At 53.2% G+C, this 115,343-nt stretch carries 96 protein-coding genes (2 of these 96 only partly in view); 41 read left to right on the top strand and 55 right to left on the bottom strand.

Annotated elements, in window-relative coordinates; genetic code table 11:
* The 8 genes from ACFE8Q_RS07455 to ACFE8Q_RS07420 all read left to right on the top strand — a co-directional run.
* On the top strand, nt 1-214 hold the final stretch of the coding sequence (locus ACFE8Q_RS07455; RefSeq protein ID WP_375444743.1) for a hypothetical protein. Its footprint begins 1,226 nt before the window's first position; the window shows 214 of its 1,440 coding nt (coding positions 1,227-1,440); its start codon lies off the left edge, out of view; it ends in the stop codon at nt 212-214.
* A 111-nt stretch (nt 215-325) separates the two neighbouring features.
* The gene (locus ACFE8Q_RS07450; protein ID WP_375444742.1) at nt 326-2,041 is read left to right on the top strand and encodes a sodium:solute symporter family protein; all 1,716 of its coding nucleotides are present in this window, start codon (nt 326-328) and stop codon (nt 2,039-2,041) included.
* Nucleotides 2,042-2,156: 115 nt separating this feature from the next.
* Nucleotides 2,157-2,858 (top strand): SDR family oxidoreductase, encoded by a 702-nt coding sequence (locus ACFE8Q_RS07445; RefSeq protein WP_375444741.1) that lies wholly within the window; start codon nt 2,157-2,159, stop codon nt 2,856-2,858.
* A complete protein-coding gene (locus ACFE8Q_RS07440) occupies nt 2,855-3,574 on the top strand; it encodes an RraA family protein (protein WP_375444740.1) in 720 nt (239 codons plus the stop codon). Before ACFE8Q_RS07445 ends, ACFE8Q_RS07440 begins: the two co-directional genes overlap by 4 nt.
* 2 nt (nt 3,575-3,576) lie before the next feature.
* On the top strand, nt 3,577-5,649 hold the full coding sequence (locus ACFE8Q_RS07435) for a heparinase II/III family protein (RefSeq protein WP_375444739.1): 2,073 nt from the start codon (nt 3,577-3,579) through the stop codon (nt 5,647-5,649).
* On the top strand, nt 5,642-6,445 hold the full coding sequence (locus tag ACFE8Q_RS07430) for a sialate O-acetylesterase (RefSeq protein WP_375444738.1): 804 nt from the start codon (nt 5,642-5,644) through the stop codon (nt 6,443-6,445). Before ACFE8Q_RS07435 ends, ACFE8Q_RS07430 begins: the two co-directional genes overlap by 8 nt.
* Complete coding sequence (locus ACFE8Q_RS07425) at nt 6,442-6,840, top strand: VOC family protein (protein WP_375444737.1); 399 nt, start codon at nt 6,442-6,444, stop codon at nt 6,838-6,840. The genes ACFE8Q_RS07430 and ACFE8Q_RS07425 overlap by 4 nt, the downstream gene beginning before the upstream one ends.
* Nucleotides 6,841-6,882: 42 nt before the next feature.
* Complete coding sequence (locus ACFE8Q_RS07420; protein ID WP_375444736.1) at nt 6,883-7,893, top strand: zinc-binding dehydrogenase; 1,011 nt, start codon at nt 6,883-6,885, stop codon at nt 7,891-7,893.
* A gap of 62 nt (nt 7,894-7,955) precedes the next feature.
* Here the strand turns inward: ACFE8Q_RS07420 and ACFE8Q_RS07415 are convergent, their stop codons facing one another.
* The 3 genes from ACFE8Q_RS07415 to ACFE8Q_RS07405 all read right to left on the bottom strand — a co-directional run bounded on the left by ACFE8Q_RS07415 (nt 7,956) and on the right by ACFE8Q_RS07405 (nt 12,685).
* Complete coding sequence (locus ACFE8Q_RS07415; RefSeq protein ID WP_375444735.1) at nt 7,956-8,540, bottom strand: RNA polymerase sigma factor; 585 nt, start codon at nt 8,538-8,540, stop codon at nt 7,956-7,958.
* Between the two features lie 489 nt (nt 8,541-9,029).
* Nucleotides 9,030-11,369 (bottom strand): choice-of-anchor Q domain-containing protein, encoded by a 2,340-nt coding sequence (locus tag ACFE8Q_RS07410; RefSeq protein WP_375444734.1) that lies wholly within the window; start codon nt 11,367-11,369, stop codon nt 9,030-9,032.
* 299 nt (nt 11,370-11,668) lie between these two features.
* A complete protein-coding gene (locus tag ACFE8Q_RS07405; protein WP_375444733.1) occupies nt 11,669-12,685 on the bottom strand; it encodes a zinc-binding alcohol dehydrogenase family protein in 1,017 nt (338 codons plus the stop codon).
* A 255-nt stretch (nt 12,686-12,940) separates the two neighbouring features.
* Between ACFE8Q_RS07405 and ACFE8Q_RS07400 the strand changes: the two genes are divergently transcribed.
* Together ACFE8Q_RS07400 and kduI are read left to right on the top strand one after the other, a co-directional pair.
* Entirely contained in the window at nt 12,941-14,563 is a 1,623-nt protein-coding gene (locus ACFE8Q_RS07400) for an amidase (RefSeq protein ID WP_375444732.1), read from the top strand.
* Nucleotides 14,564-14,660: 97 nt separating this feature from the next.
* Nucleotides 14,661-15,545, top strand: coding sequence for a 5-dehydro-4-deoxy-D-glucuronate isomerase (kduI, locus tag ACFE8Q_RS07395; protein ID WP_375444731.1), 885 nt, complete (start codon nt 14,661-14,663; stop codon nt 15,543-15,545).
* A gap of 45 nt (nt 15,546-15,590) precedes the next feature.
* Here kduI and ACFE8Q_RS07390 read toward each other — a convergent pair whose 3' ends face one another.
* Nucleotides 15,591-16,352, bottom strand: a complete 762-nt coding sequence (locus ACFE8Q_RS07390) for an HpcH/HpaI aldolase/citrate lyase family protein (RefSeq protein WP_375444730.1) — start codon at nt 16,350-16,352, stop codon at nt 15,591-15,593.
* 141 nt (nt 16,353-16,493) lie between these two features.
* Here ACFE8Q_RS07390 and ACFE8Q_RS07385 point away from each other — a divergent pair, with 141 nt between their 5' ends.
* From ACFE8Q_RS07385 to ACFE8Q_RS07375, 3 genes are all read left to right on the top strand, one after another.
* On the top strand, nt 16,494-17,882 hold the full coding sequence (locus ACFE8Q_RS07385; protein ID WP_375444729.1) for a glycoside hydrolase family 140 protein: 1,389 nt from the start codon (nt 16,494-16,496) through the stop codon (nt 17,880-17,882).
* A gap of 255 nt (nt 17,883-18,137) precedes the next feature.
* The gene (locus tag ACFE8Q_RS07380) at nt 18,138-19,388 is read left to right on the top strand and encodes a DUF418 domain-containing protein (protein ID WP_375444728.1); all 1,251 of its coding nucleotides are present in this window, start codon (nt 18,138-18,140) and stop codon (nt 19,386-19,388) included.
* A 252-nt stretch (nt 19,389-19,640) separates the two neighbouring features.
* On the top strand, nt 19,641-23,729 hold the full coding sequence (locus ACFE8Q_RS07375; RefSeq protein ID WP_375444727.1) for a two-component regulator propeller domain-containing protein: 4,089 nt from the start codon (nt 19,641-19,643) through the stop codon (nt 23,727-23,729).
* A 69-nt stretch (nt 23,730-23,798) separates the two neighbouring features.
* Here the strand turns inward: ACFE8Q_RS07375 and ACFE8Q_RS07370 are convergent, their stop codons facing one another.
* Entirely contained in the window at nt 23,799-24,887 is a 1,089-nt protein-coding gene (locus ACFE8Q_RS07370; protein WP_375444726.1) for a dipeptidase, read from the bottom strand.
* 30 nt (nt 24,888-24,917) lie between these two features.
* Between ACFE8Q_RS07370 and ACFE8Q_RS07365 the strand changes: the two genes are divergently transcribed.
* Entirely contained in the window at nt 24,918-25,724 is an 807-nt protein-coding gene (locus ACFE8Q_RS07365; RefSeq protein WP_375444725.1) for a zinc-dependent peptidase, read from the top strand.
* An 83-nt stretch (nt 25,725-25,807) separates the two neighbouring features.
* Here the strand turns inward: ACFE8Q_RS07365 and ACFE8Q_RS07360 are convergent, their stop codons facing one another.
* Complete coding sequence (locus ACFE8Q_RS07360) at nt 25,808-26,917, bottom strand: D-TA family PLP-dependent enzyme (protein WP_375444724.1); 1,110 nt, start codon at nt 26,915-26,917, stop codon at nt 25,808-25,810.
* Nucleotides 26,918-27,096: 179 nt separating this feature from the next.
* On the opposite strand from ACFE8Q_RS07360, the gene ACFE8Q_RS07355 reads away from it, so the two are divergent.
* A complete protein-coding gene (locus tag ACFE8Q_RS07355) occupies nt 27,097-27,660 on the top strand; it encodes a TetR/AcrR family transcriptional regulator (RefSeq protein ID WP_375444723.1) in 564 nt (187 codons plus the stop codon).
* 156 nt (nt 27,661-27,816) lie between these two features.
* Here the strand turns inward: ACFE8Q_RS07355 and ACFE8Q_RS07350 are convergent, their stop codons facing one another.
* The 11 genes from ACFE8Q_RS07350 to ACFE8Q_RS07300 form a co-directional block, all read right to left on the bottom strand.
* Nucleotides 27,817-30,948: an efflux RND transporter permease subunit gene (locus ACFE8Q_RS07350; protein ID WP_375444722.1), complete on the bottom strand. Its 3,132-nt coding sequence runs from the start codon at nt 30,946-30,948 to the stop codon at nt 27,817-27,819.
* Between the two features lie 95 nt (nt 30,949-31,043).
* On the bottom strand, nt 31,044-32,099 hold the full coding sequence (locus ACFE8Q_RS07345) for an efflux RND transporter periplasmic adaptor subunit (protein WP_375444721.1): 1,056 nt from the start codon (nt 32,097-32,099) through the stop codon (nt 31,044-31,046).
* 123 nt (nt 32,100-32,222) lie between these two features.
* Nucleotides 32,223-33,584 (bottom strand): TolC family protein, encoded by a 1,362-nt coding sequence (locus tag ACFE8Q_RS07340; protein WP_375444720.1) that lies wholly within the window; start codon nt 33,582-33,584, stop codon nt 32,223-32,225.
* Between the two features lie 57 nt (nt 33,585-33,641).
* Complete coding sequence (locus tag ACFE8Q_RS07335) at nt 33,642-34,112, bottom strand: MarR family winged helix-turn-helix transcriptional regulator (RefSeq protein WP_375444719.1); 471 nt, start codon at nt 34,110-34,112, stop codon at nt 33,642-33,644.
* 259 nt (nt 34,113-34,371) lie between these two features.
* On the bottom strand, nt 34,372-36,447 hold the full coding sequence (locus ACFE8Q_RS07330; protein WP_375444718.1) for a glycoside hydrolase family 3 protein: 2,076 nt from the start codon (nt 36,445-36,447) through the stop codon (nt 34,372-34,374).
* A 152-nt stretch (nt 36,448-36,599) separates the two neighbouring features.
* Nucleotides 36,600-37,199, bottom strand: a complete 600-nt coding sequence (locus ACFE8Q_RS07325; protein WP_375444717.1) for a hypothetical protein — start codon at nt 37,197-37,199, stop codon at nt 36,600-36,602.
* Between the two features lie 19 nt (nt 37,200-37,218).
* Nucleotides 37,219-37,389: a hypothetical protein gene (locus ACFE8Q_RS07320; RefSeq protein WP_375444716.1), complete on the bottom strand. Its 171-nt coding sequence runs from the start codon at nt 37,387-37,389 to the stop codon at nt 37,219-37,221.
* 234 nt (nt 37,390-37,623) lie between these two features.
* Nucleotides 37,624-37,824 carry a zinc-binding dehydrogenase gene (locus tag ACFE8Q_RS07315; protein ID WP_375445147.1) on the bottom strand — a complete coding sequence of 67 codons (201 nt, stop codon included), beginning with the start codon at nt 37,822-37,824 and terminating at the stop codon, nt 37,624-37,626.
* 69 nt (nt 37,825-37,893) lie between these two features.
* Nucleotides 37,894-39,015 (bottom strand): Ig-like domain-containing protein, encoded by a 1,122-nt coding sequence (locus ACFE8Q_RS07310; protein WP_375444715.1) that lies wholly within the window; start codon nt 39,013-39,015, stop codon nt 37,894-37,896.
* Nucleotides 38,999-40,111, bottom strand: a complete 1,113-nt coding sequence (locus tag ACFE8Q_RS07305) for a hypothetical protein (RefSeq protein WP_375444714.1) — start codon at nt 40,109-40,111, stop codon at nt 38,999-39,001. The genes ACFE8Q_RS07310 and ACFE8Q_RS07305 overlap by 17 nt, the downstream gene beginning before the upstream one ends.
* 139 nt (nt 40,112-40,250) lie before the next feature.
* On the bottom strand, nt 40,251-40,943 hold the full coding sequence (locus ACFE8Q_RS07300; protein WP_375444713.1) for an SGNH/GDSL hydrolase family protein: 693 nt from the start codon (nt 40,941-40,943) through the stop codon (nt 40,251-40,253).
* A gap of 103 nt (nt 40,944-41,046) precedes the next feature.
* Here ACFE8Q_RS07300 and ACFE8Q_RS07295 point away from each other — a divergent pair, with 103 nt between their 5' ends.
* On the top strand, nt 41,047-41,712 hold the full coding sequence (locus tag ACFE8Q_RS07295; RefSeq protein ID WP_375444712.1) for a hypothetical protein: 666 nt from the start codon (nt 41,047-41,049) through the stop codon (nt 41,710-41,712).
* Nucleotides 41,713-41,759: 47 nt separating this feature from the next.
* Here ACFE8Q_RS07295 and ACFE8Q_RS07290 read toward each other — a convergent pair whose 3' ends face one another.
* The gene (locus ACFE8Q_RS07290; protein ID WP_375444711.1) at nt 41,760-43,346 is read right to left on the bottom strand and encodes a M81 family metallopeptidase; all 1,587 of its coding nucleotides are present in this window, start codon (nt 43,344-43,346) and stop codon (nt 41,760-41,762) included.
* A 175-nt stretch (nt 43,347-43,521) separates the two neighbouring features.
* On the opposite strand from ACFE8Q_RS07290, the gene ACFE8Q_RS07285 reads away from it, so the two are divergent.
* Nucleotides 43,522-44,004 (top strand): hypothetical protein, encoded by a 483-nt coding sequence (locus ACFE8Q_RS07285; RefSeq protein WP_375444710.1) that lies wholly within the window; start codon nt 43,522-43,524, stop codon nt 44,002-44,004.
* A 42-nt stretch (nt 44,005-44,046) separates the two neighbouring features.
* Here ACFE8Q_RS07285 and ACFE8Q_RS07280 read toward each other — a convergent pair whose 3' ends face one another.
* Nucleotides 44,047-44,604, bottom strand: a complete 558-nt coding sequence (locus ACFE8Q_RS07280; RefSeq protein WP_375444709.1) for a dihydrofolate reductase family protein — start codon at nt 44,602-44,604, stop codon at nt 44,047-44,049.
* Nucleotides 44,605-44,798: 194 nt separating this feature from the next.
* Here ACFE8Q_RS07280 and ACFE8Q_RS07275 point away from each other — a divergent pair, with 194 nt between their 5' ends.
* Nucleotides 44,799-45,581 (top strand): phytanoyl-CoA dioxygenase family protein, encoded by a 783-nt coding sequence (locus ACFE8Q_RS07275; protein WP_375444708.1) that lies wholly within the window; start codon nt 44,799-44,801, stop codon nt 45,579-45,581.
* Between the two features lie 76 nt (nt 45,582-45,657).
* Here the strand turns inward: ACFE8Q_RS07275 and ACFE8Q_RS07270 are convergent, their stop codons facing one another.
* The gene (locus ACFE8Q_RS07270) at nt 45,658-46,050 is read right to left on the bottom strand and encodes a hypothetical protein (RefSeq protein ID WP_375444707.1); all 393 of its coding nucleotides are present in this window, start codon (nt 46,048-46,050) and stop codon (nt 45,658-45,660) included.
* Between the two features lie 86 nt (nt 46,051-46,136).
* On the bottom strand, nt 46,137-49,604 hold the full coding sequence (locus tag ACFE8Q_RS07265; protein ID WP_375444706.1) for a ThuA domain-containing protein: 3,468 nt from the start codon (nt 49,602-49,604) through the stop codon (nt 46,137-46,139).
* A 206-nt stretch (nt 49,605-49,810) separates the two neighbouring features.
* On the opposite strand from ACFE8Q_RS07265, the gene ACFE8Q_RS07260 reads away from it, so the two are divergent.
* Nucleotides 49,811-50,536 carry an NUDIX domain-containing protein gene (locus ACFE8Q_RS07260; RefSeq protein WP_375444705.1) on the top strand — a complete coding sequence of 242 codons (726 nt, stop codon included), beginning with the start codon at nt 49,811-49,813 and terminating at the stop codon, nt 50,534-50,536.
* A 77-nt stretch (nt 50,537-50,613) separates the two neighbouring features.
* Here the strand turns inward: ACFE8Q_RS07260 and ACFE8Q_RS07255 are convergent, their stop codons facing one another.
* Both ACFE8Q_RS07255 and ACFE8Q_RS07250 read right to left on the bottom strand, forming a co-directional pair.
* Nucleotides 50,614-51,411: an SDR family oxidoreductase gene (locus ACFE8Q_RS07255; RefSeq protein WP_375444704.1), complete on the bottom strand. Its 798-nt coding sequence runs from the start codon at nt 51,409-51,411 to the stop codon at nt 50,614-50,616.
* Entirely contained in the window at nt 51,357-51,623 is a 267-nt protein-coding gene (locus tag ACFE8Q_RS07250; RefSeq protein WP_375444703.1) for a hypothetical protein, read from the bottom strand. Before ACFE8Q_RS07250 ends, ACFE8Q_RS07255 begins: the two co-directional genes overlap by 55 nt.
* Before the next feature lie 326 nt (nt 51,624-51,949).
* Here ACFE8Q_RS07250 and ACFE8Q_RS07245 point away from each other — a divergent pair, with 326 nt between their 5' ends.
* From ACFE8Q_RS07245 to ACFE8Q_RS07215, 7 genes are all read left to right on the top strand, one after another.
* Nucleotides 51,950-52,750 (top strand): 2Fe-2S iron-sulfur cluster-binding protein, encoded by an 801-nt coding sequence (locus ACFE8Q_RS07245; protein ID WP_375444702.1) that lies wholly within the window; start codon nt 51,950-51,952, stop codon nt 52,748-52,750.
* Between the two features lie 17 nt (nt 52,751-52,767).
* Nucleotides 52,768-53,763, top strand: coding sequence for an FAD binding domain-containing protein (locus ACFE8Q_RS07240; RefSeq protein WP_375444701.1), 996 nt, complete (start codon nt 52,768-52,770; stop codon nt 53,761-53,763).
* 109 nt (nt 53,764-53,872) lie between these two features.
* On the top strand, nt 53,873-55,999 hold the full coding sequence (locus ACFE8Q_RS07235) for a xanthine dehydrogenase family protein molybdopterin-binding subunit (protein WP_375444700.1): 2,127 nt from the start codon (nt 53,873-53,875) through the stop codon (nt 55,997-55,999).
* Nucleotides 56,000-56,150: 151 nt separating this feature from the next.
* Nucleotides 56,151-56,612: a helix-turn-helix domain-containing protein gene (locus ACFE8Q_RS07230; RefSeq protein ID WP_375444699.1), complete on the top strand. Its 462-nt coding sequence runs from the start codon at nt 56,151-56,153 to the stop codon at nt 56,610-56,612.
* A 198-nt stretch (nt 56,613-56,810) separates the two neighbouring features.
* Complete coding sequence (locus tag ACFE8Q_RS07225; RefSeq protein ID WP_375444698.1) at nt 56,811-57,176, top strand: hypothetical protein; 366 nt, start codon at nt 56,811-56,813, stop codon at nt 57,174-57,176.
* A 499-nt stretch (nt 57,177-57,675) separates the two neighbouring features.
* Complete coding sequence (locus tag ACFE8Q_RS07220; RefSeq protein WP_375444697.1) at nt 57,676-58,632, top strand: UTP--glucose-1-phosphate uridylyltransferase; 957 nt, start codon at nt 57,676-57,678, stop codon at nt 58,630-58,632.
* Nucleotides 58,633-58,800: 168 nt separating this feature from the next.
* Nucleotides 58,801-62,157 carry a UTP--glucose-1-phosphate uridylyltransferase gene (locus ACFE8Q_RS07215; protein ID WP_375444696.1) on the top strand — a complete coding sequence of 1,119 codons (3,357 nt, stop codon included), beginning with the start codon at nt 58,801-58,803 and terminating at the stop codon, nt 62,155-62,157.
* Nucleotides 62,158-62,231: 74 nt separating this feature from the next.
* On the opposite strand, the gene ACFE8Q_RS07210 is transcribed toward ACFE8Q_RS07215, so the two are convergent.
* The 5 genes from ACFE8Q_RS07210 to ACFE8Q_RS07190 form a co-directional block, all read right to left on the bottom strand.
* Complete coding sequence (locus ACFE8Q_RS07210; RefSeq protein ID WP_375444695.1) at nt 62,232-64,679, bottom strand: TonB-dependent receptor domain-containing protein; 2,448 nt, start codon at nt 64,677-64,679, stop codon at nt 62,232-62,234.
* 208 nt (nt 64,680-64,887) lie between these two features.
* Nucleotides 64,888-65,592 (bottom strand): hypothetical protein, encoded by a 705-nt coding sequence (locus ACFE8Q_RS07205; protein WP_375444694.1) that lies wholly within the window; start codon nt 65,590-65,592, stop codon nt 64,888-64,890.
* A 31-nt stretch (nt 65,593-65,623) separates the two neighbouring features.
* Nucleotides 65,624-66,472: a DUF4097 domain-containing protein gene (locus tag ACFE8Q_RS07200; RefSeq protein ID WP_375444693.1), complete on the bottom strand. Its 849-nt coding sequence runs from the start codon at nt 66,470-66,472 to the stop codon at nt 65,624-65,626.
* Between the two features lie 25 nt (nt 66,473-66,497).
* Nucleotides 66,498-67,283, bottom strand: a complete 786-nt coding sequence (locus tag ACFE8Q_RS07195; protein ID WP_375444692.1) for a HEAT repeat domain-containing protein — start codon at nt 67,281-67,283, stop codon at nt 66,498-66,500.
* Nucleotides 67,267-67,785, bottom strand: coding sequence for an RNA polymerase sigma factor (locus ACFE8Q_RS07190; protein ID WP_375444691.1), 519 nt, complete (start codon nt 67,783-67,785; stop codon nt 67,267-67,269). Before ACFE8Q_RS07190 ends, ACFE8Q_RS07195 begins: the two co-directional genes overlap by 17 nt.
* A 188-nt stretch (nt 67,786-67,973) precedes the next feature.
* Between ACFE8Q_RS07190 and ACFE8Q_RS07185 the strand changes: the two genes are divergently transcribed.
* Nucleotides 67,974-69,053, top strand: coding sequence for an L-dopachrome tautomerase-related protein (locus ACFE8Q_RS07185; protein ID WP_375444690.1), 1,080 nt, complete (start codon nt 67,974-67,976; stop codon nt 69,051-69,053).
* A 179-nt stretch (nt 69,054-69,232) separates the two neighbouring features.
* Here the strand turns inward: ACFE8Q_RS07185 and ACFE8Q_RS07180 are convergent, their stop codons facing one another.
* The 3 genes from ACFE8Q_RS07180 to ACFE8Q_RS07170 form a co-directional block, all read right to left on the bottom strand.
* Complete coding sequence (locus tag ACFE8Q_RS07180) at nt 69,233-71,458, bottom strand: xanthine dehydrogenase family protein molybdopterin-binding subunit (protein WP_375444689.1); 2,226 nt, start codon at nt 71,456-71,458, stop codon at nt 69,233-69,235.
* A gap of 77 nt (nt 71,459-71,535) precedes the next feature.
* On the bottom strand, nt 71,536-72,510 hold the full coding sequence (locus tag ACFE8Q_RS07175) for an FAD binding domain-containing protein (protein ID WP_375444688.1): 975 nt from the start codon (nt 72,508-72,510) through the stop codon (nt 71,536-71,538).
* Nucleotides 72,507-73,127 (bottom strand): (2Fe-2S)-binding protein, encoded by a 621-nt coding sequence (locus ACFE8Q_RS07170; protein WP_375444687.1) that lies wholly within the window; start codon nt 73,125-73,127, stop codon nt 72,507-72,509. The genes ACFE8Q_RS07175 and ACFE8Q_RS07170 overlap by 4 nt, the downstream gene beginning before the upstream one ends.
* A 180-nt stretch (nt 73,128-73,307) precedes the next feature.
* Between ACFE8Q_RS07170 and ACFE8Q_RS07165 the strand changes: the two genes are divergently transcribed.
* Nucleotides 73,308-73,769 (top strand): GNAT family N-acetyltransferase, encoded by a 462-nt coding sequence (locus ACFE8Q_RS07165; RefSeq protein ID WP_375444686.1) that lies wholly within the window; start codon nt 73,308-73,310, stop codon nt 73,767-73,769.
* A 182-nt stretch (nt 73,770-73,951) separates the two neighbouring features.
* Here ACFE8Q_RS07165 and ACFE8Q_RS07160 read toward each other — a convergent pair whose 3' ends face one another.
* From ACFE8Q_RS07160 to ytxJ, 7 genes are all read right to left on the bottom strand, one after another.
* Complete coding sequence (locus ACFE8Q_RS07160; RefSeq protein ID WP_375444685.1) at nt 73,952-75,484, bottom strand: SusD/RagB family nutrient-binding outer membrane lipoprotein; 1,533 nt, start codon at nt 75,482-75,484, stop codon at nt 73,952-73,954.
* A gap of 13 nt (nt 75,485-75,497) precedes the next feature.
* A complete protein-coding gene (locus tag ACFE8Q_RS07155) occupies nt 75,498-78,695 on the bottom strand; it encodes a SusC/RagA family TonB-linked outer membrane protein (protein WP_375445146.1) in 3,198 nt (1,065 codons plus the stop codon).
* Nucleotides 78,696-79,067: 372 nt separating this feature from the next.
* Entirely contained in the window at nt 79,068-80,387 is a 1,320-nt protein-coding gene (locus ACFE8Q_RS07150) for an ATP-binding protein (RefSeq protein ID WP_375444684.1), read from the bottom strand.
* Nucleotides 80,384-80,737: a circadian clock KaiB family protein gene (locus ACFE8Q_RS07145; protein WP_375444683.1), complete on the bottom strand. Its 354-nt coding sequence runs from the start codon at nt 80,735-80,737 to the stop codon at nt 80,384-80,386. The genes ACFE8Q_RS07150 and ACFE8Q_RS07145 overlap by 4 nt, the downstream gene beginning before the upstream one ends.
* A gap of 2 nt (nt 80,738-80,739) precedes the next feature.
* Entirely contained in the window at nt 80,740-81,039 is a 300-nt protein-coding gene (locus ACFE8Q_RS07140; protein WP_375444682.1) for a circadian clock KaiB family protein, read from the bottom strand.
* Between the two features lie 89 nt (nt 81,040-81,128).
* A complete protein-coding gene (kaiC, locus tag ACFE8Q_RS07135) occupies nt 81,129-82,841 on the bottom strand; it encodes a circadian clock protein KaiC (RefSeq protein ID WP_375444681.1) in 1,713 nt (570 codons plus the stop codon).
* Nucleotides 82,842-83,064: 223 nt separating this feature from the next.
* Nucleotides 83,065-83,394, bottom strand: coding sequence for a bacillithiol system redox-active protein YtxJ (gene ytxJ, locus ACFE8Q_RS07130; RefSeq protein WP_375444680.1), 330 nt, complete (start codon nt 83,392-83,394; stop codon nt 83,065-83,067).
* A gap of 124 nt (nt 83,395-83,518) precedes the next feature.
* Here ytxJ and ACFE8Q_RS07125 point away from each other — a divergent pair, with 124 nt between their 5' ends.
* The 3 genes from ACFE8Q_RS07125 to ACFE8Q_RS07115 all read left to right on the top strand — a co-directional run bounded on the left by ACFE8Q_RS07125 (nt 83,519) and on the right by ACFE8Q_RS07115 (nt 85,748).
* A complete protein-coding gene (locus tag ACFE8Q_RS07125) occupies nt 83,519-84,058 on the top strand; it encodes a YfiT family bacillithiol transferase (protein WP_375444679.1) in 540 nt (179 codons plus the stop codon).
* A gap of 86 nt (nt 84,059-84,144) precedes the next feature.
* On the top strand, nt 84,145-84,297 hold the full coding sequence (locus ACFE8Q_RS07120) for a FeoB-associated Cys-rich membrane protein (RefSeq protein ID WP_375444678.1): 153 nt from the start codon (nt 84,145-84,147) through the stop codon (nt 84,295-84,297).
* A gap of 59 nt (nt 84,298-84,356) precedes the next feature.
* Nucleotides 84,357-85,748, top strand: a complete 1,392-nt coding sequence (locus ACFE8Q_RS07115) for a DUF4403 family protein (RefSeq protein ID WP_375444677.1) — start codon at nt 84,357-84,359, stop codon at nt 85,746-85,748.
* A 72-nt stretch (nt 85,749-85,820) separates the two neighbouring features.
* Here the strand turns inward: ACFE8Q_RS07115 and ACFE8Q_RS07110 are convergent, their stop codons facing one another.
* Entirely contained in the window at nt 85,821-86,462 is a 642-nt protein-coding gene (locus ACFE8Q_RS07110; protein ID WP_375444676.1) for a DNA-3-methyladenine glycosylase family protein, read from the bottom strand.
* A gap of 149 nt (nt 86,463-86,611) precedes the next feature.
* Here ACFE8Q_RS07110 and ACFE8Q_RS07105 point away from each other — a divergent pair, with 149 nt between their 5' ends.
* A complete protein-coding gene (locus ACFE8Q_RS07105) occupies nt 86,612-87,418 on the top strand; it encodes an alpha/beta hydrolase (protein ID WP_375445145.1) in 807 nt (268 codons plus the stop codon).
* 100 nt (nt 87,419-87,518) lie between these two features.
* On the opposite strand, the gene ACFE8Q_RS07100 is transcribed toward ACFE8Q_RS07105, so the two are convergent.
* From ACFE8Q_RS07100 to ACFE8Q_RS07060, 9 genes are all read right to left on the bottom strand, one after another.
* Nucleotides 87,519-88,151 carry an NAD(P)H-dependent oxidoreductase gene (locus tag ACFE8Q_RS07100; protein WP_375444675.1) on the bottom strand — a complete coding sequence of 211 codons (633 nt, stop codon included), beginning with the start codon at nt 88,149-88,151 and terminating at the stop codon, nt 87,519-87,521.
* Nucleotides 88,152-88,174: 23 nt separating this feature from the next.
* A complete protein-coding gene (locus ACFE8Q_RS07095; RefSeq protein WP_375444674.1) occupies nt 88,175-88,879 on the bottom strand; it encodes a DsbA family oxidoreductase in 705 nt (234 codons plus the stop codon).
* 16 nt (nt 88,880-88,895) lie between these two features.
* Nucleotides 88,896-89,429 carry a YceI family protein gene (locus tag ACFE8Q_RS07090; protein ID WP_375444673.1) on the bottom strand — a complete coding sequence of 178 codons (534 nt, stop codon included), beginning with the start codon at nt 89,427-89,429 and terminating at the stop codon, nt 88,896-88,898.
* 123 nt (nt 89,430-89,552) lie between these two features.
* Nucleotides 89,553-90,149 (bottom strand): TetR/AcrR family transcriptional regulator, encoded by a 597-nt coding sequence (locus ACFE8Q_RS07085; RefSeq protein ID WP_375444672.1) that lies wholly within the window; start codon nt 90,147-90,149, stop codon nt 89,553-89,555.
* A 70-nt stretch (nt 90,150-90,219) separates the two neighbouring features.
* Nucleotides 90,220-90,546 (bottom strand): hypothetical protein, encoded by a 327-nt coding sequence (locus tag ACFE8Q_RS07080; protein WP_375444671.1) that lies wholly within the window; start codon nt 90,544-90,546, stop codon nt 90,220-90,222.
* A 36-nt stretch (nt 90,547-90,582) separates the two neighbouring features.
* Complete coding sequence (locus ACFE8Q_RS07075; RefSeq protein WP_375444670.1) at nt 90,583-91,545, bottom strand: hypothetical protein; 963 nt, start codon at nt 91,543-91,545, stop codon at nt 90,583-90,585.
* Between the two features lie 47 nt (nt 91,546-91,592).
* Nucleotides 91,593-92,033 (bottom strand): hypothetical protein, encoded by a 441-nt coding sequence (locus ACFE8Q_RS07070; RefSeq protein WP_375444669.1) that lies wholly within the window; start codon nt 92,031-92,033, stop codon nt 91,593-91,595.
* A 3-nt stretch (nt 92,034-92,036) separates the two neighbouring features.
* Nucleotides 92,037-93,047, bottom strand: coding sequence for a hypothetical protein (locus ACFE8Q_RS07065; protein WP_375444668.1), 1,011 nt, complete (start codon nt 93,045-93,047; stop codon nt 92,037-92,039).
* Nucleotides 93,048-93,049: 2 nt separating this feature from the next.
* Entirely contained in the window at nt 93,050-95,608 is a 2,559-nt protein-coding gene (locus tag ACFE8Q_RS07060) for a hypothetical protein (RefSeq protein ID WP_375444667.1), read from the bottom strand.
* Between the two features lie 182 nt (nt 95,609-95,790).
* Here ACFE8Q_RS07060 and ACFE8Q_RS07055 point away from each other — a divergent pair, with 182 nt between their 5' ends.
* The 3 genes from ACFE8Q_RS07055 to ACFE8Q_RS07045 all read left to right on the top strand — a co-directional run bounded on the left by ACFE8Q_RS07055 (nt 95,791) and on the right by ACFE8Q_RS07045 (nt 98,427).
* Nucleotides 95,791-96,210 carry a hypothetical protein gene (locus ACFE8Q_RS07055; RefSeq protein ID WP_375444666.1) on the top strand — a complete coding sequence of 140 codons (420 nt, stop codon included), beginning with the start codon at nt 95,791-95,793 and terminating at the stop codon, nt 96,208-96,210.
* Between the two features lie 629 nt (nt 96,211-96,839).
* Nucleotides 96,840-97,694, top strand: coding sequence for a sensor histidine kinase (locus ACFE8Q_RS07050; protein ID WP_375444665.1), 855 nt, complete (start codon nt 96,840-96,842; stop codon nt 97,692-97,694).
* Nucleotides 97,695-97,782: 88 nt separating this feature from the next.
* Nucleotides 97,783-98,427, top strand: coding sequence for a response regulator (locus ACFE8Q_RS07045; RefSeq protein WP_375444664.1), 645 nt, complete (start codon nt 97,783-97,785; stop codon nt 98,425-98,427).
* Here the strand turns inward: ACFE8Q_RS07045 and crtD are convergent.
* Both crtD and ACFE8Q_RS07035 read right to left on the bottom strand, forming a co-directional pair.
* Entirely contained in the window at nt 98,424-99,944 is a 1,521-nt protein-coding gene (gene crtD, locus ACFE8Q_RS07040; RefSeq protein WP_375444663.1) for a 1-hydroxycarotenoid 3,4-desaturase CrtD, read from the bottom strand. The genes ACFE8Q_RS07045 and crtD overlap by 4 nt on opposite strands.
* Nucleotides 99,945-100,080: 136 nt before the next feature.
* Nucleotides 100,081-100,947, bottom strand: a complete 867-nt coding sequence (locus ACFE8Q_RS07035) for a PE-PGRS family protein (RefSeq protein WP_375444662.1) — start codon at nt 100,945-100,947, stop codon at nt 100,081-100,083.
* 168 nt (nt 100,948-101,115) lie between these two features.
* Between ACFE8Q_RS07035 and ACFE8Q_RS07030 the strand changes: the two genes are divergently transcribed.
* Both ACFE8Q_RS07030 and clpB read left to right on the top strand, forming a co-directional pair.
* On the top strand, nt 101,116-101,742 hold the full coding sequence (locus tag ACFE8Q_RS07030; RefSeq protein WP_375444661.1) for a hypothetical protein: 627 nt from the start codon (nt 101,116-101,118) through the stop codon (nt 101,740-101,742).
* Nucleotides 101,743-101,967: 225 nt separating this feature from the next.
* The gene (clpB, locus tag ACFE8Q_RS07025) at nt 101,968-104,616 is read left to right on the top strand and encodes an ATP-dependent chaperone ClpB (RefSeq protein ID WP_375444660.1); all 2,649 of its coding nucleotides are present in this window, start codon (nt 101,968-101,970) and stop codon (nt 104,614-104,616) included.
* Nucleotides 104,617-104,732: 116 nt separating this feature from the next.
* Here clpB and rlmB read toward each other — a convergent pair whose 3' ends face one another.
* The 3 genes from rlmB to ACFE8Q_RS07010 all read right to left on the bottom strand — a co-directional run bounded on the left by rlmB (nt 104,733) and on the right by ACFE8Q_RS07010 (nt 109,354).
* Nucleotides 104,733-105,923, bottom strand: coding sequence for a 23S rRNA (guanosine(2251)-2'-O)-methyltransferase RlmB (gene rlmB, locus ACFE8Q_RS07020; protein WP_375444659.1), 1,191 nt, complete (start codon nt 105,921-105,923; stop codon nt 104,733-104,735).
* Complete coding sequence (locus tag ACFE8Q_RS07015) at nt 105,896-107,272, bottom strand: GWxTD domain-containing protein (protein ID WP_375444658.1); 1,377 nt, start codon at nt 107,270-107,272, stop codon at nt 105,896-105,898. Before ACFE8Q_RS07015 ends, rlmB begins: the two co-directional genes overlap by 28 nt.
* A gap of 174 nt (nt 107,273-107,446) precedes the next feature.
* A complete protein-coding gene (locus ACFE8Q_RS07010; protein WP_375444657.1) occupies nt 107,447-109,354 on the bottom strand; it encodes a YgiQ family radical SAM protein in 1,908 nt (635 codons plus the stop codon).
* 158 nt (nt 109,355-109,512) lie between these two features.
* Here ACFE8Q_RS07010 and ACFE8Q_RS07005 point away from each other — a divergent pair, with 158 nt between their 5' ends.
* Entirely contained in the window at nt 109,513-110,280 is a 768-nt protein-coding gene (locus tag ACFE8Q_RS07005) for a class I SAM-dependent methyltransferase (protein WP_375444656.1), read from the top strand.
* Between the two features lie 116 nt (nt 110,281-110,396).
* Here the strand turns inward: ACFE8Q_RS07005 and ACFE8Q_RS07000 are convergent, their stop codons facing one another.
* A complete protein-coding gene (locus tag ACFE8Q_RS07000; RefSeq protein ID WP_375444655.1) occupies nt 110,397-111,317 on the bottom strand; it encodes a polysaccharide deacetylase family protein in 921 nt (306 codons plus the stop codon).
* 94 nt (nt 111,318-111,411) lie between these two features.
* Entirely contained in the window at nt 111,412-112,362 is a 951-nt protein-coding gene (locus ACFE8Q_RS06995; protein WP_375444654.1) for a glycosyltransferase, read from the bottom strand.
* A gap of 252 nt (nt 112,363-112,614) precedes the next feature.
* Between ACFE8Q_RS06995 and ACFE8Q_RS06990 the strand changes: the two genes are divergently transcribed.
* The 3 genes from ACFE8Q_RS06990 to waaF form a co-directional block, all read left to right on the top strand.
* Nucleotides 112,615-113,910 (top strand): glycosyltransferase family 4 protein, encoded by a 1,296-nt coding sequence (locus tag ACFE8Q_RS06990; protein WP_375444653.1) that lies wholly within the window; start codon nt 112,615-112,617, stop codon nt 113,908-113,910.
* The gene (locus tag ACFE8Q_RS06985) at nt 113,862-114,476 is read left to right on the top strand and encodes a D-glycero-alpha-D-manno-heptose-1,7-bisphosphate 7-phosphatase (protein ID WP_375444652.1); all 615 of its coding nucleotides are present in this window, start codon (nt 113,862-113,864) and stop codon (nt 114,474-114,476) included. The genes ACFE8Q_RS06990 and ACFE8Q_RS06985 overlap by 49 nt, the downstream gene beginning before the upstream one ends.
* 78 nt (nt 114,477-114,554) lie before the next feature.
* Nucleotides 114,555-115,343: the 5' portion of a lipopolysaccharide heptosyltransferase II gene (waaF, locus tag ACFE8Q_RS06980; protein WP_375444651.1), read on the top strand. The gene runs 306 nt beyond the window's last position; 789 of the gene's 1,095 nt are visible here — the first part of the coding sequence; the start codon lies at nt 114,555-114,557; the stop codon falls past the right edge of the window.

Below are 115,343 nucleotides of genomic sequence, written 5' to 3'. Positions count from 1 at the left end.
GCCAACTAACCTGTTCAAAACCATGCCGATCGATATTATCATCGAAAACGGAAATTTCGACACCCCCGTTTGGGTGGATTTATTAACGGGGCAGGTTTACGAAATTCCCGGAAAGCAGTGGAGAAAAGCGGGGAGTACCTACACCTTCAGCGGTATTCCGGTTTACGATTCGCCCGTCCTGATTATGGAAAAATCGGCTGTGAACCTTTTATAGCTCCTGGAAAAAGAGGAGTCACGTACCTGGATAGTGAGTTGCCCATAAATGCTCATTTGTCAGTATCAAAAAAATGCCCTGCGTTCCTTCGCCCTTAATCGCCAGTGAAAAATGAGTCAACTTAAAACCCTCGATTACACGGCCATTGTCCTGTACATGATTATGATGTCAGGAATTGGTATTTTTCTTGGCCGGTTCGTGAAAAATATCAACGACTACTTTAAAGGTGGAAGCGGCGTTTCATGGATTGCTGGTGGGATCAGTAACTTCATGACCAAGTTCAGCACCTTCATTTTCGTCGCCTACGCAGGCATCGCCTATTCCGACGGATTGGTGGCTATTACCGTGTTGTGGAGCACTATTTTCCCCTCGTTGATTGCCGTATTTTTCTTCGCAAAGCGCTGGAAAAGAGCAGGTATCCTTAGCCCGGTTGAGTTTTTGGAAACCCGCTACAATGCGCCTATTCGTCAGATTTTCTCCTGGAGTGGTGTCGCCTTCAAGCTGCTCGACGATATGATCAAGCTCTATTCGATCGGGCTGTTCGTAACGGCCGCGTCGGGTATTCCGTTTGAAACGGCGGTGATTGTGTGCGGTATCGTGGTAACGCTCTACACCGTCGTTGGCGGTTTCTGGGCGGTAATCGTTACCGATGTTGTTCAATTCGTAATCCTGTTTTTTGCGACACTTATTCTGGTGCCGCTGGCGTATAATGCCGCCGGTGGTTTTGACCATATGCAGGCGGTGATGCCACAGAATATGACGTGGTTTAATGGTAAAAAAGGCATGCCTCTTTTTCTGGTGGCTTACTACGTGCTGATCATCATTCGGTACAGCGGGAACTGGACGTTTATCCAGCGTTTTTACAGTGCCAAAAATGAAACAGACGGCCAGAAATTAGCCATCTTATCGGCCATTTTATTCTTCATTTTTCCCGTCATTTTCCTGTTTCCTCCACTCGCTGCCAAAGTTATTTTGCCAAATCTGGAAAATCCGGAAATGGCCTATGTAAGCCTATGCCTCAAGCTGCTGCCCGAAGGCATTATGGGGCTGATGATTGCGGCCATGTTTGCCGCCACCATGTCGGTGCTGAGTGCCGAATACAACGTGACCGCCAGCGTACTGACCCGCGATATTTATCAGCGCGTTTTCCGGCCCAATGCCAGTGGTAAAGAATCGCTGCTCGTTGGTCGGCTCATGACCTTGCTTGTTGGGTTTATCGTTACCGTCGGGGCTTTATTCGTCGGTGGTTTTGGCGGCGCGTTTGAGGCCAATAAGTTGCTGGCAGGTGTTTTCGCCGTGCCAATGATCGTGCCCGTGATTTTTGGTATCCTGATGCGGAAACCGCAGCCCTGGGGCGCGTTGGCAACCCTGTTTTTAGGCACGATCCTGGGGTTTGTGCTGAACATGAACAAAGCCATCAGTTGGGAAGCCGCCACGCTGATCGAGATCGCTTTCTGTACCGTCATCTTCATGGTATCGGGCTTCTTTCCGTCGAAAGATGGGGCTTATAACCAGAAGGTTAACGCCTTCTTTTATAAATTGACCATTCCCTACGTACCTGAGGCCGACACTGCCGATCAGAGCGTGTTCAAAGATGCCATCAAACTCATGTACGGAATCGCCTTTGGGCTAACGGGCCTGATGTTCGTTATAATGGGCTTCCCTTCGCGGGGTATGCTCAGTGGCCAACTGGCGCTGGTAGCCGGCGTTTTATGCCTGATCCTCTCCGCTTTTTTATGGTACCAGGCTCGTAAAGTAGCCACCATTATCAAAGAAGAAGCCACGGATCAACCCCACCCCAACCCCTCCCCGTTAGGGAGGGGATAATGCTCCGCATAATGGTTGAGGCTTAGCCCCTCCCTAACGGGGAGAGGTTGGGGTGGGGTTGACCCGTGGCGTTAACAACCTAACACGAATCGAATTACAACCTGAGTACCAAACTATGAGTTACCTCGACAATAGAGTATGCTTCATTACCGGCGCATCGGGCGGCATTGGCAAAGCAACGGCAATCCAACTGCTTGGCCTGGGCGCGAAAGTCTTTGATTTTAGCCGTACCCGTCAGCTTACCGACGAAGTGCAGCACGAAAACCTGCGCTCGCTCAAGGGTGATGTCAGCGTGGAAGCCGACGTGCAGGCCGGATTCGCCGCCTGTCTCGCCGCCTTCGGAACCATCGACGTGCTGCTGAACAACGCCGGCATGGGCGTGTTGACGACCGACCTCTCGATGACTGATCTGGAGACGTATGAACAAATGGTGAACGTGAACATGCGGGGCGTTTTCCTCTGCAACCGCGAGGCGCTGAAGATCATGAAGCCGAAGAAATCGGGTCATATCCTGACCGTTATTTCAATGGCCGGGCAGCGCACTAACCCCAACGCGCCGGTCTATGCCGCCTCCAAATTTGGCGCGCGTGGCCTCAGCAGCGGCCTTGCCGATCAGGTGATCAGGGAAGGCATTAAAGTCACCGATGTGAACCCCGGACCCACCGACAGCGATTACTGGGGCGACCGCAAGGTGCCTCGGGAAAAGTTTTTGAAGGTGGAAGACGTCGCCAACGTGATCACGTTTGTGCTCAACCAACCGGAGTACGTGGTGATTCGTGAAATCAATTTCGACAATATGAATTTTCTGGCAGGATGATAACGAACATACTCCATACCCATTCGAACGGCAACGGCCAGGCTGTTGCGGAATCACCGTTCCCAATTGCTGTCTCCGAGATGCGCGAGCGCTATTTGCGGCTCTACACCGGTGCGGTCAACGATGTGCTGCGGTTCAATTACGACATGCACGCCACCAGTTTACCCCCTGACTTTGCGCCCCTGCGCGAAGCTATGAAAATGGCCGGGCTGGCGTTTACTGTGAAAGGTAGTCCCGATATCACCACCGACGGTGAGTTTGAAATGCGCGCCCAGATGCTCGAAGATCTGCACGCCGATTCAGTGGTTGTGTGGGATTGTACGGGCGATACCGTCACCTCGCAATGGGGCGAAGTGATGACGATGGCCGCCAAAAAAGCGGGTTGCCGGGGTGCGATTGTCAATGGTATTCGCGATACCCAGGCCATTCTGGAATTGGGCTTTCCGGTCTTCCACAAATACAAAGCCAACACGGGCATGCTCGGCCGTTTCCGCATGCACCACTACCAGAAGCCCGTATTGATGGGCGAAGTGACGGTGAAACCCGGCGACTGGGTATTCGGCGACATCGACGGAGTAATTTCCATACCGCAACATATCGCCTACGACGTACTGCTGGCCGCCGAGAAGATTCTGCACAAGGAAGACGAAATCCGGGAGATGGTCGAAAGCGGCATGAAACCAACCGACGTGGTGAAAAACGGCGGCTACTTCTGAGTATGGCAGTTTTTTTATCCGATACCGAACGTACCCAGCTTCTGACCGGACTCGAAACCGGCGATCCACGCATAAGCCGTTTCCAGGCGGCTTTGCACAGGCGTGTCTACGCACGGGTGGCCGTAAAAGGGTTGTTTGGGCCAGAGTCAACAACGGCCTGGTACTACCCTGCGGCGGAATACCTGTCTGACGCAGCCATGCTCTATGCGCTCTTCCCCGAAGAACGGCTGGCAGTTTGGCTACGGACCGTTACGCTCGACATCGCGCGTACATCTGCTTACGACTGGGCGGGACCGGCCTTTCGCGACCATAGCGAACCGCTGACGGGGCATCTCGAAACGGCGCATTTATGCTGGGCATTGAGTGCGGTATATGACCTGGCCCGCGATGCGTTTTTAGAGTCGGAACAGGCGGAGATACGGCAGGCACTGACCGAAAAAGGGATCGTGCTCTGTCGGCGGTGGATCGGTAAAAACACGCACCTGGCCAACTGGCGGGGCATTCTGATGTCGGGCGTATTGGTGGCCGCTTCCGTACTGGGCAATGAGGAGTTCGTTGATCAATCTGTGCCGGAATGGCAACGGTGTGCGCTGGCGTTCCAGCCCGACGGCTCGTATGGCGAGTCGCTGCAATACGGGAACTACCTGGCATTTGCGCTCATGCTGGCCTACGAATCGCTCAGCCGAACGTACCCGCACAAAGCGGCTCTACTCGACGTAGGTACGTATGGGAAGGGCATCCGGTGGGTGGCCAGCAGTATGTTCTACGCCAAACCAATGGCGGGTTGGGGAGCAGAACCCCGCGCCCGGGCCGCCAATTTCAACGACAGTGCAGCCCTATTTCGGCCATCCGGCGATCTGTTGCTACACCTCGCCGTTCGGGGGCAAAACGAGGAAGAAAAGCAACTCGCCCGTGGTCTGTTTGCCACTTATTACGAACCAGTTCCCACGCAGGGGCCGCACGAACTGGCTACGTTCGGGATGAACAACGACTGGGGTTTTCTAACCCTGCCGTTGTTGACCCATGAAACGAAAGCCGCCAGTCCGCAGGAGGTTGGTTTGCCGCTGACGCCCGCGTTTAGCAATGGCCACACCTTCATGCGCGATGCCTGGGACGGCCGAACGATCGTGGCCATCAATGGTGGGGGCGACGGGCTGCACGGACCGGGCCATCTACACGGCGACCTGAACAGTTTTATCCTCGTTCATAACCGCGAACGGCTCTTGGTCGATCCCGGCCACAGTTGCTACCGAAACCTGATTCACGGGCTGGAAAGCAGCACACAAACGCACAATACCTGCACCTTCCTGGTTGAGGCAGAAACGCTGGGTTTGCAGGAAGATATGGCCAAATCGACCATGCTGGAGCAGAAAAGCGTATTGCCACGCCGCTTGCTGGTCAACGGAATACCCGGCCTTGCGGTAAACCGGGGAAACCGACGATTGATCGTTGACCATGACGATGTGGTTTCGGTTGTGGGGGCCGAGATTAGTCAGGCGTGTGGCGTGCCTATCGAAACGTTTACGCGCTTGTGGCTCCTGGCTGGCAGTAATGTCTTATTTGTCGTTGACCGGATCGAAGCAGCACAACCCGTTACGACCGTCTGGAACTGGCTCGTCAACAACCGCGATGGACAGGCACAGGTCGATACACAACCAACGTACCTGACAGTGCGGCGCAATGAGGCCGGGATGAAACTATTCCACGGTGGTACAGGGCGCATCGGGCATCCGGTGTATGGGTACGTTCACGACGCTTATCATGTGGAACCAAATCAGTACGGCGAAGGAAAACCCGGCAGCGGACTGCTCTACCGCTGGACAGAAGCCGCCCCAACGGCTGCCCGGACGGTGGTGCACGCCATTGCCCTCGATACGGCTAGTTTACTGCACCAGTGGACGTTAGCTCAAGACGAAAATGTGTTCACCCTGACTAATGGGCAGAAGAAGTGGACGCTCAGGATTCACGACGAAGCGGCTCATCAGCTTTCGTTACTTTCGGGTCATGGCCGGCGTTGGGATGTGCTCAACGAAGCCGGTCAGTACACCCTAAAACGAATCTCTGATCATGCGTAACCTGCTGTTCTCCGCTCTTTTCCTGACCGTCAGCCCAGTCATCGCCCTGGCTCAATCAACGCTGCCTGCGGGTTTATCACCGGCTAATTTCCACCTGTATATGCTGGCGGGGCAATCAAATATGGCGGGTCGCGGTAAGGTCGATAGCCTCGACAAAACGCCGCATCCGCGTGTCTGGATGTTGACCAAAAACAACGAATGGGTGCCTGCTACCGAGCCCATGCACTTCGATAAGCCGGCCGTTGTGGGCGTTGGGCCGGGATTGGCGTTCGGAAAACAACTGGCCGAACAGAATCCCAACGTGTTTATCGGCCTGATTCCGACCGCGGTAGGTGGGTCGGCCATTGATGCGTGGCAACCGGGTGGGTATCATGAACAAACAAAAAATTACCCGTACGACGAAGCCATCAAACGGGTGCAACTGGCGCAACAGTCAGGTACGTTGCACGGCATTCTCTGGCATCAGGGCGAGAGCGACAGCAAACCCGAACTGGCCGCTGTTTACGAGCAAAAGATCAGCCAGTTGATCGGCCGGTTCCGGCAGGTGTTTGGCAGCCCGGCTGTTCCGGTGGTGGTGGGTACGCTGGGTGATTTTTATATCGTTAAGAATCCCGCCGCCATGCAGATCAACGCCATTTTGACCAACCTGCCTAGGCACATGTTGCGGGTAACCTGCGCCGATGCATCGGGCCTGACTGATGGCGGCGATGCTACTCATTTCAATGCCCAGTCGGCCCGGGAACTGGGTCGCCGGTATGCGAAAGCCATGCAGGCGTTAGAAAGAACAAAACCATGAGTCCACTTAAAATTACTGGAATCGATCACCCCGGCGTGGCCGCCAACGATGTGGAAGCCCTCGCCGACTGGTATTGCGAGGTATTCGGCTACGAAAAATGGTTTCGCCATCGGAACACCGACCCGGACAAGCCCGTCTGGATGCTTAAGGCCCCCGACGGTACGCTGCTGGAAGTGATGCCGAAAGATGAAACCGTCCGCCCCGAGCGTACCACCTGGACACCCGGCTGGTCGCACCTGGCCCTGCGGGTCGACAACATCGACGAGGCTATTGCCTTTCTCGATAGCAAAAACGTAACCTGGGGAGGATCGGTCATCAACGCCATTGGCGGCGGTAAAGTCCGCAACCTCTTCGACCCCGACGGGAATATGTTACAAATTTTAGAAAGACGTTAATGTAGAGACGCAGGGATGCGTCTACACAGATAAACAAAACCAATGAAAGCTCTTCACTTTACAGGGAATAAAACGTTTGATTTACAGGAGGTTGACGTTCAGCCGCTGGCACCGGGCGAGGTACGTTTGAAAGTAGCGTATTGCGGCGTCTGCGGCACTGACGTACACATTTATCATGGCGCAATGGCTCAGCGCCTTACCCTGCCGCAGGTGATCGGTCACGAAGTATCGGCCGTAATCGATGGGGTAGGCGAGGGCGTTACGGGCTGGCAACCGGGCGATCGGGTAACGGTACGGCCGCTCAAACCGGGTCAGGAGATGGCGGTTGATAACGGTGTGCAGCATATCGGTCAGAACCTGAAATTTATTGGTATCGACACGCCCGGTGGCATGCAGCAGTACTGGAACGTACCTGCGTATACACTCCACCGGTTGCCCGATGATCTGCCGCTTACGCTGGGCGCTCTTGTCGAACCGCTGGCTGTTGCCTGCCATGATGTACGGCTGGGCGAGGTGAAAGCGGGCGAGCAGGTGGTCATCATCGGCGGTGGCCCCATCGGCATGCTCATTGCCCTGGTGGCGAAACAGAAAGGCGCGAATGTGCTGATTTCCGAAGTGAACGAAGCGCGGTTACAACTGGCCGAGTCGATGGGGCTGGCTACGGTTAATCCAAAGGAAACCGACCTGCTGGCTCACGTGGAGAATTTTACCAACGGAGCCATGGCCGATGTGGTCTTTGAAGTATCGGGGGTGCAGGCGGGCGTTACGGTGATGACGCAACTGCCGCGGGTGCGTGGCCGGGTGGTGATGGTGGCCATTCATGCCGAGCCCAAAGCGGTTGATCTGTTCCGCTTTTTCTGGCGCGAACTGAAGCTGATTGGTGCCCGTGTGTATGAGCCCGACGATTTTGACGAGGCCATCGCGCTGGCGGCGTCAGGTACGTTGCCACTCGACCAGCTTATTACGCAGATAGCTCCCCTGGCCGATGCCAGGTCAGTATTTGAGACGATCGACAACAACCCAGCCGGTATGAAGTACTTACTGGCTATGTAGTTATTGGTTGAATGGTTAGTAGGCTCCTATGTACCACTAACTAATAACCATTCAACCAATAACTAATAACCAATAACAACGCTTCGCGATTTGGTAAGCAACATGCGCAACGATGTCAGGGCTATATTGACTGTGTTATAGACGGTTTTCATCGTAATATCCATGATCTCGGCTGCCTGCGGGTACGTCAGGCCCTTCATGTAGACCAGGTACAGAATTTCTTTCTGGCGCTTGGGTAATCTGTTTAGCTGGTCAATCAGAACGCGTTTCTGTTCGTCGGCCAGTTCTTCGTCAATCAACGATTTTTCATACGACTGTAGCGCAAAATTGGCTTCGTCGAACAGGTACAGGTCAGAACCGTACTTAGCCAGTCGTGCCGCCGAATCGGTAAGTCGCCGCCGTAAGGCCCGGTACAGGTAGAATTGAATATTATCGGTAGGCCCCAACTTATGCCGATGCTCGTGGATGTGCAGGAACAACTCATGCAGGCAGTCTTCAACCACCTGCCGATTCCGCACCAGGTTATACCCATAGCGGTATAGATCATCTGAAAACAAGGTATACAACTCGTCGAATGCGTCCCGGCTGCCAGCCCGGAAGTCGGTCCATAAACGGATATGCTCGGCGGTGGTAAGTCTGATAGCCATAGATGATCTGTGCTTGCTTTTCGCTACTTGTTTTCAGTTTGATCGTAAATCCCCGCTGGGCAAGTAGCGTAGGGTGTGTTCTGAGTAATTCACTATTGTTGAATTATATAAAGTATACAATAGTATAAAGCAGAAACTGATTTACCAACTTTTTTCTAAAAAGAATAGAATTTTAAGTCTTGATATTCTAGTATTTACTTGGTAAAATCATAAAAATAAGGCCTATTTCGTCAATTAAGCTAGATTGTAAGTCGATTAGTACTAGTAGGTATTCACTAGTAAACTACTAATAAGTAGCGATTGCAAGGCAGTTGAATGTAAAGATTAATTTATTAATGATATAGTATATTGAAGGCGTATCGTGTACGCAAATCCCGTAACGCCAGATCGGAGTGCCTCGCCGATAATCTATCTTATCGGCGAGGCACTCCGATCTGGTGTTGATTTGGCTACCGTTTTTATACGAAATCACGGTATCGTAGCAAGCTATTAGTGTACCAGCACCTTTCGGGTCAGTTGCACGCCGCCGACGGTGGCATTGAGCAGATACAGACCAGCGGGCAAGGGTTGTAGCGGCAGCAGGAGGTGTTGGCCATCGGCTTGCGGTTGAGCCAGCAGACCAATGGCCTGGCCTGTGGTGTTCCTGAGCTGAAACACCGCTCGATCGAGGTTGCGGGTAGCAACGCGAATGGTGTTGCCCTCGGTTGGGTTTCCCAGTAATTCCATTGAAGGCTGCACGTTGTCTATCGTAACGGCAACTACTTTCGAGTAGGCGGTGGTGCCATCCCGGTCTATCTGCTTCAGCCGGTAGTAACTCGTACCTGCCAGTGGGTGCTCATCGAGCAAACCATAGTGCCGACTGGTCTGCGATTCACCGGCGGCGTTAACCCGGCCAATACGGTTAAATTCCAGGACATCAACGCTGCGTTCTACCTCGAAATAGGCACTGTTCAGTTCAATGGCCGTTGACCAGGCTACAGACACCTGGCTACCCAGTGGTTTAGCCGTAAACTGGGAAAGCGTAACGGGTAGGGCACTGGCTATTTCGTACGCGCCAATATCGACACCGGGGCCAATGGGGCGCGCCACGCCGTCGATGTCGGTGCTGGCAAACTGCCCCGCCGTTGAGCTACCCGCGCTGATGGCCGGGCTACCCGGTTGCAGCTTGAAATCGCTGGAACCAGCATTGATAAACAGGGGGTCCTGACCCGTAATATTCTGATTTCCTGTAAAATAGGGCGTACCTGTGCCGTCGAAAGTGAGGTTGTTGTTATGGCTGATGGTCGAGCCATTCACTTCTATCGTTTTCTCGCCCGGACGGCCCGAAAAGATGTTATTGTACACCGTTAGACCGGTAGAAAACTGCGAGATAAACTCACTTTCAATGCCCGCATACACAACACTGTTGTACGTTGTCTGGTTGGTAACTCCATTCCGGTAGGTTGTATTGTTGATCACACTCGCGTTGTCGGAGTAGTTGACGTTGATACCGCGCCCGCCATTCAGATAGCTCAAGTTATTTTCAACCAGGAACTTGCCTGTATAAGCACCAATCGTGTTTTTGCTTGCATTGTTATTGTCAAGGATAATGCCGTTACCGTCGTAGAATTTGCAGTTGGTACCTGTTCCGCCAATATTCCAGGCAATTTTCAGTTCATTGCCATAGCACTGGTTTCGCCGAACGATCATCTTGGTATCTGTACTGTTATCGGAGTTCCAGGCGTTGAGTATACTAATGCCGCTGGCTCCATAGACGGTATACCAGGCGTTTCTGTAAGACAGATTATCTTCGATGGTGACGTAATCAGACTGGATGGCCGAAATACCCCCACCTGCACAATCATGTACTTTGTTACCTGCAATGGTGATATGGTGCGGCCGAAAGTTCCCTCCATTGTTCCCACTTGTAGCAATGCCGTTGCCATTAAACTTAGCGGTCGGTGTTTTTGCCGGGTTAGCCCCTTCACAGGCCCCATCCTGCGCCCGTGCCTGCGCCAGTGTTATGTTGGCGTTGTTCCCAATAACCTCAAATCCCTGTATCTTGATGTAGGCAGATGCCGGCAGCAGGTTGATTGCCGTGAAGTTGTTGTTGCCCATCTGGACGACCGGTTTATCGGTGCCGTAAGGCTTGAATGTGATCCACTTGTTGGGTAAGCCGGTTCGCTGAACCAGCATAACGTTCAGGCTGGTAGTTGTGTACGTGCCCGCTGCCACAAAGACCGTATCTCCCGGAGCAACTATGTCAGCCGCCCGCTGAAGGGTGGTCGCCGCCGTTGCCAATGAATTGTAGGGGTTGCCATTACTCCCCGTGGGTGATACATAAATCTTTCTGGGGGCGGTGCTGTAGTCGGGTCTATATACACTGATGGCGATATATTTTACATTACCATTGGTGAATGTGGTCGACGAGACGCCGGAGGCATTCACGTTCGTGACAACCGCCCGGAGGAAGTAACTTCTCGAAGGAGTGGCGGGGGTGGGCGGTGTCCAGTCGTAGGTATATGGGGGTTGGAGATTGGCAACGATTAGCGTGCCGGTAGTGGGTGAATCAATGCCGGCCAAAAAGAAATTCGTGTCGTAGTAGAGGTCGACGTTCGTAATCGTCGTGTTGGCCGGCGTGGTTATCGTATTCTGTACGCTGAGTGTGCTACCGGCTATGTACGATGAATTGTATTGGGGAAATGGCATACTAGCCGTGGCGACCTGTGCCTGGGCAAATACAGATGCCAGAAAAAAGAGTAAGCCAGTAACCCAGACAGACGAGTAAAAAACAGCTTTTTTAACAAGTTTAACGTCGCCAGTTGGCAATAAACGTACACGTAGTTGCATAGAAATGTCGTGGTTTACACTGATTGAAATGCATCAGCGATAGTTGGAACACTTATTCTATGAAACAGAGGTAGTTGCCCTTTTCCCTGTTTTTGTGGTATTATTTTTTACAGAGGAGTGGCTTTAGTGTATTCATTAATTGAAATAGATTACTATTTAAAACTACTAATACAGCATCGGGATACCTATTTTTTACACTAAATGCTCTGCCTGGGTACGTTGCAGTTCTACGTACCCAGGCAAAGCATTTAGTGTAAATAGCCGAGACAGGGTTGATCTGTCGTAAGGCGGGGAAGAACTCAGTAGGCTATCACCGCTTTGATAACCTGCTTCTCCGGGTCATACAGCGACGTAAATTCGTCGGTCAGGTTATCGAAATAGAGGCGGTGGGTAACGTACCCATCGATGTTGAGCAACCCGGCTTTCAGCAGGCGGATTATCTTCGTGAAGTCGGTAGGGTAGGCATTTCGGGAAGTGCGCAACGTTAGTTCTTTCATCTGGAAATAAGGGTCGTGAAAGGAAATGTCGCCTATGAACAAACCAACGTAGATCACCGTTCCGCCCGGCGCTACGTACTCAAAGCATTTCTCCATCGACGCTTTATTGCCCGTCGCGTCGATCACGACCGTCGGCAGGTTGCCACCCAGCAATTGCTGCAATTCGTCGACTACCGTTTCGCCCACCGTCAGCGTATCGACGGCGGGAAACTTCTGACTGATGAAGTCGAGCCGCGACTGATTGACGTCGATGGCAATGACGCGGGCGGCCTTGAACTGACCCATCATCACGGCGGCAATGCCGATTGGTCCGGCCCCCACCACCAGCACAATATCGTCGGGCTGTACCTGCCCGCGTTCAATGGCGTGGCTGCCAATGGCCAGCGGCTCAATGACCGCGATCTGGTCGAGTGGCAGGCCATTGGCGGGAAAAACATGGTCGGCCAGGTAGAGCATATACTCCTGCATGGCCCCATCTTCATGAACGCCCAGCACCCGCACGTTAGGGCCGCAATGCGTTTTGCCGTTCATCACTGCCTGGTCGGTCGATATGTTCCGGTAGGGCATCACTGCGCAGGTATCGCCAACCCGCAGGTGGGTCACGCCGTCGCCCAGTTCAACCACTTCAGCCGCGATTTCGTGACCCAGAATGCGGGGATACGAGAAAAAAGGCTGGCGACCTTTGTAGGCGTGCAAGTCTGTACCGCAGACGCCTAACATTTTGATTCTCAGAAGTACTTCACCTGCGGCGGGCTTACCGGGATGCTCTTTGGTGATGCGTTTGAACGCGCCGGGCTGTTCAAGAATAATACCGTTCATAGAAGAAAACAAATGGCCGTTACCGGTCTCGATCCCGGGTCTGTGGCGTAGGGTTTACAGGCTAAAAATGAGGAGCGTTACTGCTGAAAAGTTAGTTGACAAATTAAGTCGCCCGGTTATAAAAGTGGTTTCTATACCTTTACCAACTGTCCTGATCAGGTGCAAAGTTAGTATCGGTTTTCTGCCGAAACGCTACCTTTCTGAGCCAGTCTTCAACTACCCGACAGTCACTATCCCTTTCACTAAATCACGTTGATGAACAGACGGAATTTTATCAAGAATAGCTCGGCCGCCAGCCTGTCGGCTACATCGCTTGCCGTTGCGGCCTGCTCCACCAGTTCGCAGGCGAAACACGAAACCGACTCGGCCCTTTTCACCGACGATTTTGTCCTGAATGAAGTGACGATCGGCGATTTACAGGCCAACATGAAGGCAGGCCAGTATTCATCGGCCGACATCACCAAACTGTATTTAGACCGCATTCAGGCCGTCGATAAAAGTGGTCCCGGCCTCAACTCGGTCATCGAAATCAACCCCGATGCGCTGACAATGGCCGCCGCTCTGGATCAGGAACGCAAAGCGGGTAAACTACGCGGGCCGATGCACGGCATTCCGATCTTGCTGAAAGACAACATCGACACCGGCGATCAGCAAATGACCACCGCTGGCTCGCTGGCACTGAAGGGACATAAGGCCGCTAACGATGCGTTTGTGGCCCGGAAACTGCGCGATGCCGGGGCAGTAATTCTTGGGAAAACCAACCTCAGCGAGTGGGCCAATTTCAGATCTACCCGGTCGAGTAGCGGCTGGAGTAGCCGGGGTGGGCAAACGCGCAATCCGTACGTGCTCGATCGGAGTCCGTGCGGGTCCAGTTCGGGCTCCGGTTCGGCGGTTGCTGCCAATCTGTGTGCCGTGGCCGTTGGCACCGAAACAGACGGGTCGGTCATTGCGCCTTCGTCATTCTGTGGTATCGTGGGCCTGAAACCAACGGTCGGGCTCGTTAGCCGAAGCGGCATAATTCCGATCTCCAAAACGCAGGATACCGCCGGTCCTATGACCCGAACGGTGACCGACGCGGCGATTTTACTGGGGGCCATGACGGGCTACGACCCCGCCGACGCCGTTACGGGCGAAAGCAGGGGCAAAGGCGTAGCCGATTACACCCCGTTTCTGAATGCGGCTGGTTTGGCAGGCAAGCGGATCGGCGTTGAAAAATCATTTCTGAAGGGGCACGAAGGCGTCGTTGGCTTGTATAAACAGGCCATTGAGGTATTGACCAAACAAGGGGCTACCGTTGTCGAGGTCGACTTGCTCAAGAGCCTGGACGACATTGGCGGGGCCGAACTCACCGTGTTGCAATACGAATTTAAAGACGGCCTGAACCGGTACCTGTCGACGGCCAGCGCCGGGGTGAAATCGCTGGCCGAGGTCATTGCGTTCAACAAGCAGAACGCCCGTGAAGCCATGCCCTTTTTCAAGCAGGAGATCCTCGAAACCAGCGAAGCAAAAGCAGGTCTGACCAGCAAAGAATACACCGATGCGCTGGCCAAAACCCTGAGTTCACGCCGGCACATCGACCAACTGATGGCGACCAATAAACTGGATGCTATCTGTGGCACCAGCATCGGTTTTGCCGGCTGTATTGACCTAATCAACGGTGACTATGATACTGGTTTTTACTTCTGCCCACCGGCGGCAATGGCGGGGTATCCGCACATAACCGTGCCGATGGGACTGGTACATGGCCTACCCGTTGGTTTTTCGTTCATGGCCGGGGCGTATCAGGAAGGGCCGTTGTTTACGATCGCCTACGCCTACGAGCAGGCGTCGAAAAAGCGGACAAAGCCGACGTTCACCAAATCGCTGATTCCGAGTTGATTGGCGGGTTATTGCTCTGCCTGCTAGCTAACTACCCGGCATCCAGCCTTATTATTGTACGTCAACTTCCTGTTGTGAAAACGGAACTCATACAACTATGCAAACCGAATCAGTAACCAGTACCGAAGCGCAGGCTGAAAAGCCCACATTTTTCGAAAGCCGATTTGCCAGTTCACCCAACGAGGTGAAGGGAATGGACACGGAGCAACTCCGGCAAAATTTCCTGATCGAATCCATCTTTGTGGCCGATCAGATTCGCTGGACACTCTCATTCTTCGATCGGTATATGACCGGGGGCGTCATGCCTGTTGCTGGTCCTGTCCGGCTCGATACACCGGATTACCTGAAAGCACAGTACTTCCTGGAACGCCGCGAACTGGGTATTATCAACGTGGGTGGTGCCGGTCAGGTGGTGGTCGATGGCGACACCATTGAGTTGGGTTACAAAGAAGCCCTCTATATTGGGCAAGGCACGCAGGAAGTCGTATTCGTGTCGACCGATTTGCAGGCACCGGCCAAATTTTACCTGAACTCCACGCCCGCCACGCATCGCTACCCCACCCGCAAAGTGTCGCGGCAGGATGCCGAAGTGGTAGAGCTGGGTAGTATGGGAACGGCTAATCACCGGACCATCAACAAGTTGCTGGTTAATAGCGTGTTGCCTACCTGCCAGTTGCAAATGGGTATGACCGAACTTAAGCCAGGCAGTGTCTGGAACACCATGCCCGCTCACGTGCATGACCGGCGCATGGAAGTATATTTCTACTTCGAGATTCCCGATGGGCAATCGGTCTGTCATTTTATGGGGCAACCGCAGGAGACCCGCCATATCTGGATGCAGAACGAGCAGGCCGTGATCTCGCCAAACTGGTCGATCCACTCCGGGTCAGGTACGTCCAATTATACCTTTATCTGGGGTATGGCGGGCGAAAACCTCGACTATGGCGATATGGATTTTTGTGCCATAACCGACCTCCGTTAACAGGCATACAATCCCCCTCGGCTACCCGATAGGCGGTGAGGAGTGCTAACGTACCTGGCTGGCTGCGTTGAATGCGTCGATGATTTTTTGCGCACCGCTCCAGACAAAAAACGTGTCGGTGCCCACGGCGAGGAACCTGGTGCCGCTGGCCAGTTCAGCTTCGATCCTGTCGGCCTGCTGCAAAAACAGGCCGACAGGTATTTCTTTCTGCAAACAGGCCGCCTTAACCGCCCGGATCGCGTCCTGAACGGCGGGGTCAGCCACGTCGCCCAGTTTATTCATGCTGCCGGATAGATCGTAGGGGCCAATAAAAACCCCATCGACCCCGTCGACGGCCAGAATTTCGTCCAGGTTTCTGACGCCCTCTTCGTGCTCGATCTGGATAATAACGGCAATCGTTTCGTTTGCTTTTTGAATGTAATCGGCAAACTGGCTTCCGTAGCCATGCGCTCGGGCAATGCCTACACTCCGTTTCCCAATCGGGGGGTATTTGGCCGAGGCTACCGCCCGCCGCGCTTCGTCCGCTGAGTTGACAAGAGGAATGATGAGGCCCTGGGCACCAATGTCGAGGGCTTGTTTGATCAGAATCGGGTTGTTTTCGGCCACCCGGATAATGGCGTTACAGTCGTTTTTGATGGCCTGCAACAGCCGCTGCGCATCCTTAATTGATATAGGGCCGTGTTCCATGTCGATGAACAGCCAGTCGAAGCCAGCCATCGACAGCAATTCGCTGAGTTCCGGGTAGGGGAGCGAGACGATGGTGCCCAGCAGGGGCCGGTTGCTACTGAGTTTTTCTAAAAATGTCATTTTTATATTGTCTGTGGACCTGCTCGTCTCGCTTTTTGAGTAGGACAAAAATAGGAATCGACTTTTCAGGTACGTATGCACGATCAGTGGCATGGCCTGTCCTCGTGGGCCATCCCAACTGTACGGTCAACTCGAAACCTGATGAAAAAGATACGTCTACTTCTTTTGATTATGGCGCTGTCCCGTCTGGCGCTGGCGCAGCAGCCGTTTACGGGTGGCCGACTACAGGTAGCCGACAATAAACGGTATCTGGTCCATCGGGATGGAACGCCGTTTTTCTGGCTGGGCGATACTGCCTGGGAGCTTTTCCACCGCCTGAACCGCGACGAAGCGGACCGTTACCTCAAACGGCGGGCTGAACAGGGGTTTACGGTCGTGCAGGCAGTGGCCCTGGCCGAATTCGATGGGCTTAAGGATAAGAATCCGTATGGAGACGTGCCGTTGCTGGACAATGACCCGACAAAGCCCAGCGATGCTTACTTTAGCCACGTTGATTATATTATCGACAGAGCCGCTCAGTACGGTATCGTCATCGCTTTTCTGCCGACCTGGGGTGATAAGGTTTTTAAAAACACCTGGGGAAGCGGACCGGAGATCTTCAATCCAGCCAATGCCCGCGCCTACGGACGATACCTGGGTGACCGCTATAAAAACCGCGAAAACATTGTCTGGATACTGGGCGGCGACCGGAATCCCCGTGCCGGTTCGGCCGATGTGGCTATCTGGCGGGCCATGGCTGCGGGTATTGAAGAAGGCGTTGGTGGTGCCGACAAGGCCCTGATGTCGTATCATCCACAGCCGAACGGGCTCGATGGCGGTGCTTCGACCTGGTTTTCGCAGGATGCCTGGTTCGATTTTAACATGCACCAGAACGGCCATTGCCGCAACGTACCTGTCTATGATTTCATCGCGGTTTCGTATAACCGTCAGCCCATCAAGCCGACTATGGACGCCGAGCCGATTTATGAAGATCATCCGGTTTGTTTCAACGCCAGCGATCTGGGTACGTCCAACGCGTATGATGTGCGCCTGTATGCCTACCTGGACCTGTTTGCGGGCGCACACGGCCATACCTACGGATGCCATGATATCTGGCAGATGTACAGCCCCAACCGACCAGCCGTAAACGGGCCACATCTGTACTGGCCCGAAGCGCTGGAGTTGCCCGGAGCCAACCAGATGAAGCACGTTCGGCGGTTAATGACAGCCCGCCCACTCCTCGACCGCGTGCCCGATCAGTCGCTGGTTGTGGAGGGTTCCCTCAGCCCGGCCGAGCGGGTTCAGGCCACGCGGGGTACCGATTATGCGTTCATCTATTCGGCGGCCGGAAAGCCATTTACGGTCAATCCGGGTAAGGTGTCGGGAAAGCGTGTTACCGCCACGTGGTTCGACCCCCGGTCGGGCAAAGCCCAGCCAGCCGGCACGTTTGACAATCAGCGGCCCATGCTGTTCAAACCACCCACCCAGGGCTACGGTCAGGATTGGGTGCTGGTACTGGACGATGTCGCCCGGAATTACCCGGCCTTGTAGGGATTCTACAGGATGGACGGATTGTGAAGTTGCTCTCGCATAGCCCTGAGTCTGTCGGCGCCCGCACCGATTCGGCAAGCGGCGGACCGGCCTGATCGAAGGGTCTGTAGCAAAAGAGCAGGACAGGCAAGTGACAGCGCCGTGGGTATACATAGGATCCGTTCAGGTTATTATTTTAACAGCTCATCCCGTTTCTGCTAGCGTTCCGATAAGGTTCTGGATAGCTTTGAGTAAAAACATTCCTACCCTTAATTTATGAATCCTGCCTCACCGTTCACAACGGTTTCCCCGCCAGACGTACCTGGCAAACAGAGTCGTATTCAAGTAGTTGACGCGCTCCGTGGCGTTGCTCTTTTCGGTATCCTGGTGGTCCACTGTGCGCAATGGTTTACCGCCGGATCAATCCCTGGCAGTGTTTATCAAGGCCAGGCCGGCGGTCTGGCCAATGGAATAACGCAGGGCATCATCGGCATCTTTTTCGATGGTAAGTTCTATACGTTCTTCTCCTTTCTGTTTGGGCTGAGTTTTGCACTGATGATGACTCGTTCGCAGGAATCATCCGGTGTGTTTTACCGTCGTTTCGCCTGGCGGTTGCTCATTCTGGGGGCAATTGGTTTCGCGCATCACCTGATGTGGCGCGGCGATATCCTGTCCATCTACGCTATACTTGGTTTCCTGATGCTGCCTTTCGGCAGGTTGCCCAACAAAGTGGTGCTGGTGATTGCGCTGCTGCTGGTGGCGAACGTACCCAACCGGCTACGAACGGTCTATGGAACATACATCAGTCCACCCGCAAAAACGGACCCGAAGCAGCAGCAGAAATCGTTTGAGCAGGACGCACAGACGTACTACACGGTGTTGACACAGGGTAGCTATCCCGATCTTATTCGGTTCAATGCCAGTGCATTCGATGAAAAAATGCAGTTTCAGGTCGAGAGTGGCCGTATCTACGTCACGTTGGGTTTCTTCCTGCTTGGCCTTTACGCGGGGCGGCGACGGCTTTTTCAACAACTGACCGATATGAAGCGCTGGTTCCGCCGGTTAACGCGCTTTTCCGGCTTCAGTGTGTTAGGCATTACCGCCATTGGCCTGGCGCTGTTCGCCATCTTTGGCAGCGACAAAGCACCACCCGCCTGGGCCATTCAGCTCTTCAACATCCTCTACGACCTGCAATCGGCCCTGCTGACGATCTTCTACATCGCCGGTTTCACGTTGCTGTTCCAACGTCGCTCCTGGGCCTGGACCATCCATCCGCTGGCTTCCGTTGGCAAGATGGGCCTGACCAGTTACGTACTCCAGACGGTTATTGGTACATACCTGTTCTTTGGGTTTGGCCTCGACCTGCTCAACAAAACGACGGTGTGGCAGGCAGCGCTGATCACACTGCCTATCTATCTGGCGCAGGTGCTCTTTAGCCGGTTCTGGCTTGCCCGTTTCCGCTATGGCCCTCTCGAATGGCTCTGGCGTTCGCTAACGTACCTGCGTATTCAGCCAATGCGGGCGTAGGTACGTTCAGCCGCTCAATTCGCTCGATTAAACTGAGTAAACACCAGCTACAACTCACCTTATCGCTGTTGTATGAACCTTGTTTATACAACAGCGAAATAAAACTGTTCCAGGAAATTATTAGCTTAAAGGTCTATTTGCCTTGTATAGTAGCTATTGCTAGTTGTTTTTAGAGAGATGCGGATGGGAAGCAGCAGGTTGTGTTTTGTAATGTGGTTGGGTGTTACATGGCTGATGACAGGGCAAAATGCTGTGAGTCAGCCTGATGTAAAGCATTTTAGTAACCTGAGCATTGAGGAGGGATTATCCCAGAGTAGTGTATACACCATCGCGCAGGATAAGAAAGGCTTCATGTGGTTTGGCACCCGTAATGGGTTGAATCGCTATGATTCCCGGCACGTTGTTGTTTATCAAACCCGCAATGGCGTTGCCAACAGCTTGCCATCGAACATTGTCAACAGCCTGATTTTAAACAGGCAGGGGCAACTGTGGGTAGGCACATCAAAAGGAATAGCCTTCTACCGGCATCAGCAGGATGACTTTCAAGCAGTTAATCCCCGGATTGTGGCGACGGGAAAGCTGGCCGATTCAACCATAAATACCCTGCTTGAAGACCGGCAGCAGCGGATCTGGTTTGGTACGCCAAGGGGGCTGTTCAGGATACAGGCCAATACGAATCGGTGCGACCGACTGGTTGACCTGACTGACGGGCACCACGACCTGAGCAATCAGACGATTAGAACCATTTACGAAGGCCGGGACCAGACTATCTGGGTGGGCACCTCGGCCGGGTTGTCCAGACTTAAGCCTACGCGGGCGGGACTGTTTGAACTAACCAATTTTTTCCTGCATGCCGCCGACTCTATTTACCATAACACGTCGAACGGGGTAAATGCGATCGCCGAAGACCGTTTTGGCAGGTTATGGGTGGGCACTGATCGGAATGGTATTGCCCTTCTCGACCAGCGGCAGGGTAACGTACTCTCCTGGAACCCCGCCCCCGGCCTTGATTTGAGCACCCAGACCGTCCGGACAATTTTGCCCGATGGTAAAGGGAATTTCTGGGTAGGCACCATGACAGGGCTACACATTATTGCCCAGGATGGGAGCCGGTTTACAACGCACATGAATCAGCCGATTGACCCTAGCTCCCTGAGCGACAATTCGATACGATCGTTGTTTCGGGATCGTGACGGGTCATTCTGGGTGGGCTCCTATTTCGGCGGTGTCAGTATGTACAGTCCGCTGGCCCGGCAGTTTGGCTCCTATCGCCCGGTCGATAGCCGGGGGGGAATGCCGTTCAAAATTTCGGGGCCAATGCTATCTGCCAGCAACCCGGCTCAGCGCTGGCTCGGCACCGAAGACAAGGGACTTTTTCTGCTGAACGCGGATAAAACGATTGCCCATCATTATAGCCATGACCCCAAAAATAGCCAGTCGCTCACCAACGACAAGGTGAAATGTCTGTTGGCCGAGGGACCGAATGGTCTCTGGGTGGGGACACTCAAAGGGCTCAATTACATTGACTTACGTAAAAGAACGGTTACCCGCTACCTGCACGAGCCGAATAACCCGCATTCATTACCCGACGATCATATTTATGACCTGAAACGGGACGCACAGGGAAAACTCTGGATCGCTACTTACTTTGCCGGCCTTTGCCAGTTCGATGAAAAAACGAACTCATTTACATCACTCCGCCATCAGCCAGACCGGCAATCGTCGATCAGTTCCGACAATACGACCAGCCTGTTACTTGATAGCCGGCAACAACTGTGGGTGTGCACCATTCACGGCTTGAACCGGAAAATTACGGGCCAGAACGCCTTTGTTCGCTATTACCAGCAAAACGGGGACAGTACGTCGTTGAGCAGCAATCATGCAGTTTGTTTGCTGGAAGATCGGCAACATCGACTGTGGGTTGGCACCCGCGATGGCGGCCTGAATCTGTTACTGCCCGATCAACGGTCGTTTCGCCACTTCACAACAACGCACGGTCTGCCCAGTAACACCGTATTTGGTATTCAGGAAGACCAGCGTGGCAGGCTGTGGATCAGTACCGATAAGGGGCTGGCTCAATTTGATCCCCAAACGAACCGATTCATCTCCTACGATCGGCACGATGGGCTGATCTGTAAAGAGTTTACGCCCAATTCCACTTATCAGGATGAGCGCGGCAATCTCTATTTTGGCGGCTACAACGGCATTGTCATGTTCCATCCAGACAGCATTCGCCGCAACACGAAGGCACCTAAACTAGCGTTCACCCAGCTTCGCCTGTTCAATCAACCGGTTGCTGAGCTAGCTGATGAACTGAATGTTGACTCGGAGGATGGGCTTACGTTCACCTACCAGCAGAACGTTTTCTCGCTGGATTTTGCCGCATTCAACTATATCAATTCGCCCAAAAACCGCTACGCCTACCAACTGGTGGATTTTGATAAGGACTGGAATTACGTCAGTGAACCACAGGCTACCTACATGAATCTACCGGCGGGGAATTACCTGCTTCGGATAAAAGGGACAAACAACGATGACGTCTGGAACAGTAAACCACTGGAACTGAAAATAACAGTACTGCCGCCGCCCTGGAAAACAGGCTGGGCGTATGGCCTGTATGTGCTTACGTTCCTTGGCCTGTTGCGGTTGTGGTCGGGCTTTAATCAGAGTCGGCTTCAACTGGCTCATGACCTGCAGGTAGAACATGACGAGAAAACCCGGCAGCAGGAGCTTCACCAGATCAAGCTGAATTTCTTTACCGAGATCGCCCACGAAATCCGGACGCCGTTAACGCTGGTAAAGGCACCGATCGAAGTGCTGGCAAGTCAATATGCGGGCGATATGGCTGTTCAAAAGCAGTTGTCGATTATGCGGAATAGTACCGACCGCCTGTTACGGCTGCTGAACCAACTGCTCGATTTTAGGAAACACGAAACCGGCAATATTCAGCTCCAGAAACAGGAAGTCGACCTGGTTGCGTTTCTGCGCACCATCACCGACTCGTTTGCCGAACACGCCCGTACGCACCGTATTACGTTGCTCAATGAATCGGAGGTAGCCACACTCCATACCTGGATTGATGCAGAAGAACTGGAAAAAGTAGTGTCGAACCTGCTGCTGAATGCGTTTAAGTTTACACCGACAGATGGAACAGTCTCGGTGCGGCTACAGCAGGATTTCACCTTGTTGAATGGGGAAGAAAATGCGGTTATCCTCATTGAAGATACTGGGCAGGGCATTTCGGCGGGGGATATCGACCATATTTTCAACCAGTTCTATCAGGTCAATCAGCCAAAAACGCGCGACTCTGGCTTTGGCCTGGGTCTTGCCCTGAGCAAGCATATCATCGAGCAGCACGGCGGGCAAATCAATGTTGAAAGCCGGAAGGCAACCAGTCTACAGTCGGGCTATACCCGCTTTACAATCAGTTTGCCCGTCACGGTTTCTGGTCCGCTGCCTACACCGACGAAGCCCGCGTTTGCTCCCGAACCGTCGCTGTCTTTGCCACAGGCACAACCGCCTGTGGGGCCACCAATAGGCATAGTCAATACAGAAAATGCCGACCGGCCGATCGTGTTACTCGTTGAAGATCAGGATGATATTCGGATTTATATTCGCCATTTATTCTCGGATACCTATCAGGTGATCGAGGCGGCTGATGGTGCCGCAGGCTGGGAAAAAGCGTCGCGGTTGCTGCCTGATATCGTGATTGCCGACGTGGCCATGCCGATCATGGACGGTTTTGCGCTCACGCATCGCCTCAAATCCGACCCGCGAACGAGCCATATTCCGGTGATTATCCTGACGGCCAAAGATACGGTAGACAACCAGTTGACCGGCCTGGAAACTGGTGCCGACGACTACCTCACCAAGCCCTTCCACCCAATTCTGCTCCAGGCGCGGGTAAGCAACCTGCTGGCCCTCCGCGACCAGTTGAAAGCCAAATATAACCGGCTCGTTACGCTGCAACCCCAGGCGCAGGAGCTAGACCACCCGGACGCCAAATTCCTGAACCAGCTTATGGTTGTGCTGGATCGACACCTTCAGGACCCTGAGTTTAACGTGACAAGTCTGGTGGGTGAAATAGGGATGAGCCGGCCCGTTTTGTTCCGTAAGGTGAAGATGCTGACGGGCCTGTCGGTCATTGATCTGTTACGAACGACTCGCCTGAAAAAAGCCGAACTGTTGCTCAAGCAGCGTAAAGCCAGTGTATCAGAGGTCGCCTTCGCCGTTGGCTTCAGCGATCCCAAGTATTTCAGTCGTGCGTTCCGCGCCCAGTTCGGCATGACGCCTACTGAGTACAGCATTCAGGCAAACGAGCCGGTGCTCGAAACGCCGTAGGCTGGGTACGTTAACGTACCTGAAGGGCCAAGCGTTGGCAATGTCAATGTCCTGCCTGAACACACTCCCTCACTGGGCCGACCATGCGGTGTGCAAAAAACGCAGGCCGTTTCCGTGAAAAATGGCGGCTACATCGTCGGGGCTGTAACCGCGTTTCAGAAGTAGCCCGCGTAAATTCTGCACATCGGCGATCGTATCCAGATCGGCGGGCGACTGTTCGAGTCCGTAGGTGCCGTCGAGGTCGGAGCCGATGGCGCAGTAGCGTGACGAGCCGGTAAGCTGGCAAATGTGATCGTAGTGATCGATCAGTGTCTCGAGTGTTACGCCGAACGTGTGCGACTGGAAGGGTACCCGTTGGGTGAGGCCCGGTTTGAGCATCCAGGCATCCAGACAGCCGCCAATGATAGCCCCGCGCTCGGCGAGCCGAATAATCTGACCATCGGTGAGTTGCCGTTGGTGCGGCACCAGCGACCGGCAGTTGTGATGGCTGGCCCAGATCGGTCCTTGGTAAAGCTCAAGCGCCTGATCGAATCCGTCGTCGGTGAGGTGGGTTACGTCCAGAATCATGCCCAGCGCATCCATTTCGCGGAGCAAATCGCGGCCCATCGGGGTTAGCGGGCCGCTGAGGCCGGTGCCGGGTGCGTAACGGCCTGTGCTATAATGGGCCGGGCCAAGTGCCCGCAATCCGTAGGCGTAGGCTTTTTCCAGGTACGTCAGGTTCACCAGTGAATCAGCTCCTTCGAGGCTCAGGATGAAGCCGATAGGTTTCTGTTCGGTTGGAATCGAGGCGTCGAGCCACATCGCCACGTGCTCGTCGAGTTGCTGGCGGTTGGTGATCTGCCGCATCCAGCCGTCGTCTTCCATGCTCTGATACCAGGCGAGTTGCGCCTGCGTCATGGCCCAGGCCTGTTGCGGCGAGTTCCAGCCTGCGCCGGGTAAACTGCTGTCTGTCTGATTAAAACGGGCAATCTGTGTAGCCACCACCAGGCCAATCTGCCCCCGGCGAAGGTCGGGCAGCGACACGACGCCCCGACTCCGGTCGGGCTTATCGGTCATGCCCTGCTCCGACAGGCGAATCGTGGGTACGTTCTGTCGGTAGTCGCGGTTCCACTCAATGGCATTTAGCGCCAGATCAAGGTGGATGTCGAAGGTAAACATGTTGTCGCGGGCGGAGTTAGTAGTGAATCTATGCTATATTTCCTTATTCTGCTCGTTGTGGCGGGGCTGCTGTGGTGGCTCCTCGCCCGGACTAAAAAGGCGGTGGTGGATCCACTTGACCCCGATCATGTAACGCTACTGGCGCAGAACGTGCCATATTACCAATCGTTACCTGATGATCGTAAGGAATCATTTGCTAATCGGGTAAGTCAGTTTCTGGCAAAAGTTACCATCGAGGGCGTCGATACAGAGGTTGACGAACTCGATAAGGTGTTGATTGCCAGCAGCGCGATTATTCCCATTTTTGCCTTCGACGGCTGGGAATATCCCAACCTGACTACGGTGTTGCTTTACCCGGGTACGTTCAACGAGTCGTACGAAACCAAAGGCGAAGACCTGGCAATCATGGGTCAGGTAGGCGAGGGGGGCGCCTTACAGAGTACGATGGCGCTCTCCAGACCGGCTTTACGGAACGGCTTTGCGGTTGAAACCAGCAAAGAGAATACCGGCATCCACGAGTTTGTTCATCTGCTCGACAAGGTAGACGGTGCCATCGACGGCACGCCGGCATACATGATTCCGAAGGAATACCTCCAGCCCTGGATTCGACAGATTCATCGAACTATCAACGAAATAAAAGCCAGTAAGTCGGACATAAACCCGTATGGAATTACCAATGAAGCGGAGTTCTTCGCAGTCGTGTCGGAGTACTTTTTCAAACGCCCCGACCTGTTGCAGGCTAAACACCCGGAATTGTTCACGTTGCTCGAGCGCATCTTCCGGCAAAATCCGCTTGAGCCGGATAAAGTGATACCGAACGAATCTGGAGAAGAATAGTAACACGGGTTTCAACCCGTTTTTAGTTTCCCCTAAACAGTCACTCGCTGCCACAGTCTTCTTTTGCTAAAACCCGTGTTCCGTTAAATCGTCAACTGACGCGCTCTAGCCGTGACGGGCCAGGTATCCGTGACCAGTCCATCGGTAACAACTTTTACCGACTCGTAGAGCGCGACGGTTGGACAGATGTGTTTTGGAACGCCGTACCAGACCTCGCCGGGCAGGTGCTGGCGGGCATTGGGTACGTTCACAACCAGGTGTTCTTCGCTCTGGCCAATGAGCTGTACGTCAGGATGCTCGAAGAACAGCACGCGGGGTTGCGGATTTTCGGCGGCTACCGATTTATGGCCCAGATCGAGCGTCAGGGTAGATTCATCAATTACCGAAATGACCCGCGTTATTAATACGGCAGCAATCTCGTAAGGCAGATCGGGCAACAGAGCAGCGTAGCCCGCATCCCAAAAAACGAACGTACCTGGACTCGTCTGTACGCGTTCGCCCTTTCGTTCCGCATGAATCGTTGAGGTTGGCGTACCGCCCATAATGAGCGTCAGTGGCTTCTGCCGCGCGTTTTCGATTGCCTGTCGGGCGTTGCTGGCCAACGCATACCCTACGTCGGCGTGGCTGGTGCGCGTGGGTACGTCGGTGTCGCGGATGTGGCCATCGTAGCCATGTAGCCCCATCAGCCGGATACCCGGCAAACTGGCGCAATCAGCCGCGAGCTGTACGGCGGCGGTAGGGGAGATGCCGGTACGCCCCATACCAATATTTAGGTCGATATACACGGCTAATGGGTTGGCGGCGAACACATTGGAGAGTTGCCGGGCTGTTTCCAGGTTGTCGATCAGGCAGGCGAAATGAGTAGCTGGGTACGTTGTCGTTAACGCAAACAGGCGGGTCATTTTGGGGCCGACAACCGGGTAGGCCAGCAACACATCGGGCGCACTAGCCTGGGCCAGCATCTCGGCTTCGGCAATGGTAGCGCATTTGAACTGGTAGATGCCTGCCGCCAGCATCAGTTGGGTTACCGCCGCCATCTTGTGCGTTTTCACATGCGGCCGGAGTCGATCGACACCACCCGCCAGCCGGATCGCCGTCTGGATGTTTTTTTTCACCCGGTCGGGATAAATCAGCAACGACGGCGAGTCAACGTCATCGGCGTTTTGGACGGTATACCAGTTGGAAGTAGACATTGGGAAAAATGACTGTGTGCTTAATGACGGCAAGTTGTAGTAAAGGCCGGCAAATTGGTGCGGCAAAACCAAATAAAGCGGGTGTTCCTATCAACTTTTCTACTGGCGTGAACCCGTGTGTGTCCTGCACACTCCCGAAATCTGATAGCCATTTTTTTGTTTTGCCTGTTAAGCAATTGATGAAAGAACGGATTATCACGGAAGCCAGGCAGTTGTTCAATCACTTTGGCGTGAAGACCGTCCGGCTGGACGATATTACCCATCAACTGGGCATTTCGAAGAAGACGCTCTATCTGTACTTCGAAAATAAAGAAGATCTGGTGCAGCAAATGCTGGAAAATCAGTTGAACGAAAGCCTGGATGAAGCGGACGCTATCCAGGCGCTGGAAGCCAATGCCATTACGAGTGCGTTACGCATATGGGACCGGCTGATTCATTATAAACAGACAGTCAACCCCAGCTTACTGCTGGATATTGAGCGCCACTACTTCACCGCCTGGCATCTTTTTCAGACGTTTAAAGCCCATTACATCAACACAATTCTGGTTACCAACCTTCGGGCTGGTATTGAGCAGGGTTTATACCGTCCTGATCTGAACATCACGGTGCTGGCCTGGCTCTGGGTAGAGCAAAGCCAGATGGACGTACCTACCAAAGGCGATGAGCAGGCGATCAAATACCATTTCGTGCGCGGCCTGCTCACGCAGAAAGGATTGGCCGTATATGAAACGGAAGGTGTCTAGTTCGTCCTGTTAACCTTGCAGTTCTGATACTGGCTATTCGGTTTGCAAGGTGACATTGATGGTTTTGTTAGGCCGTATACTACCCGATTCGTGATGTTACAAACCAAAAGGCCGATCTGGATCCAGATCGGCCTTTTTTACTTTCGCGCAGTGGCCTTAACTAATCGCTTTGGCGACTTCCAGTTCCTGCGGCTTCTGGGGAATTACTTTTTTCCTGGTGAAGCGGGCAATGAGCCGGTCTACCACAAGATACATGGATGGGACAACGAGCAGCGTCAACAGGAGCGAGGAAGTCAGACCGCCGATGATGACCCAGGCCATGCCGTTTTTCGTTTCAGCACTGGCGCCGCTGGCTAAGGCGATGGGCAACATACCCAGAATCATCGCCAGAGTGGTCATCAGAATGGGGCGCAACCGTTCTTTACCCGCTTCGATCAGCGCATCGACTACCTCGTGCCCTTCCGCTTTCAACTGGTTGGTAAAGTCAACGATCAGGATGGCGTTCTTGGCCACCAGACCCAGCAACATGATCATACCCACGATAGCGAACACGGTCAGGCTTTCCATGGTCAGGGCCAGGGCAAGCAACGCGCCGATCAGCGCAACGGGAATGGAGAACAGTACCACAAAGGGGTAGACCACGCTTTCGTAGAGGGCCACCATGATGAAATACACCAGCAGAATGGCAATGCCCAGGGCCAGACCCAGGCTACCGAAGGCGTCGGACTGTTGCTGCAACTGACCAAGGTACTGGATCGACACACCTTCGGGTAGTTTCTCCTGCGCCATCTTCGCCTGAATATCGGCACCTACCGTACCCACCGGACGACCAACTACCTGTGCGTTGATGGTGATCGACGACAGCCGGTCGATGCGCTCCAGTACACTTTCACCCACCTGCTCCTGCACCGTAGCAAACTGTGACAGTTCGAACGTTTTGCCCTGGTTGTTTACGAACGTCAGGCGCGACACATCGGATGCCTGCGTGCGGTCGAACTGGTCGAGGCTCACCAGAATATCGTATTCATTTCCGTTCTGCTTGAACTTCGACAGGTCATTGCCCCGGAAGGCATTTTGCAGGGCAATACCTACGTCGGACGCGCTGATGCCCAACTGCGCCATTTTATCGCGGTTCAGGTTGACTGTCACTTCCGGCTTCGGATCTTTCACCGAATACTTCACGTCCTGCGTGCCGGGTACCGACGCCGTTACCTGTTTGACCAGTGCGGCGGCTTTCCGAATATCGGCCAGGTTAGTGCCTTTCACGGCGATCATGATGGGGGCCTGCGACGCACCGACAATGCCAACGGGCGCTACCGTTACCCGAACGCCGGGGATCTGGCTCACTTCGTTTTTCAGCATCTGACCAAACTGCTCGGTCGATAGTTTGCGCTGCTTTTTGTCGATCAGCTTCACGTTCATATCGGCCAGATTACTGTTGGCCGACGTACCCAGCCCGGTGCTGCTGTAGCCAATGTTACTGAATACATTGGTTACTTCCGGGTGCTTCAGGATGATCTGCTCGGCCCGTTGCGCTACGGCGTTTGTCTGGTAAATGGACGCGGTGGGAGCCAGCTCGATCTGCACACTCATTTCGCCCTGATCACTCTGCGGCATAAACGCCGCGCCAATGAAACCAGCCGGGACGAGGTAAATAGAGCCGACCAACAGCACAATCACCGACAGGAAGATGTACCGTTTGTGGCCCAGCACCCAGACCAGAATCCGGCCGTAAGCGTTGGTCAGCCGGTCGATCATGCGCTCGAAACCGAGGTTCAGTTTACCCCAGAGTGAGTTTGGATTTAATACTTCGATCTTGCCGAAGCGCGAGGCCAGCAGTGGCGTGAGCGTAAACGATACCAGTAAGCTCATCAGCGTTGAGAAAACCACAACCAGGGCAAACTCGCGCAGGATGTTCCCGATCAGGCCGCCGGTCATGGCCAGGGGTACGAATACTACTACGTCGACCAGCGTAATGGCCAGGGCGGTAAAACCAATTTCACTCCGACCGTCGAGGGCGGCCGTTCGTTTGTCTTTGCCCATTTCAAGGTGTCGGTTAATGTTTTCCAACACCACGATCGAGTCATCGACCAGGATACCAACCACCAGCGAGAGGGCCATTAGCGTCATCAGGTTCAGCGAAAAGCCCATCAGGTACATCAGCGCAAACGTCGGAATCATGGACGAAGGCAGGGCAACCAGTACGAACATGGCCGATCGGAAACTGTGCAAGAACAACAGCATCACCACCGACACGATCAGGATGGCCAGGCCCATATCGAACACCACCGCGTCGGCCGACGCCAGCGTATAGATCGATTGGTCAGACGCAATGTTGAATTTCAGGCCAACGTTGGCGTATTGCTTCTCCAGTTGCTTGATCTTTACCTGCGCCTGCTGGCTAACCGACACGGCGTTGGCATCCGACTGCTTCTGAATCTGGACACCAATGGATGGCTGCGCGTTGATGTGGTTGATGGCCGTTGGCTTGGTACTGGCGTCAACCACTTCGGCCACGTCTTTCAGCAGCACCTGCGAACCATCGGCCCGGTTGGCTACGATCAGATCACGCAGCCGATTCACCGTTTGCACCGAGGCATCGAACCGAATCGAATATTGCGACTGCCGCGTTTCCAGTTGCCCGGCCGGATAGCTGGCATTGGCCGCGTTGATGGCCTGCGATACCTGACCGATGGACACGCCGTAGCCGCGTAGTTTTTCGGTATTCACGTTCACCTGAATCTGGCGCTCGTTCCCACCAATAATGTTCACCTGCCCAACGCCCGATACGTTCGAGAGCTGTGGCTTGATGTCATTGTTGATCAGGTCATACAGGGCCGTCGGCGACATATTGGCCGTGACACCCATCCGCAACACCGGTATTTCGTCGGTCGAGAACTTGTTCAGAATGGGCCGGTCGGCGGCGTCGGGCAGTTGGTTCAAAATCTGCTCGATCTTGCGTTGGGCGTCCTGTTGGGCCAGCGTGGTGTTTACGCCGTTTTTCAACTGGATAATCACGCTCGACACGCCTTCCTGCGAGGTCGACGTCATGCGGTCGAGGCCTTCCAGTGCTGATAGCGCATCCTCGATTCGCTTGGTTACGTTGGTTTCCACTTCATCGGCCGAGGCCCCGCGGTAGACCGTGGCTACGCTGATGACGTTGGCCTCGAACTTGGGCAACAGGTTGTACGAAAGCTGCTTGTAACTCAGGAAACCGAACAGGATCAGAACGGTAAAAATCGTCGTCACCAGCAGCGGCCGTTTAACGGCTATTTCGGAGATTGACATGGCTTTATTGGTTTGTGGTTTGTTGTCTGTGGTTTGTGGTTGCGCTGCTGATTAGCGAAGCAACCACAAACCACAGACAACAAACCACAAACCCTTTATTTCGTGATTTGAATTTGTTTCCCTTCGCTCAGGTTCAACTGGCCGGTGGTCACCACCTGATCGCCCGCGTTAAGCCCACTCAGCACCTCAATTGAGTCGCCAAAGTCACGACCAACGGTGATCGTGCGGCGGCTAACGGTGTTGCCGTTGATGACGTAGACGTACGGATTCTTAATACTTTCAACCAGCGCGGCGCGTGGAATCTGCAACGCCCGCTGATTCGATTTCTGCGAAAAATCAACGTTAACGAACGTACCTGCGCGCAGGCCATTGGCATTGTCGATTGTGATCTCGACAGGATAATTGTGTTCTTCCGACCCTTGTGGGGCGATGTAGGTGATACGACCGCCGAACGTTTTGCCCGGGAAAACATCCGATGAAACCCGAACGGCTTGCCCTTCACGCAGACGGTACACATCGCTTTCGTTGACTGGTACTTCCACCTTTAGCCGAGCTACGTCGAGTACCCGCCCCAGCACTTTACCCACGGTGATGTATTCGCCGGGTTCAATGTCTTTCTGCACAATGCGCCCACCAATAGGCGCTTTCACATTGGCATCGGCAATCTGTTTTTTGATCTGCTCGGCTTGGTTCAGTGCGTTTTCGTAGTTGTATTTCGTGTCGTTTACCTGCAATTCGGTGGTGGCATTACCTGCCAGCAAGGTGTTGTACCGCGTTACGTCCTTCTTCAGTCGGTCGATCGAGAGCTGTGTGGCCTCCAGCGACAGTTCTTTCAAGCGGTTATCGAGTTGAACAAGGACAGCGCCTTCACGAACGGTTGAGCCCAGCGCGAAATTGACCTTCGTCACCTTGCCGGCCGTCGTGGCAATCAGATCGGCCTCTTTATATGGGATCAGGTTGCCCGTTTTAACGAGTTGCTGACTCACCGTGCCTTCTACCACGGGTGCTACCGTGACCGGAATGGCCACGTTGGCTTTTACGACTGGCTGTTTCTGAGCATCGATCGTTTTCTTGTTGGAAGCCAGCCGGAACCCAATCAGGGAAACGACAGCCAGTATCGCCACTATAACAAAAAGTGTTGTCTTTTTCATGATCTATTATGTAGTGTCATTAGGTAGTCATTCATTGTCATTTGTAGTCATTTGTCGTTTTTGCAATGAACGACAACCAATGACCACTTAATGACAATGAATGACTACTCAATGACTATTAGTTTAGAGTTGGTTGTAGAAAGAAAGGAGTTTGCCCTGCGATTGTTCGAGATCGAGCCGCGCCTGGTACAGGTTAATGAGCGAATTGATGTAGTTGGTCCGGGCCTCGCGGTACGAGTTGTCGGCGTTGATCAGGTCGGTCAGTAGCTTGGTGCCTTGCTTATATTGCAGCGTCGTGATGTTGTAAACCTCCTGCGCCAGCTTCACATTGCGTTCGTCGTTCTGTAAACTGGTTTGTGCCCGCTGAATCTGTGACTGGGCGCTGTTGAACTGGAGTTGGTAGGCTGACGTATTCAACTTCTGCTGCTCCTGCTGGGTCTGCAACGTTAGCCGCTGTTGCTTAAGCTGTGAATCCCGGCGAAATCCGTCGAAAATGGGAATGTTAAGGCGTAGGCCTACACTACCAAAACCAACGAAATTAGTGAAGAGATTATCAATCGTTTGAGCGCCCAGATTCACCGTGCCGTAGTTGCCCGTAAGGCTCAGCGTAGGCAAATAGCCCGCTTTAATGCGCTGTAGCTGAAGTTGTTGCAGGATGATGTTTGTCTCGGCCTGTTGGAACGAAACCAGCCGTTTAGGGTCAAAAGGTTCCTGTTCGATTGTTGGTGACTGGGTCAGCAGCCTCGTATCTGCCAGTGTAAGGGTCTGGTCTTGTGGCATGCCCATCTGATACTTCAACCGGTTGAGTGCCAGATTGCGGTCATTCTCGGCCAGCGTCAACTGCGACTGGGTGCTATTATAGCTTACCTCCGTCCGTGTATAATCCACTGGTTGAATCACCCCGTTATCGCGCTGTAGTTTCAGGATGTTGAGCACCTGCTGGGTACGTTGCAGGTTGTCGCGGAGGAGCGCAATCTGTTGTTCCGACACAAACACCTGATAATAATTGCTGGCAATGTTATAGATCACATCTTCCTGCGTCTGGCGTGTATTCAGGGCGGCCAGTTGCTGGTTCGGCTTGTTGGCCTTGAGTCCAATCAGCAACGACCGGTCGTAGATCGTCTGAGTGAGCTGACCAGTCAGGTTTGTCTGATACTTCTGACCAATGATGAACACCCGTGGTTCCGGCCCGAATACACCCGCCGGAATTACGCTCTGCTGCAGTTTCAGATTGTCGGTAGTGGTACCGGTAGCCGACACCTGTGGCAGGTATTGGCTCAACGCCTCCCGCGCCTGCTCGTTGGCGGTCTGAACCTGATATTGCGCAATGCGAACGGTGCCAAAATTCTTCAGGCCGTAATCGATACAGTCTTTCAATCGAAAGCCGCCTGGTGCGGGTGCCTGTGGTTGAGACGGTGCCTGAGACCAGCCCTGAGGCGGAAGCCACAGGATCAGCCCTAAGCTAAGTGCAATTAATCGTTTCATAAATACAAAGGTTGATGTATCTACAGTAGACGTATCAACTAATTAGCTAAAAAAAAGTTACTTGTCTAATAGTGTAATGATTTTGCGGGTCGTAGTCAAAAAAGCGTCTCTTTCTGCCTCAGAAAGCTGGCTCATCACGTGTTGGTCAAGCATTTCGGTGGTTTGAATTGCCTGCTCGATGATCATCCTCCCGGCGGGTGTCAAACGGATCAAATTCTTGCGACGGTCAATGCTGTCGGGTACTACGCGTAGGTAGCCATCCCGTTCTAATGTGCGAATGGAGCGTTGAATGCCCGATTTATCTTTCTGAAGCATGTTGGCAATGTCCTGCTGAGATAGCAAATCTTCACCCGCAAAGTAGGTAACAAACAGCACCGGGAACTGCTCGATCTGGATCGTGAAGCCAAGCCGGGTCAGTTCGCGATTGGCCCGCTTTGCCATCAGGTGGCCAACGTGGCTGATCATAAAGATGGATTGTGAGCCCATCCGTTCTGCAAACTTCGCCTGAAGCGTTTTTTCGTCAATCATGGGGCAAATGTAAAACTAGTTGCTATATCAACCAATATAACCTGGGAAAAGTTTTTTTGTCGAGGTGATAGAGGTGATAGAGGTGATAGAGGTGATAGAGGTGATAGAGGTGATAGAGGTGATAGAGGTGATATATGTTTTGTGCTAGATGGGGTTCTGTGGAGTTGCTGTGCTGTAGGGCCACGCGCCAGTAACTCACAAAGCCCCATCTAGCACAACGTGCAGAAAGATGCGTCAGCACCACCGCAACAGGCAAATATCAATACCCTATTCCCTCGTCATACTTGAACAGGCCGTAGGTGGGGCCTTCTTTGTAGCCGGGTACGTCCTCCAGTTGGTTACGAACGGCGGCTTCGGACAGGGGCGTGGTGAAGGGCATTTTACCCGTTGGCTTGAACGTACCTGACACAATGTCGAGCAGGGCGTCCATTGTGGTGCCAAAGGTCGCCAGCACGCCCTTGAAACGGGTGGCGGTAGCGGGGTTGTAAATCTCGTCGATCACCCACGGATTGGTGTAGTTGATGGCCATAATCGTTGGTTTTTTAGCCGTCAGGGCATTGATATACGCTACATCGACGGCATTTTTCGACAGCGACAGTTCGATAGGGGAGCCGTCTGAGGCGAAGAGCGATTTGGACGATGGCAGTAGCCACAACAGAATGACGTCGGCCTCTTCCGGTGTTTTTACAAACTGGAGGGCGTGTTTTCCATCGGTGGGTACGTAGGCTTCACCCTGGCCGGTAGTGGCCGTGTTGCCGCGTTTGGCATACGTTTCAACGTACACTTTTGTCGTCGGTTTCAGGGGTAGCGTTTTTGCTTCGTTGCGCAGCAACACAATCGACTTGCGCAGGGCTACATCGGCCCGGGCCTGGAAGGCGGCACTGCCTACGATTTTTTCAGCGGCGGCCTCATCGACGTAGGGGTTTTCAAACAAACCCAGTTCAAACTTTTCTTTCAGCAGGCGAATCACCGAATCGTCGATCAAAGCCATATTTACCTGACCTGTTTTCACGGTTTCGAGCAAATTAGCAGGGTCGGCCGTGCCTGAGTAGAGGTTAACGCCTGCTTCGAGCGTACGCTTGTAGCGCTGGATAATCGTCAGGTTCTCAGCGCCCCAGGGCATCATTTCAATGGGGCCGGTATCGGAGTTAATAATGCCGTTGAAGCCGAGTTTCACGCGCAGCAGGTCATGAATGATGGCCCGATTGTAGGCGTAGGCGATGGGTTCGTAGTCTGTTCCTGTGGGCATCGAATAGTAGGGCATGATGGCCGACGTACCTGCGGCAATGGCTGCTTTGAACGGAATGAGGTTGTTCTGAAACTGGCCACCCGGAAACACCTCTTCCTTTCCCCAGTCGAAATGGGGGTCTTGCCCTGCTTTGCCCGCTCCGCCACCGGGAAAATGTTTGGTGGTCATGGCGACAGATGTGTTGCCCAGTTTCTTGCCCTGAAAACCAAGCACTACCTCCGTAATCATTTTTGCGGCCCAGTCGGCATTTTCGCCAAAGGTGCCGTCTACGCGCTGCCAGCGGGGTTCGGTGGCCAGGTCGGCCATGTACATATAGCCTTTGCGAAGGCCAACGGCGGCCCATTCCTGCCGGGCAATGTCGGCAAATTCGCGGGTCAGTTTCAGGTCGCGCATGGCAGAAAGACCCAGTTCGCCAGGCCATGAAGAGAACGCCGTTTTGCCCACACTGGTACCAATAGCGGCCGTGGCCGTGACATGGTTGCGGGGGTTAGAGGCTACGATGGCCGGAATACCCAGCCCGTCACTCTCGCAAAGCGCCTGTAGTTTGTTGGCCCATTCGGCCGTCATGCGGGCGCTGACGTTGGCCCGGAGAATGAAGTGGCGTAGGTGAAACTGCGTAACCGCTTTGGTCGTGCCCGCTGCATTCATGATCGGCGTGAGCATGGGCTTGCGGGTAAACATATTTGTAGTAGCCGAGAGGTCTGTTTCGTTGAAATCGCTGCTGATCGGCTCCTTGTTTCTAGGCGCTTCAAACGACCAGTCGTTTTTGAGCCGGGTGGTGCTGATGAGCATAAAACCAACCTTTTGCTCCACCGACATTTTCGAGACAAGATCCTTACTACGCTCGTCGGGCGATAAGCGCCAGTCTTCATACTTGTCTACCTGCCCGTTTCGGTTCAGGTCTTTGAACGACAGATCATTGACTTTAATGATTTTCGCAGAGCGCGCTCCCAGAACAGGTTGCTGCAACGTGGATTTTGACTGGGCAGTTGCGCCCTGAACCACCAGGAGGGAAAGCGCAAGACAGGCTGCTACTCCATTGCCTGCTTTCAGGCGACGTGGCGTTACATCAGAGAGGTTAGTCATCAGAGATCGGTAGGTTTCAACAGCGGCAACGTACCTGCACCATACAGGTACGTTGCCGCTACGAGTTGACTCGTTGTCATTATATCAAAAATGACATAAGTACAATTGCCGGGTCAGTTACTCACAAACCTTACCACTACTGACGTACCCAACTAGCTCTCTGCCTGCTGGGACTGATCAAGCTCAATATCCACTTTAAGCCGACGGATCAGCAGGATCGAAACGATACCCATTGCCAGCGGAAATAAGCCCGAAAACTGGTTAGACTGCTCGGCGGCGGGTCGTTGCACCAGCATAAAGGCGATGCCACCGCCGAGTAGCGCCGTTACGAAATGGAGGATGACAACGGTGAAGTCCTGACCGCTCTCGCTGTTATCTTTCACGCCAAGAAACGTGTACATGGCGGCTACAGCCTGCGTAATAGCCACCAGAACACCCCATGCCCCAAACATATTGGCAATGCCCCTGGCCGGATTGCCGAGATAAAAGAGCAGGCCAACGCCCACGGCAATATCCAGAAGACCGGCGATCAGGAACCAGTAATCCGGCGTGTTTGCCCGGCTGCTGCTGCGCCAGAAGCGGTGGGCACTGAGGCCCGACAGGAGTAACAGCGCACTCAACGCGCCCAATGAGAGCACAGATTTGCTGTTACCCGTGAAAAATAGGGCCACGCCTGCTATAATCAGAAGGCCCGCCCTGATATAGAGCGATTGCCAGGCCAGCGGTTTTGTTGGTGCAGTTGTCGATGCCATAACGAGTTCATTTTAAAGGTTATAAGCCGGGAGTCACGTCGAGAAGACTGCGTCCTTTGGTGGCTATCGCTTCGTTATACTGGTTGCTGATTCCGTTTTTGATGATCTCGCCGCGGTCGCGTTCGCCCCGGGCGAGGGCCTTCACAAACTCAACGGCCTGTTCGGTTGTGATTTTGCCGGGCTTAGGCACAAGCCGTTGATACCGTCGCCGGGCAGGCTGAAAATAGTATCGACTCCCCAATCCAATACTCGTTCGACCAGTAGGTCGGCTCCTGTTGTGGCCATGTTGCTCTCGTATATTGTGTGCAGACGTGCTTATCCTGCCCAGAGAACTGGCTAATTTCTATTTGGTTGGTAGTTTAAGTAGTATTTAATGATTTCATGATAGTATGGTCGTTGAGTTTCTAACCCCACTCAACGTTAATCAATCGTCAATACCAGTTTTCCCTTTACTGTGGCCGGTTTCGATGTATTCGTGAGCGTGGGCTACTTTTTCCAGTGGGTACGTTCGGTCGACGACCGCGACAAGCTTGCCCGCCAACACCTGTTTCAACATCCAGTTCATGTCTTCCCGGGTGAAACTAAACATAATTGTTTCTGATTTTTGCTTCTCGAAAACGCTCACCACTTCCAAAGGATTTTGGTCGTTAGTGTTGGGTTAGCCGTGGCCGTTTGAGCAGGTCGGGTCTGTAAGCTAGTCGAGTACTGTAAAGACCACTTCCTTGTACAGTTGGCCGTCGTCAGGGCGTTTACTACGTGTTATGTCTCGGTCGAAGGGGCGAATGAGATTGTTTCCCGCGAGATCTTCCAGCCTATTCTCGACACGCAGGTGGTAGCGGCCAACTGTCCAGTTTGTCGTTGGCGTAAACTGGCTTTGCCGTTCGTTTTGGCCAATATGCCACGTACCTGGAACGACCGACCCATCATCTCCAAAAACACGCAGCGTTTCGGTTAGTAAATAATAGTCGAGTGATTCACCGAAAGTGACCGTACAGGGGGACAACGTACCCGCTTTGGGCGATTGGACCGACCAGCTTGCGGGGGTAGGCGAGAGGCTATCCCGTTGAATGACCTGAAACGTTTTCGCCCCGCGTTGACCCAGTTTAGCCCCCAACGCATCTGGCCAGTCGGGAGAAATAACCAGCCGGTACCGTTTGCCGATTTGGAGGGGAGCCCCCAGCCGTTTGTTGGGTTGCAGATCGCGCTTGATTCGGCCGGGGTCAAGCCAGAGGGTCAGCATGGTTCGGTCGGCGTTCCAGAGTTCCGGCTGCAAATCAAGAAAGACGTTCCGCAATGTGTCGCCGGTTGCATTAAGCAGGGTAACGTACCTGGCCGACTGACTTTCGCGCATGGGCCGCGAAAAATGGAGGTAGACTTTCAGCAGGTTGTCTGGCAGTGAATCGGCAGATGGGTAAATAGCCAGCAGGGCGGGTTTGTCACTTACGTCCAAAGCCGGAATGGCAACTTCGCAGAGCGGCTTATTCCGCAGCCATATCGTGTACCGGCGTCCCCGCGTGAAGGCTACCAGCGGGTCAAAATGAATGCCTGTTGCGGCCTGTTGGTAATTACCGGCCATTCCAATTGGCTGACCAGCCAGCCGGACCGTCAGCAGTTGTGGGAGCGAATCGGCGTTTATTCCATCTACCAACCGGTGGGGAATGGTCAGGCTGGTAGCCCTCTTCCCATCCCAGTTAATGGTGATGCCGGTTTCTTCTGCGGGGCGGCACGCGAGTAGGCAGGTGCCCAAAAAAATCAGGCTATACACGATGTATAGCCTGACAAATGCCTGTGAAGGAGGTTTACAGATAACGGTCACTGGATGTCCACAGGTCAAGATTACCGTTCGACCGACGTTGCAGCAGCACCATGCGGCTATCGTCCAACTTGTCGATCTGGAGCACGTTTGTCAGCGGTAGCGACACGAAATCGACACCGGCTGTGGCGAAGTTCTCTGTAACGGGCGTGGTTAAAGAACCCTGATACGCTTCAAGGTTTTTGTAGTTGACCTTGAAAACCGGCCGACTCGAATTGGCCATGAGCAAAAACGACTCGTTGCCTTTTTTCAGAATCACCATGTCGAGGGGCGAGTTGCCGCTACCCATTTCGGCGACCGTCCGGCCTTTTACGTGCTTGCCGGGCTTCAATTCGTCCATCGGAAACAGCACCAGGGGTGTGCAGGTATAGCTGGCCAGCAGGTATTTTTTGCCCTTTATCTCGGTCGTGGTAAAGGTTTTAATTGGGGCCATGGTTTCGTATTTAGCGTGAGCAGCATGGTAAATTTCCAGCGAACTCTGGTCCTGAACAGTCGTGAACGGAAACGGAATGCTTCGGAACGTTGACCCAAATTCCTGGTTCGACAGGCCACTTACGAGCAGTTTCCCATCCGCAAAACCGATGTCTGATATCGACGAAATCCGCAGCGATTCGCCCCGGCGATCTTTGGCATCTTCGGCGGCAACATTCGTGAGGACAACGGTTGAAAAAGGTACGTCTTTCAACGAAACAGCCGTCAGCTTATCGCCGTCAATTTTGAGCAGAACCGGCGTGCCGTCGCTATGCTGAACCGCGCAATACACACTTTTCGACGATGGGTTGACGGCGATGTCCTGAATGGTAATATTGGCCACGTCGGTACCCAGCAGGGCGGCAATTTTCTGGTCAATATTTTTGATCTCGACCGGATTGGCTTTCTCGTTCATGGCTCCATCCTTGGTGTCGATCGCAAAGACGGTAGCACTTCGGCCGTCGCCGATAAACAGGACGCCATCGGGCCCAAATGTAAGCGCATTGATAGACCGGATTGCGGGAGTGCCCGTTACAAACCCATATTTATTCCTGACAGAATGGGTGGTTGCGGCCAGGAGCAGAACCCCGATCACGCCAACGGCTACTAGTAACGATAGTTTTTTCATGTATAGACAGGTCAATGGTAAAAATAGCTTGATTATCAGGCTGAAAGTACGAGTATTGGCGTGTATTTCAACGTGTTTGCCAGACCGTTCGATAGAAGAAAGATGGCGCAGGAATCAGGAAGTCCATCAAACGGTGTGCTTAGTTCAACAGTTTTTCGACTACGGGCTCAATTAGCTTTCTCGACGCTGTTGCATCAAGATGTAACCCGTCGGTGGTCATGGTATTGATATCCAGGCCGGGCGTTTTGAAGCCGTTGACAAACAGGCAGTCGTTCCGCTTCGCTATTTTTTTGAAGGTTTTGCTCATCGCCTCCACGCGCTTCCCGCCACCCTTGTATTTCTCCAGTGCTTCCGCTCTATCACCGTATGGCGGCGGCGAAATAATGACGATTTTAGCCTTGTTGATCGCGGGGTAATGGCTGCTTTTTATACGGGTAATGAGCCGCTCCAGATTAGCAGGTACGTCCCGCTGACGATCAGCAAAAATGGCTTTGGCATCGTTGGTACCCAGTTCAAGAATGATAAAATCAACTGGTTGACCGTTGGTGGCCTCTGTCGCCTTCGTCAGGTTTTCATCAAGTACAAGCAGCGAATTCAAGGTGCTGTCACCGAGATTCAGAAACCCGATCGTCCGACCCGACTTGCTGATATTGACCACCCTGGCATTGGGTAACGCTAACCGGAGTTGCTGCTGCCAACTATGGGCATACGTGCCGTTGCTGTCGCCAAGGGTAAAGATCGTGAGCGGCTTATCAGACAGGATAGTAGCCTGTGAAAACACGGTGATCGGCAACAGCAGTAAAGCAAAAAAGGAGTTCAGGCTGAATGTCATGGGGTAGTGGTGCTGTGCTGCATACTTAACGATAAAGTAACATGAACTTCACACGGCTATAGAGCGGGCAAGTTTACATTTGATTGTATAAACTTAACGCACTATGAAAAAAAGTATTCTTATCGGCTTCGTGGCCGTGGCCCAGTTTATGAGCTGTTCGCCGGATAATACGCCCTCGGTCAGTGTGATCAAGCCAGTTCCTGCCAACCCGGCTACTACGCTGCCAAACGAGAATGTAAGCGCGCTCTTCCAGCAGTTTCATGGTAAGTACAAAGTGATCAGTTCCGTGACCAGCGAGCCCGTAGATGTTGACCTGAATGGTATTTCTTCGGTTAACCTGTTACAGGAAATGGACGAACTGAGCTTGCAGGGAGGAACACAATACCACACTGAACTGAAAATTTATGGCCCATCGCCATCCAGTGCGAAGCCCAGTTTCACATTCATTCAATGGTGGCCCGAACAGTTTATCAGGACAGGCGTTGGCAAGGTGTGGGATGGCGGTGAACTGCTTAGCTACAACCCCGACTATGTAGTAAAATACAACTTCCAGTCGGCTTATCGTTCCTTCTCGCTGTCGAACGATCTGAGGAAGATTACGGTAAATCCAGATGCGCCCAATGACGCCTATCGCTGGGTAAGGCCAGAATCGGTTACGGTCGAGGCCAACGAGCGCCTGCGCGTAACCAACAAGCGGCGGCTGTACACGCGGTTGGGCGTTAAAGAAGTGATAATAACAACTGTATACCAGCGATTTACAACTAGCTAGTCAAGGCGGAATTATAAAAGTCACTCTTATTTAGTGATAATATTCCGCTACCGGGACGTACCTGACAGCGGCACCAGTTTGGCCGACAGGTCGGGTGTTTTCATGTCCTTATCGAAGGGAAACAGGGGGCGCTGAATGCGTTTGTAGGGTAGTCGGAATAAATCCTGATCAACGCCACCGGGCGTCAACGCCATAATCCAGTCTTTCTGCATCTCGTAGAGTTCCGGTTGCAGGTAGCCAATCTTTACCACCACAATGTCGGCTGTTCGTGGGTTAAGGCCTAGGCGCGTGAAATCCTTTTCTTCATGGTAGGGCTTGCGCTTCTGCGTAATAATCACGCTCACGCTGCCCACTTTTACCACGGCTTCCACCTCCGCATCTTTATCGCCCGTCACAATCGCCGTTACCGTCCCCTTGAGCGGAACAGGCGGCGCAAAGCGGTGGTCGACAAGGGCACCAGCCGAACCGTCGACCTGACCGCCAATACCCGCTGCCACTGCTTTTTTGATAAAACCAGGATCAGGAATCGACGCGTAGATAAGCGATGGACCATCGGCTTTTTTAAATTCGGGACGTTTCAGGATTTCGGTGATCGTCCAGGTCACGTCGCCCGCGCCGCCCGCCGTTGGGTTGTCGCCGGTATCGCTGATGTAGAACGGTTTTTTGGCACTGGCAACGGCTTTGGTCAGCACATCGGCTAACGTACCTGTGGGGGCAACGAAGTCGAACTTGTCCCGCGCCGCCCAGAAGTTGCGCGCCAGTTTTTCGGCCGTTTGTGTCACCTTCGTTTTGTCATCGCCAGTGACCAGTACAACGGCGTGGTTGCGCGGTTCATCGGCCCAGGCGTAGCCAATCCAGATGGCCGCATCAACCACGCCCGACTGACGGTCGGCCAGCGGTTCAACCTCAGCGTAGAGACTTTTTCCCGGCTCAATGCGGGTGCTCGTTTTTTCGCCCGGCAACAGGATAGGTACGTTTACAAGGGCTTTGTAGGCAGGCTTTCCTTTGCCGCTTCTGAGCCGGTCGAGCAGGTTGGTCACGGCCCGTTCTTTGGTTTGCATCGCATCTTCGTGCGGGGCCATGCGGTAGCAGGTCATCAGGTCGGTGTTTTGCGCCAGCCGCTCGGATACATTGCCGTGCAAATCCATCGACGTGGAAATAAGCGTCTTATAGCCAACCACTTTTCTGATTCGGATGATCAGATCACCTTCGGGGTCATCGAGCCCTTTCACGCTCATCGCCCCGTGAATATCGAAATACAGACCATCGTAGGGGCTATATTTTCTGAGTGAATCGAGCATCTTCCCGACGAGCGATTCATACGCCTCCCGCGTGACGGCCCCACCCGGCAGCGATTTACCCACGACGGTGGGAAACCACTTCGCCTGTTTGCGCAACGGGGCCGCGCCCATCATAAACGGATAGGCCGTAAACACCTCGCCGCTGTAGCGCGCATGAAACGCGTCTTCGTGCGTAACCGCCGGTGAAAAGGTGCTGGATTCGATGCCCAAACCCGCAATGGCGATGCGTGGCAATCCTGCTGAAGCGGGGCGGGCTGTACCTGGAACTGATTGGGCTACGCCCGATATACTTACCGAAATGCAGGCCAGAAGCCCTAGTACGACCTGTTTCATGCCTACAAGGTAGCGAGAAGACAAAGAAGTTTTTCCGGCAGTGATAACCTTCATTCTGCCAGGCGATATACAAGCGAACGCAAACGGAATTGACTGCGCCGCACGGCTGCCACGGTTACAGGTCGTATGTTGCTTTTATCGTTTCGTGTCAGTCTTCTCCTAAATCCCATTCGCCATGAAAAAGGCCCTTGCATTCGTAGTTTTCGTGGTTGCTGTTGCTGTCATAATCGATAAGGCAAGTGTCGGTGGGGCAGCGGTGGAGCAGACCAACAGTGCCAGCAGTGCTCTGACAAAGCAGGTCGATAACCTACTTGCAACCAATAAGTTGACCATTGATGCATGGAGTATACGTCCGGTTTTCAGTAAAACGTGGGTTAACGGAGAGGCGAAAAATGAATCCTATATCGTCGCTCAATTTACGAACATGGATAATAAGCACCCGCTGAACGAAGCACAACTCACCGCGTTCAGTGAGCAGTTGTATGCGACTATCTCGGCCGACACAGCTACGGCTTCAGCGTTTCAGGGAATGCGTGTTCAGTTCGAAAATAGAGTCGACTACGTTCTGTTTAAAGCAAGTACGAACTTTAACCTGACTTTTCTTTTCGGCGAATCAGAACAGACTGTTGTTGCCAATCAGCAGAAGACAGCGCAATGAAGTTACCCTTGAAGGTTCTTTTGAGTTAACCAACACGACTGGTCAGTATCCCTGTTTAGGTCTATAAGTCAGCACAACAATGCCGCAGTCAAACGCTTTGGCGTGTGCCAGCGTCAGTAACTGCCTGGTAATCAATCCGCCGAAGATGGGCATCCCGTCTCCGATAGCGGCCGGATTGATGAAGAGATGCAATTCATCGATCAGCCCGGCTTTGATGAGCGACGCCACGAACGTACCCCCGCCATAGACGATCATGTCGCCACCCGGCTCGTTTTTCAGGGCGTTGATGTCGGCCGTCAGCTCACCGGTCGCCAGCCGGGTATTGTCCCAGGGGGAGGTATCGAGCGTTTTTGTGAAAACAACTTTAGGCGTACTGTTGATCTTATCGGCCCCCGGCGAGTCTGGGTTGGCCGCCCAATGCGGAATAAATCCTTGTGCCAGATTTCGACCCAACAGGATAGTGTCTACTGGTTCGGTCAGGTAGGCAACGTACCTGCCAACGTCGTCTGTCCAGGGAAACGTCAGCCAATCCATTTCCCCATTGGGGCCAGCCATAAAACCGTCGACGGTGGCTTGTACCTGTAGCTTAAGCGTTCTCATTTGTTCTGCGTTTTCGTTACAAACATACAAGTCTAAAACCAGGGAGCGGAGGGGAGCAAACGACAAATCTGGGGGGTAACTGTGCGAGATGAAACGCTGCCTGATGAGGCGTCGGTGTTGACCGGTACGAAGTACGACAGGTATATTTGTGGGATGAGGATAGGACCAATGCTGTAGCTTTTCTTTCCCTGCCTATGGACAATGGCTTGACTAATACCCAGATCGAACAATTCATTCGGGATGGATTTGTGCGCATTGATAACGCCTTTCCGGCTGATGATGCGCAAACTGTCAGAGAGATTCTCTGGCAGGAGTTACCCGGCACACCTGATGACCCTACCACCTGGACACAACCCGTGATTCGGCTGGGGATGTATAACCAGGGGCCTTTTGTTCGAGCGGCCAATACGGCAGTACTTCACCGCGCCTTCGACCAACTCGTTGGTGCGGGACGATGGATTCCCTGCCAAAGCATGGGTACGTTTCCCGTTCGTTTCCCATCGGCTCTGGACCCAGGCGATACGGGCTGGCATGTCGACGCCAGTTTTCCGGGGGCAGACCCTGCCGATTATGTTGCCTGGCGCATCAATTTCCGCTCCAGGGGCCGCGCCTTACTGATGCTGTTCCTCTTCTCCGATTGCAGCGAGCAGGATGCCCCGACAAGAATCAGGATCGGTTCACACCTGAACGTAGCTTCGTTGATAAAAGAGGCAGGCGAGGAGGGGCTTTCTTTTATGGAGCTGGCTGGCAAACTGCACGAATTACCAGAACAGAACGAGGTGGTGGCGGTCGGTAAAGCAGGTACAGTTTACCTATGCCATCCGTTTCTGGTGCACGCCTCGCAACCCCACCGGGGAACTGAACCCCGGTTTTTAGCGCAGCCGCCATTGTTGCTGCGTGGTGAATTATGTATCGAGGGTTCGCCAACCGGATATATGCCCGTTGAAGCAGCTATTCGATTAGGCTTGCGCCTGTAACGAAAAACCCTCCCGATTTGTGGCTTAGTGCCACAGAACGAGAGGGTTTCCTCAGAAGGATGTAATTGCCTATTAACTATTTCACCCGTTTCGCAACGGCATCAAAGCTCATCAATGCGCCCTTGAGGTTGTCATTATCAACTTTTTTTAGGTCGATAGCGAGTTCGCCAGCCTGGGTTGAGTCGAAATAGATAACCAGCTTTTCAGGGCTCTCTTCCACTTTTGTAATCGGTAGCTTTCCGGCAGCGGCATCGGCAGTATTGGTTAGGTCGCCGGTCAGCTTACCGTCTTTACGAACCAGGTCGGCCACAAGCTTCACGTCGCCCATGGGTGTGCCGGCAATAGCTACTTCCCATTTTCCGACGTAGAAGTCGGTAGCAGTAGTAGCGGAAACCGGGGCGGTCGTTTGTGCAAAACTGCTGGCAACGCCAAGAATCAGGACGAAAAGGATAAGACTGAATTTTCTCATTTTTGGTAACTGGTTAATTGAATGTAAGTTGGCAATTGTTTAATCAGATGTAAAGTATAAACACACAAAAGTGTAGAAACAGGCACTTATTGTGCTGTCGCGTTCAGGACAACGTCGATGCCCATCACCACCATCAGGCTACCAACCGGATCTTTTGGATTGACAAAAACCAGATACACATCATGCGGCTTATTGTCGGTCGGAGTAGGTAGCTTAACCGGAATGGTCAAAGGAGACGGCGTGAAATCCATCTTCTCCGTGGCCTCCAGGAACGGTGATTCGCCGATCAGCTTACCGGTTGGGCTATCCAGGCGTACTTCAACCTTACCGCCTTTGGCGTTAAGCTGTGGTTTTGGTGCGGCGGCCATCACCCGAACCGCCGTAACGCCGGTCATATCAGTTTGTTTGAGGGTCATGTAAGCGCCTGATTTACCAGGAATCGCCAGGTTATTACCGCCAAACGACATTTTATTCACGTTGTCGTATTCGTCGAATCCATGCACGTCGATGGTGGCATTGCGCAACACGAATGTTTTTTCCGACTGGAGCGAAGGCAACCCATTGGCTCCCTTGTCTGCGTATAAGGCCCGTACAATGTAGACGCCTTTACCCTTGTCGTCTGCCGGTATTTTGGCCGTGTAGGTGCCAGTTGTCGGTAATGCACTAGTGCTGCCAGTTGTGCTCGATACGTTCAGAACATACTTGACCATCTCGGCAGCATCGGCCGCCGACAATTGTGGGTGAGCCGACATAGGCGTTTCGCCCCAGACACCACTGCCGCCCGCGATCACTTTTTTAGTGAGCCGTTCCAGCGCTGATTTGTCGTCTTTGTACTTTTTGGCCACGTCCATATACGCTGGTCCGATCGACTTTTTAGAAATGCTATGACAGCCTTTGCAATCGCTGGCTTCGATCAGCTTTTTACCACCGGCAAACAGGGCGCTGGCGTCGGCCGACCGGTGGCCCTGCGCAATCGCTATTTTATCGAAACCCTCCGGCAAGTAGTCGATATTTACGGCAACGCGTTCAGGGTCAATGCCTTTGCCAAGTGTACCGTCTTCTTTGTCGCTCACGTTGATTGCATATCGGAACGGTTTGTTGGGAGAGAAAAACGACTTATTGCTGCCGGGTAAATCAACACTCAGAACCGGGGCTTCATTGCCCGCCGTGATGTCGATCGATTGCGAGGCAATGCCTCCCTTTCCATCATTTACGGTCAGAACAGCCTTGTAAACGCCAGCTTTCGAGAGCGTGAGAGTGGCATCGGGCGTGTTGATGAGCCTGGTGAAGCCGTTTTTCGACGTGACTTTCCAGGAGTAGGTCAGTGCATCGCCATCAGCATCCACTGTTCCTTTCGATGTGAGTTTCAAGCCAAGCGGAACAGAGCCGCCCATCTTGTTGGTGGCTAGCTGAAGCTGCGGTTTGCGGTTACTGCCATTGTACTCGATTCGTACCAGCCGGGCGTCGTCGTTGGCCGAAAACCAGCCCGAGCCGTATTCAAGCATATACAGGTCGCCATTATCGGCAAACTCCATATCCATTGGGTTGCTGAATTTGTAGCTCGGCATAAACCGCTCCATCGACTGGAAATTGCCTGCTTTATCCATCGTCACAGCCATGATCCAGCCGCGCATCCAGTCGTAAGTCAGCAGTTTTCCATCATAGTAGTTCGGAAAAGCGTGGGGTGCGTTGGTGAACGCGTCGGCGTAATACACGGGCCCGGCCATCGCGTTTCTGCCGCCTGTTCCAACCAGCGGAAATTCGGGCGATGCGTCATACGGATACCAGATAAAGGCTTTCTGCGCCGCTGGAAGCACGTTCAGGCCCGTGTTGTTGGGAGAGGTATTCGTGGGCGCACTGGCATCCCACTTCTCGCCAGATTTGTTCGCGGCAAAATCGTATTTGGTATACGCTTTATTGTCGCCCACAAAATGCGGCCAGCCGAAATTGCCTGCCTTGCGCGCCTGACCCACTTCGTCATGACCGGCGGCGCCCCGGCTTGTATCTGGTTTAGCTGCATCGGGACCAACTTCGCCCCAATAGACGTACCCAGTTTTTTGGTCGACCGAAATACGAAAGGGATTACGGTGGCCCATCGTATAAATCTCCGGCCGCGTTTTGGCGCGGTCCGACGGGTCGGAGCCCTTCGAAAACAGATTGCCTTCGGGAATGGTGTATGTACCGTCGGCTTGCGGCTTGATACGGATTATTTTACCGCGCAGGTCATTGGTATTGGCCGATGATTTCTGGGCGTCCCAGGCGCTGCGGCCTTCCCGTTCGTCGCTTGGGCTATAGCCGTTCGAGCCGTGAGGATTTGTGTTGTCGCCTGTCGATAGATAGAGATTGCCAGCGCGGTCCCAGGCAATAGAGCCGCCCGTATGGCAGCATTCTTCGCGTTGGGTAGGTACGTCGAGCATTTTTTTCTCCGATGCCATCACCAGTTCATCGCCCTTCAGCTCGAAGCGTGACAGCACGTTCTTCGATTCTTTGGGGTCAGAATAGTAGAGGTACAGCCAGTGATTTTGCGAAAAGTTGGGGTCTTTACTGAGGCCCATCAGTCCATCCTCACCCATCGACTCCTTACCTTCCTTGCTCACGTATTTGGTGCTTACCGGAAGCGTGGCGATGGTTTTTAGCTCTTTCGTTTTCGTGTTGTAAAGCCGAACTTCCCCCTTGCGCTGAATGAACAGGACACGGCCGTCGCCCAGTACGCTGAGTTCCATTGGTTCATCTAGTTTCTCGGCCAGAATGGCTTTGGTGAACCGGTTTTCTTCGGGGCGTGCTTTGGTATAATCGAGTGGTTTCGGGGCCTCGCCGCCGGTCGTGTAATTGATCCCGGCCCATAAGTGAGTCAAAAATAAGGGCTCGGCAAACGATTCATCGGTATGGCCCATCGCCGTGTAAAAAGACCGGCCACCGTCGAATTCCTGATACCAGCTCATGGGGTGGAAATCAGGGTTGTTGCCGCCAATGTAGCTTTTGTCGTCAATTTTCAGGACGACATTGATCGTTGGCGAAATGTTTTTGAAACTGTAAAACTCATCGGTCCGCTCAAACTCGTCGGGCATTCCCTGGGTCGCCCAATGGTTTTTCATCGTCACGATAAACTTCCCTTTCTGTACGTTACTCGGCGTTGACGGATGGTCCAGGAAGTAGGCACCGGCCAGTTTGCCGTACCAGGGCCAGTCGTACTCTGTATCGGTTGCTGCGTGAATACCAACGTACCCACCACCTGCCTGGATGTAGCGCTCAAAGGCCGTTTGTTGCTCGTTGTTGAGCACATCGCCCGTAGTGCTCAGGAACACGACGGCGTTGAACTGCTTCAGGTTCGGCTCGGTAAACTGGGTCGCATCTTCCGTGAAACGTACCCCGAACCCTTTTTCGGTGGCCATAGCAGCCAGTGCTTTCTTGCCCGCCTCAATCGACTGGTGGCGGAACGAGGCTGTCTTACTAAAGACAAGTACATTTCGTTTTGGCAATTGAGCAAAGGCTGACTGAACCAATAGCCATAAACCCAACGCCAGCAGGTTGATTCTTAAGGAGTTTTCGCGCATTATGATTGATATTTTACTCGTTTGAGCAAAGATAAACACGAAAAAAATTTATTGTCTAAATTTTAGACAATAAATTTTAGGCAATTTTGTGCTCTTATAATACCATATGCGCAAGTAATGACGCCACTAAATCAATCGGGAACCGACGATTGGCAGGCTGTCTATCTTTGTTCTCTCACGATTCCCGATCATTAGCCCAAACTCCCATGTACTCCCCGAGCGAACAGAACTACATTCAACAGCTTTCGATCGACTGCGTCATTTTTGGCTATTGGGAAAAACAGCTTAACGTACTTGTACCAAAGCTGGATTTACGAGGCGATTTCTGGGCGCTTCCGGGCGGGTTCATTGTGCAGGAAGAAAGTATAGATCAGGCCGCTCAGCGTATCCTGAAAGACCGAACGGGGATTCGGGATATTTATCTGCAACAGTTCCGGGTGTTTGGCGAGGCCCGGCGAAATAACGCTGAACTGCTTGAACGGATGAGCGAACTCAACCAGGATAAGCTGGGATCGGTGTGGCTCAACGCAAAGGAGTTGGAGTGGATTACCCGCCGGTTTGTGTCGATCGGGTATTATGCACTAGTAGATAGTCGGAAGGTAGTTCCCCGAAAAAGCGGGGTCGATGAGACCATCGGGTGGTACCCAATTAAGCAATTACCCACGCTGATTATGGATCATAACGAGATCGTGGCGCAGGCACTGGAAGCCCTGCGATCAACCATCGATCAGAAGTTGCTTGCGTTTAATCTGTTGCCCGAAACCTTCACGATGAAGGAACTACAGGAACTCTACGAAGCTATTTTCGACAAACCTTTCGCACGCAATAATTTTCAAAAGAAGATACTGGATATGAACGTCCTGGAGCGCCTAGAAAAGAAGTTTACGGGAGCAGCCAATAAAGCACCATACCTGTATCGGTTTCAACGGTAAGTATGTAACACGGACTTCAGTCTGTTTTTTCTTGTAAAGAACACGGACTTCAGTCCGTGTTCTTTACTCAATCTACATCAGGGTTGCCCTTTACCGCCCGACGAGCCATACACCTGACCTGTAGCGTAGCTGGCATCGCTGGCGGCAAGCTGTACATAAATGGAAGCTAACTCCGCTGGTTGACCGGGCCGACCCATCGGCGTGTCACCACCAAAAGTTTTTAGTTTTTCCTGAGTAGCTCCACCGCTGGGCTGCAACGGCGTCCAGATCGGGCCGGGTGCAACGCCATTCACCCGGATACCCTTCGGACCCAGTTGCTTGGCCAGCGACTTCACGAAATTCATCGTGGCCGCCTTGGTCTGAGCGTAGTCATACAGGTTGGGAGAGGGGTCATAGGCTTGCTCGGAGGTGGTGCCAATAATGGCTGATCCAGCCGGCATATGCGGCAACGCGGCTTTTATGATCCAGAATGGCGCGTAAATATTGGTCTTCATGGTCGCGTCGAAATCTTCCGACGTCAGATCCAGGATGGATTCACGCTGTTGCTGCCGGGCCGCATTGCTGACCAGGATATCCAGTCCGCCCAATCCTTTCAACGCCTCGTTGACCAGGCGTTTGCAAAATGCCTCGTCACGAATGTCGCCGGGAATGGCAATGCCTTTTCGACCAGCTGCTTTGATCAGCGCAATTACCTCTTTGGCATCGGGCTCTTCGGCGGGCAGGTAGTTGATCGCCACATCGGCTCCTTCCCGCGCATAAGCGATAGCTGCTGCCCGGCCCATACCCGAATCGCCACCGGTAATTAACGCCTTGCGCCCTGCTAACCGGCCTGACCCTTTGTAGCTGGTTTCGCCATGATCAGGCTTGGGGTCCATTTTGCCGGCCAGTCCTGGCCAGGGTTGCGGCTGCTCCTTAAACGGTGGTTTGGGATACTTCGTAGTCGGGTCTTGCAGGGGGCTGCCGTCGGTGCCGCAGGTGTATACGTTGATTCCGAAGCGGCCAGTACGGGTGTGGCCATGACGGTAGCTAATCCGCCACCGATTCCGCCAATTACCTGGCGTCTGCTGAGTTGGTTCTCACTGTTCATTCGTGTATTCTGTTGTTGAGTAAACCTAAACAATATACTACTTCTATAGAATATAATATTTAACTGAAATTAGCGGGTAAGGTTACCGTTCCGGTAAAGATTTTAAGCGGCGGTAAATGAGAGTGCCATGTGGATTGGTATTGATGTGGGGGTTTCTTGGCGTTGCCGGTGGCCAACTGAACACACCGCCATTTTTGTTTACTCGTTGGTAAGATGTCATAACATAAGGTGTCGCTAACGGGTTATTTCTGATTGACACGTACCTGTACCGATACCTGTTGCAAAGCACTCTACTGCAACTCCTGAATTCTCCAAACATCGACCTAATGGACGAGAACCAATCCCCTGATCTGTCGGAAGACGAAAAGAAGTTATTCGAAGATTTGATGCCCGAAGACCTGACCGAAATTCTCGATACAGGCGTAAACCGGCGTCACTTTCTGAAACTGATGACTCTGGCTGGTGGAGGCATGCTGGCCGCCCAATCGGCCGTGGCTGAGCAGCTATTTGCCAGGCCGGTTAGTGCCCAGATTCCAGCGGATTTATCGACCGCAACCATCGAAAACGGCGTCAACGTATCGATCAACGTCAACGGCGCAGCCCGTAAATTGATGGTCGATTCCCGGATGACCCTGCTCGACACGCTGCGGGAACGGCTGGACCTGACCGGTTCTAAAAAAGGCTGCGACCACGGTCAGTGTGGAGCCTGTACCGTAATTGTCGATGGGCAACGGGTACTGTCTTGCCTGACGCTGGCGGCTAGCTGCGAGGGCAAAACGGTGCAAACGATTGAAGGGCTCGCCAAAGGCAACGCCGGATCGTCGGACCGCCTACATCCGATGCAGGAGGCGTTTCTCAAGCATGATGGTTTTCAGTGCGGCTTCTGCACGCCCGGCCAGATCTGCTCGGCAGTAGCCCTGATGGATGAAGCCAAAAGAGGCGACGCCAGCTATGTGACCGAAGATCTGCGTAGAAAGACAGGCCCGGTTCAACTGTCGACCGAAGAGATTCGGGAGCGGATGTCGGGTAATCTATGTCGCTGTGGAGCCTATCCCAACATTGTTGCCGCTATTCAGGAAGTCCACAGTGGAAAACCAGTCGAGCAAACTTTCCGATTTTCGGCCTAATTCATCAGCCCACATCCATGAGACCATTCACCTATACCCGGGCTAAAGATCCCTCGTCAGCCATTAAGGAGCTGGCCGGAAACCCGACGGCAAAATTTCTCGCGGGCGGCACCAACCTCATCGATTTGATGAAGGAAGACGTCGAGCGTCCCACGGCTATTATTGATATCACAACGCTGAAGCTGGCCGAGATTAAACCAGTGACTGCCGGGACCAACAAGGGTGGTATTTCCATCGGTGGGCTAGGCAAAAACACCGATGCCGCCAACCATCCGTTAATCCGACAGCACTACCCGTTACTGACGCAGGCCATTCTGGCGGGCGCCTCGGGGCAGATTCGAAACATGGCGACCAACGGCGGTAACCTGCTGCAACGTACCCGCTGCCCTTATTTTTACGAAGTGTCGATGCCCTGCAACAAGCGCGAGCCCGGTAGTGGCTGCGGTGCACTGGAGGGTATAAACCGGCTGCACGCCATCTTTGGGTGGTCTGAGAAATGCGTGGCCGTGTACCCGTCCGACATGGCGATTGCGCTGGCGGCACTCGACGCCGTGGTGAAGGTCCGAAACGCCAGCGGTCAGGAGCGAAGCATTCCGTTTGCTGATTTCCACCGCCTGCCGGGCGATAAACCTGAGCAGGATACTAACCTGGCGCATGGCGAACTGATCACCGCCATTGACCTGCCCCCCAACAAGTTTGCCGACAGATCATACTACCTCAAGGTGCGCGACCGGGCGTCGTATGCGTTCGCCCTGCTTTCAGTGGCGGCCGGGCTGGAGGTTTCAGGAACCAAGATCGTGCAGGCACGAATTGCGATGGGTGGCGTCGCGCACAAACCGTGGCGGGCACTGAAAGCCGAGCAGTTTCTGGCTGGTAAAGAAGCAACAGCCGAAAACTTTAAGCTGGCCGCTGCCGCCGAAATGGCTGATGCCAAACCATTGGAACACAATAAGTTTAAGGTAGAACTAGGCAACCGTAGCATTGTGCTGGCGCTGCAAATGGCCATGAAATAGTAGTCATTTGCTACGCTGTCATTGGTCATTGCCAGTAACTAATAGCAGTGCCACGTAATGACTAATGACGGCGCAGCCTAATGACAGCGCAGCTAAATGACTTTTTCTTATGCAAGACAACAAAAAACTTACTGGCACGCCCGTCAGCCGCATCGACGGGATCGCCAAGGTGACGGGGAAAGCAGCCTATTCAACGGATTACCCGGTCAGGAACCTCGCCTACGCCGTCATTTTCAAAAGCACGATTGCCGCCGGAACCATTCAAACCATCGATACTGCCGCCGCCGAAAAAGCACCCGGTGTACTGGCCGTCATTACCCATACCAACGCCCCGAAACTCAACGTCAACGGGGGTATTCGGGGTGGTGCCCTGTTGCAAAGCCCCGAGATTGAATTTTACGGACAGCATATCGGTATGGTCGTTGCCGAAACGTTTGAGCAGGCCCGTCACGCGTCGCATCTGGTCAGTGTCACCTACGACAGGAAAGAGCCGAAAGTTGATTTTGAGAAGCTGGCAGAAGATGCCGTACTTCCGAAGGAAAAAGACAAAGCCGATGCTATTCGCGGCGATGCGAAAGCGGCGATGCGCGAGGCCGAGTATAAAGTGGAGCAGGTGTACGAAACGCCCATCGAACACCACCATCCGCTGGAGCCCCACGCCACCATTGCCGAATGGAATGGCGACCGGGTGACCCTGTACAACAGCTCGCAGATTGTGAACGGCGCACAAAGTGCAGCGGCCAACACCCTGAACATCAAAACGGATCAGGTACGTATCGTTACGCCCTACATTGGCGGCGGGTTTGGCTCGAAAGGTGGGCAGTGGGCTAATCTGGTGCTGGCGGCTGTGGCGGCCAAACAGGTGAATCGTCCGGTGAAACTGGCGCTGACCCGTCAGCAGATGGTTAACTCGGTCGGGATGCGGCAGCGAAATCTGCAGAAAGTGAGTTTGGCTGCTACCAAAGACGGTAAACTAACGGCACTGGCTCATGAGATCACTACGCACGGAGCCATAAAAAATGAGTTTGTCGAGCCCTGTGGCGATTGTTCGAAGATCATGTACGACGTACCCAACTCGCTCATCACCTACCGCACGGTGCCGATGAACGTGATCATTCCTACCTACACGCGCGGCCCCGGCAAATCGACCGGGAGTTTTGCGCTTGAATCGGCGATGGACGAACTGGCCTATGCCTTGAAGATGGACCCGATTGAGTTGCGCCTGAAGAACGAGCCCGAACGCGACCCATCGAACGGTAAACCCTGGTCGTCGCGCAAGGCGGTTGACTGCCTGAAGGTTGGCGCAAAGGCGTTTGGCTGGGAGAAACGCAAAGCCGAACCCGGCCAGAATCAGCAGGGAAATTACTTGATTGGCTACGGCGTTGCCTGCGGAACGTACCCGGCGCACCAGCGCCCCACGTCGGCCATTGTGAAGCTGAAACGAACGGGTACCGAGATCATGGCCACCGTTGAGCTGGCCGCTGCTGACCTGGGAACAGGTACGTATACCATTCTGACCCAGACAGCCGCCGACGCGCTGGACCTGCCCCTGCGCAATGTCAAGGTCATTCTGGGCGATTCTGACCTTCCGCCCGCCGCTGGTGCCGTAGGTTCGGTGGGCGCATCCAGCTACGCCAATGCGGTGAACGATGCCTGCCAGAAAATCACGGATGAGTTGCTCACCCGATCGGGCAAGCAGTACTTCGCCCGCCCTACGGCTTCGCAGTTGATGCAGTCCGAAAAGCTGACCGATTTCCAGACCCGTATCGACGCCAAACCACTGGAGAGCGCCGAAGAGTACTCAGCCCACAGCTTCAACGCCAACTTTGCCGAAGTGGCCGTAAACCGGTTTACGGGCATGGTTCGGGTGAAGCGTTTTCTGGCGGTGACGGGTGCTGGCACCATTTTGAACCCAAAAACAGCCCGTTCGCAGATCATTGGCGGCAACATCTGGGGTATCGGCATGGCCCTGACCGAAGAATCGGTGCTCGATCCGCGCTGGGGCAATTTCGTGACCCGCTCCTTCGCCGATTACCACGTACCTGCCAACCTCGACATCGGCGATATGGACGCAATTTTCATCCGGGAAGACGATCAGAAAGCCAACAGGATGGGTATAAAAGGCATCGGTGAAGTGGGCATCGTAGGTGTAGCTGCCGCCGTAGCCAACGCCATTTTCAACGCCACCGGCAAACGCGTCCGCGAGTTACCGATCACGCCGGATAAGTTGTTGTGAAAATTAACAGTTCGCGAAAGCCATGCTTGACACTTCCTACCTAAGCTGTCAGGTGTGGCTTCTTTGCTTTTGTGCTTGATACTTCGATTAGACCAGAAACTTTGTTTCGTTTATTTCGTTTATCGAATTCGTACGAAAGGCAATAAAAGATATGGAAACCATTGTTGAGAGACCAACTTTACAGGATCAGCAAGTAGCCCGCGAATCACTTCCGTTTTTTGCGACGGCCATACAGAACGGCACGGCAGGAGTAAGGATTCAGGTACAGAATGAGTCTGAGGCAGGGAATTCATTCTCCGTTACCATTCCAGCTAAAGCGTTTCACTTATTAGCTGTTATCTTATCTGGCATGGCTGAAGGAAAGGGGATATCGCTTGCTCCTTCTGATTCAGAAGTAAGCACACAGCAAGCGGCCGACCTATTGGCTGTGTCGAGGCCACATATTGTCAAATTACTGGAAGCGGGGGCAATCCCATTTAGGAAAGTAGGTAGCCACCGACGTATTTCGCTGGCAGATGTACTTGACTACGCTACTAAGCAACAGATTGTGCGTGACCAGCAGTTGGCATTCTTAACCCAACAGGCGCAGGCGCTTAACCTGGGATATGAATGATACAGGGAGCGAAGATGGCGCGCTACTTGACGCATGTGTACTGTATCCGGCACCTATACGAGATTTACTATTATATCTGGCTAATGAGGGGTTATATGCCCCAAAATGGACAGACAGAATTCATGAGGAGTGGACGCGCAACCTGTTACTGAATCGACCTGATTTAACTGTACACAGCTTCAACGAACCACAGAGGCAATGGATAATGCTTTTCCTGACGCAACTGTGCAAGGGTATGAAGCGATGATTCGTTCTCTTAGACTACCTGATCCAGACGATCGCCACGTGCTGGCAGCAGCCATTTATAGTCGTGCCCATATCATTGTTACAGCTAACCTAAAGGATTTTCCCGCCGATTATTTAGGTACGTTCAATTTAGAAGTTCAGCACCCTGACTTGTTTGTCGTAGGTCTGCTCGAGACAAATCCTAATGAGGTATTAAATGCTTTTCTTAAACAGGTGGCCAGCTTACGAAATCCACCCAAAAGGTCCATTGAGGTAATTCAGACCCTAAAAAAAGCCAACCTTATCAACACTGCCGATGCGTTGGTAACAATGTTGTAAGCGCTGTGGATGAGTGCCACCGGCAAACGCGTCCGCGAACTGCCGATCACGCCGGATAAGTTGTTATAGCGCGTTGCCGAATATGAACAAAGCCCCATCTAATGCTGCCTATTGGCATTAGACGGGGCTTTGTCATGTACTAATGGGTACGTTTCTGATCGTTATTACGGTTTAATCTTCACGATCTTGTTATCCCGAATCACTACCAGTTCGGAATTCTTTTGCCTTTTGAAGGCAATCAGCCGTTCATAGACTTTATCCATCCCGGCCACAAGCTTGTCATAGGCATGGATTACGGCCTCGTTGAGTTCCTATGGACTGTACCGGGCTTCGCAGCCCAGTTGTATAGACTTTCACATTTCCTTTCACCAGGTACGTTTCACCAGGTACGTTGATATACGTGAAACAAGCCATACGGTAGCAACTTCGCTTTGGGGTCGTTTAATTGGGTTCTTTTGGCAAACTTTGGGCATCGAATTGATTTTGCTGTCCGTTCCCAATGAAAATAAGAAAAGCCGTTATTACCGCTGCTGCCCGCGGCGAACGATTGTATCCCGTTGCCGACACCATTCAGAAAGCCATGCTGCCGGTTATCGATATTGATGGGCTTCATAAGCCCGTTATTCAGGCCATTGCTGAAGAAGCGTTTCTGAGTGGAATCGAAGAGATCTGCGTGGTATGCGCCCCCGGTGATGGCGAACGCTACATCAACGCCTTCACCTCCCTGCGGGATAACCTGGTTAAATCGTTTAAAAACGTAGACTGGGCGCGTCAGGAAGCCGAAAAAATCGATCACCTCATCAGTCGCGTTCAGTTTACCGAGCAACCCGAGCCGCTGGGCTACGGGCATGCCGTTCACTGCGCCAGGGACTTCGTCAATAACGAGCCATTCCTGCTGCTGCTTGGCGATTACCTGTACGTATCGAACCTGGTTGGCAAACGTTGCGCTGCTCAATTGATTGAACTGGCTACGGAGGAAAATTGCTCGGTATCAGCCGTTAATCCCACAATCGAGCACCAGATCGGGCGCTATGGCACCATAACCGGCAAGCACGTACCCAATAAGAGCGGCGTGTATCAGATCGAGAAACTCATCGAAAAGCCATCATTGAGCGTAGCCGAACTGGAACTGCAAACGCCCGGTTTGCGGGTGGGTTATTACCTGTGTTTCTTCGGCATGCACGTGCTGACGCCCACCGTTTTCGACATCCTCGAAAAACACATTGCCCAGGGCAGTTCAAACACGCCATTAACCCCGTCGCTTCAGGAACTGGCCGAGACGGAAACGTACCTGGCTTTGGAAATGAAAGGCAATCGGTATGACCTGAGCGGCCGGACTGGCCTGATGCGGGCGCAAATGGCGTTGGGCCTGGCGGGCGAAGCGCATGACGAAACGCTCACCTCGATGGTTGAATTATTGGCAGAAGCAAATACAAGAAAGGCGCAACTAGTGTAAATGGGCGAAGGGGCTTGGGTCGTGTTGCTTTCGCGTGGCCCTTCGACAAGCTCAGGGTGACAACTCACCCAAGCACGTGAATGACAATCTTGAGTGGGACTGTCACCCTGAGCTTGTCGAAGGGCCACGCGAAAGCAACATGCCCCCTCTGCCCAAAATCAACACAACATGAATGTTTTTATAGAAACCATTACGTCTGCTGATCCCACTACCCGCAACCGATCCTTCTTTGACCTTAGCCGCACGCTCTCTGCCGCTAACCTGCTGAAGGCGCTGCGGGAACTGGATGATTTTCGCAAGTCGACGCCGAACCTGTACGACAAAGTACGGGCCATCCTGTTCCTGTCGGCTGGCTTTCGCTTTTCGCTGACCGACGCCCCGGAAACGCCTGCCATCGGCAAAATACCCTACGCTGGTTTTGAAGACCTGCTGGCGCGTCGGTTTGAGCAGGCCATTGCCCGGTTCTTGCAGGACCTCGACAGGCAGGGGCCAAGTGCTACGCTGTTCAGCGCCCTGGCCGACAGTTATCATCAGCTATCGTTTCAGATTCTGGCCGATCAGGTTCGGAAAAGCGTGCGGTCCAGCAAAGGCAACCAGTGGATGTTCCGCGTGGGGCATCAGACCGAGCACCCGATTCGCATCCAGCCCAAACTGCTGCAACGGCCCGACAACTCGCTTTTTTACCCCATCCTGCACGAACAAACGTCGGTGCGGATGGACCTTACGCATAGTGGCTGGTCGGATATTTTCTTTCTGGGCATGGATTACCCCGAAGGTGCCCGCGTCATCAATATCTCTATTGATCTGGGCGTTTTCGGTCGTGACAAAGATATCCGGCCACCGCTGGAATGCTTTGTTCGGGTTATTTCGGAACCCGTTTTGCGCCTCACCAGCGTCGATCTGAATACCACCAAGGATATTCACGACCTGGCCGATCTGTTCAATTTCGGGAATGACTACCTCAGTCTGGTGAAAGCCGGGGTAATTGCGTCGGGCCTGATTCCACCTTCGTTTGAAGGCACAAACCAGTCGCTGCCCGAAATCCTGACCCGGATTGTGGCACCGGGCATGGGCATCGAACTCGTCACCAAAGTGAACGACATTCCGAAGGGCTCCCGCTTTGCCGTGTCGACCAACTTGCTGGGCTCCATCATCAGCCTATTGATGCGGGCTACGGGACAAACCCGCAACCTGGAAGGTGGACTGGAAGAAAGCGAACGCCGACTGGTGGCTTCCCGCGCCATTCTGGGCGAGTGGATTGGCGGTTCGGGCGGTGGCTGGCAGGATTCCGGTGGGGTCTGGCCGGGTATCAAAGCCATTCAGGGTACGTTTGCGCAGGAAGGCGACCCTGAATATGGCATTAGCCGGGGTACGTTGCTGCCCCGTCACCGCGTGTTGCAGGGCGACGAAGTACATCCCGACATTCAGGAAAAAATCATGAACTCGCTGGTGCTGATGCACGGCGGCATGGCGTCGAACGTCGGACCGATTCTGGAGATGGTGACCGAAAAATACCTGCTTCGGGGCGATAAAGAATGGGTGGCCCGGCAGCAAACAAACCAGATTTTCGACAATATTCTGGGAGCCATCAAAGAAGGCGATATTAAGAAGCTGGGGGCCAACACAGCCCGAAACTGGGAGGGACCCATCAAAACGATCATCCCCTGGGCCTCGACTTATTTCACCGAACAGATCATTGCCAAGGCCAAAAAGCAGTTCGGCAACGACTACTACGGCTTCCTGATGCTCGGCGGCATGTCGGGCGGGGGCATGGGCATGTTCGTGAACCCGGCGCAGTACGAGGACTACAAGATGCAGGTGCTGGACATTCTGCGGAAGACGAAAGCCGAACTATCCGATTCGCTGCCCTTCGCGATGGAGCCGGTGGTCTATAACTGGAGCATCAACCCGCGTGGCACCTGGTCGACCCTGCACGAAGGTGCTGAAGCGATGATGCCGGAACCGTACTACGGCATTCACGTGTCGGAATTGGTCAGGAAAGACCCGGCGACTATTCCGTATGGTCGGCGGGCCGAAATAGATTTCTTTACCACACACTGCGAACAGAATAACCAGGCCTATCCGTTGCTGCGTACCATTATCAGCAATCTCTTCAAGGTGTCGGACCCTACATCGCAGGGCAACCGGAGCGTGGAGAATGAGAAGGCCGACCGGATCAAGAAAGACAACGGATTCGACTTCATTCAACACGAAGAAATTCGGGAAGAAATCCAGAAAGGACGTATCGGCTTATCCCGCAACCGACTTCCCGTGGATACGTCGATTGACGATGTGCACCCCGGCGATATTGTTCAACTCGAATCGGTAACTGCGTCGGCGAAGGTGGGCGAGGCAGCCATTCGGGCCGGGAAAGTGGCCGTTCTGAGCCTGGGGGCCGGTGTCGGCAGTCGCTGGACAAAAGGGGCGGGGGTAATTAAAACCATCAACCCGTTTGTTGAACTCGACGGGGCACACCGGAGCTTCCTGGAAATTCACCTGGCGAAAACACGGAAGCTGGCCGAAAAATACGGTACCGCCATTCCGCACCTGGTGGCAACCAGCTACATGACGCACGAACCCATCCGTAAGAAGCTGGCCCAGACGGGCAACTTCGGGTATGCCGGCGCAACGTACCTGTCGCCGGGCCGGTCTATCGGGCAGCGTTTTGTGCCAATGGAGCGTGACCTTCGTTTCATGTGGGAAGAAACACCGCAGGAAATGCTGGATGAAAATAAGCAGAAAGTGCGTGACGCCGGGCGGCAGGCCATGATCAGTTGGGCCAAATCGAAAGGCGAAGGCACCGACTACGTAGACAACATTGCCGCCCAGCGGTTTTCGCCCCTCGGGCACTGGTACGAAGTGTCGAACCTGTTGCGCAACGGCACGCTGGCCAAACTGCTCGCCGAGCACCCGGAGGTAGAAACGCTGATGCTGCATAACATCGATACGCTCGGCGCCGATGTGGACCCGGCCGCCCTGGGTCATCACCTGGAGTCGAGCAATGCGCTGACGTTTGAGGTGGTTCCCCGCCGAATCGAGGACCGTGGGGGTGGACTGGCGCGCGTGAACGGCCACATCCGACTGTTGGAAGGGCTGGCGCAACCCCGCGAAGAAGACGAACTGAACTTGAGCTACTACAACTCAAACACGACCTGGATTCAGATCGACGCACTGCTGCAACTCTTCGGCCTGACCCGCGCCGATCTTCAGACCGGCGATGAGGCGCAGTTAGCTAAAGCAGTTCGTAGCGTGGCACATCGGATACCGACCTACGTGACGCTTAAAGACGTGAAATACCGGTGGGGACATGGGCAGGAAGATATTTACCCGGTTGCGCAGATCGAGAAGCTATGGAGCGACATGTCGGCACTGACCGATGTGAAATGTGGCTACATGGTGGTGCCCCGGTTCCGTGGTCAGCAGCTTAAGGACCCGGCCCAGCTAGACTCGTGGGTCACCGACGGCAGTAAAGATTACGTAGCTACGCTCTGTACGTTTGATGCTGTTTTACCCCCAACCCCCTGAAGGAGGCTCCTGCTCCGCGATTTAGTAAGCGGAGCAGGAGCCTCCTTCAGGGAGTTGGGGGTAAAACAGCTACCTCACCGCCCGCCTGCGTCGTCGTTCTGGACTTTTTTGCTTTGTTTGCCGCCAGCACTCATCTGACCAAACCGCCACTCGAAGGCCAGCCGAACTGAGCGACTGACGAAGAAAGAACGCGCTTCCGATTCAAATGAGGGGCCCGACTGGAGGTTGGTTTGGGAAACGCCCCGGTTGAACGGGTTGTTGACCCCAAGGGTCAGGCTTGCTTTTTTGTCCATCATTTCCCGCTTCAGCGCAAAGCCGTACCAGTAGAAACTCGACCCCGATCCCTGCAACATAATCCAGCCCGAATTGACGTTGGCGTTTGCCTGAAAGGTGTAATTATGGGGCAGCTTGTACGTGCTGCTCACATTCATATTCCCCACCAATCCGCTGTTGCTCTGGTTCAGGGCAACGCTGGTCAGGTCTACGTACCGCGCATCAACGCCGCCATTTAGCGTCCAGTTTTTGTTGGCCTGCCCCGATACGTTCACGTTCAGGCCGTAGGCTTTGCGCTGGGCTATGTTCTGCGGCTTGCTCAGGGAAATGCCCGCTTCATCGACTGTTCGGATGTATTCGATGGCGTTGTCGGTCATGCGCCAGTAGAAGGCCGAGTTGATCGACAGGCCCGCTTTAGTCGATACACTGTGGCCGAGTTCAATGGCGTGGTTTAGTTCAGGATTCAGATACGGATTGCCCGTTTGCAGGTTGCGCGGGTCGCTGGCATTTACCCACGGGTTCAGAAACCAGAGCTGAGGGCGCTGAATCCGTTGTGTGTAACTCGCTTTTAGCGTGTGCGTTTTGATGGCTTTCGAGATCGTGATACTCGGAATCAGATTCGTGTATTGCGTATTCAGTTTGGTTTGAGTAGTCAGGAAGTTACCGTCGATCACCGTTTTTTCGAACCGGGCACCCAGGTTGAGATTCCATTTCTGTTTGGTTTCGACCCGCAGGGCGGTATAGCCCGAATAGATGTGCTGGTTGTAGTCGAAATCATTCGATTGCGTGGGGTCGGTAACGAAAGGTGACTGACCGTCAGCCGATTGCTCTACTCGGTATTCGCTGCCAATGTCGCGCCGGATGACTTTCAGGCCCGTTTCGAGCTTGAACTGCATCGTGTCGCGGCTGGTTCGAATCAGGAACGGATAGGTGTAGTCGGCCTGGAGCGTGTATTCTTTGTTACGGCTGTAGTTTGTGCTGTGCTGCCGGAAACTAAGTTGCTCGGTTTCGTTCAACGTGTAGCGGTCGGTATCGTAGAAGTAATTGTCGGGCATCCGGCTAAACTGCGTCAGCAAGGTGAACTCGGCCGGGGTCGCATTTGCCCCGCGCTTATTGAATGTTTTGGTGTAGCCCAGATCGAACTGGGTGTTGCCGTAGGGATTGCGAAACTGAATGTCGTTGCGGAACGTCTGTAACGGGTTGCCCGCCGGATCGGTGAGGCGGTTGAGAACGGAGCTATTGTTGGGATACGATCCGCCCCAGGCATTGGCCGAAAAGTTGATCCGGCTCGTTGAATCAGGGTCATAATCCAGGCTGAACTCCCCGTAGCCGCCCGTTCCGGTATTGTCAGCCGCACTTTGTTGGAACAGATAATTCAACGGCTGACCGGCCGAAAGGGTCGTGCGTGTGATCTGTGCTTCCCGAATGTTTCGGAACTGATACCCGCTGGCCGATAGTGAAACGCCTATCTTTTTGGTTCTCACCGAGAGCTTTGTGTTCATGCTCCGGTTCATGTTGCCCAGTGAGGCCATCACCGATCCATTGAACCCCTGAAGCGCTTTTTTCGTGATGATGTTAATCACGCCCGCCGCGCCCTCGGCATCATATTTGGCACCGGGACTGGTGATCACCTCCACCGATTTGATGTTGTCGGCAGGCATCTGTTTCAGCGCATCCGCCAGGTTGCGGGCCATCATCGCCGATGGTTTACCGTTGATCAATACGCGAATGTTGCTGTTGCCCCGCATCTGAATGTTGCCGTCCAGGTCCAGACTCAGCGACGGTACTTTACGCAACACATCAGCGGCCGAACCACCCACATTGGAGATGTCTTTCTCGGCGTTGTAGACCAGCCGATCGCCCTTTTCCTCGATCAACGCTTTCTGCGCCGTTACCGTCAATTCACTAAGTGTGCGGCTATCAGACACCATTCGAATCGCGCCGATAGCCATCAAGGGTTGATCGATTGATAGGGTAATGGCCTGGCTGTTAGCAGTATACCCTACTGAAGACAGGGTGACGGTGTAGCTGCCCGGCGCTATGTTTGCCAGTTTGAACGTACCTGAGCTATCAGTAGTGGTGCCGACAATGAGCGCAGTGGCTTTCCGTAACGCGACGGTGGCAAAGGGAACCGGCTTTGTCGTTACCGAGTCGATAAGCGACCCGGTAACGGTGACTTTAGGGGCAGATTGGGCAAAAGCGGTCCCAACCCATAGCGCCAGGGCGGCTACAGCTAAAAAAAGCTTCATAAGAGGTTGATTGATGTTAAGCGGTCATTACGATACGTCCGCTGTGGCGTAGCGTTTTATCGATTGATAGTCAAAACTAGGCGCTACCTTCAGGCTTGTGTAGAGAATGGGGTAAAGGGGCCTGAAAATGGGATGAACCTGAACTTAACTAGCACTCAAAAGATGCACCGCCCCCCTAAACGTTGCACGACGGGCAGAAATGACCTTATTATTTCTCTTTTCGTAGAAAAATATTGTTGCTAATCGACTCCAGCCGCACCTCCGGGCCACCGCTAAGTACCGTGCCTTCCAGCAGATAACCAACGATGGGGTGCTTCTCGCGTTTGTTCTTGAAATCGATGCTGAGATCGGAATACACTTCACCCGTAATGGTTTTCATGGCCACCGTTGCTCCCTTGTTTCCTGCCCAGCCCACATCGACAAACCCACTGATCGACTTAGCCCAGACCGGGCTTGTGGCTCCCTGAATGTCGATGTTTCCATTGATCGTTTCTACGCGGAGGGCGGCCTTTCGAGGAAGAAAAATGACGTAGTTGATCGTGCTACAAACGGAGTAAGACGTTCCGTTTCTATCTGTTTGCCAGGTCGATCTGTTTCCGTTGCCTGGGCAATCTTCAGATTTGCCCTGCTTGATCAATTCTTTATCGAAATCGGTTGTCAGTTTCACTGCCTGATCAGTCGAGCTTGTTTCAACAGTAAGCGCATCGTTGAGCTTGCCGTTGTTGATGGTAGCGGCAATCCGCACCGACACATCTGATTTGTCCCAGTAACGTACCTGGATGCTATCACCGAATCTCAGATTGAGATGAACCGCCTGACCCGATGAGAGAGGCAGCGATTTAGTTATGATTTTCTGGGCAATAACAGGTGCTGTGAACGCCAGAATTAACAGGAGTACAAACGTGTTTTTCATGGGGGTAGGAGAGGAAATGTGAGTGAATGCCTTACTTCTGCTTGCGGATATAGATGTCGCTGTTGATCGTTTTCAACTGTAGATCAACTCCGCCGCCGTTGGTCGTACCATTAGAACTATACCCGCCACCCATGCGCGTAAGGCCATCTTTTTTGTTCACACCAAAATCGAAATCAGAGTAGATGCCGCCATTGATGTTGCTCAATTTGAAGTTGGCTTTGGTGGTAGCAGGCAAGGTGACGTCGATTGAACCGTTGATGGTTGTGATGGCCGTTGGCTTACGCTGATTTAGCGTCGAGAAGGCTACTTTAACTTCGCCGTTAGTCGTGTTAGCCACAATAGGCCCGGTCACGTCCGTTAACGAAATGCTGCCATTATTAGTCCGAAGCTCCAGGTCGCCATCCACGTTCTGAATGGTCACGTGGCCCATATTCCAATTAATCTGTTCGTATAGGATCGCCACTTTCTGCGGGATACGAATCGTATAGGGGACATTTCTCGGCGAAGCACTTTCGATGTGGAGTCCTCCATCTTCTGTAGTGACCGCCAGCCCAATACCCGTGTTGTCTACGGCTGAGTTATACAGTGGCCGGAGACCTTTCGCCCGTTCGGGCACCACCGGTAGTTTAGCAGAAGTCTGAATGATCAGTTCGTTACCACTGTATCCCTCAATCTTCAGGTTAGCAGCATTTAACGTGATCGTCACTTTCTGGTCAGACGAATTGGTCAGTTTGGTCTTGTATTCTTTAACCTGCCCTTGTACCACGTCTCCTTCTTCCGCTTTGTATTGGCCGGAACCAGATTTAGTTTTGTTTTCCTGCGCATAAAGCACGGTGAATCGACTCAGGCATAAAATGCCTAGTAACATCATTTTTTTCATGACTCTAGAAATTAGTTGATACCTATTAGGAAGGAGATTGAGATGAGTTGGTTAATACGCCGATTCCTTCTTCGGCTTTTAAGCGCACTACTTCCAGCACCTGCTGGTTGCGGGCCAACGACTGCATTTCGGTCGTAGCCCGTTTCTCTTTAATGGCCACCAGCGCGTCGATCAGCGTTAACTGCACGTTTGGGTCTTTCTGAATCCGCAACGACTGAATCAACGCTTCACGAACGCCTTCTTCCCGCTCGAAGTGAAGTAGCGCCTGGCAAGCGGCCAGCCTCACATTGACGTTGGCGTCGAAGTTGAGCGTATTGACCAGTAACTGGGTAATCTCGTGGTCGGCCTGGTCGAGGTCATAACTCTGGTTCACGGCCTGAATGCGGTCGCTGGCCGAGGTCTGCTCCATTGCGTCGAACGCCAGCACTTTTTTCATCGTGGCGGCTTCTGGCTGATCACCAACAGCCGATACCGGGCTGTCCGATAAGCTTCGGCCAGAGTATAGCCGCCCGCCTGCAAAGCCGATTAGCAACAACGTGACGCCCGCCGCCAGTCGAAGTCCCCAGGTTGTAAGCTGCCGGATTTTACCAGCAGGTCGTGATGCTTCCTTCTGATCAAAACGAGCTACAAAATCAATCGGTGTTTGCTGTAACTGCGTAGTGGCTACATACTGAAACAGGGACGCATGGCGCTGTAAATGAGCGGGTAGCTGTGTAGAATTCTGGAAAAAATCGCGCAGTATTTTCTCTTCCTCCAGCGTTGTTTCGCCCTCATAATAGCGTGCCAGCAACGCATCAATAGTTGGATTCATAGTCATTTAGTTTTACGTAACCGTCTCGTAGTCGTTGCCGCGCCCGCGATAAAGTCACCCGGATCGTGTTAAGCGATAGGCCGGTTACCTGTTCAATTTCTTCAAAGGAATACTCTTCTACATCGCGCAGATGCAGCACCAGTTTCTGCGTTTCGGGCAGCTCATCAATCAGCCGTCGCATTTGGCCCGCACTGTCGGTCAACTCCGTTTGTCGATAGGGCGAAAGTTGGTCGGCAGGTACGTTACCCAGTTCCGCATTATCGACCGGCTTCCGTCGGTCATGGGCCTTCAGACGATCCAGACACAGGTTTTTAGTCATTTGAACGGCCAGGGCTTCCACGCTTTGATAGGTATCCAGTTGTTGTCGGTTGTCCCACAGTCGCATCATTACATCCTGCAAGGCATCCTCAGCATCTTCATGGTTGCGTAGAAAAAGCGTAGCCAACCGGAAGAGCCGATTCTGAACAGGTAAAATCCGTTGCTTGAATGCGTGTAGATCCATTTCAAGGACAAAGACGACTGACCGCGATAAACATTACAAGGTTGGCGAAAATTTTCAGTACAGGTTCGTAGCGCAACCTTCAGTCGGGGACGCGCTACGCAAACAAAAGGCGATAAAATTGGTAGGGTATAATGACTTCGTTTTAGTTTCTCAAGTGGCCCAACTGACAACTAGTTGTCTAATAGACGATGAAAAATCTGCTTCTTTCTCTGCTAACGACAACCGTACCTGCCTTACTTGCCATGGCCCAGACCGACCCTAAACTGGTTGAGGTGGCTGAGTTTGGCCCCTATCAACCGATTGGGCTGGCGGTGTCGAATGACGCGCCGCGTAGCCGTGTTTTTGTGACATTCCCTAAGCGGGCAACCTACCGGTACGGGCTGGCCGAGATCGTTGACGGGCAGCGCCGACCGTATCCAAACGCCGAATGGAACCAATGGGACTCGCTGAAACCGCAGGATCGGTTGATCAGTGTGCAGGCGCTGTTTGTTGATCCGACCAACACATTATGGGTGCTCGATCCGGCTAGTCCGGCTGGTAGTCCAACCATAACGGACGGGATTAAGCTGTTGAAAATCAGCCTGAAAACGAATAAGGTCGTGCGGGTTTACCGCTTTGAAGATTTGCCCCGTGAACAGACCGGCCTCAACGATGTACAGGTAGATTCAGGGCGGCAGATCGCTTACCTGTCGGATCCCGGACGCTCGGCTATTGTGGTGCTGGACCTAACAACAGGCAAGAGCCGAACCGTACTAAAGAACCATCCATCAACCGTTGCCGACCCCGGTTTCAAGCTGGTCATTGAGGGAAAGGAGGTTAGGGACGAAGCTGGCCGGATGTTCAGCAGCAACGTAAATGGCATTGCTCTCACACCTGATTCCCGCTATCTCTACTACCGGGCTATCAACCAGACGAAGCTCTACCGAATTGCAACAGAGCTGTTAACAAACCCCGGCCTGACACCAGAGCAGGTGGCGGCGGGCGTGGAACTGATGGGCGAAACAGGCGTTTCGCACGGCATGATCGCCGACAAGGCGGGTAATATCTACCTCACCGACTCGCCGAACAAGGCCATCCGTCGGTTCACGCCCACCCGGCAACTGGAAACGATTTTCCAGGATGATCGGCTGCTGTGGCCCGACAGCTTCGGTATTAGCCCCGACGGGTATCTGTATGTCACGGCGGCCCAGATTCACCGAACGGCGAAGTATAATGACGGACAGGATAAAGTCACCTATCCGTTCAGATTGTTCAAGGTCAAGTTGTAAATGGTTATTGGTTAATCAGTTGATTGGTTATTGCTGACGCGTGGCCCTTCGACAGGCTCGGCGCCCCCGGCTCAGGGTGACAGGACACCTAGGTACGTTGATGACGACCTTGAGTGAGCTTGTCACCCTGAGCCGGGGGCGCCGAGCCTGTCGAAGGGCCGCGCGGCGGCAATAACCAATCAGCCAATAACCGTCTCCACCGTGATCGGCAATTCGTAGTGGCGTTTGCCAGTAGCGTGGTAAACGGCGTTGGCAATGGCAGAAACCGTACCCACAATGCCAATCTCGCCAATTCCTTTTACCCCCGCCGGGTTTACGATCTCGTCGTTTTCTTCGATGAAAAAAGCGTCGATGTTGCGTATATCGGCGTTGACAGGTACGTGGTATTCGGCCAGATTTGGGTTCATCACCCGGCCTGTCCGTTGGTCGCGGGCGGCATATTCGTGCAGGGCCATACTGACGCCCCATACCATACCGCCCAGAATCTGACTTCTGGCCGTTTTTTCGTTGACGATTTTTCCGGCCGCGATCGTCGCCAGCATCCGGGAGACACGTACCTCACCCAGGGCCTCGTCCACGCGCACCTCGACAAATACGGCTCCGAAGGCATTCATGGAATAGTTGTCCTTTTCGGCTCCCGACGTTGATTTTACCGTTGCTTCGACCGGTTTATTGCCGTTTCGTTTCAACAGGCTAGTAAGCGACTCGCCCTTTGTAGGGTTCGATTTCGATTCGAGCCGGCCATTTTGGGCAACCAGATCGGCGGCGGCAGCGGCATATAGGGGCGACTTCTTATCGCTATAGGCCATCTTCTTTAGTTGCTTGAGTACATCTTCTGCCGCTTCTGCTACGGCCGACCCGGTAGTGACCGTCGTGCGCGAACCACCCGATCCAACGGCTTCGGGATAGTTTGAATCACCTGCTCCCAGCGTCACGATATCGGGCGACAGGCCCAGAATATCAGCGGCAATCTGCGTCATGATCGTGAACGTACCTGTGCCCAGATCCTGTGTCGCGGTTTCGAGGCGAACGGTCCCGTCCGTGTTCAGGCGCAGCATGGCCGACGACTCGCCCCGGTTGACGGGATATACGGTGGTAGCCATGCCGGTGCCGATCAGGTAGTTGCCATCGCGGGTAGCGCGGGCTTGTGCGGGCCGTTTCGACCAGCCAAATTTATCGGCACCCTGCTGGTAACATTCCCGAAGTGATTTGCTCGTGTAGGGCAGATTCTTGTGCGGGTCTGTTTCGGCATAATTGACCAGCCTGAACTGGAGCGGGTCCATCTTTAGCTGGGTAGCCAGTTCGTCGATGGCACATTCCAGCGCAACAACGCCCGGTGCTTCACCCGGTGCGCGCATAGGCGAGGTATACCCAACATTGGCTTTAATGAATTTGTGGGTTGTAGCCAGGTTGGGGCAGGCGTAGAGCATCCGGGTGATGGTGCCGCCTGGTTCCATGAAGTCATCCATCGTGCCGGTCTGGGCCACCGTATCGTGCGACATGGCCGTCAGTTGGCCCGTGGCAGTGGCTCCGGCCATCATAGCCTGAACAGTGGCCGACCGTGAGCCAACCATGCCAAACATGTGTTCACGCTTTAGCACCAGTTTCACCGGCTTGTTAACCAGTTTAGCCGCCATTGGCCCAAGTATCGATTGCGAAAATGTGGTGCCTTTACTGCCAAAACCGCCGCCCAGAAACTGAGTGATCACCCGGACGTTTTCTTTTGGAATACCGAACAGCTCAGCTACCCGCTTCTGGTTGGCCGAAATGCCCTGGGTAGCGTTGTATATCGTCAGTTTATCGCCCTCCCAAACAGACAGCAACGCGTGCGGCTCCAGCGCATTGTGAAACTGCGTGGGAGTGCGGTAGGTGGCCTCCAACTTAGCTGTTGCCTCGGTCATTCCCTTCTTCATATCACCCCGTAACGTATCCACCTGATCATCGTAACGGGGTAGCTGCTTGGGTGTCTGTGCGCTTTTGATGTTGGCGGGCAGTTCCGGCTTGTAGGGTTGCGCATCGTAGGTTACCCGAACCAGCGAAGCGCCTTCAACGGCCCGCTCGAACGTATCGGCGATGACCATCGCAATAGGCTGGTTGTTATAATGCACCACATTATCCTGAAACACGTGCAACACCCGGTCGGTAGCTACCTGACTGGTCTTGTTCTTGTCCATACCGCCCAGCTTTGGCGCATTTTCATGCGACATTACGGCCAGCACGCCCGGTAGTCTGAGCGTTTCGGTCGTATCGATTTTCTGAATTCGGCCAGTAGGGATGGTGCTCATCACCAGCACACCATGTACCAGACCGGGATGTTTTATATCGGCTGAATACCGGGCCGAGCCGGTGACTTTCTGCTTCCCATCGATGCGGTCGATGGGATCACCTATGAGTTTCTTTGCCATGATGTTGGGGGATTGGTTAATGGATGATTGGTTGATTAGTTGATTAGGCGTAACCAGTCCACTAATCAACCAATCAATCACGCCACCGTCTGCAACGCTCTGACGATAGTTGATTGGGCTAATTTGATTTTGAACGCGTTGTGCTCGTGGGGTTGCGCACCAGCCAGCAATTGTTTCGCGGCAGCCTGAAACGTGGCGTCATTCGCCGGTTTGCCAACTAGCTGATTCTCTACGTCAACGATGCGCCAGGGTTTATGGGCCACACCGCCAAGAGCCAGTCTGGCTTCGCGGATGACGCCGCCTTCAACCGCCAGCCGGGCGGCTACCGAGACGATGGCAAAGGCGTACGAGGCCCGGTCGCGCACTTTCAGATAGTGCGATTTGCCCGCATTTTTCGGCGTAGGTACGTCAACAGCAACAATCAACTCGTTGGGTTCCAGGATCGTGTCTTTTTGTGGAACCTCGCCGGGAAGCCGGTGAAAATCGATGACCGGAACCGACCGATTACCGTTGGGGCCACTGATCTGTACCACGGCATCGAGCGCGCTCAGGGCCACGTTCATATCACTGGGGTTCGTGGCGATGCATTGTGGACTGGCGCCCAGAATGGCGTGAATCCGGTTGTAGCCACCAATGGCACCGCAGCCCGAGCCGGGCGCACGCTTGTTGCAGGGCTGGCTGGTATCGTAGAAGTAATAGCAGCGGGTACGTTGCAACAGGTTGCCGCCCATAGTTGCCATGTTGCGCAACTGCGGCGAGGCGCCAGCCAGCAACGCGTCTGACAGAAGTGGAAACTGGCTTTTGATCAACGCATTGGCCGCTACATCGCTGTTACGGGCTAGCGCGCCGATGCGAACGCCAGTGGCCGTTTTCTCAATCTGAGTCATCGGTAACCGGCTGATATCGACCAATGTATCTGGGTTTTCGACCTCGTATTTCATTAAGTCGACCAGGTTGGTGCCACCCGCAATGAAGCGTGATGAGGGCGCGGATCCGATCAGGCGGAGCGCGTCGGCAGGCTGATTGGCCTGTACATAATCAAATGCTTTCATACGGTTTTCCCTTCTTTCTGAACCGACTCAATGGCGTCGACAATACCACTGTAGGCACCGCAACGGCAAATATTACCACTCATCCACTCCCTTATTTCGTCGACTGAACCTGCATGACCCTGCCTGAGAACGGCTACGCCCGACATGATCTGTCCCGGTGTACAAAAGCCGCACTGGTAGCCGTCGTGCTTTACAAAAGCGGCCTGGAGAGGATGCAACTGACTTTTCGATGGTGCTAACCCCTCAATGGTCGTGATTTCCTGATTCTGATGCATGACGGCCAGCATCAGACAGGCGTTGGCCTGGCGACCGTCGACATGGACCGTACAAGCCCCACACTGCCCATGATCGCACCCCTTTTTGGTGCCTGTCAGGTCGAGGCGTTCGCGCATGAGGTCGAGCAGGGTTTCCCGGGGTTCGACATCGAGTTTGTATGTTTTCCGATTGATTTTTAGCGTAATCGACCGTTTGTTTGCTGACGCATCCATAGGCGGTTCGGGTTGAGCTGATTTTGCCAGTAAGGGCGGCATGAGAAAGAAGCCCGTCAACGCCGATGATTGTTTTAAAAACCATCGCCGATTCGAGCCGTCAATGAGGTACGTGTCCTGGTCTGCCATAACATCGGGTGTTTTGTTGATTCCGTCAAAAAGGCGGTTACGCACGAAGTCAGGACGTACCTGGCGTGTGCATATTCAAAAAAATCTAAGCTGACCGGGGGGCTATTTGTTATCTTTCTTTTGGCAATGGCCTACATCTTTACTGACGACTGGAAACAGGCCACCTAACGCCGATAAACTATGGAACTTAGTTACCGACTTGCCACCAAATCAGACCTGATCGCGATTGTCGGTCTGTTAGCTGATGATGCACTGGGAGCCACGCGGGAAACGATTGAGTTACCACTGTCGGCAACGTACCTGCGGGCGTTCGAGATCATTGCCGCCGACCCGAATCAGGAGTTGACTGTGGTCGAACTGAATGGGGAAATTGTGGCTACTTTTCAACTCAGTTTTATTCAGTACCTAACGTACCTGGGTGGAATGCGGGCACAAATTGAGGCGGTACGGGTGAAGAATGACTATCGGGGCATGGGAATAGGCGGGTCAATTTTTGCGTATGCGATTGACCGAGCCAGGGCTAAGGGGGCTCACCTGCTTCAACTCACAACGGATAAAAAACGGCCTGAGGCCAAACGATTCTATGAGTCGTTAGGCTTCGTGGATTCGCATGAAGGAATGAAACTGCATTTCGGCGGCTAGTTGTTTGTCACTGTTATGCTGTCGCGATTCTCGGTTTTACCCCCAACCTCCTGAAGGGGATTGGGGGTAAAACCGAGAATACATTGGCCTAATTCTGCGTGGTTACTTACTTATGATCAGTAAAAACAGAAAACCCCGCTTAGCTAAGCGGGGTTTTCTGTAATCAACGAAGGATGGAGAATCTACTGTTTATCCCACCACACACGGGTGTCGAGGTTATCGGCACCCTGGCGGGCGATGGCTTCATCGACTTTAGCTTTGTTTACCGAAATCTCCAGGTCTGGGTACGTCAGGCGGTTAATGAAGTTGCCTTTTATCTCCTTGCCCGGATAGGGATTGGGCGTCAGCTTAGGGAAACCGCTCCGCCGGAAATTAGCAAACACTTCGGGGCCGTTCAGGAACGAAGCCACCCAGTACTGCGTGTTGATTAGCTCAAGCCCTTTGGTTGCTACATACGGGTTGGCTGTCAGGTACGTGGCAATATTGGCATCCGAAACCAGTGAGGTTGCGTCATAGTCGCCTAACTGCTGCATGTGCGCTCGTACACCGGCATTGTAATAGTCGGCGGCGTTGCCCGTTGTCCAGCCGCGAACGGCTGCCTCAGCCAGCAACAGTTGCGTTTGCGCGTAGGTAACCAGGTACGTTGGTGCCGTCAGTTTACCCATACGTGTGCGATCCAACTGGCTGTAGTCGTAGAAACTGGCCAGCTTATCGGCGGCAGCGCGCGCTGGAATGCTACCATTATCGTAGCCCAGCGGCATGCCAATCTGTATGGACGGTGTGCGATCGATTCGGGCGGCTACCTGCTCCGGACCGCTTTTGGCGCCTACATAACGCACCGCAATCGAAGCGAGCCGGGGATCAGCGGTCGCTTTCAGGTAATCGACAAAATAGCCGGTGAGGTAGTAGTTGGCCGCTTCGGTCGAGTTGAGCGTTACGCCAACCGGATTCTGGTAGTTGGCATCGTTACGCACAACGGCATTGTCGGCGTTGGACTGAAAGACACCACCCGCTACTGCTTTCTGAACCGTCGACTGGGCTAGGGTTGGGTTTACTTTCGAGAGCCGCATGCCTACGCGTAGCATCAGCGAGTAGCCAAACCGTTTCCAGCGGGGAATATTGCCGCCATAAGCTACTTCACCAGCTTCGGTTGGTTTGGCCGCATCGAGCGCTGCCGAAGCTTCGGTCAGCTCTTTGATAAGGTCGTTGTAAATGCTCTCCTGCGTATCGTATTTCGGAGCCGTATTGCCGCCGATGTAGCCTAGCCCCGCTTCCGTGTACGGAATATCGCCATACGAATCGGTGAGCACCATAAACGAGTACGCTTTCCAGATACGGACCATATTATACAGGTTACTCCGGTTGGCGTCGTTTTTGGTCTGGTTCAGCACATCAACCAGGTAGCGGATGTTATTGCGGAAGTATCCCTGCCATAGGGCGGCGTTGGGACCGGCCGACCCCCGATTGTCGACGTTGAAGTTACCGCCTGCCAGTACACCTGAGTTTGGTGAGTACATCTGCTGGACAATCGGATGCTCAAATATGAGGCTCGAAGCCGGAAAGGCCGTACTGATAATGGCGTTGTTGAACGTGAACACCGGGTTGAGCGACGTAACGGCGGTTGGGTTAACGTTCAGTTCATCAAATCCTTTATCGCAGCTACTGATGCCCACAAACAGGGCGGCCAGGATGAGGAGACTAGTTATTTTTTTCATGGGAAGGTCGTCGTTAAAACTTAACATTGAGGTTGAACCCAACGCTGCGGCTGATTGGAATGCCCGTTGCTTCGAGGCCAACGAGGTTGTCGGAGCTGAAACCGAACTGCTCGGGGTCGATGTTGGGTACCCATTTTTTCAGAACGGCCACGTTGTTGGCCACCGCGCTCAGGCGAATGCCTTTGATGAACAGGCTTTTGGGCAGCATTTTGGTGAAGTCGTAGCCCAGTGAGATTTGGCGGAGTTTCCAGAAGCCAGCGTCATACATGACCTGTTCGCCCAAACTTTTCGAGCGGCCCACCGAGTAGTAGTCCTGCACAAAGGCGCGTACCGTGTTGGGTTCGCCTTTTTCGTTCACACCAGCACCCACCATCTTGTTGTCGGCATCGCCCCGGCCAACCAGCGTTTCCATCTGTAGGCCATGACGGAACAGGTTGAGGTTGGTGCCCGACATCATTTTGCCGCCCAGTTTGAAGTCGATCAGAACCGAGAGGGAAATGCCCTTGTAATTGAACGAATTGGTGATACCGCCCACGTACTTAGGCAGGGCCGACCCAAACGAAATGGGCGTTGCCGTGCGCAGAGGTAAGCCATCGCCACCGTGAATGATCTGGCCGGACGCATTACGCTGATAGCCATAGGTGTACAACTGACCCAGCGGCTGACCAACTACCTGCCGGAGTTCGCCCACAAACACGCCCGTTCCTACTACGATGGCTTCGGGGAGTTTGTCTTTGTTGTAATCTTTTTCGGGCGATCCATCGTCGTCGGTCAGCAGTTTCAGCAGTTTTGTCTCGTTATACGACCCGTTCAGCGTAATATCCCACGAGAAGTTGCGGGTACGTACCGGCGCGAGGTTCAGCAACAGTTCGATACCCCGGTTGCGGCTTTCTCCGTTGTTAATCAGCGTATTGGTGTAGCCGGATGCGTCAGACGCCTGCGCAGACACGATCTGGTCGCTGGTAACTTTATTGTAGTAGGTGAGGTCAAGGCCAACGCGGTTGTTGAACATCTTCAGTTCAAGACCTACTTCGGCTTCGGCCGTGCGGCTTGGCTTCAGCGTGGCGCTGGGCACCGTGTTGGAGGTGATGTTGCCGACTGGCTGTCCAGATCCCTGCGGGTTTGGAAACAGGTTGGCGTTAACCGCATAGAACAGGTTGTTCGAGTAAGGGTTCACATCGCCATCGCTGCCGACCTGCGCGTAGGCCGCCCGTAACTTACCAAAATTCAACCAGCTAGGCATGTTGCCGAACGCCTGTGAAAACACAAAACTAGCGGTTGCCGAGGGGTACAGAATGCTGCGGTTGGCCGGTGCCAGCGTCGAAAACCAGTCATTGCGGGCCGTTACATTCAGGTACAGGAAGTCATTGTACGAGAATTCGGCCGCGCCATAGACTGAGTTAACCCGCCGTTCGCTGAGATTATACAGCGGATCTTTTACCCGGCCGTTCTGCGGCACATACAGGCCCCGAACAACGAAGTCGGTGGCCAGCACGCTGTTCAGGTCGCTGCGACGGTACAGTTGGTTACCACCCGCCGTGATGTTGACGCCTATTTTGCCGAACCGGCGGTTAGCGCCAATCAGCACGTCGCTGTTCAATTCGCGGAAGCGACGGGCCTCCTGCACATACGCCCCGTTTACGAAACCAACTGGTGCCGCTGCCAGTGATGCCTGACCCGTTGGAAAGTTGTAGTCCTGATCACGTGCCCAGAAATCCTGCCCAACGCGGCCCTGCACATACAGCCAGTCGGTGAGGTTATAGCGCGCCGTGATGTTGCCGAGAAGCCGGTCGCGCAGGATGTTCTCGAACTTATAGTTCATGACAAAGTACGGGTTGGTGCGGTTCATAAACCGGGAGTACACAAACTCGTTGCCCGTAGCCGGATTGATCTGGTTGGCTTCCAGCACATCGAACGGCATCGAGTTGGCCAGGGTATACACCACCGTTGGCGTACTGTTGTCCTGCTGGGCAATCTGCGGCGGGTTCTTGTTCAGCTCGTTCGAGTAGTTCAACGTACCTGAGATCGTCAGCCTGGGCGATAGGTTGTAGCTGAAACCCAGGTTGATAGTCCGGCGATTAAAGGTGTTGTTGGGCGTAATGCCTTTGTTGTCCAGATTGGAGAGCGACAGGTTGAAGCCGCCTTTTTCATTGCCTGACGAAAGCGAAATCGAATTCGTCCAGGTGCTGCCATCACGGTAAAACGTGTTGATGCGGTTACGAACCGGTTGATACGGCACCGTAATGCCGCCAAACAACACCTGCGTGGCACCCGGCGTGAATTTTTCGCCGAAGCTCCAGACGCCCGACGTTGGGTTGGCAGCCGATGGTTTAACGCCATATTCGCCCTGACCATACTCGTACTGGTAATCCGTGTAGTCTAATGGGTGATCGGTAGTAAAGTTCGTGTTATACACCACGCCAATGCCACCCGAAGCACCTCTGGTTTTTGTCGTAATCAGGATGGCACCATCTTTTGCCCGTGAGCCGTAGAGTGCCGCTGCCGTGCCGCCTTTCAGCACGGTCATTCCTTCGATATCATCCGGGTTCAGACTCGACAGACCATCGCCACCATCCGAGTAGTTCCGGTCGCGGTTACTGACCGAATTGTCGCCGCCCGCGTTACCATTGTTCTGGCCAAAGTTGGTATTGTCGACTGGTACACCATTGATCACGATCAGCGGATTGTTCTGGCCTGAGAAGGATGATTGACCCCGAATCCGGATTTTGGCGGTGCCTGCTGCGCCCGTACCGAGGCTGGTGATGTTTACGCCCGCGATTTTTCCCTGCAATGCATTCACGAAGTTCACCGTCCGGTTGGTTGTGATCTGCTCCGGATTAACGGTGGCGGTAGCGTAGCCAAGCGTTTTAGCCTCTTTCTTGATGCCAAGGGCGGTTACTACCACTTCACTCAAATTCTGGTCTGCTTCCTGAAGAGTCACGTTCAGTTGCGTCTGGTTCCCAACCGTCACGGTATTCCCGGCAAAACCAATCGCACTGAATACCAATACGGCATTGGGTGGCACAGTCAAAACAAAACTGCCGTCAGCGTCGGTGGTGGTACCTAACTGGGTATTCCTGACCAGGATCGTTACGCCTGGAATGCCTTGCTGGTCTTTACCGGATATGACTTTTCCGGTAACGCGCCGATCCTGCGCATTGACAGGATCAGGCCATAGTGCCAGGGCGCACAGCAACAGCAAAGCCGCCATTACGCCCGTTCTACGGAGTAAAGAGTTGTTCATAATAGGGGAAGTAGAGTTGGTTCAGGTTACTTTTTTTAATAGAATTAAAACTAGATAAAATTATAACTAGCACCCTATAAACCGGTAATTCCAACTATTTACTCATAGCTTAATACGTAAAATGAGTAGTATACATAGGGTATTCGCTCAGCAACTTGCTAGGGTTTATACTAGATCATCCTGCTAGAAACGGATGTAAACGTTACCTGCTACGAGCTATATTATAAATATGATAAGTTGTATATCTAGTAACTAAAGGGTATAGCTATACGCAGGCGGTGTAACTCTTACATCTAAAGAGTACTGCGCCTGATTCAGCAAGAGGCTGTAATTTCTTTCCTACGCGGGAAGATAGATAATGAATGTTGCCCCTTCGCCGGGCTTACTGTACGCGGTAAGGCCACCACGATGGTTGAAAACGACCTTACGGGCGATGGCTAATCCTACGCCACTACCAGGATAATGCGTTTTTCCATGAAGCCGCTGAAACACCTGAAAGATACGGTCGACATACTTTTCGTCGAAACCGATGCCATTATCAGCTACTGAAATCTCGTGAAATGCCCGGCTTTGAGCATTGTCAATCGGAACAGACAACGCCGAAACGGGTATATCTGCCGACAATACCTGGCGGGCAGATAATTGGATGTGAGGGGTTGTGTTGGGCCGACGGAATTTGAGCGCGTTTGATAACAGGTTGAGAAACAACTGCTGAAGTTGAGCCGGGTCGCCATCCACAACGGGCAGGTTCTCATAATCAATCACGGCCCCCGACTCATCGATCGCTACAGACAAGTCATCGAGCGTGTCTACCAGCAGTGCATACAGATTGACCGACTCGAATGGCGCCTGCTCCGTAGTCAGACGTGAGTAGTTGAGCAAGTCTTTAATGAGTAGCGACATGCGGGTAGCCGCCGAGCCCATCCGGCCAATCATATCCAGGCCCTGTTCGCCCAGTTCGGGGCCATAGTTTGTCCTTAACAAATCGCCAAACGATTGGATCTTGCGCAACGGCTCCTGCAAATCGTGGCTTGCTACGTAGGCAAACTGCTGTAAATTATCGTTAGACAGGTTCAGGGCGTTGTTGCTGACTTCCAGCGCCATGTTCGATTTTTCGAGCCGATCATTGTTCTGCCGCAGCAGTTGTTGCGTCTCTTTCTGAACGGTCAAATCGGTAACGATAACCGAAAGAGACGTACCCTCGTCCAGTTCCAGGGTTGTCACCGACAGCAGGCACGGAACCAGATTCCCCAAAGTGCTGATAAGGGTTAGCTCTGCCCTGCGTTTCTCGCCGGCCTCCGCTGTGAAAACCGACTGGCAAAGTGCCCGACAATCGGGTGAGACGAAGTTATAAAAGGATAGGCCGATGACCTGCGATAGTGGTTTATCAACCAGCGAGGCAAACGTGGAGTTGCAGTACACGATCAAGCCACCCAGGCCCAGAGTAACGGCACCCTCGTTCATGGTTTCAATAATGACCCGGTAGGTCAGATCGGCCGTTTTGAGCGTGTAAAGTTCATGGCCTTCTCTTCCTTCAACGACCAGGGCATCGACCTGGCCGGTCCGAATAGCCTGGATGGTATCCGTGGCTTCTTCCAACTGTAGACGCAGCCGTTCATTTTCAGCTACTAAATCGGCGTAGCTCTGTACCTGTTTCATACAGATTGGTCTAGTAACCCTAACCCACTGAGTACCTTTTGGGTATCCGACATGTCGCCAATGAGTCGTCGTTCGGGTAAGGGCAACCGTTTAATGAGTAAAGGCAGGGCAATAATTTGTTCTTGTTCAGCATATTGCTTTTGCTGATGCACGTCGATAACCTCCAGCGAATACTGGCCAGCCAGATACGTTTCGCAGATGAGTTTCAGGTTGGTGATGGCGCGCATTGAATTAATCGAAGCACCGGCAACAAACAGACGTAGCTGGTAGGGCATACGTTCATCATCCTGACGATTACCGCCTTGACTGTCGTCACTCGACCCGTCGGCTTCGTTTGAGGATGTATCCATAGTTATTTATTTGCCGGCCGTATGTTCAATCCTACCAGGACCTTCTCTTCGTTGGAGAGGTCTCCTATAATTTTACGAATCGGCTCCGGTACTTTCTTCACCAGTGTTGGCACGGCGAGAATCTGGTCACCCTCGGCTAACTGAGGATGTATAAGCAGGTCGATAACTTCAATAACGTAGTTGTCTTTGAGGTTTGCTTCGCAATACTTCTTCAGATTAGCCAGTGCTAAATTCGATTTGGGGGTATTGCCGGCTACATAAAGCCTCAATTCCCATATTGTATCTTTTTCTTCTGTTATCATAGCGCTGGGGGATCAATGAACAGTCACTGGTTACTGGTGGCTTCGCTCAGGTACGTTGGTTGGCGGAGCCACTAATAACCAGTAACTGTTCATTCTTCTTTATGTCGGTTGCGGGTTAGTTGCTCCCGGTTGCGTTCGAGAATTTCTTTCCGCAGTTCGTCTTCAATATAACTTTTGTTTAACTCCTCCTGAACAGACTCGAACTCTTCTTTCAGGCTGGCAATTTTTGATTCCAGCACGAATCGTTTCCGCTCAATCTCACGGTCTTTACGGCCAACGGCATGGTCGCGCAGGGCAATGCCGGTTTCTGCCTGTAGCTGTTGGGCCTCGCGGGCCGAGCCCGTCAATACGCCCTCAGGCCCTAAATACACGTTTACCAGGTCTATGCCAGAATCATTGATGACAAATTCACGTACCTGATTCGAGTGTTTCATGCCCCGTGATTTCATGATGTATATCCCCCGGTTCCGCTCGCCATTCGATTCAATATCCCGCACCAGCAGCCAGGCATCTACCAATGACGCCACTCCTTCGTCGGGCTGTTCCTGCAAAACGGTATTGCGGGTCAGGGCCGTGAAGAGAACCGTAATCTGCTGCGTCTGTAAAAAGTCGATCAGCCGGATCAGCATGGCTTTTACGTCGCTCATCGACCCCACCGTTATCAGGTTGGTAATCGGGTCCAGCACCACAACGCTGGGATTAAACTTCCGAACCAGCTTGTGAATGGCAATCAGGTGCATCTCAAGCCCATTGAGGGTAGGGCGGGAGGCATGAAACGATAACAGGCCGTTGTCTATATGGGTCTGAAGATCAAGCCCAATCGAACCCATATTGCGAACGATCTGCTGGGGCGATTCTTCAAAGGCCAGGTAGAGGCAACGCTCATTTCTCAGACAGGCTCCATTAACAAAACAGGCGGCAATACTGGTTTTTCCGGTGCCGGCGGTGCCAGAAACCAGTATGCTGCTGCCTCTGAAATAACCTCTCCCGTCCATCATCTTGTCAAGTGCCGGAATGCCTGAGGAGATGCGGCTCACCGATACGTCGTGATCCAGCGTCAGGGAGGTAACCGGTAAAACAGAGATGCCTTCCTCGTCGATCAAAAACGGGTACTCGTTTGTGCCGTGTACGGTACCCCGGTATTTGACGATGCGCAGCAAACGGGTAGATATCTGATTATCAACGCGGTGGTCGAGCAGAATCACACAGTCCGACACATATTCTTCCAATCCGTGCCGCGTGAGTGTACCCTCTCCCCGCTCGCCCGTGATGATGGCCGTCACGCCTTTGGCTTTCAGCCATTCGAAGAGCCGCCGGAGTTCTGCCCGGAGGATACCCTGGTTGTTGAGGCCGGAAAACAGGTTCTCGATGGTGTCGAGGACAACCCGTTTGGCCCCGATACTGTCGATGGCGTAACCCAGCCTGATGAAGAGGCCATCAAGGTCATATTCGCCGGTCTCTTCAATCTCGCTGCGCTCAATCCGGACGTGATCGAGCTTGATGAGTTTATCACGCTGAAGCTGGTCGAGGTCAAAGCCGAGAGAGGCCACATTCAGGGCCAATTCTTCCGTTTTTTCTTCGAACGCCACAAAGACACCCGGCTCGCCAAACTGAAGCGCGCCGCGAACGATGAACTCCATGGAGAACAGCGTTTTACCACAACCGGCACTACCGCAGATGAGCGTAGGCCTGCCTTTCGGAAGACCACCACCCGTTATTTCGTCGAGACCGGCAATGCCGGTTGGCGTCTTGGGCAACGCCCGCAGGGGGACATTTGAGTCATTGAGAAGCGTAGAGGTCATTTAACGTTGAGCTATAGGTATCTAACAAGTTACGGGTTAAGGTTGTTAAAAATAGAAAATAGTTTGCAAGTATCGATAAGTGTTAATTAACTCAAGAGAACTATAGTTTATAACTTGTTGATTGTTATCGACTGGTGCTTAACTTAATATGTTGGAACAGGCGGTAAAAAAAAGCAGCCACGCCAGAAAGGCGTAGCTGCTTGATAAAACAGGAAGCGACTGGTTAAACCGCTTGTGTTAATGCCTGAAAAGAAATGCTCATGTGCGAGGCATCATATACGCATTTGCCGTCCTGAATCAGCAGCACCTGGGGCGACTGGTGATTCACCTCAAACGTGTCGGCAACCTGACCGGATAATGGCCGGTTGGCCAGAAGATCAAGGTAATACGGTTTGATCCCCGCCGACTCCGACCAGTTGCGTTCCATCCGGCTTAGGGCCATCGCGCTGATCGAGCAGGTGGTACTGTGTTTGAAAATCAGCACAGGCTGATCTGCTGATTCGGCTTTGATCTCATCGAGTTGAGACGCATTGGTCAGTTTGTTCCAGTTCATTCTAGTTGGGGTGTTGACGGGTAACTCAGGAGCGGTCTGGGTTCCGGTTCTGTTTGTTGTCTACCGTCAAAAAAGGTTTTTGTTGCCGAAAAGTTCAGGCTAGATTTGTCAAAACCGACTCACCATGTCCACAATAGATGCCCTGCGCTACCCGATAGGCCCCATGCCTGCTCCGCAGTACTACACCGAAGAACAGCTAAAAACCAACCTCGACGCAATTGCCACGTACCCACGTAAACTAACCGAACTGGTTGAAACCTGGCCTGATATGCTGCTTGATGTACCCTATCGTCCCGAGGGTTGGACGGTGCGACAGGTGGTGCACCATGTAGCCGATAGCCACATGAATGCCTATATACGTACCCGGCTGGCACTCACTGAGGACAACCCCCGCATTAGCCCTTATGAAGAACAGGAATGGGCGAAACTTGCCGACTCCAGCTTGCCGGTAGCTCCGTCGCTGGCACTGTTGACCAACCTGCATCTACGCTGGGTACGTTGCCTGCGGGATCTATCACCCGATCAACTGGCCAGGACGTACCTGCATCCCGGAAATCAGCAGACCTATACCGTTGCCGATGTGCTGGCGCTCTACGCCTGGCATGGCGAACACCACTACCAACACATTGCCCGCCTCGCCCAACGGAACGGATGGGAGGGGTAAGACTGTTTACTGTTTACAGTCTTCTGTTCAGTGTCCTCTGTCTGTAGACTGCAGACAGAGGACACTGAACAGTAAACTTCCTGTCTATGCAGACGATCCTGATTTTTGTGTTGTTCGCGGCCGCTTTGGTTTACCTGGGCTCGCGTGTGTATAAGCGGTTCTCCGCCAGGGAGGCGGGCTGCGGGAAAGGCTGCGGTTGTGCGGCCGATAGCCGTACATCGGCGCGGCGGGCGGGGTGAGGCCGCTCCTACACTAAGATAAACAAACCTTAGCGGGTGGCTCGGCGTTGGGTGCCCATATGATCTCTCAACGTGCTACATATCTTTTATTAATCCTGCTTATACTTGGCTGGACAACAGCCTGCAATAAAGTAAAGCCCAAAGCACCCAGTGCTGAAGGGTTCGATCCGCCTATTCCACCGGCCTGGTCGTTTCTGGCTGGCCCGATCACTTTCCAGATCAAGAGCCTCGAAGACAAGATCAATGCTTCGCTGAAGCCCGAAATAGTGGGTCCGCAAATGATGGAGGGGCAAAAAGGGGCCAGTTTCAATATGCGGGTGGTCCGAACGGGCCGAATCAGGATCAGGTACGTTAACCACAAGGTCACGTTCTCGGCCCCACTGGAAATCTGGCTCGATAATCCGATCCGGCTGAAGAAGAATAAACACGCCAAACGCGCTGTGTGTGCTCTGTCGGTCGATTTCCAGAGCCCATTACAGGTCGCCTCCGACTGGCGGTTAACGACCCGGGTAAGCCTGGTCAAACATACCTGGATCAAGCAGCCCAAAGTGCGGATATTGGGCATCAACATTCCGTTTACAAAGCTGGCCGAAAACGTGATACAGAAACGTCGGCCTGAGATAGAAAAGGCAATTGATCAGGCTGTTTATGAAGGGCTCCGGCTCGACAAACAGGTTCGGCCCGTCTGGCTCGACATTCAGAAACCGCTGATACTGGCCAAAAAGCCGGATTCTCTGTGGCTGGTGCCAACGCCTTTCAGCGTAGCCGTGGGCGATGTGTCGGGCAATGCCACCACGATTACCGTGCCCATCCGGGTCGCCTTCTACACCAGAACGCTGATTGGACCCAGGCCCAATATTGCGCTAAACCGCAAGCTGCCCAGGATCCGGCGCGATAAACACGTCAAACAGGTATCTGACCTGCGGGTGATGAGTTTTATTTCCTATGCCGATATCAACCGTATTCTGGCAAAGCAACTGAAAGGCCGTAAGCTGGAACTGGCTGGTGGGCTGCTGACCATCAACAAGACGTCGGTCTACGGTGGGCAGCATGCGGTCATCATCCGGGCCGATGTGGGTGGGGCTGTGAAAGGAACGCTTTTCTTCCGGGGGCAACCCGCCTACGATACACTGACACACACGCTGCTGGTCAAAAACATCGATTTCGACGTAGAAACCGAAGAACGCCTGCTTTCGACCGCCGACTGGCTACTGCACGACCGCCTGAACGACACGCTGGCCAAAGCGCTGAAGTTTCCTATCCGGGAACAAATAGATAAGCTGCCTTCCCTGATCGACGGAGCCTTTGAAAAGGCGAAAGCAGGCAAGAAAAACGACCTCGATATTCTGACCTTCCAGTTTGTGCCTCAACTCATCGCCATCCGCCCCGATGGTATTCAGGCACTTTTGAAGGTAGAATCGAAAGTAGCCTTCAAGGTGAAAAAGCTATAGATTGGTTAATTGGTTAATTGGGGATTAGTGGATTGGTTGACGCGTGAAGCCTACCAGTTAACTAATCCCCAATTAACCAATAAACGGTTTCCATCGCCACAGATACCGGCAGGCGAGCGTGCGGTAAGGTTTCCAGGGGGTGGCTATTTCCTGTAGTCGCTTGTAAAGGGGCCGGCCTGTTTCGGTAAGGCCATAGGCGCGCACTATTTTCTGGCGAATAACCAGGTCATCAACGGGAAATACATCCGGTCGGTCGAGCACAAACATCAACAGCATTTCAACCGTCCACCGACCTACTCCTTTGATCGGCAGCAGGTACTTCACCACTTCTTCGTCGGTCATTTCAGACACGTGCGCAATGGTGAGCGGATGGGCAAGGGCAAACTCCGCTACGCTCTGGAGGTACTTTATTTTCTGAAACGACAGCCCGGCGGCCCGAAGCTCGTCGGTGGTTTTCAGCATCAGTTGCGCGGGGGAGGGGTACCCTTCGGCGTCGGCTGTTTCGCTGAACAGCATGCGGAAACGCCGAAAGATGGCATCGGCTGCTTTGACCGAGATCTGCTGCGAGACAATACTCTCCAGCAGAGCCAGATACAGCCGGTCGCTCTCAGGTACGTCGGTAAAACTGGCAGCGGGCTTAAGAATGGGCGTTTCAGCGATAATTTGGGCTAAAACCGGATCGGTTTGCAGGTGGGAGAGGGCGTCGACAGTCATTCAGCGAATTTACCGTTTTTCAATTGACCCGGCAATTCTGCTGGTGCCGGGCAGGCTGAACTTGATAGCTTACTGATTACTTTTGGTTATCCTATACAGAACAGCATATGTTACAACTGTCAATCCTGAATACCCTGCGTGCTGTGGTAATGGCCGCTCTTTTACTTGTATTGAGCCAGCCCGTTCGAGCGGCAAAGATTGATACCGTTAATACCGTCAGTGCGTCGATGAACAAGACGATCAAGGCGGTGGTCATTACACCGGATTCATACGCCGATGGCAGGGAATTGCCCGTGGTTTATCTGCTACACGGCTATGGCGGTAACTACAGCGACTGGGTGAAGAAAGTGGCGGGCATTGGCAAGGCTGCCGACACGTATCAGATGATCATCGTTTGCCCGGATGGCAACATCGGTAGCTGGTACTTCGACAGCCCGGCCGACCCTTCGTTCCGGTACGAAACCTACGTGGCCGACGAACTGGTCAACTGGGTCGACAGTCATTACAAAACCATCAAAAACCGCTCTGGCCGCGCCATTACGGGTCTGAGCATGGGCGGGCATGGGGCATTGTACCTGGCGTTCAGGCATCAGGCCGTTTTCGGGGCGGCGGGTAGCATGAGTGGTGGTGTAGATATTCGGCCGTTTCCCAACAACTGGGCCATCGCTCAACGGCTGGGTACGTATAGCCAGTTTCCCGAACGATGGGAGCAAAACACGGTGATTAACCTGTTGCATCTGCTCACCCCAGGCGCTTTATCGCTCCTGATCGACTGCGGTACCGACGATTTCTTTTTCCGGGTCAACAATAATCTGCACGAGAAAATGCTGGAACGGAACATCGCCCATGATTACATCGCTCGCCCCGGTGCCCATAACTGGGGGTACTGGAACAATGCAGTGACGTACCAACTGCTTTTCATGCGGCAGTACTTTGATCGGCAGTCGATTAAATAGATGAATCATGAGAAGCCAGTCAGGCCATATCTTAGCGATATAGTCTGACTGGCTTCTCATGATTCAACGTAATCTAGTGAATGTGACCCGGAACCAGGGTTTAGGCCAGTTCGATGAACAGTTCCTTCCGGGGGCGGCGCACCTTGACGGCTTTCGACAGGAAGTCTTTTTCTGCATCGCGGTAGCCAAGTGCCATTAAAGCGATGCTGTGTAACCCTTTGTCGGGCAGATCCAGAATTTCGTCGAGCGCAGCGGCGTTGAAGCCTTCTATTGGAGTGGCATCAACCCGTTCGGTGGCGGCAGCAATCAGGCCGGAGCCCAACGCAATGTACGCTTGGCGAGCCGCCCACTCAGCCAGTGCTTCGGGCGTTCTGCTCAATAAACTACCTTTTATAGAATCAGCAAAGGGAGTCAGCGATTCGGCCGGAACACCGCGCGTTTCGGCAATAAACTGAATGTAGGCGTCAATCTGAGCCGCCTCTATATTTGTCCAGGAAGCAAAAACCAGCAGGTGAGACCCTTCCACAATTTGGGGCTGTGGACAGGCTAGCTCGTGAATCTTCCCTTTTAGTTCGTGATTGTCGATCACCAGAATGTTATAGGGCTGCAAGCCCACCGACGAAGCGGATAACCGAATTGCTTCCAGAATAGTATCCAGTTTTTCGACTGGTACTTTCTGGCCGTTCATTTTTTTGGCAGCGTAGCGCCAGTTCATTGCGTCTAATAAGTCCATGGTTGTATGCAAAAATGAGGTTGTTAACAGATTTCGCCAGGTGTACAGGCGGGGCCATCGGTAGGTACGTTGGCTACAGTTGGGTTAGCTTTCGACCAGTCAGACCAGGCCGTGTTGAGGGCACTTAGGAAAGTGTCGGGTTGCTGAGCACCCGACACGGCGTAGCGGCGATCGAGCACGAAGAACGGAACACCCCGGGCACCCACTTGCTGGGCTTCATATATGTCCTGATTCACGGCCTCGGCAAACTGATTACTGTCCAGCATCTGCTGAACAGCCGCCGCTTCGAGGCCAATTTCGGTGCCGAGTTCCAGCAACGTGGCGTGGTCAGATGTGTCACGGCCTTCGGTGAAATAGGCGAGAAACAGCCGTTCCTCGGCGGCATCGCCCAGGCCATGTTGTTTGGCCAGTTGGATAAGTCGGTGGGCATCCCACGAATTGGCCACAACGGCTTTGTCGAAGTCATACGATAGGCCAACTTCACGGGCCATAGCCGTAACATGGTCGCTCATTCGTCTGGCTTCGTCCAGGCTCCAGCCTTTCACCTCAGCCAGATGTTGGGTAACGTTTTTGCCCGGTTCACTCTTCATGTCCGGGTTTAGCTGAAAGCTTTTCCAGACTACGTTTACCTGCTCTTTGTGCGGGAACTGACTCAGGGCGTGCTCGAACTTCCGCTTACCGATGTAGCAGAAGGGGCACATCACATCGCTCCAGATTTCTACGTCCATTTTCTTGTCTAACGATTTAAGCAGCCGGTGCCAACTGGATATTGGCAATCAGTTTAATGTCTTCGCCAAGCGCTAGGCCACCAGTTTCGGTCAGGGCATTGTAGGTCAGGCCGAATTCCTTGCGATTGATTTTTCCGGTTACTTCAAAACCGAGTTTCTGATTGCCATACGCATCTTTAGCCGTCCCACCATAGTCGGCCTTCAGGGTCACGGGCTTTGTAATTCCCTTCATGGTCAAATCGCCGGTCACTGTGTATTCGTCATCCTCTATTTTTTTGAACGATGTCGATTTGAAAGCGATGTGCGGGTAGGTGTCGGCCTCGAAAAACTCGGCTGATTTAAGGTGGGTATCCCGCATTTCCTGATTGGTGTCGATGCTGTTTACATCCAGCGAAAAGTGAACTTCTGCCCCGTCGAAGTCGTCGTGTTCGGTTGTTGCGCCTCCTTCAAAATTGCGGAACGTACCTGTCACGGTTGAAATAACGAGGTGTTTTACTTTGAACTGCACTTCCGAGTGCATCGGGTCAACGACCCATTTTGTAGTTGCCATGTTTATGCTTTTAAGTTGATTTTGGAATGAAACCGTTGCTTCGTGTAGTTAGTGTTACTGTCTGAGCGGGAAACGAAAACGGCGCTATTAATACTAACACCGTTAGGGGCAAGGGTAAAAAAATTAGCTGTTCAGCGCTTTTATGAATCCACCGATGGCATCTTTCAACACCAACTGGCTCCAGGGATTTGTTTTGCGGTCGATCATTTGAATAGAAACCAGCCCATGCAGGATTGACCAATAGGTGTGGAACTTCAGAAAAGCATCGACTTTGGCGGTAGGGTTACTATCGATCGCCTGCTGAATAACGGAGACCAGCGTATCGGAAAACTCCTTCATCTCAGCAACCTGATTCACCGTCTCGCAGGCCGGAATACCCAATCCAAACATGAGTTGGTAGTACTCTTTATGCTCGAAAGCGAAATGCCAGTATGCCTGCGCAATGGCTTCGAGTTGCTGACTGGGCTCCTGATGGCTATTGCGCTCCCGACTGATGGCTTCGGTCAGTAACCGGAAACCGTCTTTGGTGAATTCGAGGAGAATGGCATCTTTATTTTCGAAGTGACTGTAAATCACGGGCACACTGTACTCGATGGCGTCGGCTATTTTACGGATAGAAAGCGACTGCCAGCCTTCTTCCAGAACAAGCTGCCAGGCTGCCTGCAAGATGCTGGTTTTTACTTCTTCTTTTTGCCGTGTCCGACGCTCAAGGATGCCCATTGTGGGGTGGTGTTAGATTCTATAACAGTGTTAACTTTTCTGCCGCCATGATAGTTCCGGCAGGCTGTTTTTATAAAACAGACACTGCTTTCTTCAGCAATTTTTCCAGTAACGACGCGGCAGAAGCGGCCTGCTTAATGGTGTCGGCAATGTTTGTGATGGCCGTAACCGTGTCTAGAAGGCTTTTATTCAGGTCAGTCAGTTGTTGATTGGCGTCATCTACCTGCTTAACGCTATCCGCAAATTCAACCGATAGCGCGCTGATCAGCGACGCCCGCAGCCGCATTCCCTGGGTAAGCATACTGGCCTGGTCGGTCGTGGAGAGGCGACCGTCGCGGGCGAGCGTAAAGCTTTTTTGGGCGGCTCCGGCCAGTTGTTCCGTATCAATCTTTTTCATGGCTGGGTACGTTCTCGTCAAAGGTTGGGTACGTTGCTAGGGATGATCGGCTTTGCGGAGTTCGTTGATACGCTGGGCCGCTTTCAGAAACAGATCGACCTGCGTTTCGTAGGCCAACACGGACGTCTGGAACTGCTGAAACGTGGTGGTCGACTTGGCTACGCCAACCAGGGCGACATGCGCTTTTTTCAGCACCCGCAGCACATCCGATGGGCGGTTGGTTCGGGTAAGGCGGAGTTGTTCAGCGGCCCGCTGAATCTCGTCAAGCCGCTTTTTCAACTCATCGCGGGGAATGGCCTTGCGATTGGCCAGCGTATTATAGGCGACCATCAACTGGGTGAGTTTCTGATCATCGCCCGTTTTCTGCGCCAGAAAGACGTATTTATTTAGGTCTTTCGTCAGGAAATCAAGGATCTGATTGATCGGTGCCTCCCCATCTAAAATGGCTTTTTGAATGGCCTTGTCCCTGCGTTTGATCAACGCTGCTTCGCCCACCACGGCGATCAGCGTTGAGAGGGGTGATATGTAGGCGGTAGCTTGCTCGTCGGCGCGGTTGCGGGCCAGATCGGCAAACGTAGTCTGTACGTTTGCCAGGCTGCTACCCAACGCCATCAGGCTGGTACGCAGCTCTTTGGGGGCTTCATTGCCCGCCAGCGCCGAGAGCCGATCGGCATAGGTAGCCAACTGGGTTATGAGGGCAATACGCGCCTGAATGGCAACCGGATCGAAGGAGTCGGCCAGGAGCGGCGTTTCTTTTCCCTGGGCCGTAACCTCTTCGACGCGCTCATTGGGGTTGAGCAATAACGTCAGGAAATAAAGATCACGCTCCTGTTGATTCAGGGCCGTGTAATAGGTTGTAATGGCCCTGGTTGCATCGGCGGTACTTTTCTGTAGGGTGTCGATTGGGGCCTTGTACGCTCGCTGGCAGGCTGGCAAAGCCGCGAGCAGCACGCAGAAGAGGGCAAGATGAAGCGGGCGGGGTAGGTATAAACGGGGCATGTGCCAATGTACCAGGTTGGCTCCGTTTCTGCGTTGCCGCTCGCTAATTACTTCACCAGATTCAGCGCTTCCATCGGTGTTGCCAGCGACAGGGCTTTACTCTTGCTGGCGTCGGCGGGTTGGCCGGCGGCTTTTACGGCCGTGGCGCGCCACGTTTCGCGGTCAATTTCCGAGGTGAACCATTTGGCGCCCGCCGTACCAACCAGTACCGCACCCATCAGTTGACCTATCGTTACGGTTGGTGATTCCTGCGCCGTTTCCAACGTACCGATGGCGTAGCTGGATAGCGGCCCGTATAGTCCCCACGACACGCCCGCCGCCGCCGCGCTGACCAGCATATTGCCCAGCAACCCTGGTTTGTAGACCGTTACGCCTTCTATCTTTACAAATTTGGGCAGCTCAAATCCGCTTCGATTGATCAGCGCATTGATAACTCCACCGACTGTGCCGGCCAGGCAGATGTAGAAGAGAATGAGCCAGATAGACATAAGTTAGTTGACGATTATAGGAAAAGTAGTGGTAAGGGGATCTTTTGCGATGATTATTTTAGAAGTGGGTGCCACTTTCAGTTGCTGCCCTATTTTACCAACCACCTTGATATAATACGTTGTGCCTACGTCTACCGGACTAAATCTGGCCTGACCGTTGGCAGAGGTTGAGGTCGTTTTGATGGCACCCAATGGCGGATTGGTGTTTACCACCGAATCGGCCTGTATCTTATTGGTAAACAGGTGAACCTGGAAGCCCACCAGTGGCTCGCTGGAGCTATCCTTCACGTTGACAATCAACTCGTGTACCTGTACAGGCGTTTTGGCCGGTTTTGAGGTAAGGGGGAGCGCAGTCGTTATTGTTTTGTTGAATGCGATTGTTGTGGAGGTGACTGGCGTCAACAGCGTGTCTAATTTACTGGCTACCCAATACACTCCGTCATCCAGGCCGTCAAAAAAGGCTGTGCCTTTTGCGTTGGTTGGTAGCTGTTTTAAAGCACCCTGTAGCGAGCTGGTACTGAATGAGTTGGCCTGCGTTGCATTGGCAAACAGATAGACCATAGCCCCAACCAGCCCAGTGGTTCCGTCCGGGCTACTGACGGTCACTTTCAGGTTTCCTTTTTTGTATTGTGGCGACAGCTCAACTTCTCTATCGCCCCGGCTATCGGCAACCGGAAGGGCATCAAGAGGATAGGTGCCTTCGTAAAGCAGATTAGTCTTATCAGTATAGCGGGCTACCAGGCTGACAGCCGATGGGCGTTCGGGCTGGTAGGGCAGAATAAACTTACCATCATCACCAGCCGTGACACTGTACAGGTAACGCGTTGGCTGGCTACCGTCGACCAGCATGATGGTGGCTTTGGCAGCATTGACTGGTGGTATGTCAGCATCCGTATTGACGAGTATGGCCCGCCCACTTATTTCGCTTTGATTATACAGTTTCAGGTCGTCGTTTTGTTTGCACGATCCAGCCAGTACAGTAGCGGCCAGGTACAGGAGGTGTAACTTTTTCATGGCTATTGTCCGGTGAAAATTTTGATCAGGCTGCCTGCTATTCCCGGATCAACACTGAGGGATACGTACAAATACCCAACCGGACGTTCCTGCTGATTCAAAATTTTACCTTTGTCGAGTTGATAATAATTGCGGAACAGGAAATTGCTACCCATGTGAATGCTCAGGCCGGGAACGATATCGCCCCCGAAGCCGACATAATAGTTTCGCAGAAAATCATGCGACACCCCCAAACCGGCCGTTAGAAAGAGTGTATTCACAAACGAATTTCCCCGCAGCCTGTTGGCCCTGCTACCCATTGTATCGTGGATCAGACTCCGGGTGTCGATGGTGCGGGCCGGATTCGTTTTTTTGCCAAAGATCGGTGCATACCATTTTACGCCCAGGAAAGCCTCCACATTGGTATAGGTAGTGCCGGTTTTGAATTGTCCGGTGCCTTCGTCAAATATACTGGCTGTACGGTACTCAGGTACGTAGCCTACGCCAATAGTGGGCAACACCCGTACCTGTTTGTATTTCTTGTAGAGGCCGTCGGCTACTGATTCTTTTCCGTCGTTGCGAAACAACTGATAGCTCACCTTACTGGACTCGCTCACGTCTAGCCGCCGCTCAACGCGCAGGGCTACGGTGCGTGAGGCAGGTACGTTGCCGGGTTCCATTTTAATAGCCAGAGGCGGGTCGGTTTGTTCCAGCAACCAGAGCAGCGACGCCTGACTTTGGTTAAACTCAGTCAGTACCTGTTGATAGCCCGCCATGTCCCGCTCCCCATACACCTGATTTGTGAACTGTAAGAACTCAGCCTCAGTGCTTCTTTTTAACTCATTAATAAAAAGCTGACTGTCATTATGCAGACTCGTGTCTGCCGAAGAAGGCGTATTAAGACTGGCCAGCCAAGTATCGATCTCCCCTTTTAGCGCAGCAAGAAAAGCTGCCTTTTGGCTGAGGACCGGAGCGGGCGCAGGTGGTTTATTGTTTTTTAGAAGCTCAAGTATCTCACTGGTTTGTACCCGTTCGTTGGTCCGGCGATTACGAGTGAGGCTGGACTTTTTTTCCACCGTTGCTGCCAGTTGTGAAAAATACTTTGTATCCTCTGAGGTAGTACTGGGTGCGGCGGGGGCAATGAGGTTGCCAACCAGGCCAAGTATTCCTTTTGCCAGTACTTTGGTGGCTTTGCTAAACTGGGCAGAAATCTCTCCCAGGTCTGTTTCCAGCCGGGTTTGTGGCGTGAAATCGGTGCGGCTTGAGGTCAGCGATAGTTTGTCGTCTGCCTGCACATTATGCACATATACCATGACTTCATCCTGCTGGGCTACCATATCGGGCAGGTTAGCCGTATTGGGTGACCCGATGCGGGTGAAGTTAGTCGTGGCGTCGACATGGTGGAGCCATCGAATCGTTGTGTCTACAGATGTATGCCATACGCCCCGGTAAAGCATGGTCTGGCTCACCGACCGGGCCTTTATCCAACTGTCGTAGCGGGGTTTGAGGGCCGTCAGAACGGTTTTCCGGTTTTCCAGGGCCTGTGCTTCTTCAACCTGCCTGGTTAGTTCTTCCTCATCAGGAGAGCCATACTGCTCTGTCAGCCGTTTAAGGCGTTCGTTGGCTGTGCGCAGGTCTGTGTCCACCTGACGTAGTGGAAGTGTAGGGTCGAAAACATCGAAGGGATTGAGCCGGATCTTACCGCCGGTATACCAGAGCCAACGCTGAATCCAGGGCGTGTTGTCTTTTAACACCCGCTCTTCCATGCTCAGGAGCTGCTTGGGAAGCTGCCCCAGCGTAACTAGTAGATCCACTACCTTTGGGTTATACGGAACAGGAACGCCATACTGGAGGCTATCCTGAACCCGGAGAGTATCCTGAACTAGCAGGCTTTGAATGGCCGGATTGTAGCGTTCATATTGCTGTCGGGCTTCGCGCAGCAGGGGGCCATACGAAGCCGGAATACCCTTGTACATCTGATGCGTTGCGGCCAGGTGTTGGGTGATAATGTCATTATCCATTTCCCGGCGTACGATGCTGTACCTGACCGAATCGGTAACGCCTGCCAATGATAGAATGGCCTGATCGGCTGTCTGGCCAGGAATACCCTTGGGGTGGATTGAGCTGTTTACGCTTATAATCTGATTGGTGTCTGCCAGCTCAAGCGGCAGAAACTCGTAACTGGGTCTATACTGAAATACCACCCATTGACCTGCTTTTCTTCTGGAATCAATGGCTGGTTTCAACCTGCCAAGCTGATAGTCAATATAGCTGCTGGTTATGTAGAGCAGGTTTCCGCGCAGGTCTTTTGCGGGTGGGCGGGTAGCCAGATAAGGCACGCTTAACTGCTTGTATAATTCCTGGATGCTGTCGATAAACGCTGAAGCCGGCTTACCAATCGTCGATTTATCAATGACCAGGTTGTTGCCAGTTAGGCAGGTCGGGTAGGCACTTATACCGGGCAATGCGGATGTTGAAATCCTTGTCAACCGGGCTTCTTTAGTAAACGACACCCGATACGTCGTTTGCGCATGCCCTTTCGCAATCAGACCTGCCAACAGTAGTGTGACAAACCATTTCATAAGCAGCTAATAAAAAAAGGTGTGGATAGAAATCATCCAAAAGTAGCTGGCTGACCTTAAACAGCAAGGGTGAAGAATGCCTGAATGGGCCGGGGGTTTTAACCCATATAAATACGGGGAATTCCCCGTAGCGATCCTCTGGTAACGTACCCAGCTTTGTAGCTCACTAACTAATTATCGGGATGACAACATCATCGAAGAAAACAATCCTGTTACCTATCTCCAGTGATTGCCCCAACGACCCCGCCAGTGTAGCTAAACGCATCAAGGCGTTTCGGGAAGCAAGACCGCTGAGCAATTACACAAGACAGGTAAAAAATGGTACACCTTCTGCGCCCTACTGCCTTGAGTTTCCGCTCGAAAAAATAAAGCAGTTGATTGCATCGCCTGGTTGCGAAGGGGTACGTGTCTATTTTATTCTGGAAGATTTTCCGCTGGACAACCCTAAAAGCGCGATCTCACTGGCTATGGTTTGTTATGACGGCGACCGAGACGATATTGTTAGTCTGGACCCGCAGCTTTTTCCGGAAAATGCGCTGGAATGTTGCGGGTCACCACCGCCAACCGGCGGAACGAAAATTACTAATTTAGAGCCTGTATAATTTGAGCCGCCGCACTAGATGGTTTTATATATATTATATTACTTAACAAATGCGGCGGCTTGCTTACTGGCTTTACTGCTCTGGCGCAAAGAAAGTATCCAGTTGAGATTTCAATGGATCTACTTGCTTATCAATCTATTGTCTGAGTTGTATTTCACATATGAAGCATCGCTTCATATAAATGCTACTTATATATACAGCCTGGTAATTATGGTTGAATATGGCTTCTATACCTGGCTTATTGGTAGCCAATACGAATCAGGCAATGCACGGATTATTGCATATAGTAGTATTGGTCTTTTTATCGGGTTTGGCCTTATACATATAATTGGCTATGGCAACCTGTTACCCTATAATTATTCTTTTTTGCTGAGGTGTTTCTTGTTTGTTCTCAGCACTGGCTGGTACTACTATGAGCTTTATATAAGTACTACGACTATTCATTTAACCCGACTTCCGTTGTTTTGGATTAGCAGTGGTTTTTTTATTTTTTGCATGGGCTCTTTTTTTGTTATGGGCCTTTACTCATTACTGCGTGATGTTGATATAGCGTTGGCTAATATGTTTTATCAACTAATTATGCCGACGTTAAATATTATCTTATACTCGGCATATATTGTCGCTACGTTATGCAACCTGGTAAAGCGCAATTAATTATTGTCTTACTGGCTGGAACATTCATCCTACTGCTCCTGTGTGGCTTGATCATTATTTTTTTGATTTTCTTCAAAGAGAGGCAGCGGCAAAATTTACTTGAAAAGGCCGAACTACGCGATGCATATGAACGAACCATCCTGACAGCCCAGATTGAAACGCAGAATCAGACATTCCAGCAGGTAGCCGAAGATTTGCATGACCATGTGGGGCAGATGCTGTCTGTTGTTTGGTTGCATTTAAACTGCCTGCACGAGGATACGCAGCAGACGCCATTTCACGCCTCGGTGACCGAGTTGCTTACCCATACGGCCACACTGGTTGCTGATGTGCGTAGTCTGTCAAAATCACTCAGTACCGATACCATCACCAGGTTTGGCCTGAGGGCCTGCCTCGATCTTGAATTAGATCGAATCAATCGGGCAGGGGCGGCACAGCAGTCAGTTATGAAGGTGTTGGGTGAACCATATTCTATGGGGCCACAAACAGAGATTATCCTGCTACGCATGGTACAGGAAGCACTCAACAACGCCCTTAAACACGCACCCGGCACCCCCATTGCGCTGGTACTCGATTACAAATCAGATTACCTGACCATCAGGGTGAGCGATCAGGGAGCGGGCTTCTCAATGGCCAGTGTAGAAGCCCGCTCACTTTCCGGTGCCGGACAGGGGGTCTATAACTTGCGGCGACGGGCAAGCTTACTGGGAGGTACGTGTACCTGGCAGTCGGGTGGGCAACAACAGGGAACTACTGTGCTGATGACTATCCCGAAGGTAAACCCGATTGATGACAGCCACCCACTTAGAAGAAGTGTTGAATGGCATTAACAACCAAATAATATATACCCTGAATCGTGTATTGATTTTAAGTGATAAGGCGTGTTAACTTGCTAGCCTACACTGGCTTGCAGGCAAGATGAAAACTACCGTTGCGATTGTTGATGATCATCACTTACTAGCTCAGGCGTTGGCTGGTCTGGTCAACCGGTTCGAGACGTATAAGGTCCTTTTCTGTGCCGAAAATGGCCATGACCTGTTTAAACAAATACCTGAAAAAGGAATACCGGATATTATTCTCCTGGACGTAAATATGCCGGGTATGAATGGGGCCGAAACGGCTGGCGCCCTCCGTGAACAGTATCCATCGGTGCTGGTACTGGCTCTATCAATGCTTGATGATGACCAAACGGTAGTGACCATGATGCAGAATGGAGCCAGAGGCTACCTCCTCAAAGGAAGCAAACCGGATGAACTGCTCGTAGCCTTAAACGACATCCGTGATAAGGGAATGTATACCACTGCTTTTCTTACAGAACGACTACTGGCCCAATTGAATCGTCCTGCTAGTACACTTGCCCCAAACCCTACTCATGGACTCAACGACCGGGAAAAAACCTTCGTGAAGCTTGCCTGTAGCGAACTGACCTACGTGGAAATCGCTGATAAGATGTGCGTTAGTCCCCGAACGGTAGACGGATACCGTGAGGCGGTATTCGAAAAATTGGGTGTGAAAAGTCGACAGGGACTGGTCATGGAAGCCATTAAGCGCGGATTAGCTTAAGCGTGAATCAACCCTGTGGCAATCTTTGCCGATAGCAGGCAAAGCGGAATGCCTCCACCCGGATGAACGCTGCCACCCACGAAATACAGGTTCTCGAATTGGTGCGAGAAGTTGGCGTGGCGCAGGAAAGCCGCAAACCGGTTGTTGCTGCTATTGCCATACAGCGCCCCCTGCGAACTTGAGGTACGTGCCTCAATGCTGCGCGGATCAAGAAGACTTTCCGTTTCAATAAGGGGCTCTACATCGACGCCAAGCACGTGGCTCAACTTGCGGATCACGTTCTGCCGGGCTTCGGCGATAACCGCATCCCAGTCCTGACCGGTGTTGTTGGGGGCGTTGAGCAGGATAAACCAGTTTTCGCAACTCGTCGGCGCGTCGTCGGCCTTGTGTTTCGAGGTGATATTCAGGTAAATAGTTGGGTCGTCGTATAGTTTATTCTGCTGAAACAGATGGTCGAATTCGGCCCGGTAGTCGTTGCTGAAGAAGATATTGTGCAGATCCAATTCTGGAAACGTTCGCTTGATTCCCCAATAGAATATCAGCCCTGAACTCGATTTTGGTTGTCGCAGAATACGCTCCGGCTGTTTAGCGTGGGGCAGCAACTTCCGAAAGGCATTCACCACATCCATGTTCGACACGACGAGGTCGAACGGGGTCGTAATTTGGGGACGGGTCGAGGGTGATGGATGCTCATCCTCAGGGTTCATGCTCGTTGCCCGGAGACCAATCACACGGTTTCCCTCCGTCACGATCTCGTCTACCCGCCTGTTGAAGTGGAAACGTACCCCCAGTTCGGTAGCCAGTTTCACCAGACTATCGGTGATGCTAACCATCCCTTTCTTCGGAAAAAACGCGCCGATATTGTACTCCAGATGGGGAATGATGTTCAGGGTCGCCGGCGTCTGGTAGGGGTCTGAGCCATTGTATGTAGCATACCGGTTGAATAACTGAACCAGCTTTGGATGCTGAAAACGGCGTTCGTTAGCGGCGTTCATAGTGCCAAAAACGCCCAGCTTAGGCAGATTAACGTACCCACGAAGCGCATCACGACCCAACCACGTACCCAGCTTGTGCAGCGATTTTTGCAGGAATAGTTTTTCAGTTACGTCGTATTTTAGCGCGCTATCGGCCAGTTGGTCAAGCAGATGTTGACCGGGTTCACCAAGAACCGTTTCCACTTCGGCCGCAAAACGGGTATGGTCGGCCCAGGCGGTCAGGCGGGTGCCGTCGTCCCAGAAGTAGCGGCACGTTTCGTCGAGGCGGATGTACTCGAAATAATCAGCCGGATTGCGACCGGCCAGCCGGAAAAGGTCATCGACCAGATCGGGCATGGTGAATAGCGATGGACCCGCGTCGAACCGGTAAACGCCACCGTCGGATGTCCGATGTTCAAACGTCGAAAGCTTGCCGCCCGGGTACGTATTCGCCTCGAACACATCGACTGCATAGCCAGTCACAGCTAGCCGAATCGATGAAGCAATTCCCGCAATACCGGCTCCGATAACAGCAGCTTTCATAAGTTGATAAACGATGGATTAAGTCGCGCACGGCAGCAGCGTGTCGTAAATAAAACAGGCTGCTTGAGGTTCTGTTTCAACGAATCGATCACTTGCCCGACCATCTGGCTGATGCCAGGTGCGACTCGAGCCAATATCACTTTCTCAGGTAATAATTCAAGGTGGGATTCACGCCGTTTGCCTTTTCGCTTAGCGTAAAATAACCTTTGTTCTCGCGGTCGAAGCAGATGGCTTCACCCTGCGGTTCAAGGCGGTAAGGAAGGTCACGCGAGGCGGTTAGCTGCATGGCATCGGCAACGGATTGCCCGCTTTTGCGGCTCCAGTAAAAGATGTTGGTGTAGGTACGTATCACCACCTCTGACCCATCGGGCGAAAAAGCGCCGCCGGTTACGTATGTGTAAGGCAGTTCGCCCAGGAGTTCGGCCGTTCGTAGTTCAGTCGTGCTTTGCGGATAGGCCAGGCGGTAGAGATGCACCTTTGTTTCCCGCTTCGAGACAATGTAAAGATCTTTTGTCTGCGGGTCGCATAGCAGCGTTTCAGCATCGCGGGGGCCATCGGGGTATTTAAAGTTGATCTTCTCTACCGGTCCAACGGCGTCGGTCAGGTTTTTAGGCTCTGGTAAGCGGTAAATGGCGTATTGGCCGTACTGCGCACTATTATCGCCGATCTCACCAATGTAGAGGTAGTTGACATTCGCCTGGGGGCCGGGGCCGATGGTCATGTCTTCCCAGTCGCGGTTAGTTGAATTGGGAATGGTTATCCTGCCTCTGATATGCCCATCGTAGCCTAAAAGTGCCAGTTGGTTCGGATTGCCGCCGTCTTCTTCCACCCACAACGTACCTGGCATACTCCGGCTGTCGGCAATACCCGATGCTTCGTCGATCTGATCGGCATCAATCTTTGTTTGGGTTGGTTCGGTGCTAAACTGAACCGGTGTTGGCGATGGGTCCTGGCAGGCCAGTAGAGAGAAGCAAAAAAAGGAGGTGACAAGAATACGGTACATGAAGTTGAATGGCGATTTGGGTGCAAAAGACGATAGTTTCAACCACAAATGAGGTTGCTTAGTTATAGAATGTGGGCAGGGAAAGAGATATTCACCGACATTTAAACCTTAAACGTCTCTTTCTGCTCTAATCAATACAGCATCTTTACCGTTGACACGGAATTAATTATGAAGAAAATCGTGCTTTTTGCGCTACTGGCTCTGCCAGCTATTTTTTATCAGTGCGGTGTTAGCCGCCAGATCGGCGAAGCCAAGGCCTTAGGCGACTGCAAATACAATATCGTTTCGGCCGACAGTATGCTCATTGCGGGCTACGACGTCCGGGAGTTTCGGAATATCCGCAAACTGGAAGATTTCAATCCGATCAAATACCCACGCCTCGCGGCTGGCCTGCTGACGCGTAATATTCCGTTTGGTGCTAAGATCAACCTGGAAATAACGAACCCAACGCTTAAGCTGGCCGCCCTGAACCAGTTGGAATACAAGGTGTTACTGGCGGGAAAAGAACTGGCGAATGGGTTTATCAACCAGCGCATTGAGGTGCCATCTGCGGGTGGCAAAACCATTGTGCCAGTTCATCTGAAAACCAACGCCTACGACCTGCTGACCGACCCGGCTACCCGCGATGCGTTTACGAACGTGTTCCGCAACCTGAGCGGTGAGCAGGGCAGCACACCCACGAAGGTGACCATCAAGATCAAACCAACGATCGACATGTTTAACAAGGCCGTGAATTACCCCGGCTACATCACCATCGAGCAGGAACTGACCGGCAAGATGCTGATGGGAGGATAACCCTGAATCTGTAAGGGTTCAAACAAGGCCGCTCAGTCTTTGTCGGTTTGATAAACGCCGCTCTACTCGTCTGTAGGGCGGCGTTTATTTTTGACGATTCAGGTACGTTCGCGTTGCCATTTTGACATAATTTTGGCCAGAATCCTTATTTTTCGGCCATTTTGACCGGAAAAACAGCGCGGCGCGAGATTTGTTTAGTAGTTGATAACAGTATCGTACTAAACCATGGACTTTAAGAATTACACCATAAAAGCGCAGGAGGTCGTACAGCAGGCGGCCCAGATTGCGCAGGGCAATCAGCAACAAACCGTTGAAACCGGGCATGTGCTGAAAGCCATTCTCGACGAAGACCCAAATACCGTTGGTTACCTGGCTAAAACCGTCGGTACCGATATCAGTCGGCTGAACTTGGCACTGAACGCCATCGTATCCGGTTACCCGAAAGTAGTGGTAAGCGGCGAAACGCAGCAGGGCATTTACCTGGGCGGCGACCTCAATGCGGCACTGCAACGCTCAACAGGTTTCCTGAAAGAGTTTGGCGATGATTATGTCAGCGTCGAACTAATGCTGCTGGGGCTGGTTGGTGGAAAAGACGCCGTCGCTACGTTGTTAAAAGATATTGGTTTTTCTGAAAAAACGCTGAAAGACGCTATTAAGGCCCTTCGGGGTAAAAATAATCCTGTGAAAAATCAAAACGCAGAAGCGACCTACCAGTCGCTGGAACGCTATAGCATTAACCTCAACGAACGGGCCAGCGCGGGTAAAATCGACCCGGTGATTGGCCGTGACGAAGAGATTCGGCGGGTGCTTCAGATTCTGAGCCGCCGAACCAAAAATAACCCGATTTTACTGGGTGAGCCGGGCGTTGGTAAAACCGCGATTGTGGAAGGGCTGGCCCAGCGAATCGTGCAGGGCGACGTACCTGAGAACCTGAAATCGAAGATCATCGTATCGCTCGATATGGGTCTGCTCGTGGCCGGGGCCAAATATAAAGGTGAGTTTGAAGAACGCCTGAAATCGGTGATCAAGGAGGTGACCGACTCGGAAGGGGAGATCATCCTGTTCATTGATGAAATTCATACGCTCGTTGGCGCGGGCGGCGGTGGCGAAGGCGCTATGGATGCCGCCAACCTGCTGAAACCAGCCCTGGCGCGTGGCGAACTACACGCAATTGGCGCCACTACGCTGAAGGAATACCAGAAGTATATCGAGAAAGATAAAGCCCTTGAGCGCCGTTTCCAGGCGGTTATTGTGGATGAACCGGACGTACCTGACGCGATTTCGATTCTGCGCGGTATCAAAGACAAGTATGAACTGCACCACGGGGTACGTATCAAAGACGACGCCGTGATTGCCGCCGTTGAACTGTCGAACCGCTATATCAGCGACCGTTTTCTGCCTGATAAAGCCATCGACCTGATGGACGAAGCGGCCGCGAAACTCCGGCTGGAAATGGATTCGGTGCCCGAAGAACTCGATGAACTGAACCGCCGGATCATGCAACTGGAGATTGAGCGCGAAGCCATCCGCCGCGAAAATGACCGTGATAAAGAAACCGTGCTCAACAAGCAGATTGCTGATCTCAGCGACGAGCGTAACGAACTGCGGGCCAAATGGGAAACCGAAAAGGCATCGGTCAACGAAAGTCGCACGGCCAAGGAGCAACTCGACCAGCTACGCTTCGAAGCTGAACAGGCCGAACGCGCGGGCGATTATGGCAAGGTGGCCGAGATTCGCTACGGTCGTATTCCCGAACTCGAAGCCAAACTGAACGCGACCCAAACTGCCAACACAGGCGACGGGGCCGACCGGATGATGCAGGAGGAGGTGAATGCCGAAGATATTGCCGAAGTGGTGGCCAAGTGGACGGGCATTCCGATGAGCCGCATGGTGCAGTCGGAGCGCGATAAATTGCTGTTTCTGGAAGCTGAACTGGGCAAGCGGGTTGCTGGTCAGGAAGAAGCTATCGAGGTGGTGGCCGATGCCGTTCGTCGGAGCCGCGCCGGGATGCAGGACCCCAAACGGCCAATCGGGTCGTTTATCTTCCTGGGTACAACCGGCGTGGGTAAAACTGAACTGGCCCGCGCCCTGGCCGATTTTCTGTTCAACGACGAAAACGCACTGGTCCGCATCGACATGAGTGAGTATCAGGAACGCCACGCCGTGAGCCGCCTGATTGGTGCCCCTCCTGGGTACGTTGGCTACGATGAAGGTGGGCAGCTAACCGAAGCCGTGCGCCGGAAACCCTACAGCGTCATTCTGCTCGATGAGATTGAAAAGGCGCACCCCGACGTGTTCAATATTCTGTTGCAAGTGCTCGACGATGGCCGCCTGACCGACAATAAAGGACGTGTGGCCAACTTCAAGAACACGATCATCATCATGACCTCGAACATCGGTTCGCAAATTATCCGTGAGCGGTTTGAAGCCATCGACAGCAGCAACCGGGAGCAAGTGATCGAGAAGACTAAAGAAGAGGTGTTCGAACTGCTGAAACAGACTGTGCGTCCCGAATTCCTGAACCGGATCGACGAACTGGTGATGTTCCAGCCGCTGACGAAGCGCGAGATCCGCAAGATCATGGAGATCCAGTTCAAGCAGATTCAGCACCGCCTGGCCGAGCAGGGTATGGTACTCGAGGCCGACCCCGAAGTGCTCGACTTCATTGCCCGCGAAGGCTACGATCCCGTTTTCGGGGCGCGTCCGCTGAAACGGGTGATGCAACGCCGGATTCTGAACGCCCTGTCGAAAGAAATTTTGTCGGGTCGCATCCAGAAAAACGCCATCGTCGGTATGATGCTCAACGAAGACGAAAACGGCAACGAAGACATCATCTTCTACAACCTCGATAAGGTGGTGCCGGTGTTGGATTAAAAAAATAATTTGACTGTATGCTGCCCTTCTCTCTGTCTAAAAAAGCAGGACAGATACAACAAAAAAGGCGACGGTTCAGGAACCGTCGCCTTTTTTGTTGTATCCAAGTACGTTGCTTACTCTTCTAGTGCCCGCTGACGGACTACCTCGTACAGCACCACGCCCGTGGCGACGGATACGTTGAGCGAACCTACTTCGCCAAGGAGCGGAATCTTAACATGGTTATCGACCACCCGTAGGATCTCCGGCGAAATACCGTCATCTTCCGAGCCCATGACAATGGCAAGTGGACCTTGCAGCTCACTTGTTTTAGCGTACAGATCGCGGTGCGACTTCTCGGTGCAGGCAATTACCTGAACACCCGATTTCTGTAAGAACTTGATGGTATCGACCAGATCGAATTCGCGGCAAACCGAGATATGGTTCAAGGCACCCGACGAGGTTTTCATGGCATCTGAGTTGATGGCCGCCGAGCCTTTTCCGGGAATAACAATGCACTGTACACCCGCACATTCGGCCGTACGGGCAATGGCTCCGAAATTGCGAACGTCAGTGATGCGGTCGAGCAGGAGCAGGAAGGGAACTTCACCGCGTTCGTGTACATCGGCCATCACGTTCGACAGTTTCACGTATTGAACAGCAGCTACCAGACACACAACCCCCTGATGATTTTTACGAGTCAGGCGGTCGAGTTTTTCAACGGGAACACGCTGAATCGTAACGCGGTTTTGGAAGGCAAGTGTCTGAATATCAGGGTTGCTTAACTCCTTCTCCATGTACAGCTTGTCAATCTGCTGACCGGAACGCAGGGTCTCGATCACTGACTGAATACCATATACCATCTCGTCGGACTCCGGCCGGAATTCCGGGCGAGGCTTGTCATAGCCGCCTGAACGGGGTGGACGTCCACCCGACTGACGGGGTCCTGACTGGCGCGGGCCATCTGAAGTCGACCGTTCGGGACGATCGGAAGTGGGACGGTCTGAGGTCAGGTGATCGTCGGATTCTTCGCGGGCGGGTTTACTGTAGGGGCCGCGGCCTTCTTCGCGGCGGCGATCAAATGAGCGACCGGAGGGGCGATCTGACGTGGGCACTGACCGATTGAACGGTTTGCGCTCAGGCGTGCCCTGTTCAGGTACGTCCTGCCTGGCTGCCGGGCGCGACCGGCCTACGGGTGAGTCTGAGCGTTCTGCTGCGCCTGACTGAGGCTCTGAGGGCCGGGTAAAATCGCGGGGACGGCCGTCATCAAATGACTCGTCGGAACGATTGGTATCTGTATTTACTCGCGAATTGCGCCGGTTCTCCATGCTTCGACTATTGGGTACCAAATGGGCTGATATTCGCTGTAGCGCACCAGTTCATAATGGTCCTCGACAAATTGATTTTGCTTTCTATTAAAGGTAAAATTCACTTCCGACAAGTTATTCCGTCGGTTATAGACCCACACCTCCCGGTCGCGGCTACGCTGCACCCGGTCGGGCGAACCCAGAATAATGTAGATCATGCCTTTGTCCGTTTTCCACCCTTCCTTATAAGTAGTGAACAGTTGATTGGCGTCTTCTACACGTGTATAATAGGCCCGTATGGCCTGTTTGGCCACTTCTTCATTACCCGCCATCAAGGATAACCAGTATCGGTCGAGGGCTTTCTTGGCTTCTTTGGTCGTATTCAATTCGGCTATTTCGGTACCCGTACTCATATAAAGTAACGGCTTCACGAGGCGTTCGGGGCGGGTCATTTTTGGGAACCGCATATCGGTTGCCATCAGGCCAATGCCAAACTGATCGGTTGTGTCGGCCACGAAATAATACAGCCCTTCGCCGGGTAGCCGAATAGGCTCGTTGGTCGACACTACCATCGTTGTGTCGATCAGCAGGGTGCGTGGGGCGGGCCGTTGGGTCGAGGTCATTGGTGGCAGCGCCGGGTCGAATTCGTGTTTATAGCGGTAGACGTACAGGGCTTTCTTTGTTCCCGACACATCACGAATCATCACGGTGTCCTGCGACCGTACAAAGTTGCGCAATTGAGGTAGTCGACCGGCGGCGTCGAAAACGGCAAACTGATCCGAAAGTTTGGTGGGTTTAAACCGCAGGGGTAAATCGTTCAGCGCTTTTTTGCCCGTACCCGTTTCCGAAATCTCAGTCAGCAGAATGGCGTTGGTTGCTCCCTTGGGCCTGTTCAACGTGAAGGTGAGCATCAGCTTATCGCCAACAGGCGTCACCGATTCGGGCGTGAGCGGAACGTTTCCGTATCCCAACCGCTCCCGGTTGTTATAATCGGGGTAGATGACGTAGTTGGCAATGAACCGTTCGCGAAACGTCTCAACCGACATGGGTTTTCCGTTAGGCTGATTGGTTGATATATGGAGATAAACCCGGATTGCCGTGGTGTCGATGGCCAGAAACTTGCCCTTAACGGCCGTAACGGTCCATTCGCTTCTGGGTTGCTCCGGGGTAATAGGCGCATTACTAACGGGCGTAGACGGGGCTGGCCGTGTGTTCGGGTTTGGCCGTGACGGTGTCGGGTCCGACGAGATAGGCCGGGTACGTGCCGGTTGCTGCGCCGTTGCCGACCGGTCGGGCATAGGGAACTGTGGCTTCTGCGGGGCACAGGCCGCCATCAATGCCAGTATCGGAAGTAAAAGGTAACTACGCATGAATCAATTCAATGTCATAAGTGGTCATACGTTTCTGATAGGTAATCAGTTGTTGAACAGTACTCATAAACAACCAAGGTCACCCACTAACTGTATGCGGCTGTTAGCTAAACGAATAACCCGGTCCGTTTCGTTTGGTTACCACGTTCAAAGCGTAAGCAAATCACCAGGCCATTAATTCCTGAACTTCCGGAATTTATTTTTCGACTTTTTAATCTCGGGCATCTCTATTGCGTCAGCGCGGGTATCGCTCAACAATTTCTTAGCAAGGTCGGGGCGGCCCAGTTTGGCGAGCCGGTTTTTGATCCAGCCTCTGAACTCGTTTTTGTACCAGAAGAAATAATTGTTCTGGTTCTGCTTTTCCTCCTTGGTCTTGGCCGTGTGAACTGGCTGCAACGTGTAGGGGTGAACACCCGTGTAATAGATCACCTCGGCCACCGTCATTGGGGTAGGGGTGAAGTCCTGCACCTGTTCCAGCCGGAAACCGAGATCCTTCGTTTCAGCCGCGAGGTTGGCCATGTCCTGTTCTTCACAGCCGGGATGCGAGCTAATAAAGTACGGAATCAGGGGCTGGTTCAGGTTGTGCTTGTCCTGAATCTGGTCGTATTTTTCCTTGAACTTCCTGAAATATTTGAACGACGGCTTCCGCATCACCTTCAACGTGGCGTCGGAGGTATGTTCAGGCGCGACTTTCAACCGGCCCGATACGTGGCGCGTTACCAGTTGCTCCATGTACTCGTCATGGTTGCCGTCGGCGTTGTTCTTATTGAAATCGTCGACCAGCAAATCGTAACGTACCCCGGAGCCAACAAACGCCTTTTTGATATCGGGGTGTGCGTCTACTTTCTGGTAGATGCTGGTCAGCGGTTTGTGCGACGTATCCAGATTTGAGCAGATCACCGGATTGATGCAACTCGGTGCCTGGCAACGGGCACAGATCGACTCGTCTTTGCCCTTCATTCGGTACATGTTGGCCGAGGGGCCGCCCAGATCAGAAATGTAGCCTTTAAACTCGGGATGTTTCGCAATCTCATCGACCTCTTTCATGATCGACTCCTCCGAGCGCGACGCCACGAATTTGCCCTGATGGGCCGAAATCGTACAGAAACTACAACCGCCAAAACAGCCCCGGTGCATATTCACCGAGAACTTGATCATGTCGTAGGCCGGAATGGGTCCCCGGTTTTTGTATTTGGGGTGGGGGAGGCGCGTGTAGGGCAGGTCGAACGACTTGTCCATCTCGGCTTCGTCCATTGTCTTGAACGGCGGATTGATCACCAATGTGCGGTTGCCCACTTTTTGCAGAATCCGGTTCGCCTGCCATTTATTCGACTCTACTTCGACGATCTTGAAATTGGCGGCGTATTTCAGTTTGTCCTGCAAACACACTTCATGGCTCGCCAGCGAAACGGTGCTCCAGCTTTCGTGTTCAGGTACATTCGTAGTGTCGTCCATGTACGCAATCTGGTTCACCTCACGTACCTGGTTGAGCGGAACGCCACTTTTTACCAGCCGCAGAATCTCGCGCAGTGGTTGTTCGCCCATGCCGTACACGAGCAGATCGGCCCCCGAATCTTCGAGAATCGTTGGCATCAGGCGATCCTGCCAGTAGTCGTAATGGGTTACCCGACGGAGCGACGCTTCGATGCCGCCAATGAGCACAGGCACATCGGGGTAAATCTCTTTAAGAATTTTGGTATACACCGTGGTGGCGTAATCGGGTCGGAAACCAGCTTCACCGCCGGGCGTATAACTATCGTTGGAACGAAGCCGTTTGTTGGCGGTGTAATGGTTCACCATCGAATCCATACAACCAGCCGTTACGCCGAAAAAATACTTGGGCTTACCCAGTTTTTTGAAATCACGCAGGTCGTCGCGCCAGTTGGGTTGTGGGATGATGGCCACTCTAAAGCCTTCACTTTCAATGATTCGCCCAATGACGGCGGTGCCAAACGACGGGTGATCGACGTAGGCGTCGCCCGAAATCAAAATAACGTCTACCTCGTCCCAGCCTCGCTGTTCAACCTCTTTCTTTGTAATGGGCAACCAATGGGTAATCGGCCGTTCGCGGATTGTGATCATTCGATAAATACTAGTTTGTGGACCCCCGCGCTCTGCGTTGAAAGCAGGGAAGGACACCTGGATGAACGAGTTAAGATAAACCGACAACAAAACTCTGGGCAACTCCGTGCCACCTCGGTGTAACTCTGTGGCTTAAATCGTCGTATTTTTGTCCTATTATGTACAAGACCACGGAAATCACCTCCGCCGACATTGCGTCGGACAATCCCGTTCATCAACGGCTGCTGTTTCCTTACACCGAAGCGGCCCGGATCGTCAGCGGCAACGTACTCGAAATCGGCTGCGGCTGGGGGCGTGGCCTGCATTTGCTCACCGAGGCGGCCGATCAGTATACGGGCATCGATAAAAACGCCGAGCTAATTAATGAACTTGGGAAAGCATACCCGAAATCGACATTTATTCAGGCGAATATTCCGCCCCTGAGCGGCCTGCCCGACAATACGTTCGATTACATCGTAACGTTTCAGGTGATCGAGCATATCGAAAACGACGATCTGTTTGTGAAGGAATGTTACCGGGTGCTGAAACCGGGCGGGCAATTGCTGCTCACAACGGTGAACAAAACGTTCTCGCTGACGCGCAACCCCTGGCACGTGCGCGAGTACGTAGCCGATGAGCTAAAGAACCTGATGCGCAAGTACTTCCCAACGGTTGACACCAAGGGTATTCACGGCAACGAAAAGGTGATGACCTACTACGCCCAGAACAAGGCATCGGTTGAAAAGCTGACGCGCTGGGATTTGCTCGACCTGCAACACCGCCTGCCCCGCCGCCTGCTCCAGATTCCATATGATCTGATGAACCGCCTGAACCGCAACCGGTTACTTCAACAGGATGGCCTCGCTTCGCAAATCAACTACACCGATTACACCGTCAGCCAGGACCCCGCCGGTAGCCTGGATTTCTTTTATATTGGAAGGAAATAGGAGTAATTAGCGTATACCCCCAACCCCCTGAAGGGGGCTAAACCATTCGGAAGCGTACCTCCGGCAGAGCATTAGCCCCCTTCAGGGGGTTGGGGGTATACGCTGATTCCTACTACCTATCCCTTAAAGCTGCCTACCATCGCGTTGTGCAACGTTTTTGGCGACCAATAGCCGCTGGCGATGATGCGGCGGACGCTTTGGAGTGGGAATTGCTCGTCGCGCTTTTTCTCCGATAGCTGGAACGACGCCAGATAGCCCAGTTTCTGCAATTCGGCGGCGGCTTCGTGGTTCCAGAGGCCAAACGGGTACACGAAGTACTTCACCGGTTTGCCCGTAATATCTTCCAGTTTCTTCTTGGGCTCTACAGCCTGCGTTACCCAGTCGGCGGCGGTGTATTTCTTCGTATTGTGGTGATCCCAGGTGTGGCAGCTCACTTCATGCCCCCGGTCAGCCAGGTCTTTGATCTGCGTTTTGTCCATATACGGCTGCTTGCCCCGGCGACCGATGGCCACCGTCATAATGCCAAACATCGCTTTGAATTTGTGCTTGTCCAGCACGGGCAGGGCATTTTCATACTGGTCCAGATCGCCATCATCGAAGGTTAGGAACACCGGTTTGTCGGGCAGGGCGGCACCGGTGGTCAGGTACGCATAGAGCTGGTCAGCGGTGATGGCGTTATAGCCACTGTCGGCCAGCATCTGCATCTGTTGGGTAAATATGCTCGTTGGACAGATGTAATCTTTAGCGGTTTTTGAGTCGGTGCCGCGCCAGTCCCGAATCTGGTGGTAACACAAAATGGGCACCTGCTTGCGACTTAGAATCGTGGCTGCATCGGCAATCTTGCCGGCTGGCACCACCGCTGGACTAGCCGCAGGTACGTTCGCCGCTTCGCCTTCAGTAGTAGCAGACGTTGAACTGGCACTGGTCTCGGTAGGTAGCGTTGCGGCGGTGGTATTCTCGTCGACGTTTTTACTTTTTACGCCGCAACCCAGCGCCAGTGAGGCCAGCAGGGCTGTTGTTAGAAAAGGTTTGTACATGAATGGAAATAGATACGTTTAGCCAAAATTAGCGAAAACTATACCTGTGACATAGTCTATCAGGTTTAAATAGTTTTGCCCTGCCTGGAATAAACTACGTACCTGTCAACTCGCCAAACAGGCTGTTCCAGTCCTGCACAAAGCGGGCCAGTCCAAACCGGGTCAGGGCCAGTTCCCGCGCATTTTCGCCCATTCGTCTGGCTTCGTCGGGGTTATCCAGCAGGAACGCCATTTGCTTTGCCAGTTCATCGGGGTTGGCCGATACGAAACCATGTATGCCGTTTCGAATCACCGTAGGCAATTCGGTGGTGGCCAGTGCCACAACGGGCATGCCGATGGTCATGGCTTCGATAACGGCCAGGGGCAAGCTGCTATAGCGCATAGGGCTGAACAGAAACCGGTATTCGGCTACGCGTTGATGCAGACGGGTGTAGTGAATTTCGCCGATGCCCCCGACCGACAGCGAATCCATACCGGCCACGGTGATGGGAATCCGGGGGCGCAGGTAGTTGTATAAATCCAGCCCCGCCATGCGGCCACGGCGGCGCAACTCGTTGACCACGATAAGGCCCTCTGCGCGGTGGCCGCTGTACCGGATGGTTGGGTCGATAGCCACGCTGTGTTCGATAACCCGGCTGGCGGCTTGCCCATTGTCCCACATCAGGCGGTTGTAATGCGTTACGTGCACCAGCGTAGTGGTCGGGTCGGCAGCGGCGGGGTGGAGCGAATCGGTCGGGTGCGGTTCGGGGCTGTTGTGTTCCAGATAAATCGTTGGCAACCGCAGTTGGTCTGGCGAAAGAAGCTCGAAACGGTCGGTGGTGTAGTTGCTGGGTGTCTGGCAAATGATAAGGTCGAGCGGCAGGTCGCGCACGGAATCGGCGGGAATTTCGCGCACGTATTCAGGCATGGTTGAGCCTTCGCCCCGGCCCGCGTAGCCCTCTGGAAAACCGGGTTTGGTAGGTACGTACCAGTTGTGTTCGGTTTGTGTAATGGCAGTTAAATAGGCACCGTGGATGTGCCAGATCAGGATGTTTAATCGAGCCATAAAGTATAGGGAAATAGGCCTAAACGAACGATTTAAGCCACTTGAAGGCGAGTTTTAGCCCTTTTGGCAACCCCGTCGGCGACCGAACTGTTTGGCTTTTTTTGCTTTTCGTGCCGTCGAAAAGTGGTTGGTTCCGTTTCCTCACAATACCGACAAATGTATCTATTCGGTCTGTGAGGCGATAACCATCCAGTGGGTTGCCTGTTAAACCATCGGAATTGCAGGCAATTTTCTATAATTCCGTTCAACGTTATGGATAGTACGGATATACGAGTCGCTTTTATCTCCGAACACGCGTCGCCCCTTGCCACAATCGGTGGTGTCGACGCGGGTGGTCAGAATATAGCAGTGGCCGAATTAGCTACTGAATTGGCTCGATCCGGTGCGCGGGTAGACATTTTCACCCGGCAGTCTGATGTATCGCAACCCACCATCGTCCAGTGGAAACCCCAGGTACGTGTCATCCACATCCCGGCTGGTCCCCGGCAGGTCATTGCAAAAGAAAAGTTGTTGCCACATATGGATGAGTTTGCGCTGAACATGGTGCAGTTCATCCGGTATCAGGGTAAATCGTACCATCTCATACACGCTCATTTTTTTATGTCGGGCATGGTGGCACTTCGCCTGAAAAAGGAATTGGGTATTCCGTTCGTTATCACCTTTCATGCGTTGGGCGAAGTGCGGCGGCTTTGTCAGGGTGGAAGTGATGGCTTTCCGGCTTCGCGAACGCGCATCGAAAAAACGGTCATTGGCGGCGCCGACAAGGTTATTGCCCTCTGCCCGCAGGATCGCACCGACCTGATCACGCTCTACGGGGCTAGTCCGGAATGCATCACGGTGATTCCCAACGGGTATTCGCCCACCGACTTTTTCCCGGTCAATCGTGACCTGGCCCGCGCCGAAATCGGTATCGATCAAACCGAGCCGGTGATTCTGCAACTGGGCCGGATGGTGCCCCGAAAGGGAGTTGACAACGTCATCCGTGCGCTGGCTGAGTTGAAACGCCTGCACATGCAGACGCCCCGGTTGCTGATCGTGGGTGGCGAATCAACCCAGCCCAACCCGATTATTACCCCCGAAATTGGTCGGTTGCAGGCTTTAGCCCATGAGTTGAATGTGACTGACCAAGTGACGTTTACAGGTAGCCGTTCGCAACAACGACTACGGTATTATTACAGTGCCGCCGACGTTTTTGTCACCACGCCCTGGTACGAACCCTTTGGCATAACCCCCCTTGAATCCATGGCCTGTGGCACGCCTGTGATTGGCGCGGCCGTGGGTGGTATCAAGCATACCGTATTGCCCGGTAAAACAGGTTGCCTGGTTCCGCCCAACGACCCGGTTGCGCTGGCCGAGAATTTACATACGGTGTTGACAAACCATGCCGCCCGACAGGCGATGAGCCTGGCCGCTGTTCAGCATGTACGTACCCATTATACCTGGGCGCGGGTGGTTCGGCAAACGCTCAATCTGTATGAGTCGGTAGTCCTTAGCCGACGGTGGGCCGGGCAGGCGGTCCGGGCCGTCATCCAGCCGTCGATCAGGTGATGGGCGGGCCGCGAAAGGCTGTTTTCTGGGATAAAGATGGCACGCTGATTCCCGACCTTCCCTACAACGTTGACCCCGCGCTGATCACCTTGTTCCCCGATGCGGGCGATGGCCTGCGCCGGGTAAAGCAAGCTGGGTACGCGCTGGTCGTGGTGTCTAATCAGGCGGGGGTTGCGCGGGGTCTGTTTCCAGAGAAAGCCTTATCGGCCGTGTGGCATCGAATAACGGAGTTGCTGATACCTTTCGGAGCCGCACCAGACGCCTTTTACTACTGTCCACACCATCCAGATGGCTCTGTGGCAGCGTATCAACAGGCATGTTCCTGCCGGAAGCCCGAGCCGGGTATGTTGCTTCAGGCCGCGCAGGAGCATGGCCTCGATCTGGGTACGTCGTGGATGGTCGGAGATATTATAAACGATATAGAAGCCGGAAACCGCGCCGGATGCCGATCCATCCTGATCGATCGGGGAAACGAAACCGAGTGGCTGACTGGTCCATACCGCCAGCCTACCGGCACCGTTCACTCCATTCAGGAAGCGGTTGAATTGATTTTGGACAATGGATAGATAAGTACTGCGCGAAGCAACCCATCTACCCAATCCCTAATTGACCATTTACCCAGTCCCCTAATCGACCAACCCCCTATGACGAACAAAAACTGGCCCGACGGCTCGCGCATTTTATGTGTTCGGCTGGATAACCTTGGCGACGTGCTGATGACGACGCCCGCGTTCCAGGCGATGAAATCGGCCTGGCCCAACTGCCAGTTGACCCTGCTGACGTCATCAGCCGGAGCGGGCGTTGGTCGTTATGTACCAGCTATCGACGCCGTCATCCGCTTCGATGTGCCGTGGGTGCAAGGTGGAGACAATGAGCCCGAAGCCATTGTCGACATGGCCAATGAACTAAAAAAACAGCATTTCGACGCGGCGGTGGTGTTTACGGTACAAAGCCAGAATCCGTTGCCAGCGGCCATGTTGTGTTATCTCGCAGGCATTCCGAAGGTGTTGGGCTACTGCCGCGAAAATCCGTACCAACTCATGACCAACTGGGTGCCCGACCCGGAAGTGCTGGTGGCTACCCGCCATGAAGTAGACCGGCAACTGGCTCTGGTAGAAACCGTAGGCTGTCAGCGGCCGAATGATCTGCGTTTGCAACTCAGGATCGAAGAAAACGACCGGCAAACTGCCCGCGAACTCCTGGAACGATATGGCCTCGACGCCGCCCGCCCGTGGCTGATTCTGCATCCCGGTGTCAGCGAGGCCAAACGTCGTTACCCTGCCGACCAATTTGCCGCCGTGGCGCGAACACTGATCGATGAGCACGACTACCAACTGGTGCTGACCGGCACTGCCGATGAATATGAACTGGCGGAATCTATTCGACGCAAGCTGGGTGGGCGGGCCATCAATGTAGCAGGTGGCCTGTCGCTC

It is taken from the genome of uncultured Fibrella sp. (assembly GCF_964250085.1).
GTDB lineage: Bacteria > Bacteroidota > Bacteroidia > Cytophagales > Spirosomataceae > Fibrella.
The sequence above is the reverse complement of the archived record's forward strand: the minus strand, read 5'-3'. Positions and strand labels throughout refer to the sequence as shown.

Coding starts and splice junctions, on each gene's coding strand:
- kduI (WP_375444731.1), top strand. CDS start 14,661: ATGCAAACCGAATCAGTAACCAGTACCGAAGCGCAGGCTGAAAAGCCC.
- ACFE8Q_RS07090 (WP_375444673.1), bottom strand. CDS start 89,429: ATGGCAACTACAAAATGGGTCGTTGACCCGATGCACTCGGAAGTGCAG.
- ACFE8Q_RS07155 (WP_375445146.1), bottom strand. CDS start 78,695: ATGGCGGCTTTGCTGTTGCTGTGCGCCCTGGCACTATGGCCTGATCCT.
- ACFE8Q_RS07195 (WP_375444692.1), bottom strand. CDS start 67,283: ATGAATCCAACTATTGATGCGTTGCTGGCACGCTATTATGAGGGCGAA.
- ACFE8Q_RS07215 (WP_375444696.1), top strand. CDS start 58,801: ATGAATGTTTTTATAGAAACCATTACGTCTGCTGATCCCACTACCCGC.
- ACFE8Q_RS06990 (WP_375444653.1), top strand. CDS start 112,615: ATGGATAGTACGGATATACGAGTCGCTTTTATCTCCGAACACGCGTCG.
- ACFE8Q_RS07085 (WP_375444672.1), bottom strand. CDS start 90,149: ATGGGCATCCTTGAGCGTCGGACACGGCAAAAAGAAGAAGTAAAAACC.
- ACFE8Q_RS07045 (WP_375444664.1), top strand. CDS start 97,783: ATGAAAACTACCGTTGCGATTGTTGATGATCATCACTTACTAGCTCAG.
- ACFE8Q_RS07380 (WP_375444728.1), top strand. CDS start 18,138: ATGAATCCTGCCTCACCGTTCACAACGGTTTCCCCGCCAGACGTACCT.
- ACFE8Q_RS07300 (WP_375444713.1), bottom strand. CDS start 40,943: ATGACATTCAGCCTGAACTCCTTTTTTGCTTTACTGCTGTTGCCGATC.
- ACFE8Q_RS07205 (WP_375444694.1), bottom strand. CDS start 65,592: ATGAAAAACACGTTTGTACTCCTGTTAATTCTGGCGTTCACAGCACCT.
- ACFE8Q_RS07275 (WP_375444708.1), top strand. CDS start 44,799: ATGGACAATGGCTTGACTAATACCCAGATCGAACAATTCATTCGGGAT.
- kaiC (WP_375444681.1), bottom strand. CDS start 82,841: ATGACCTCTACGCTTCTCAATGACTCAAATGTCCCCCTGCGGGCGTTG.
- clpB (WP_375444660.1), top strand. CDS start 101,968: ATGGACTTTAAGAATTACACCATAAAAGCGCAGGAGGTCGTACAGCAG.
- ACFE8Q_RS07125 (WP_375444679.1), top strand. CDS start 83,519: ATGTCCACAATAGATGCCCTGCGCTACCCGATAGGCCCCATGCCTGCT.
- ytxJ (WP_375444680.1), bottom strand. CDS start 83,394: ATGAACTGGAACAAACTGACCAATGCGTCTCAACTCGATGAGATCAAA.
- ACFE8Q_RS07170 (WP_375444687.1), bottom strand. CDS start 73,127: ATGGCAGACCAGGACACGTACCTCATTGACGGCTCGAATCGGCGATGG.
- ACFE8Q_RS07120 (WP_375444678.1), top strand. CDS start 84,145: ATGCAGACGATCCTGATTTTTGTGTTGTTCGCGGCCGCTTTGGTTTAC.
- ACFE8Q_RS07005 (WP_375444656.1), top strand. CDS start 109,513: ATGTACAAGACCACGGAAATCACCTCCGCCGACATTGCGTCGGACAAT.
- ACFE8Q_RS07450 (WP_375444742.1), top strand. CDS start 326: ATGAGTCAACTTAAAACCCTCGATTACACGGCCATTGTCCTGTACATG.
- ACFE8Q_RS07250 (WP_375444703.1), bottom strand. CDS start 51,623: ATGAACAGTGAGAACCAACTCAGCAGACGCCAGGTAATTGGCGGAATC.
- ACFE8Q_RS07180 (WP_375444689.1), bottom strand. CDS start 71,458: ATGGCAAAGAAACTCATAGGTGATCCCATCGACCGCATCGATGGGAAG.
- ACFE8Q_RS07070 (WP_375444669.1), bottom strand. CDS start 92,033: ATGTCTATCTGGCTCATTCTCTTCTACATCTGCCTGGCCGGCACAGTC.
- ACFE8Q_RS07065 (WP_375444668.1), bottom strand. CDS start 93,047: ATGAAAAAGTTACACCTCCTGTACCTGGCCGCTACTGTACTGGCTGGA.
- ACFE8Q_RS07220 (WP_375444697.1), top strand. CDS start 57,676: ATGAAAATAAGAAAAGCCGTTATTACCGCTGCTGCCCGCGGCGAACGA.
- ACFE8Q_RS07225 (WP_375444698.1), top strand. CDS start 56,811: ATGGATAATGCTTTTCCTGACGCAACTGTGCAAGGGTATGAAGCGATG.
- ACFE8Q_RS07305 (WP_375444714.1), bottom strand. CDS start 40,111: ATGAAAAAACTATCGTTACTAGTAGCCGTTGGCGTGATCGGGGTTCTG.
- ACFE8Q_RS07430 (WP_375444738.1), top strand. CDS start 5,642: ATGCGTAACCTGCTGTTCTCCGCTCTTTTCCTGACCGTCAGCCCAGTC.
- ACFE8Q_RS07245 (WP_375444702.1), top strand. CDS start 51,950: ATGGACGAGAACCAATCCCCTGATCTGTCGGAAGACGAAAAGAAGTTA.
- ACFE8Q_RS07075 (WP_375444670.1), bottom strand. CDS start 91,545: ATGCCCCGTTTATACCTACCCCGCCCGCTTCATCTTGCCCTCTTCTGC.
- ACFE8Q_RS07420 (WP_375444736.1), top strand. CDS start 6,883: ATGAAAGCTCTTCACTTTACAGGGAATAAAACGTTTGATTTACAGGAG.
- ACFE8Q_RS07190 (WP_375444691.1), bottom strand. CDS start 67,785: ATGGATCTACACGCATTCAAGCAACGGATTTTACCTGTTCAGAATCGG.
- ACFE8Q_RS07345 (WP_375444721.1), bottom strand. CDS start 32,099: ATGAAAAAGACAACACTTTTTGTTATAGTGGCGATACTGGCTGTCGTT.
- ACFE8Q_RS07055 (WP_375444666.1), top strand. CDS start 95,791: ATGACAACATCATCGAAGAAAACAATCCTGTTACCTATCTCCAGTGAT.
- ACFE8Q_RS07285 (WP_375444710.1), top strand. CDS start 43,522: ATGAAAAAGGCCCTTGCATTCGTAGTTTTCGTGGTTGCTGTTGCTGTC.
- ACFE8Q_RS07015 (WP_375444658.1), bottom strand. CDS start 107,272: ATGCGTAGTTACCTTTTACTTCCGATACTGGCATTGATGGCGGCCTGT.
- ACFE8Q_RS07295 (WP_375444712.1), top strand. CDS start 41,047: ATGAAAAAAAGTATTCTTATCGGCTTCGTGGCCGTGGCCCAGTTTATG.
- ACFE8Q_RS07165 (WP_375444686.1), top strand. CDS start 73,308: ATGGAACTTAGTTACCGACTTGCCACCAAATCAGACCTGATCGCGATT.
- ACFE8Q_RS07350 (WP_375444722.1), bottom strand. CDS start 30,948: ATGTCAATCTCCGAAATAGCCGTTAAACGGCCGCTGCTGGTGACGACG.
- ACFE8Q_RS07110 (WP_375444676.1), bottom strand. CDS start 86,462: ATGACTGTCGACGCCCTCTCCCACCTGCAAACCGATCCGGTTTTAGCC.
- ACFE8Q_RS07140 (WP_375444682.1), bottom strand. CDS start 81,039: ATGATAACAGAAGAAAAAGATACAATATGGGAATTGAGGCTTTATGTA.
- ACFE8Q_RS07415 (WP_375444735.1), bottom strand. CDS start 8,540: ATGGCTATCAGACTTACCACCGCCGAGCATATCCGTTTATGGACCGAC.
- ACFE8Q_RS07210 (WP_375444695.1), bottom strand. CDS start 64,679: ATGAAGCTTTTTTTAGCTGTAGCCGCCCTGGCGCTATGGGTTGGGACC.
- ACFE8Q_RS07330 (WP_375444718.1), bottom strand. CDS start 36,447: ATGACTAACCTCTCTGATGTAACGCCACGTCGCCTGAAAGCAGGCAAT.
- ACFE8Q_RS07200 (WP_375444693.1), bottom strand. CDS start 66,472: ATGAAAAAAATGATGTTACTAGGCATTTTATGCCTGAGTCGATTCACC.
- ACFE8Q_RS07100 (WP_375444675.1), bottom strand. CDS start 88,151: ATGGACTTATTAGACGCAATGAACTGGCGCTACGCTGCCAAAAAAATG.
- ACFE8Q_RS07440 (WP_375444740.1), top strand. CDS start 2,855: ATGATAACGAACATACTCCATACCCATTCGAACGGCAACGGCCAGGCT.
- ACFE8Q_RS07385 (WP_375444729.1), top strand. CDS start 16,494: ATGAAAAAGATACGTCTACTTCTTTTGATTATGGCGCTGTCCCGTCTG.
- ACFE8Q_RS07400 (WP_375444732.1), top strand. CDS start 12,941: ATGAACAGACGGAATTTTATCAAGAATAGCTCGGCCGCCAGCCTGTCG.
- ACFE8Q_RS06995 (WP_375444654.1), bottom strand. CDS start 112,362: ATGGCTCGATTAAACATCCTGATCTGGCACATCCACGGTGCCTATTTA.
- ACFE8Q_RS07355 (WP_375444723.1), top strand. CDS start 27,097: ATGAAAGAACGGATTATCACGGAAGCCAGGCAGTTGTTCAATCACTTT.
- ACFE8Q_RS07035 (WP_375444662.1), bottom strand. CDS start 100,947: ATGTACCGTATTCTTGTCACCTCCTTTTTTTGCTTCTCTCTACTGGCC.
- ACFE8Q_RS07185 (WP_375444690.1), top strand. CDS start 67,974: ATGAAAAATCTGCTTCTTTCTCTGCTAACGACAACCGTACCTGCCTTA.
- ACFE8Q_RS07230 (WP_375444699.1), top strand. CDS start 56,151: ATGGAAACCATTGTTGAGAGACCAACTTTACAGGATCAGCAAGTAGCC.
- ACFE8Q_RS07290 (WP_375444711.1), bottom strand. CDS start 43,346: ATGAAACAGGTCGTACTAGGGCTTCTGGCCTGCATTTCGGTAAGTATA.
- ACFE8Q_RS07265 (WP_375444706.1), bottom strand. CDS start 49,604: ATGCGCGAAAACTCCTTAAGAATCAACCTGCTGGCGTTGGGTTTATGG.
- ACFE8Q_RS07280 (WP_375444709.1), bottom strand. CDS start 44,604: ATGAGAACGCTTAAGCTACAGGTACAAGCCACCGTCGACGGTTTTATG.
- ACFE8Q_RS07060 (WP_375444667.1), bottom strand. CDS start 95,608: ATGAAATGGTTTGTCACACTACTGTTGGCAGGTCTGATTGCGAAAGGG.
- ACFE8Q_RS07145 (WP_375444683.1), bottom strand. CDS start 80,737: ATGGATACATCCTCAAACGAAGCCGACGGGTCGAGTGACGACAGTCAA.
- ACFE8Q_RS07365 (WP_375444725.1), top strand. CDS start 24,918: ATGCTATATTTCCTTATTCTGCTCGTTGTGGCGGGGCTGCTGTGGTGG.
- ACFE8Q_RS07105 (WP_375445145.1), top strand. CDS start 86,612: ATGGCCGCTCTTTTACTTGTATTGAGCCAGCCCGTTCGAGCGGCAAAG.
- ACFE8Q_RS07390 (WP_375444730.1), bottom strand. CDS start 16,352: ATGACATTTTTAGAAAAACTCAGTAGCAACCGGCCCCTGCTGGGCACC.
- ACFE8Q_RS07255 (WP_375444704.1), bottom strand. CDS start 51,411: ATGGACCCCAAGCCTGATCATGGCGAAACCAGCTACAAAGGGTCAGGC.
- ACFE8Q_RS07370 (WP_375444726.1), bottom strand. CDS start 24,887: ATGTTTACCTTCGACATCCACCTTGATCTGGCGCTAAATGCCATTGAG.
- ACFE8Q_RS07335 (WP_375444719.1), bottom strand. CDS start 34,112: ATGATTGACGAAAAAACGCTTCAGGCGAAGTTTGCAGAACGGATGGGC.
- ACFE8Q_RS07325 (WP_375444717.1), bottom strand. CDS start 37,199: ATGGCATCGACAACTGCACCAACAAAACCGCTGGCCTGGCAATCGCTC.
- ACFE8Q_RS07410 (WP_375444734.1), bottom strand. CDS start 11,369: ATGCAACTACGTGTACGTTTATTGCCAACTGGCGACGTTAAACTTGTT.
- ACFE8Q_RS07030 (WP_375444661.1), top strand. CDS start 101,116: ATGAAGAAAATCGTGCTTTTTGCGCTACTGGCTCTGCCAGCTATTTTT.
- ACFE8Q_RS07010 (WP_375444657.1), bottom strand. CDS start 109,354: ATGATCACAATCCGCGAACGGCCGATTACCCATTGGTTGCCCATTACA.
- ACFE8Q_RS07000 (WP_375444655.1), bottom strand. CDS start 111,317: ATGTACAAACCTTTTCTAACAACAGCCCTGCTGGCCTCACTGGCGCTG.
- ACFE8Q_RS07435 (WP_375444739.1), top strand. CDS start 3,577: ATGGCAGTTTTTTTATCCGATACCGAACGTACCCAGCTTCTGACCGGA.
- ACFE8Q_RS07360 (WP_375444724.1), bottom strand. CDS start 26,917: ATGTCTACTTCCAACTGGTATACCGTCCAAAACGCCGATGACGTTGAC.
- ACFE8Q_RS07240 (WP_375444701.1), top strand. CDS start 52,768: ATGAGACCATTCACCTATACCCGGGCTAAAGATCCCTCGTCAGCCATT.
- ACFE8Q_RS07050 (WP_375444665.1), top strand. CDS start 96,840: ATGCAACCTGGTAAAGCGCAATTAATTATTGTCTTACTGGCTGGAACA.
- ACFE8Q_RS07150 (WP_375444684.1), bottom strand. CDS start 80,387: ATGAAACAGGTACAGAGCTACGCCGATTTAGTAGCTGAAAATGAACGG.
- ACFE8Q_RS07080 (WP_375444671.1), bottom strand. CDS start 90,546: ATGAAAAAGATTGATACGGAACAACTGGCCGGAGCCGCCCAAAAAAGC.
- ACFE8Q_RS07270 (WP_375444707.1), bottom strand. CDS start 46,050: ATGAGAAAATTCAGTCTTATCCTTTTCGTCCTGATTCTTGGCGTTGCC.
- ACFE8Q_RS07175 (WP_375444688.1), bottom strand. CDS start 72,510: ATGAAAGCATTTGATTATGTACAGGCCAATCAGCCTGCCGACGCGCTC.
- ACFE8Q_RS07235 (WP_375444700.1), top strand. CDS start 53,873: ATGCAAGACAACAAAAAACTTACTGGCACGCCCGTCAGCCGCATCGAC.
- ACFE8Q_RS07340 (WP_375444720.1), bottom strand. CDS start 33,584: ATGAAACGATTAATTGCACTTAGCTTAGGGCTGATCCTGTGGCTTCCG.
- ACFE8Q_RS07115 (WP_375444677.1), top strand. CDS start 84,357: ATGATCTCTCAACGTGCTACATATCTTTTATTAATCCTGCTTATACTT.
- ACFE8Q_RS07160 (WP_375444685.1), bottom strand. CDS start 75,484: ATGAAAAAAATAACTAGTCTCCTCATCCTGGCCGCCCTGTTTGTGGGC.
- ACFE8Q_RS07095 (WP_375444674.1), bottom strand. CDS start 88,879: ATGGACGTAGAAATCTGGAGCGATGTGATGTGCCCCTTCTGCTACATC.
- ACFE8Q_RS07260 (WP_375444705.1), top strand. CDS start 49,811: ATGTACTCCCCGAGCGAACAGAACTACATTCAACAGCTTTCGATCGAC.
- ACFE8Q_RS07425 (WP_375444737.1), top strand. CDS start 6,442: ATGAGTCCACTTAAAATTACTGGAATCGATCACCCCGGCGTGGCCGCC.
- rlmB (WP_375444659.1), bottom strand. CDS start 105,923: ATGGAGAACCGGCGCAATTCGCGAGTAAATACAGATACCAATCGTTCC.
- crtD (WP_375444663.1), bottom strand. CDS start 99,944: ATGAAAGCTGCTGTTATCGGAGCCGGTATTGCGGGAATTGCTTCATCG.
- ACFE8Q_RS07405 (WP_375444733.1), bottom strand. CDS start 12,685: ATGAACGGTATTATTCTTGAACAGCCCGGCGCGTTCAAACGCATCACC.
- ACFE8Q_RS07445 (WP_375444741.1), top strand. CDS start 2,157: ATGAGTTACCTCGACAATAGAGTATGCTTCATTACCGGCGCATCGGGC.